The sequence below is a fragment of the Rhizorhabdus argentea genome, assembly GCF_037861105.1.
Classification (GTDB): domain Bacteria; phylum Pseudomonadota; class Alphaproteobacteria; order Sphingomonadales; family Sphingomonadaceae; genus Rhizorhabdus; species Rhizorhabdus argentea.
In genome coordinates, this window is the sequence record NZ_JBANFK010000016.1 from 1 (window position 1) to 92,913 (window position 92,913).

General features: G+C 63.4%; 104 protein-coding genes, 1 tRNA gene and 1 pseudogene. 62 read left to right on the forward strand and 44 right to left on the reverse strand.

The features are described from left to right. Positions 1-366: 366 nt before the first annotated feature. The 8 genes from AAC645_RS14260 to AAC645_RS14295 form a co-directional block, all read right to left on the reverse strand. A complete protein-coding gene (locus tag AAC645_RS14260; protein ID WP_340316947.1) occupies positions 367-1,689 on the reverse strand; it encodes an MFS transporter in 1,323 nt (440 codons plus the stop codon). Between the two features lie 115 nt (positions 1,690-1,804). After that, on the reverse strand, positions 1,805-4,111 hold the full coding sequence (locus AAC645_RS14265) for a TonB-dependent receptor (protein ID WP_340316948.1): 2,307 nt from the start codon (positions 4,109-4,111) through the stop codon (positions 1,805-1,807). Positions 4,112-4,184: 73 nt separating this feature from the next. Further along, positions 4,185-5,069 (reverse strand): SDR family oxidoreductase, encoded by an 885-nt coding sequence (locus AAC645_RS14270; RefSeq protein ID WP_340316949.1) that lies wholly within the window; start codon positions 5,067-5,069, stop codon positions 4,185-4,187. Then, positions 5,066-6,529, reverse strand: a complete 1,464-nt coding sequence (locus tag AAC645_RS14275) for an acyl-CoA reductase (protein WP_340316950.1) — start codon at positions 6,527-6,529, stop codon at positions 5,066-5,068. The genes AAC645_RS14270 and AAC645_RS14275 overlap by 4 nt, the downstream gene beginning before the upstream one ends. A 2-nt stretch (positions 6,530-6,531) precedes the next feature. Next, the gene (locus AAC645_RS14280) at positions 6,532-7,977 is read right to left on the reverse strand and encodes a phenylacetate--CoA ligase family protein (RefSeq protein WP_340316951.1); all 1,446 of its coding nucleotides are present in this window, start codon (positions 7,975-7,977) and stop codon (positions 6,532-6,534) included. A gap of 335 nt (positions 7,978-8,312) precedes the next feature. Beyond that, positions 8,313-9,248 carry a GlxA family transcriptional regulator gene (locus AAC645_RS14285; RefSeq protein WP_340316952.1) on the reverse strand — a complete coding sequence of 312 codons (936 nt, stop codon included), beginning with the start codon at positions 9,246-9,248 and terminating at the stop codon, positions 8,313-8,315. Between the two features lie 20 nt (positions 9,249-9,268). Next, complete coding sequence (locus AAC645_RS14290) at positions 9,269-11,410, reverse strand: molybdopterin-containing oxidoreductase family protein (RefSeq protein WP_340316953.1); 2,142 nt, start codon at positions 11,408-11,410, stop codon at positions 9,269-9,271. A 388-nt stretch (positions 11,411-11,798) separates the two neighbouring features. Then, positions 11,799-11,875, reverse strand: a tRNA-Arg gene (locus AAC645_RS14295). Positions 11,876-11,957: 82 nt separating this feature from the next. Between AAC645_RS14295 and AAC645_RS14300 the strand changes: the two genes are divergently transcribed. After that, the gene (locus AAC645_RS14300; protein WP_340316954.1) at positions 11,958-12,473 is read left to right on the forward strand and encodes a hypothetical protein; all 516 of its coding nucleotides are present in this window, start codon (positions 11,958-11,960) and stop codon (positions 12,471-12,473) included. 8 nt (positions 12,474-12,481) lie between these two features. After that, positions 12,482-14,557: a S9 family peptidase gene (locus tag AAC645_RS14305; RefSeq protein ID WP_340317084.1), complete on the forward strand. Its 2,076-nt coding sequence runs from the start codon at positions 12,482-12,484 to the stop codon at positions 14,555-14,557. A 220-nt stretch (positions 14,558-14,777) separates the two neighbouring features. On the opposite strand, the gene AAC645_RS14310 is transcribed toward AAC645_RS14305, so the two are convergent. The 4 genes from AAC645_RS14310 to AAC645_RS14325 all read right to left on the reverse strand — a co-directional run bounded on the left by AAC645_RS14310 (position 14,778) and on the right by AAC645_RS14325 (position 17,483). Further along, positions 14,778-15,614: a TIGR00266 family protein gene (locus tag AAC645_RS14310; RefSeq protein ID WP_340316955.1), complete on the reverse strand. Its 837-nt coding sequence runs from the start codon at positions 15,612-15,614 to the stop codon at positions 14,778-14,780. Between the two features lie 200 nt (positions 15,615-15,814). Continuing rightward, entirely contained in the window at positions 15,815-16,462 is a 648-nt protein-coding gene (gene ccmB, locus AAC645_RS14315) for a heme exporter protein CcmB (RefSeq protein WP_340317086.1), read from the reverse strand. Between the two features lie 20 nt (positions 16,463-16,482). After that, positions 16,483-17,067 carry a heme ABC exporter ATP-binding protein CcmA gene (ccmA, locus tag AAC645_RS14320; RefSeq protein WP_340316956.1) on the reverse strand — a complete coding sequence of 195 codons (585 nt, stop codon included), beginning with the start codon at positions 17,065-17,067 and terminating at the stop codon, positions 16,483-16,485. Beyond that, entirely contained in the window at positions 17,064-17,483 is a 420-nt protein-coding gene (locus AAC645_RS14325; protein ID WP_340316958.1) for a metallopeptidase family protein, read from the reverse strand. Before AAC645_RS14325 ends, ccmA begins: the two co-directional genes overlap by 4 nt. A 56-nt stretch (positions 17,484-17,539) precedes the next feature. On the opposite strand from AAC645_RS14325, the gene AAC645_RS14330 reads away from it, so the two are divergent. Then, positions 17,540-17,833, forward strand: coding sequence for a 4a-hydroxytetrahydrobiopterin dehydratase (locus tag AAC645_RS14330; protein ID WP_340316960.1), 294 nt, complete (start codon positions 17,540-17,542; stop codon positions 17,831-17,833). A gap of 68 nt (positions 17,834-17,901) precedes the next feature. Here the strand turns inward: AAC645_RS14330 and AAC645_RS14335 are convergent, their stop codons facing one another. Beyond that, positions 17,902-18,993, reverse strand: a complete 1,092-nt coding sequence (locus tag AAC645_RS14335) for a DUF4238 domain-containing protein (protein ID WP_340316962.1) — start codon at positions 18,991-18,993, stop codon at positions 17,902-17,904. A gap of 74 nt (positions 18,994-19,067) precedes the next feature. After that, positions 19,068-21,092, reverse strand: coding sequence for an ATP-binding protein (locus AAC645_RS14340; RefSeq protein WP_340316964.1), 2,025 nt, complete (start codon positions 21,090-21,092; stop codon positions 19,068-19,070). A gap of 170 nt (positions 21,093-21,262) precedes the next feature. On the opposite strand from AAC645_RS14340, the gene drt5 reads away from it, so the two are divergent. Continuing rightward, positions 21,263-22,762, forward strand: a complete 1,500-nt coding sequence (gene drt5 / locus AAC645_RS14345; RefSeq protein WP_340316965.1) for an antiviral reverse transcriptase Drt5 — start codon at positions 21,263-21,265, stop codon at positions 22,760-22,762. A gap of 263 nt (positions 22,763-23,025) precedes the next feature. Further along, positions 23,026-23,142: pseudogene (locus AAC645_RS20480) on the forward strand (HGGxSTG domain-containing protein); the annotation flags it as partial. A 339-nt stretch (positions 23,143-23,481) separates the two neighbouring features. Here the strand turns inward: AAC645_RS20480 and AAC645_RS14350 are convergent. The 6 genes from AAC645_RS14350 to AAC645_RS14375 all read right to left on the reverse strand — a co-directional run bounded on the left by AAC645_RS14350 (position 23,482) and on the right by AAC645_RS14375 (position 28,749). Continuing rightward, complete coding sequence (locus AAC645_RS14350; protein WP_340316966.1) at positions 23,482-24,348, reverse strand: class I SAM-dependent methyltransferase; 867 nt, start codon at positions 24,346-24,348, stop codon at positions 23,482-23,484. 162 nt (positions 24,349-24,510) lie between these two features. Then, a complete protein-coding gene (locus tag AAC645_RS14355) occupies positions 24,511-25,743 on the reverse strand; it encodes a M16 family metallopeptidase (protein ID WP_340316967.1) in 1,233 nt (410 codons plus the stop codon). A gap of 5 nt (positions 25,744-25,748) precedes the next feature. Continuing rightward, positions 25,749-27,149 (reverse strand): threonine synthase, encoded by a 1,401-nt coding sequence (gene thrC, locus AAC645_RS14360; protein ID WP_340316969.1) that lies wholly within the window; start codon positions 27,147-27,149, stop codon positions 25,749-25,751. Positions 27,150-27,192: 43 nt separating this feature from the next. Further along, the gene (locus tag AAC645_RS14365) at positions 27,193-27,330 is read right to left on the reverse strand and encodes a hypothetical protein (RefSeq protein WP_340316970.1); all 138 of its coding nucleotides are present in this window, start codon (positions 27,328-27,330) and stop codon (positions 27,193-27,195) included. Then, on the reverse strand, positions 27,327-27,554 hold the full coding sequence (locus AAC645_RS14370; protein ID WP_340316971.1) for a hypothetical protein: 228 nt from the start codon (positions 27,552-27,554) through the stop codon (positions 27,327-27,329). The genes AAC645_RS14365 and AAC645_RS14370 overlap by 4 nt, the downstream gene beginning before the upstream one ends. A 190-nt stretch (positions 27,555-27,744) precedes the next feature. After that, entirely contained in the window at positions 27,745-28,749 is a 1,005-nt protein-coding gene (locus tag AAC645_RS14375) for a hypothetical protein (protein WP_340316972.1), read from the reverse strand. Positions 28,750-28,955: 206 nt separating this feature from the next. On the opposite strand from AAC645_RS14375, the gene AAC645_RS14380 reads away from it, so the two are divergent. The 4 genes from AAC645_RS14380 (at position 28,956) to AAC645_RS14395 (ending at position 32,680) form a co-directional block, all read left to right on the forward strand. Then, positions 28,956-30,146 (forward strand): aspartate aminotransferase family protein, encoded by a 1,191-nt coding sequence (locus AAC645_RS14380; RefSeq protein ID WP_340316973.1) that lies wholly within the window; start codon positions 28,956-28,958, stop codon positions 30,144-30,146. Further along, on the forward strand, positions 30,143-31,069 hold the full coding sequence (gene argF / locus AAC645_RS14385; protein ID WP_340316975.1) for an ornithine carbamoyltransferase: 927 nt from the start codon (positions 30,143-30,145) through the stop codon (positions 31,067-31,069). Before AAC645_RS14380 ends, argF begins: the two co-directional genes overlap by 4 nt. A gap of 132 nt (positions 31,070-31,201) precedes the next feature. Then, a complete protein-coding gene (gene hslO, locus AAC645_RS14390; protein ID WP_340316976.1) occupies positions 31,202-32,107 on the forward strand; it encodes an Hsp33 family molecular chaperone HslO in 906 nt (301 codons plus the stop codon). A gap of 126 nt (positions 32,108-32,233) precedes the next feature. Further along, complete coding sequence (locus AAC645_RS14395; protein WP_340316977.1) at positions 32,234-32,680, forward strand: DUF3617 family protein; 447 nt, start codon at positions 32,234-32,236, stop codon at positions 32,678-32,680. Positions 32,681-32,833: 153 nt separating this feature from the next. Here AAC645_RS14395 and AAC645_RS14400 read toward each other — a convergent pair whose 3' ends face one another. Continuing rightward, positions 32,834-33,628: a peptidase gene (locus AAC645_RS14400; protein ID WP_340316978.1), complete on the reverse strand. Its 795-nt coding sequence runs from the start codon at positions 33,626-33,628 to the stop codon at positions 32,834-32,836. A 184-nt stretch (positions 33,629-33,812) separates the two neighbouring features. On the opposite strand from AAC645_RS14400, the gene queC reads away from it, so the two are divergent. Both queC and queE read left to right on the forward strand, forming a co-directional pair. After that, positions 33,813-34,505, forward strand: coding sequence for a 7-cyano-7-deazaguanine synthase QueC (gene queC / locus AAC645_RS14405; protein WP_340316979.1), 693 nt, complete (start codon positions 33,813-33,815; stop codon positions 34,503-34,505). Beyond that, positions 34,505-35,137, forward strand: a complete 633-nt coding sequence (queE, locus tag AAC645_RS14410) for a 7-carboxy-7-deazaguanine synthase (RefSeq protein WP_340316980.1) — start codon at positions 34,505-34,507, stop codon at positions 35,135-35,137. Before queC ends, queE begins: the two co-directional genes overlap by 1 nt. A 15-nt stretch (positions 35,138-35,152) precedes the next feature. Here queE and AAC645_RS14415 read toward each other — a convergent pair whose 3' ends face one another. From AAC645_RS14415 to lipB, 3 genes are read right to left on the reverse strand one after another with little or no spacing between them, the layout of a single operon-like run. Further along, positions 35,153-35,842 (reverse strand): hypothetical protein, encoded by a 690-nt coding sequence (locus AAC645_RS14415; protein ID WP_340316981.1) that lies wholly within the window; start codon positions 35,840-35,842, stop codon positions 35,153-35,155. 49 nt (positions 35,843-35,891) lie between these two features. After that, positions 35,892-36,146 carry a hypothetical protein gene (locus AAC645_RS14420; protein ID WP_340316983.1) on the reverse strand — a complete coding sequence of 85 codons (255 nt, stop codon included), beginning with the start codon at positions 36,144-36,146 and terminating at the stop codon, positions 35,892-35,894. Between the two features lie 57 nt (positions 36,147-36,203). Then, positions 36,204-36,869, reverse strand: a complete 666-nt coding sequence (lipB, locus tag AAC645_RS14425) for a lipoyl(octanoyl) transferase LipB (protein WP_340316985.1) — start codon at positions 36,867-36,869, stop codon at positions 36,204-36,206. A gap of 107 nt (positions 36,870-36,976) precedes the next feature. Here lipB and AAC645_RS14430 point away from each other — a divergent pair, with 107 nt between their 5' ends. Continuing rightward, on the forward strand, positions 36,977-37,774 hold the full coding sequence (locus AAC645_RS14430) for a hypothetical protein (RefSeq protein ID WP_340316987.1): 798 nt from the start codon (positions 36,977-36,979) through the stop codon (positions 37,772-37,774). Here the strand turns inward: AAC645_RS14430 and AAC645_RS14435 are convergent. From AAC645_RS14435 to AAC645_RS14445, 3 genes are read right to left on the reverse strand one after another with little or no spacing between them, the layout of a single operon-like run. Next, positions 37,750-38,355: a GNAT family N-acetyltransferase gene (locus AAC645_RS14435; RefSeq protein ID WP_340316989.1), complete on the reverse strand. Its 606-nt coding sequence runs from the start codon at positions 38,353-38,355 to the stop codon at positions 37,750-37,752. The two genes, AAC645_RS14430 and AAC645_RS14435, sit on opposite strands and share 25 nt — an antisense overlap. A 43-nt stretch (positions 38,356-38,398) precedes the next feature. Further along, positions 38,399-39,259 carry an oxygen-dependent coproporphyrinogen oxidase gene (gene hemF / locus AAC645_RS14440; protein WP_340316990.1) on the reverse strand — a complete coding sequence of 287 codons (861 nt, stop codon included), beginning with the start codon at positions 39,257-39,259 and terminating at the stop codon, positions 38,399-38,401. Next, the gene (locus AAC645_RS14445) at positions 39,256-39,705 is read right to left on the reverse strand and encodes a tRNA (cytidine(34)-2'-O)-methyltransferase (protein ID WP_340316992.1); all 450 of its coding nucleotides are present in this window, start codon (positions 39,703-39,705) and stop codon (positions 39,256-39,258) included. Before AAC645_RS14445 ends, hemF begins: the two co-directional genes overlap by 4 nt. A gap of 194 nt (positions 39,706-39,899) precedes the next feature. Between AAC645_RS14445 and petA the strand changes: the two genes are divergently transcribed. The 4 genes from petA to mtnP all read left to right on the forward strand — a co-directional run bounded on the left by petA (position 39,900) and on the right by mtnP (position 43,575). Next, positions 39,900-40,466, forward strand: a complete 567-nt coding sequence (gene petA / locus AAC645_RS14450; RefSeq protein ID WP_340316993.1) for a ubiquinol-cytochrome c reductase iron-sulfur subunit — start codon at positions 39,900-39,902, stop codon at positions 40,464-40,466. Between the two features lie 11 nt (positions 40,467-40,477). Next, positions 40,478-41,764, forward strand: a complete 1,287-nt coding sequence (locus tag AAC645_RS14455; protein WP_340316995.1) for a cytochrome b — start codon at positions 40,478-40,480, stop codon at positions 41,762-41,764. Positions 41,765-41,780: 16 nt separating this feature from the next. After that, the gene (locus tag AAC645_RS14460; RefSeq protein WP_340316996.1) at positions 41,781-42,623 is read left to right on the forward strand and encodes a cytochrome c1; all 843 of its coding nucleotides are present in this window, start codon (positions 41,781-41,783) and stop codon (positions 42,621-42,623) included. Positions 42,624-42,711: 88 nt separating this feature from the next. Continuing rightward, positions 42,712-43,575, forward strand: a complete 864-nt coding sequence (mtnP, locus tag AAC645_RS14465) for an S-methyl-5'-thioadenosine phosphorylase (protein WP_340316998.1) — start codon at positions 42,712-42,714, stop codon at positions 43,573-43,575. Between the two features lie 60 nt (positions 43,576-43,635). Here the strand turns inward: mtnP and AAC645_RS14470 are convergent, their stop codons facing one another. The 6 genes from AAC645_RS14470 to AAC645_RS14495 all read right to left on the reverse strand — a co-directional run bounded on the left by AAC645_RS14470 (position 43,636) and on the right by AAC645_RS14495 (position 48,058). Next, on the reverse strand, positions 43,636-44,091 hold the full coding sequence (locus AAC645_RS14470) for a MaoC family dehydratase (protein WP_340316999.1): 456 nt from the start codon (positions 44,089-44,091) through the stop codon (positions 43,636-43,638). Next, complete coding sequence (ychF, locus tag AAC645_RS14475) at positions 44,091-45,191, reverse strand: redox-regulated ATPase YchF (RefSeq protein ID WP_340317000.1); 1,101 nt, start codon at positions 45,189-45,191, stop codon at positions 44,091-44,093. Before ychF ends, AAC645_RS14470 begins: the two co-directional genes overlap by 1 nt. A 134-nt stretch (positions 45,192-45,325) precedes the next feature. Next, complete coding sequence (locus AAC645_RS14480; RefSeq protein ID WP_340317001.1) at positions 45,326-45,940, reverse strand: hypothetical protein; 615 nt, start codon at positions 45,938-45,940, stop codon at positions 45,326-45,328. A 110-nt stretch (positions 45,941-46,050) separates the two neighbouring features. Continuing rightward, complete coding sequence (locus tag AAC645_RS14485) at positions 46,051-46,692, reverse strand: glutathione S-transferase family protein (protein WP_422785839.1); 642 nt, start codon at positions 46,690-46,692, stop codon at positions 46,051-46,053. 57 nt (positions 46,693-46,749) lie between these two features. Beyond that, positions 46,750-47,322, reverse strand: a complete 573-nt coding sequence (gene pth, locus AAC645_RS14490; RefSeq protein WP_340317002.1) for an aminoacyl-tRNA hydrolase — start codon at positions 47,320-47,322, stop codon at positions 46,750-46,752. A gap of 109 nt (positions 47,323-47,431) precedes the next feature. Further along, positions 47,432-48,058, reverse strand: a complete 627-nt coding sequence (locus tag AAC645_RS14495; RefSeq protein WP_340317003.1) for a 50S ribosomal protein L25/general stress protein Ctc — start codon at positions 48,056-48,058, stop codon at positions 47,432-47,434. Positions 48,059-48,215: 157 nt separating this feature from the next. On the opposite strand from AAC645_RS14495, the gene AAC645_RS14500 reads away from it, so the two are divergent. Together AAC645_RS14500 and arfB are read left to right on the forward strand one after the other, a co-directional pair. Then, positions 48,216-48,869, forward strand: coding sequence for an RluA family pseudouridine synthase (locus tag AAC645_RS14500; protein WP_340317005.1), 654 nt, complete (start codon positions 48,216-48,218; stop codon positions 48,867-48,869). Positions 48,870-48,875: 6 nt separating this feature from the next. Beyond that, a complete protein-coding gene (gene arfB, locus AAC645_RS14505; RefSeq protein ID WP_340317007.1) occupies positions 48,876-49,301 on the forward strand; it encodes an alternative ribosome rescue aminoacyl-tRNA hydrolase ArfB in 426 nt (141 codons plus the stop codon). Between the two features lie 6 nt (positions 49,302-49,307). Here arfB and AAC645_RS14510 read toward each other — a convergent pair whose 3' ends face one another. Beyond that, on the reverse strand, positions 49,308-49,784 hold the full coding sequence (locus AAC645_RS14510; protein ID WP_340317008.1) for an HXXEE domain-containing protein: 477 nt from the start codon (positions 49,782-49,784) through the stop codon (positions 49,308-49,310). 80 nt (positions 49,785-49,864) lie between these two features. On the opposite strand from AAC645_RS14510, the gene AAC645_RS14515 reads away from it, so the two are divergent. Further along, positions 49,865-50,353: a GAF domain-containing protein gene (locus tag AAC645_RS14515; protein ID WP_340317089.1), complete on the forward strand. Its 489-nt coding sequence runs from the start codon at positions 49,865-49,867 to the stop codon at positions 50,351-50,353. A 26-nt stretch (positions 50,354-50,379) separates the two neighbouring features. On the opposite strand, the gene AAC645_RS14520 is transcribed toward AAC645_RS14515, so the two are convergent. Next, positions 50,380-50,835, reverse strand: a complete 456-nt coding sequence (locus AAC645_RS14520) for a universal stress protein (RefSeq protein ID WP_340317009.1) — start codon at positions 50,833-50,835, stop codon at positions 50,380-50,382. A gap of 147 nt (positions 50,836-50,982) precedes the next feature. Between AAC645_RS14520 and AAC645_RS14525 the strand changes: the two genes are divergently transcribed. The 4 genes from AAC645_RS14525 (at position 50,983) to AAC645_RS14540 (ending at position 54,445) form a co-directional block, all read left to right on the forward strand. After that, entirely contained in the window at positions 50,983-52,290 is a 1,308-nt protein-coding gene (locus AAC645_RS14525) for a pyruvate dehydrogenase complex dihydrolipoamide acetyltransferase (RefSeq protein WP_340317010.1), read from the forward strand. After that, positions 52,290-52,688, forward strand: coding sequence for an acyl-CoA thioesterase (locus AAC645_RS14530; RefSeq protein WP_340317011.1), 399 nt, complete (start codon positions 52,290-52,292; stop codon positions 52,686-52,688). Before AAC645_RS14525 ends, AAC645_RS14530 begins: the two co-directional genes overlap by 1 nt. Before the next feature lie 15 nt (positions 52,689-52,703). Beyond that, complete coding sequence (lpdA, locus tag AAC645_RS14535) at positions 52,704-54,101, forward strand: dihydrolipoyl dehydrogenase (protein ID WP_340317013.1); 1,398 nt, start codon at positions 52,704-52,706, stop codon at positions 54,099-54,101. Between the two features lie 131 nt (positions 54,102-54,232). Next, positions 54,233-54,445 (forward strand): hypothetical protein, encoded by a 213-nt coding sequence (locus AAC645_RS14540; RefSeq protein WP_340317015.1) that lies wholly within the window; start codon positions 54,233-54,235, stop codon positions 54,443-54,445. 132 nt (positions 54,446-54,577) lie between these two features. Here the strand turns inward: AAC645_RS14540 and AAC645_RS14545 are convergent, their stop codons facing one another. The 3 genes from AAC645_RS14545 to AAC645_RS14555 form a co-directional block, all read right to left on the reverse strand. Beyond that, positions 54,578-55,537 carry a D-alanyl-D-alanine carboxypeptidase family protein gene (locus AAC645_RS14545; RefSeq protein ID WP_340317017.1) on the reverse strand — a complete coding sequence of 320 codons (960 nt, stop codon included), beginning with the start codon at positions 55,535-55,537 and terminating at the stop codon, positions 54,578-54,580. 101 nt (positions 55,538-55,638) lie between these two features. Next, a complete protein-coding gene (locus tag AAC645_RS14550; protein WP_340317019.1) occupies positions 55,639-56,277 on the reverse strand; it encodes a murein L,D-transpeptidase catalytic domain family protein in 639 nt (212 codons plus the stop codon). A gap of 171 nt (positions 56,278-56,448) precedes the next feature. Continuing rightward, positions 56,449-57,717 (reverse strand): L,D-transpeptidase family protein, encoded by a 1,269-nt coding sequence (locus tag AAC645_RS14555; RefSeq protein WP_340317021.1) that lies wholly within the window; start codon positions 57,715-57,717, stop codon positions 56,449-56,451. 179 nt (positions 57,718-57,896) lie between these two features. Between AAC645_RS14555 and AAC645_RS14560 the strand changes: the two genes are divergently transcribed. The 30 genes from AAC645_RS14560 to gdhA all read left to right on the forward strand — a co-directional run bounded on the left by AAC645_RS14560 (position 57,897) and on the right by gdhA (position 77,823). Next, on the forward strand, positions 57,897-58,820 hold the full coding sequence (locus AAC645_RS14560; RefSeq protein ID WP_340317022.1) for a cation diffusion facilitator family transporter: 924 nt from the start codon (positions 57,897-57,899) through the stop codon (positions 58,818-58,820). Beyond that, positions 58,817-59,137: a divalent-cation tolerance protein CutA gene (gene cutA / locus AAC645_RS14565; protein ID WP_340317023.1), complete on the forward strand. Its 321-nt coding sequence runs from the start codon at positions 58,817-58,819 to the stop codon at positions 59,135-59,137. The genes AAC645_RS14560 and cutA overlap by 4 nt, the downstream gene beginning before the upstream one ends. 274 nt (positions 59,138-59,411) lie before the next feature. After that, entirely contained in the window at positions 59,412-59,783 is a 372-nt protein-coding gene (rpsL, locus tag AAC645_RS14570; RefSeq protein ID WP_340317024.1) for a 30S ribosomal protein S12, read from the forward strand. A 13-nt stretch (positions 59,784-59,796) separates the two neighbouring features. Beyond that, positions 59,797-60,267, forward strand: coding sequence for a 30S ribosomal protein S7 (gene rpsG / locus AAC645_RS14575; protein WP_340317026.1), 471 nt, complete (start codon positions 59,797-59,799; stop codon positions 60,265-60,267). A gap of 117 nt (positions 60,268-60,384) precedes the next feature. Then, a complete protein-coding gene (gene fusA, locus AAC645_RS14580; protein ID WP_340317027.1) occupies positions 60,385-62,460 on the forward strand; it encodes an elongation factor G in 2,076 nt (691 codons plus the stop codon). Between the two features lie 76 nt (positions 62,461-62,536). Then, the gene (tuf, locus tag AAC645_RS14585) at positions 62,537-63,727 is read left to right on the forward strand and encodes an elongation factor Tu (RefSeq protein ID WP_340317029.1); all 1,191 of its coding nucleotides are present in this window, start codon (positions 62,537-62,539) and stop codon (positions 63,725-63,727) included. Between the two features lie 140 nt (positions 63,728-63,867). After that, the gene (gene rpsJ / locus AAC645_RS14590) at positions 63,868-64,179 is read left to right on the forward strand and encodes a 30S ribosomal protein S10 (protein WP_011952197.1); all 312 of its coding nucleotides are present in this window, start codon (positions 63,868-63,870) and stop codon (positions 64,177-64,179) included. A 273-nt stretch (positions 64,180-64,452) separates the two neighbouring features. Beyond that, positions 64,453-65,208: a 50S ribosomal protein L3 gene (rplC, locus tag AAC645_RS14595; protein ID WP_340317042.1), complete on the forward strand. Its 756-nt coding sequence runs from the start codon at positions 64,453-64,455 to the stop codon at positions 65,206-65,208. 2 nt (positions 65,209-65,210) lie between these two features. Further along, entirely contained in the window at positions 65,211-65,837 is a 627-nt protein-coding gene (gene rplD, locus AAC645_RS14600; protein ID WP_340317044.1) for a 50S ribosomal protein L4, read from the forward strand. Further along, the gene (locus AAC645_RS14605) at positions 65,830-66,144 is read left to right on the forward strand and encodes a 50S ribosomal protein L23 (protein WP_340317046.1); all 315 of its coding nucleotides are present in this window, start codon (positions 65,830-65,832) and stop codon (positions 66,142-66,144) included. The genes rplD and AAC645_RS14605 overlap by 8 nt, the downstream gene beginning before the upstream one ends. Positions 66,145-66,148: 4 nt before the next feature. Continuing rightward, positions 66,149-66,985: a 50S ribosomal protein L2 gene (rplB, locus tag AAC645_RS14610; protein ID WP_340317047.1), complete on the forward strand. Its 837-nt coding sequence runs from the start codon at positions 66,149-66,151 to the stop codon at positions 66,983-66,985. Between the two features lie 3 nt (positions 66,986-66,988). Then, on the forward strand, positions 66,989-67,261 hold the full coding sequence (gene rpsS / locus AAC645_RS14615; RefSeq protein WP_046194320.1) for a 30S ribosomal protein S19: 273 nt from the start codon (positions 66,989-66,991) through the stop codon (positions 67,259-67,261). Continuing rightward, on the forward strand, positions 67,261-67,644 hold the full coding sequence (gene rplV, locus AAC645_RS14620) for a 50S ribosomal protein L22 (protein ID WP_340317048.1): 384 nt from the start codon (positions 67,261-67,263) through the stop codon (positions 67,642-67,644). Before rpsS ends, rplV begins: the two co-directional genes overlap by 1 nt. Before the next feature lies 1 nt (position 67,645). Next, positions 67,646-68,341 carry a 30S ribosomal protein S3 gene (gene rpsC, locus AAC645_RS14625; RefSeq protein ID WP_340317049.1) on the forward strand — a complete coding sequence of 232 codons (696 nt, stop codon included), beginning with the start codon at positions 67,646-67,648 and terminating at the stop codon, positions 68,339-68,341. Between the two features lie 63 nt (positions 68,342-68,404). Beyond that, positions 68,405-68,836, forward strand: coding sequence for a 50S ribosomal protein L16 (gene rplP, locus AAC645_RS14630; protein ID WP_296534783.1), 432 nt, complete (start codon positions 68,405-68,407; stop codon positions 68,834-68,836). 1 nt (position 68,837) lies between these two features. Further along, positions 68,838-69,041, forward strand: coding sequence for a 50S ribosomal protein L29 (gene rpmC, locus AAC645_RS14635; protein ID WP_046194316.1), 204 nt, complete (start codon positions 68,838-68,840; stop codon positions 69,039-69,041). Between the two features lie 12 nt (positions 69,042-69,053). Next, positions 69,054-69,314 (forward strand): 30S ribosomal protein S17, encoded by a 261-nt coding sequence (gene rpsQ / locus AAC645_RS14640; protein WP_340317053.1) that lies wholly within the window; start codon positions 69,054-69,056, stop codon positions 69,312-69,314. Positions 69,315-69,333: 19 nt separating this feature from the next. Then, on the forward strand, positions 69,334-69,705 hold the full coding sequence (gene rplN / locus AAC645_RS14645; protein WP_011952186.1) for a 50S ribosomal protein L14: 372 nt from the start codon (positions 69,334-69,336) through the stop codon (positions 69,703-69,705). Further along, positions 69,705-70,022 (forward strand): 50S ribosomal protein L24, encoded by a 318-nt coding sequence (gene rplX / locus AAC645_RS14650; protein ID WP_340317054.1) that lies wholly within the window; start codon positions 69,705-69,707, stop codon positions 70,020-70,022. Before rplN ends, rplX begins: the two co-directional genes overlap by 1 nt. Beyond that, positions 70,015-70,596, forward strand: a complete 582-nt coding sequence (rplE, locus tag AAC645_RS14655; protein WP_340317055.1) for a 50S ribosomal protein L5 — start codon at positions 70,015-70,017, stop codon at positions 70,594-70,596. Before rplX ends, rplE begins: the two co-directional genes overlap by 8 nt. A gap of 32 nt (positions 70,597-70,628) precedes the next feature. Continuing rightward, entirely contained in the window at positions 70,629-70,934 is a 306-nt protein-coding gene (rpsN, locus tag AAC645_RS14660; RefSeq protein WP_340317056.1) for a 30S ribosomal protein S14, read from the forward strand. A gap of 12 nt (positions 70,935-70,946) precedes the next feature. Beyond that, positions 70,947-71,342 carry a 30S ribosomal protein S8 gene (rpsH, locus tag AAC645_RS14665; RefSeq protein ID WP_340317057.1) on the forward strand — a complete coding sequence of 132 codons (396 nt, stop codon included), beginning with the start codon at positions 70,947-70,949 and terminating at the stop codon, positions 71,340-71,342. After that, the gene (rplF, locus tag AAC645_RS14670; RefSeq protein WP_340317058.1) at positions 71,342-71,875 is read left to right on the forward strand and encodes a 50S ribosomal protein L6; all 534 of its coding nucleotides are present in this window, start codon (positions 71,342-71,344) and stop codon (positions 71,873-71,875) included. Before rpsH ends, rplF begins: the two co-directional genes overlap by 1 nt. Further along, positions 71,875-72,231 carry a 50S ribosomal protein L18 gene (gene rplR, locus AAC645_RS14675; RefSeq protein ID WP_340317059.1) on the forward strand — a complete coding sequence of 119 codons (357 nt, stop codon included), beginning with the start codon at positions 71,875-71,877 and terminating at the stop codon, positions 72,229-72,231. The genes rplF and rplR overlap by 1 nt, the downstream gene beginning before the upstream one ends. After that, positions 72,232-72,963: a 30S ribosomal protein S5 gene (gene rpsE, locus AAC645_RS14680; RefSeq protein WP_340317060.1), complete on the forward strand. Its 732-nt coding sequence runs from the start codon at positions 72,232-72,234 to the stop codon at positions 72,961-72,963. It abuts the gene before it with no gap. 6 nt (positions 72,964-72,969) lie between these two features. Beyond that, a complete protein-coding gene (gene rpmD / locus AAC645_RS14685; RefSeq protein ID WP_340317061.1) occupies positions 72,970-73,152 on the forward strand; it encodes a 50S ribosomal protein L30 in 183 nt (60 codons plus the stop codon). 114 nt (positions 73,153-73,266) lie between these two features. Beyond that, positions 73,267-73,821: a 50S ribosomal protein L15 gene (gene rplO, locus AAC645_RS14690; protein WP_340317062.1), complete on the forward strand. Its 555-nt coding sequence runs from the start codon at positions 73,267-73,269 to the stop codon at positions 73,819-73,821. Positions 73,822-73,928: 107 nt separating this feature from the next. Further along, positions 73,929-75,296 (forward strand): preprotein translocase subunit SecY, encoded by a 1,368-nt coding sequence (secY, locus tag AAC645_RS14695; protein WP_340317063.1) that lies wholly within the window; start codon positions 73,929-73,931, stop codon positions 75,294-75,296. A gap of 31 nt (positions 75,297-75,327) precedes the next feature. Next, positions 75,328-75,975: an adenylate kinase gene (locus tag AAC645_RS14700; RefSeq protein WP_340317064.1), complete on the forward strand. Its 648-nt coding sequence runs from the start codon at positions 75,328-75,330 to the stop codon at positions 75,973-75,975. A gap of 486 nt (positions 75,976-76,461) precedes the next feature. Beyond that, positions 76,462-77,823 carry an NADP-specific glutamate dehydrogenase gene (gdhA, locus tag AAC645_RS14705; protein WP_340317065.1) on the forward strand — a complete coding sequence of 454 codons (1,362 nt, stop codon included), beginning with the start codon at positions 76,462-76,464 and terminating at the stop codon, positions 77,821-77,823. Positions 77,824-77,860: 37 nt separating this feature from the next. Here gdhA and AAC645_RS14710 read toward each other — a convergent pair whose 3' ends face one another. Next, positions 77,861-78,994 carry an acyltransferase family protein gene (locus AAC645_RS14710; RefSeq protein ID WP_340317066.1) on the reverse strand — a complete coding sequence of 378 codons (1,134 nt, stop codon included), beginning with the start codon at positions 78,992-78,994 and terminating at the stop codon, positions 77,861-77,863. A 265-nt stretch (positions 78,995-79,259) separates the two neighbouring features. Between AAC645_RS14710 and rpsM the strand changes: the two genes are divergently transcribed. The 8 genes from rpsM to AAC645_RS14750 all read left to right on the forward strand — a co-directional run bounded on the left by rpsM (position 79,260) and on the right by AAC645_RS14750 (position 86,316). Further along, complete coding sequence (gene rpsM / locus AAC645_RS14715; protein WP_046194300.1) at positions 79,260-79,628, forward strand: 30S ribosomal protein S13; 369 nt, start codon at positions 79,260-79,262, stop codon at positions 79,626-79,628. A gap of 60 nt (positions 79,629-79,688) precedes the next feature. Further along, the gene (gene rpsK / locus AAC645_RS14720) at positions 79,689-80,078 is read left to right on the forward strand and encodes a 30S ribosomal protein S11 (RefSeq protein WP_011952170.1); all 390 of its coding nucleotides are present in this window, start codon (positions 79,689-79,691) and stop codon (positions 80,076-80,078) included. An 86-nt stretch (positions 80,079-80,164) separates the two neighbouring features. After that, the gene (locus AAC645_RS14725; protein WP_340317068.1) at positions 80,165-81,226 is read left to right on the forward strand and encodes a DNA-directed RNA polymerase subunit alpha; all 1,062 of its coding nucleotides are present in this window, start codon (positions 80,165-80,167) and stop codon (positions 81,224-81,226) included. Positions 81,227-81,418: 192 nt separating this feature from the next. Beyond that, entirely contained in the window at positions 81,419-81,841 is a 423-nt protein-coding gene (rplQ, locus tag AAC645_RS14730) for a 50S ribosomal protein L17 (RefSeq protein ID WP_340317069.1), read from the forward strand. An 86-nt stretch (positions 81,842-81,927) separates the two neighbouring features. Next, positions 81,928-84,069, forward strand: a complete 2,142-nt coding sequence (locus tag AAC645_RS14735; protein ID WP_340317070.1) for a prolyl oligopeptidase family serine peptidase — start codon at positions 81,928-81,930, stop codon at positions 84,067-84,069. Positions 84,070-84,192: 123 nt separating this feature from the next. Continuing rightward, positions 84,193-84,660, forward strand: coding sequence for a hypothetical protein (locus tag AAC645_RS14740; protein WP_340317071.1), 468 nt, complete (start codon positions 84,193-84,195; stop codon positions 84,658-84,660). Positions 84,661-84,725: 65 nt separating this feature from the next. Next, the gene (gene trhO, locus AAC645_RS14745; protein WP_340317091.1) at positions 84,726-85,688 is read left to right on the forward strand and encodes an oxygen-dependent tRNA uridine(34) hydroxylase TrhO; all 963 of its coding nucleotides are present in this window, start codon (positions 84,726-84,728) and stop codon (positions 85,686-85,688) included. After that, the gene (locus AAC645_RS14750) at positions 85,681-86,316 is read left to right on the forward strand and encodes a glutathione S-transferase (protein WP_340317072.1); all 636 of its coding nucleotides are present in this window, start codon (positions 85,681-85,683) and stop codon (positions 86,314-86,316) included. Before trhO ends, AAC645_RS14750 begins: the two co-directional genes overlap by 8 nt. Positions 86,317-86,327: 11 nt before the next feature. Here AAC645_RS14750 and AAC645_RS14755 read toward each other — a convergent pair whose 3' ends face one another. Beyond that, positions 86,328-87,266, reverse strand: coding sequence for a hypothetical protein (locus AAC645_RS14755; RefSeq protein ID WP_340317073.1), 939 nt, complete (start codon positions 87,264-87,266; stop codon positions 86,328-86,330). 186 nt (positions 87,267-87,452) lie between these two features. On the opposite strand from AAC645_RS14755, the gene guaA reads away from it, so the two are divergent. Further along, complete coding sequence (gene guaA / locus AAC645_RS14760) at positions 87,453-89,042, forward strand: glutamine-hydrolyzing GMP synthase (protein WP_340317074.1); 1,590 nt, start codon at positions 87,453-87,455, stop codon at positions 89,040-89,042. A 211-nt stretch (positions 89,043-89,253) separates the two neighbouring features. Here guaA and AAC645_RS14770 read toward each other — a convergent pair whose 3' ends face one another. The 4 genes from AAC645_RS14770 to AAC645_RS14785 form a co-directional block, all read right to left on the reverse strand. Beyond that, positions 89,254-90,474 carry a cytochrome P450 gene (locus AAC645_RS14770; protein WP_340317076.1) on the reverse strand — a complete coding sequence of 407 codons (1,221 nt, stop codon included), beginning with the start codon at positions 90,472-90,474 and terminating at the stop codon, positions 89,254-89,256. A 156-nt stretch (positions 90,475-90,630) separates the two neighbouring features. Next, positions 90,631-90,918: a hypothetical protein gene (locus tag AAC645_RS14775; protein WP_340317078.1), complete on the reverse strand. Its 288-nt coding sequence runs from the start codon at positions 90,916-90,918 to the stop codon at positions 90,631-90,633. 298 nt (positions 90,919-91,216) lie between these two features. Further along, positions 91,217-92,407, reverse strand: coding sequence for a cytochrome P450 (locus AAC645_RS14780; protein WP_340317080.1), 1,191 nt, complete (start codon positions 92,405-92,407; stop codon positions 91,217-91,219). Between the two features lie 251 nt (positions 92,408-92,658). Continuing rightward, positions 92,659-92,913 (reverse strand): hypothetical protein (locus tag AAC645_RS14785; protein ID WP_340317082.1); only part of this gene is annotated, 255 nt, incomplete at its 5' end.

The following is a 92,913-nucleotide window of genomic DNA, read 5'->3' on the forward strand; positions in this document are numbered from 1 at the left end:
CATCGGGCCCGAAATCATTCAAGCCGGTCCTCGCCGAAGCCGTCCTCAGCAATTCGGATGCGTTCATGGTTTCTCTCCTCGGCCTTTTTCAGTCTAGGTCGCTTCTCAAGTGACGCCTAGCCTGCTGTTCCTCGCCACCAGGATGGGCAGGTTCGTCGGTTGCAAGCGCGTGATAAAGCGACCGGGCCCGTGCTTTGGTGGACTGGCGAGCTGTTTTGCTGATGGTCGCAAACGCGGTTCCGATGGCAGGCCATCGCCGATCGCGCCCCTTCGCCGGACCGTCGACGTCCATTGGAGATTGCGCGCGCGCCGCAATGCGCCAGCGGGTTTCTATCGCTCTATCCGGCTGGCCCGCCGTGGTTGCCGTCACCGTAGGATTGGATCCGCCGCTCCCGGTGGCGCGAAGTGGCTGATGGAGTCGATGTCATCGTATTCCGCATCTCCTATGTTCGTCCGGTATCGTCCCAATGTCAGCAGCGTTGTTCCACCGAGGAGGAACAAACCCGCTGCGATATAGAGACCCGCATCATATGTGCCGGTGATCTGCTGTGCACTGGCAAAGGCTATCGGGCCTATCGAGCCGGCAACGGCGGCGCACGCATAGATGTAGGAATAGGTGCGGGAGAAATGGGCGGGCTTGAAATAGCGCGACGTGAGGAACGCGAGGAGATCGAGTTCCGCCCCCATCGCCATGCCGATCAGCCCAGCCGCGATCGTCGCGCCGATCCAGCTTGGGTGCATCGTCAGCAGCAAACATCCGGCAGCCGCCGGCACGGCAACAAGCGCCGCCACCGCAGGTGCCCAGACCCGATCCAGCAGGAAACCGATCACCAACCTCGAAATGATCATCGAAGCTCCGATTGCACCTTGAGCCGCGGCCGCCGTCTCGGCAGAGAGTCCGTCATCCGTTAGCGTCGGGATGAAGTTGGTCACGATGGCGGTGATCGCGGTGTAGGTGCAGAAGACTGCCAACAGCAGGGCCCAGAAGCGATAGCAACCAACGATATCCTTCAGCCGTGACGCTGCTTTCCCGACAAGATCGTCTTGCTGCTTGTCCCCTGCCTGTGGCCCGGCTGCCTCGCGAGGCTTGAACAGCACCAGAACCGCCGGAAGCGCGATGAGCGCCGGGAAGCACGCGAGCGCAACGAAGGCAGCACGCCAACCATAGTCGCCAATCACCCGAACCATGATCGATGGGAGGATGAACAGCGCCAGGCCGCTGCCGGAGAGCGTCAGGGCAAGTGCGAAACCGCGATGCCTGTCAAACTCACGTGTAATTGCCCGCGACCAGGTAATGGCACCGGCGGTCGACCCGACTAAAGCGGTCAGCGCAAACGTCACGTAAAAATAGGGCAGCGTTTGCGATAGCGAGACAAGGAGCAGGCCCAGTGCGGTACCCGCCAGTCCGATGATGCCGGCCCATCGCATGCCGATCTTCTCTAGCAGGATCCCGGTCACGATCACGCCGATCGTGCCGAGTATCTGGCTAAAGAGTTGAGCGGCCTGCACAGCGATCCTGCTCCACTCCATGTCGTCGCCTAGTGGTTTGACAAAAGAGCCGATCACGATCGGAGCGATGGTCGTCATGGCGAAGGCTCCGCCGACGAAGGAAGGAATCAGTATCTTCCAGCCGCGCCGGAACTCCTCCCCGCCTGCGGGAGCGGGCTCGACATGCTGCATGGCACCCATATGCGAAACCCTTCAGCGGAGTTGGCAGAACGCGAAGCGGGCCATAGCCCGCGTTGAAGCGGAACCCGCGGCGATGAAACATAGATGACGCAACGCTCCGGTACCGCGCACGAGGCTAGAATTTGAACCCGACAGCCATGCCATATGTGATCGGCTTTCCGTAGGACGCGTCAAAGCCAAAAGCACTTCCAAGCTTGAAGATCGGATGCTTGTCATTGGTCAAATTGTCACCCCACGCACGGATGAAATAGCGCTCGTCCGCCAAGTGCAAGGTCACCGACGCCGTAAGGTTCGACCAGGACGGAAGCGACAAGATCCCTCCAAGCGGCTGAAGGTCGAAACCGCTGTTGTAATAATAGGTTGAGTTCAGAACGACCTTCGAACTGTCCGAAACGGGGATGGTGTAATCGGCGCCAAGCGTGGCGGTGAATTTCGGAGCATAGGTGACATCTGCACCACCGGCATCAACGACGGCTGGTATGCCGGCTCCGGTCGGTCCGGGAACGACAATCTGAGCTCTTTTGAAGTCCTTGTATTTCGCATGCAGATAAGTCGCGGAGGCCCTCAACGAAAAATTCTCGTTTACTGCGGCCTGCAAGTCGACATCCACCCCGTAGTGCCTGGCGCTCGCCGCATTGCCGAGCTGCGCCAGATTCGTGATTGGATTGACGGTCTGAACGAGAATACTCCGGTAGTTATAATAGAAGACGGAGATATTGGCGCGAACCCGTCGGTCGAACAGCTCGCTCTTCACACCCGCCTCATAGGCATCGAGAGTTTCCGGTAGAACCGGACTGGGCTGCCCCGTCGTTGGCGTTCCAGTCACCGTAGGGTTGTACCCGCCGCTCTTGAAGCCGCGATTATAGCTGATATAGCCCAGGATATCCCTGCTGAACTTGTGGTCATAGGAAAGCCGCCAGGTCGGCTTCTTGAACGTCTTGCTCGTATCCGAGCTCCTGCCGGCAATTGCGACTTCCTCACCCGCCTTGTTCACATAATATATCTGGTTCTCCAGACTCTTCTTGTCGCTTGTATAACGAAAGCCGGCGGTGATGCGATCTGCATCGCTCAACGCATAGGTAAGTTGCGCAAAGGCCGCGTAGGATTTGGTCGGCATCTTGGCATAGAAGCGAGTGACCGATGGCGCGACAAAGGGTATTCCGGAAAGGGTCGCCGGGTCATAGGGGTATGATATTCCCGACCCTGCTTCCGTGGGGAGCGTCCGTGGCCGGCTATTGAAATAATAAAGGCCGGTAATCCAGGAGAGCGGCGAATTGCCGGTGGAGAGGAGTTGAAGCTCCTCGGAAACGGAGTGCCCCTTTTCAACCTGCCGGTTGACTGCAAGATGGGCGCTCGTTTCATCGGCATCGACGGTGATGAGGCCATCGGTGTGCTGATAGCTGCTGATCGAGACGAGATCGACTCCGTCGGACAGGCCATATCTGATCTTCGCCAGAGCAACCCTCGACTTGGATCGCACAATTGGCACGAAGTCGAACGACGACTGGTAGTTTCCGGTTGCGTTGATCACACCAGGAGCGAAGGCAATGTGGCGCCCGGGCAAATGATGCCTCAGGTTGGTCGCGTTATTGTCGACTTTGTACTGGAGGTAGGTCGCCTCGACATCCAGCCTGTCCGAAGGCGACCAGAGGATCTTGCCCAACGCCGCGTACTGATTGACATCGCCCTCGGTGTGGCCGCCCACGATGTCCTTGATATAGCCGTTGTCCTTTCGGAATGAACCGGACAGCATGACTCTCAACGTATTCGAGAGCGGAGCCGCAGCAGATCCCTTGATGAGGAGCTCGCCGAACCGGCCGTATCCAATCTCTCCGTTGAATTCGGGGTCGCGCCCTGGATTATGCGTCACCACGCTGATGGCGCCGCCGGTGGCATTACGCCCGAAAAGGGTACCCTGCGGGCCCTTGATCACTTCTATTCGCTCGATCGCCCCGAGATCGAAGATCGCGGCCGCCTTCGAGGAAAGATAGACGCCGTCCAGATACACAGCTACGGGGTTTTCCAAGCCGATGCTCGAGATGTTCGATCCCACGCCTCTGATGAACGGCTGAAACGACGTCACGGTTTGATATGTCACGAGACCGGGCACGACCGTCGCCAGATTGACTGTGCTGCGAACATTGGCCTGGGCCAGTCCCTGCGCGGTGACCGCCGCGATCGCGATGGGAACCTCCTGGAGCTTCTCACTCCTCTTCTGCGCCGTGACGACGATTTCCTCGAGGCCCCCCTGCTCGCTGGAGCTCGCGGAGGATGTGTTCGGCTCAGCGGGCGTCGTGGACGGTGTCTGCGACGAACCGCCGACCTGTGACATCGCTTGCGTGGAGGCAAGCGCGATCAGGCCGCAGCCACACCGCATCAGCCTGAGTAGAATGGCTTTATTGCTCATAACATCCTCCTCCAATTATATGTTTGTATATTCTATTATTATTCTATTATTATTCTTCTATTTTTGGGAACGAATTGTTCCAGTATCCTCAACTCTTCATGCGCGCGAGTCCCTCAAAGCCGACGGTTCTGAGATAGTCGCGTTGGATCCGCTCGATGACCGGGTTCATTTCTCCAACGCCGGAATCCATGCCCACGGTCGTTCGGATCGGCCGCTGCCCCGGGTCGGTCGCGATCAGGCGGGCGACGAGGCTGGCGACGTCCTGGGGGTCCAGGGAGACCTTGTCCCGCTCCAGCATCGGCCACAGCCGCTCGCCAAGCGTCGTTTCGAGCCGGCCAAACTCGCCATATTCCTCGACGATATCGCGGGCTTCCGGCACCAGCTGGTTGTCCATAAGATTGGTGGCGAACGGTCCGGGCTGCACGATCACCGTGTCGATCCCAAGGCCAGAGACCTCGTATCCGAGCGATTCTGCCAGCCCATCAATGGCGAACTTGCTGGCCGTGTATATCCCCAGGCCAGGCCCGACGATGCGTCCCGAAGTGGACGTGATGGTAATGATGAGGCCCGAACCCTTGGCCCGCATGGTCGGCAAAAGCGCCTTGTACATCCGGAACGGGCCGAGGAGGTTGGTCTCGAGGATCGCCCTGAACTGATCGGTCGAAAAGGCCTCGGTCGTGCCCGTCGCCATGATACCTGCGCAGTTGATCAAGACATCTACTTCAGCCGTCTCCTTGAGGATTCCGGACACGCTGCGCGCAACGGAATCATCATCCGCGACGTCCAGCTCGATCGGCGTGATCGCATATTCGCCATCGACTGAGCGAAGATAGGCGGCCTTTTCCTTGTTGCGGCCATCTGGGCTGCGCATGCCTGCAAAGACCCGGTGTCCCTTGCGGGCGAGCGTTTCGGCGATCGCCATGCCCATCCCGCCGCTCGCACCTGTCAACACGACGGTCTTGCAGGCGGTCATGCCATTTCCTCCGCCGGTGCGGCGAACACGTCGTCCAGATAGCTCCTCTCGCGGCTTTCCTCCATGATCCACTTGCACATGCGGCGCAGAGGCTCGATGCCGTCCTGCGGCCCCGTATGCACCGTCAAGGCGGCGCCCCCCAAAGAGACGATGCGCTGCGCACCGTGCAGCGCCAGGCGATCGCGCAGATCCCGCTTCAGCTCCTCTGGAAAGATGCCGATCGTCTGCGTGTAAGCCGTGACCGCGCGCACCGGTATTTCGATATCGTCGATCGGCACGATGTTGGCCACCCGGTTGGCCAGCAAGCGGGCGAAATCCACCGGCTCGTCGATCTGCGATACCACGACCGCGCCTTCCGGGCCGCCGCCATAAATCTTGTGCCATTCGCTGGTGATGCGAAGCGCCTTCAACTCCCCGTCGAGCTTCGGATCGATGCGAACCGCCGGCCCGCTCAGATGCTGCGGCAAGGCCTTGATTTCTTCCATGACCATCGCCCCGAAGCGGTTCGCCTTCTCGAGGCCGGCTGCATCGGTGCCGCATTGGGCATAGATGACTCGCGCGTTGACGCACGCTTCCTGATTGAAGGCGCCAACATCCAGTGCCGTCAGCTCTGCGACGGAGCGCATCGTCGCATCATCCACGAACGCCTCGCGGCCGATGATCGTCGACGACAATTTGGGATCCAGCGTGATGAGATCGATGCCGGGCTGCAGATATTTCGAGATATGACGGATGGACGCGAGGCCACCCCAGGCAATGATCTTCTCGACGTTGGCGGGACGATAGAGCCTCTCTTCCACCGCCTCGTCGCCACCCTTCCAATAGGCAACGCTGACGTGGCGCGTGATCGGATGATCGGGTGCCATCTCGACCATCGTCCGGGCGATCGCCATCGCTGTGAGAGGATCATTGGAGGGCGTCTTGATGATAGCGTCGCTGCGCGTGACTGCATTTCGGATGATCGTGATCGCCGAGATTTCCGGCACGTTCCCGGCAATGATGTGGACGCCGCGCGCGCCGAACGCCCGGATCGACGCTCGACCTGCATTGCCGAGCATGTGATCGACCCACCCCTCCAGATGAGCGATCCCGATCGTCTTGTCCGCCGCCTGGCTCACGAGCTCACGATTGAAGAGATTGTGGATCGTCCTGAAGCTATGCCGCAGGATCGGCTCTGAAAGGCCCGACGTCCTGATCGACAGATCAAGCGCCCGCTGCATGTGGCCGTTTTCCTCGATGTTCAGTCTGCTGCCAAGCGCCTCGAGGTAATCGAGTATCTGGCTGAAATCGATCTTGTACAGGTCCGCCATGGCCGAAGGGCGTGTGAGTACGAGATCGCTCAGATATTTGCTCACCGATGGCGTGGTGAACGATGCCGCGCCACCGCGGCCACCGAACTCGACATCGTAATCTTCGATGACCTTGCCGCGAATGATCAACGGTACCTGGAACTCGGCCATTTTCAATTCTCCGCCGAAGCGAGCAGGTAGGCGAGGGCGTTCTCATGGGCCTCGGGCGCGCCTGCGCAATTGATCTTGTCGTCGCCCCCTTCTTCTTCGGTGTACCGGCTGATGCTATCCTTCAGCAGCGTCGGCGTGGTGCGGCCACAGGCGCAGGCATCGTAGGAAAGCGTCACCTTGTCGCCGCTCAGGAAGCCGCCCCAATAGGTCGTTGCGCCCAGGTCGAACACGCCGAGCCGGCCCGTCTGCGTCCCGTGCCGCGGATAGGGATGACCGGTCACGGGATCGAGCAGGAACGGGATATGAAATGGATAGAGGTGGTAATGACCATGTTCGCACGACCGTGTCGCCGCGATGCATTCGGTCATGCCGTAGCCCATGCGGAGGTCTTCGACGCCAAGGAATTCGGTGATGGCCGCTTCCCAGTTTTCAGGTGGCGTAGCGCCTTTCCATCCCCCGCCGAACATGATGTTGCTGTGTGGAGAAAAGACCCGCGAGAGCCCGTTGCTCGTCGCTGCCTTGGCGATGTTGTACAACTGCCCCACCATCGACAGCATGGCGACGGACCGTCCGGCATGCGACTTCGCGACGCCCGCGATGAAATCGGCCATGCGGTTAGGCGCTTCGGTCATGCTGCGGATCAGCTCGTCGCGACGGGCGAGGAGTGTAGGTGACAGGCGCACTTCACCCCGTTCGCCCTTTTGCGATCCGACCTGTAGCCGGCCGCCGAGCGAGACGGCATCGGCGCTCATCCGGTTTTCGTTGAGCGCGATCAACATGGTGCGGTCGCCACTGAACACCGACTCGACGATCCGATTCAGCATGCGCTGCTGCGCCATCGCCGCGGTCCGGTAGCCCGGATAGATGATGGGCACCTCGTCGAGTTTCGGAGCGTCGGCTCCAAGCACGGCGAACGCGTCTTCGTGAAGCAGACGCCAACCCTGGACCATGAGATCCGTCTCTTTCGTGCTGCGCGGCAGGAAAGAGAGCTTGCCGGAGGTTCCGGACGAGTGGACGATCCTGATTGGCGTTTCAGCGTCGAGCAGATCGATCCAGTCGTCGATCGTTTCGATCCCGTTCAGATCAAGCTGAGACAAATCGACTGTGGTCAGGCCGCCGAGCCATTTCGTCAGCCGATCGAACTGGGCTTTTTCCACGAAACTGACAGGATAGGATTTATAAACCGAATGCTGGAAGAGAAGCTTGGCCGCATCATTGACTTCGAAGATTTCCGTCACGCCTTGCTCGTCTGCCAGCCTGTCAAGCATCGGCAGTTGCGGTCTCAGCTCGGCGAACCTCGATCTGATCCCATCGATCGCAATGTGTTCTAGCTCCGCCTGCGGGATAGAATGTAAATCTTCAAGCGACTTATAGTGCAGTGTTTCCCAGCGATCCGTTGGATTTACTTCCAATCCCCACTGCGAAGCCTGCTGCATATTATCTGCCATCTAGTCTCTCCTAGCGCGACATTCTTATTTTCAGCAATTGTGCGTTCGAAGATAGGATCGGTCAACTAGGCAAAAAATCCAGTCCTAATTCGAATGGTTGCGGCGGCGATCCGATGGATATGCTGGAATGGGCATCATAGTGGAGGGGCTCAATGCCCAAGTCATGGAGGAGTGGTTCACAGCGGCTCGGCCGCCGGATTCATGATGTTCGACTCGGCCGGCAATGTGCGCCTTCAAGACACCATAGTTCCTCTTCCCTCGCTCAATAGCTTCGGGACTGCGCGCATGTGACGCCTGGCTGATGCGGGACGACCTGCTCGAACGCCCGCCACTTGTCAGTGACGGCGTGCGTTCACTACTTCCTGCATTCGCTGAGGAGGAACCGCAAAGGCTCGTATGAAGGCCCGTCGCATCCGCCCGACATTCGTGAAGCCGACTTGTCGAGCGACCGCGGCGAGCGAAACACCCGGCGTTCCAACCAATGCAAGGGCTTCTTCCAGGCGGATGCGTTCGATCGCCTTGGCTGGCGTCTGGCCGAGTGCGGCCGTGAAGGCCGGAATGAAGTTACGCGGAAGCATGTCCATCTGACTTGCCAGCTCCTCGACCGATAATGGGTTTCTCAAATTGGCTCGTGCCCAGTTGAGCAAGGACTTGAATCGATCGGCGTCGTCCGCATCTCTCGCCGCACCGATGGCCGGTCTCTGGAAGCTCAGAAGTTCTCGCGCGGCGCGTACGGCGAAGTCGTGGCCGAGGTCTTCGTCAACAATCAGCCGCGCGATTTCCATGCCGCCGGCGACGGTGCTGGTCGTCCAGAACCTTTCATCCCGCACGACAAATTCGTCGCTTTCCACGTCGATTGACGGATACAGTTCCGCGAGCTGCTTGTTCAAAGACCAATGGGTCGTCACCCTGTGCCGGTCGAGCAACCCCGATGCGGCGAGCACCATCGTGCCGCTGGAAACCGCGGTGATATGCCGGCACTTCGTCCCATGCGATCTTATGAACTCGGCGGTCTCGCGACAACGCACCGCATCATCATATCCATAACCTCCGCTGATAAAAAGGACGTCGCTTTGTTCGGCCGCCCTGAAGGAAATCGAGCCGATGTGGATCCCAGCGGAGGATCTGATGAGCCCCCCGCGCGCGGACAGGACCACCGCCTTGTAGACAGGGGCGCTATAGCCGCTCACAGCCTCAAAGATCGACATAGGCCCCGCAACTTGCTGGAGCTGGAACCCATCATAGACGACGAACCCGACGGTGAATTTCAATAGCCCAACCTCATCAGCGCCTATGCCGGTTCATAAAGCTGCACCTGCACGGGCACCGAACTCTGCCGCGGCATGAAGTTTATCGTCTCCAGGTCTTCGTTCAGCGACACCATGCGACCGGAGAAGGCGTCAGGGTCCTGCTCACCTGGCAGGTCCGGATTGCCCCAGCCATGGCACATCGAGACGACCCCGGGCTGAAGCCCCGAATCCCTGCGGACGCGGCCGATGACGACATCGCCGGTCCGTGACGTCAGCTTGACGGCGCCCGCGTGCTTCACACCAAGGCGCGCCATGTCCTCTTCGTTCATGAAGATCGGATTGGTCGGATAGCGGCGACGCGTCTGCCCTGCTTGGGTATAGGCGCTGTTCATCACCTCAATCAGCCGGCGCGGTATCAGACGATAAGGGAAGCCTGCGACCTCGTCTTCCGTCCGGCGCACGGCGGCGATTTCCGCTTCTACATCGGGTGGACACAGATCGAGCCTGGCGCCGTCATCCGCCTCTGCCGGTTCGACGATGGGCTCGGCGTCCTTGAAGTGAATACCGCCGGGATTGGCCTTGAGCTCATCGTAGCTGCTGCGGCCGCCGTCGGCCAGCCAGCGGATCATGTCTTCCGCACAGGTCGCGTCGGTAATCGCCATCTCGGGCCCCGGAATATCGCGGTGGGCAGCGCCGAACATCGGCCGGCGCATGTGCAGCGTCTTGCCCATCCTGTGCGCCAGGCCCCGGAAGAACTCCCAGTCGTCGATCACGCCCTGGGGACGTTGCAGGAACGGTTCTGCGATCTGCGCGAAGGTGGTCGGGAACATGTATTCGAGAGCAAGGTTGAAATCATGATGCTCGTAATGGCCGCTGGTGCCGATCTGATAATCGGAGAGGCGGCCCGTCACCGTTTCACGCACGTCAACCGAGACCAGCAAGTCAAGATTGCGCAGCATCGGTATCGAGCGGTCGGGTTCCGGCAGCGCTTTGACCGGATTGCCGCCGATCGAAATGAGCGCGCGAATTTTCCCGTCTGCATTGCCGACAATCTCCGACGGCAGCTTCGATGTCGGATACTCGCCGCCGATCGGTCCGATCTCGACGGTGCGCAGCTTGGGACCAGAATCCCAACTGCGGTGCGGTGGCAGCACTGTTTCCCGAGTGGCCACATTGCCATAATAGCCGGCATTGCGAATCCGGTCTCCGGCGGTGCGGTAGCCGCCGCATACCGCGTTGAACGCCTCGATCAGATGTTCCGCGAGATTCGAGTTGAGAGCCATGTTCGGACCGGTTCCGCTGAGCGTCGACTTGCGTCGTGCGCTCGCGAACATCCGCGCGGCCTGGTGGAGCGTTTCGACGTCGATGCCGGTACGTTCGGAGACATGATCGGGCGTGAACGGCTCGACGGCGGAGCGCAGCCGATCGAGCGAGGTCGTGAAGCGCGTGCAGAATGCGTCGTCCGCCAGGCGCTCGTCGAGCACGATGCGGATCAGGCCGGCGAACAGCGCGGCGTCTTGCCCCGGACGCACCGGGAGATGCAGATCGGCCGACTGGGCGAGCTCGGTCCTGCGGGGATCGACCACGATGAACCTGGTGCCGGCTTGCCGCGCCGCACGCACCTGCTTGATCGGATTGGCGGAAGGCAGGCCAAAGCAGGCATGCGATGCCGCCGGATTCGAGCCGACGATCATCAGCACGTCGGCATCGGGAAGCTTGTGCTTGCCCGTCAGGAACATGCCCATGCGGCCGGCCGTAACCCACTTGGCCGACTGGTCCACGGTCATGCTGGAAAATATATAGGGCGACCCGATCGCGTCCATCCACGCCTTCGCCGCCGGCACGCTCAGCACATTGCAGTTCGCTCCGGTGCCGTAATAGAGCGCAACGGACTCGGCGCCATGCTCGGCTATGATCTTGCTCAGCCTCTCGTGGATCTCGTCCATGGCAGTTTCAGCATCGATGGCATCGAATGTCCCGCCGGCATTCCGACGCAGGCTGCTGAACAGCCGATCCTCGCCATTATGAAAGTCCCGGGTGGCCATGCCCTTGATGCAGAAATAGCCGCCGGAAACCGGATGGCTCCGGTCGCCCCGGATGTCCAGGATCCGGCCGGCTTCCTCAGTGATCTCGAGGCCGCACGCTGCAGCGCAATTGCGGCAATAGGTAACATGCTTGGGCATTCAGCATATCCTGCTTAAGTGAAACGGCTCGCCTTCCCCCCAAGTCGAGGTTTATTATATCCTACTGGGGATGGCCTTTGAAGAGCTGAGTGTTGATTTCCGCGAAGGGGTCGGCCCCGGATTTTTAATCGAGAAGTGACCCGGTTTTGACCGGGCGACGTTGATATCCTTCGTGAACAGCAAACGCCTATCTCGCGCATCCCAAGTCCATCCTGGAGGTCGAGTGGTATCCGAAAGCGGGCAACATAGACGGCTCCGCGCCGGCTCAGATGCACAGGGCGAGGGCTGCTCATTCCAGCGTCCCCGTCACATAGAGCTGGAACAGTGTTCCGTTCGACGCCGAAGCGGTAAGCTCTAAGGGAGGGGAAAATCCCGAGAAGGGAAAAAATGGCGCGCCCGGAACGATTCGAACGTCCGACCCTCAGATTCGTAGTCTGATGCTCTATCCAGCTGAGCTACGGGCGCGTTGTGTCGGGGTTCCTAGTCGGCAGTCGCGGCTGGCGCAACCCCGTTGCGCAGTTTTTCTCGGGGGCCTAGACCTCGCGCCATGATGACCCGCCGTTCCGCCGCGCCGCTGGCGCTGCCTGCCCTCGCTGCCCTCGCCATCCTTGCCGGCTGCGCCGATACAAGAAGCGGTTATCCGTCGCTGGCACCTCGTCCGATCGAACGGGCGATGATGCAGGCGGAGGCGGCGGCGCCGTTGCCGCCGGCCGCGCCGCCGCCGCTGGCGCCTTCGGCCGACATCGCCGAGATCCTGGCCAGCGCCACCGCGGCCGACACCGCGTTCAAGGCGGCGCTGGAGAAGGCGCGGCCGCAGATCGAGGCCGGGCGCGGCGCGGGGGAGGGCAGCGAGGCGTGGGTGGTCGCGCAGCAGGCCTATAGCGATGTCGAGGTTGCGCGGGCCCCCATAGGCGACGCGCTGGCCGAACTCGATCGCCGGCGCCAGGCTGCCGTCGCTGCCGGCAGGGGCGGGGAGGAGGCGGCCGCCGCCGAGGCGACGTTGCAGGTGCAGGCGCTCGACGAGGCCGAGCGGGCGCTGCTCGCGGGGCTGGTGGCGGCGTGAACGCGCCCATGCCCGGCCGTGCGCGGCCGCCCGTCGCTGCCCCCGTCGCCGAACGCCGCCCGTACAGCTACAGCCGCCACGGCACGACCATCGAAGACCCCTGGTTCTGGCTCAAGGACCAGAAATATCCGGTGATCGAGGATGCCGACGTGCTCGCCTATCTGCGCGCCGAGAACAGCTATTTCGAAGCGGCCATGGCGCCGCACGCCGCGCTGGTCGAGACGCTGTTCGCCGAGATGAAGGGTCGTCTGAAGGAGGATGATGCCAGCGTCCCGCAGAAGGACGGCGACTGGCTCTACTGGTGGGCGTTCAAGCCGGGCGGCCAATATCGCATCTGGTATCGCAAGCCCGCCAAGAGCGATGGCGCCGGCGGGGCGGCGAGCATCCTGCTCGACGAGCCTGCCGAAGCCGCCGCGGTCGACTATTTCCGGCTGCAGGTGCTGAGCGTCAGCCCGGATGGGCGGCTCGCCGCCTGGTCGGCCGATACTAGCGGCGCCGAGCGCTTCGTGCTGAAGATCCGCGATCTCGCGACCGGTGCCGATATCGAGACGGTCAGCAGCGTCACCAACGGCGCGGTCGCCTGGGGCGCGGATTCGAGGAGCCTCGTCTATACCGAGGTCAACGACAACTGGCGCACCTATCGCGCGCGGCTGCACATCCTCGGCAGCGATCCGGCGGAAGACCGCACGCTCTACGAGGAGACCGAGGAGCTCGGCTTCAACGTCGGCGTCGGCAAGACCCATGACGAGCGCTGGATCCTGATCGCGACCGGCGACAACCAGACCAGCGAGGTCCGCCTCGTGCCTGCCGACGATCCGGGCGCCGAACCGGTCATGGTCAGCCCGCGCCGCACCAAGCGCGAATATTCGGTCGACAGCGCCCACGGCTCCCTCTGGATCCACACCAACGACGATCATGTAAACTTCCGCGTCGCCCGCGCCGATCCCGCCGATCCCGGCAGCTGGGAGACGGTGATCGCCGGCTCCGACAGCGTCTATATCCGCGGTCTCACCAGCTTCGCCCGGCATCTGGTGCTCACCGAGCGGGTCGAGGGCCTCGATCAGATCCGGCTGCGCGGCTATGACGGCAGCGAGCATCGCATCGCCTTTCCGGAGGCGAGCTACACCGCCGGCCTCGGCAGCAATCCCGAGTTCGACCCGGCCGCCTATCGGCTCAGCTATGCGTCGATGGTCACGCCGCAGACGGTGTTCGACTATGATCCGGCGGCGCGGGCGCTCACCACGCTCAAGGTGCAGGAGATACCGTCGGGCTATGATCCGTCGCTCTACGCGACCGAGCGGCTCATGGTGCCGGCGCGCGACGGCAAGACGATCCCGGTGTCGGTGCTGTACCGCAAGGGCTTTCCGCGCGACGGATCGGGCAAGCTGTTGCTCTATGCCTATGGCGCTTATGGCCATGCGATCCCGCCGGGCTTCTCGACGGTGCGGCTGTCGCTGGTCGATCGCGGCTGGGCCTATGCGATCGCCCATATCCGCGGCGGCGACGATCTCGGCTATGACTGGTATCTGCAGGGCAAGGCCGAGCAGCGCTGGAACACCTTCCACGACTTCACCGACGCGGCCAAGGGCCTCATCGCGGCCGGGCTCACCCGCGCCGGCAACATCGCGATCAACGGCGGATCGGCGGGCGGCGAACTGATGGGCGTGGTCGCCAATACCGATCCGGAGCTGTGGGGCGCGGTGGTGGCGGACGTGCCGTTCGTCGACGTGCTCAACACGATGCAGGACGAGAGCCTGCCGCTGACGCCCGGCGAATGGCCCGAATGGGGCAACCCGATCACCGACAAGGCGGCGTTCGAGCTGATCCGCAGCTACAGCCCCTATGACAATGTCGAGGCGAAAGCCTATCCGCCGATGCTGATCACCGGAGGCCTCAACGATCCGCGCGTCACCTATTGGGAGCCGGCCAAATGGGCGGCGAAGCTGCGCGCGACGAAGACCGACGACAATCTGCTGCTGCTCAAGATCAACATGGGCGCGGGCCATGGCGGCAAATCAGGCCGCTATGACTCGCTGAAGGAGGACGCCGAGGCCTATGCCTTCGTGCTGACGCAGATCCCTTGATCTTCCTCCCCGTCATTCCGGACTTGATCCGGGATCCCGCTGTCTTTTCAGCGGAGGAGGGTGAAGCGGGATCCCGGATCCAGTCCGGGATGACGGGAGGGTGAGGCGGGCGAACGGCCCACCCCCTCCTGAACGTCATTCCAGCGAAAGCTGGAATCTCCCTTTTCTTCGTCGCAAGAAGGTAGTGAGATCCCAGCTTCCGCTGGGATGACGGGCAGGGCTACTCATTCCCCCCGATGAAATCCCCCAGCCCACCCAGCACCGATCCCTCGCCGCGATTCTGGCCGCCCCGGCTCCCCGCCGCTGCCAGCATCCGCCCTGCCAGCCGCGAGAAGGGCAGCGACTGGATCCACACCTTGCCCGGCCCGCGCAGCCGCGCGAAGAACAGGCCTTCGCCGCCGAACAGCACGCTCCGCACCCCGCCCGCGGTGATCAGGTCGAAGTCGACGCTCGGCGTATAGGCGGCCAGGCAACCGGTATCGACGTGCAGCTCCTCGCCGGGCCCAAGCTCGCGCTCGACCACGGTACCGCCCATCTGCACGAACACCCAGCCATCGCCTTCGAGCTTCTGCATCACGAAGCCCTCGCCGCCGAACAGCCCGGTCATCACCTTGCGCTGGAACTGGACGCCGATCGACACGCCCTTGGCCGCGGCGAGGAAGCTGTCCTTCTGGCAGATCAGCCGCCCGCCGAGATCATCGAGCCGCAGCGGCAGGATCGCGCCCGGCGTCGGCGATGCGAAGGCGACCCGCGCCTTGCCCTGGCCGTTGTGGGTGAAGACGGTGGTGAACAGGCTCTCGCCGGTGATCAGCCGCTTGCCCGCGCCGAGCAGCTTGCCCATGAAGCCGCCATCCGCGCCGCCGCTGCCGTCGCCGAACACCGTGGTCATGCCGACTGCGGCATCCTTCCACACCAGCGCCCCCGCCTCGGCCACCGCGCTCTCGCCCGGGTCGAGCTCGATCTCCAGGAACTGCAGCTCCTGCCCCTTGATCTCGAAGTCGATGTCGTCGGCGACACCGGCGCGGCGATGGTGGCTCCAGGGACTATGGTCGGGCATTGCTGGTCTCCGCAGAAAGATCGGGCGATTCTAGAAAGCCAATGCGACACCCGCAATCAGGCTTCGGGCTCCCCTTCTCGTCATCCCGGACGTGATCCGGGATCCCGCTTTTCTTGGCAGCGGAGGAGGGGGAAGCGGGATCCCCGATCAAGTCCGGGATGACGATGCATTCCAAGTTCCTCCCCGTGCCGCAGCGACGCTCACTCCCGCCCCGCCCTTAGCGCAGCCCCCGCCGCGAACGGCGCCAGCGCCGTCAGCAGCAGCGCCGTCGCCGCCAGCAGCTTGATCGCGCCATTGCCCTCGTCCCCCAGCGCGCCCGCGCCGAAGATCAGCAGCGGCACCGCCAGCGGCAGCATCACCAGCCCCGCCAGCGCGCCAGCACCCCGCAGCCCCAGCGTCAGCGCGCTCGTCATCACCCCCAGCGCCGCCAGCGCCGGCGTCCCGATCGCCAGCCCGATCTCGAGATGCAGCAGCGTCGCGCCATCGAGCTTCAGCAGCGCGGCGGCGGGCAGCGTCGCGATCATCAGCGGCGGCCCGAAGCCCAGCCAGTGCGCGACGATCTTGGCCGCGGCCACGCCTTCGTCGGACAGCCCGCGCACCGCATATTGATCGAGCACCCCGCTCTCCGCATCGGGCGCGACCAGCCGGTCGACCGGCAGCAGCGCCGCGAGCAGCGCCGCCATCCACAGCGCGCCGCCGCCCACCTTGTCGAGCAGCGCGCCATCGGGGCCCACCGCGAACGGGAACAGCGTCGCCACCAGCAGGAAGAAGATCAGCGGCAGCATCGCCCCGCCGCCCTGATAGGCGAGCCGCACGTCGCGCAGCACGATCGCCCCCCACGGATTCATGCCTGCGTTGGCTGCGTTGTTCATGCCTGGCCCCCCAGCGCGATCCCGATCGCGCCCGGCAGGTCGAGCGGCTGGTGCGTCGCCGCGACGACGATGCCGCCGCGCGTGCGGTGGATCGCCATCGCCGCCGCCAGCCGGTCGAGCGAGGCGGCGTCGAGCCCGTTGCCCGGCTCGTCGAGCAGCCACACCGCGGCCCGGCCGGCGATCACCCGCGCCAGCGCCGCGCGCCTGCGCTGCCCGGTCGAGAGCATGTGCACCGGCACCTGCGCCAGGTTGGCGATCCCCATCATGTCGAGCGCACCCTCGACATCGGTGCGGCCGACCCCGTCGAACCGCGCCCAGAAGATCAGCGCCTGCTTGAGCGGCAGCCGCGCGTCGAGCGCCGCCGCCTCGCCGGTGAAGGCGATCCCGCCCGCGCGCTCGACCGTGCCGGCGGAGGGCGCCAGCAGCCCGGCCGCGATCCGCATCAGGCTCGATTTGCCCGCGCCATTGGGGCCGGTCAGCAGCGCCGCCTCGCCCCGGCCGAGCGCGAAGCCCATCGCCTCGAACAGCAGCCGGTCGCCGCGGATGCAGGCGACATCGGTGAAAGCCAGCCGCGCACTCATCGGCTGGGCATATCCCCGCCCGCGCCTTCCTCCAGCGCGTGCATATCCTCGTCGGACAGCCCGAAATGATGGCCGATCTCATGGATCACGACATGCGCGACCAGCGCCTCCAGGCTCACCCCGGTCTCGATCCATTCGTCCAGGATGGCGCGGCGATACAGGTGGATCATGTCGGGCATCGCCCCCGAATGGCCGATCGACTTCGATCCCACCGGCAGGCCGCTATAGAGTCCGGTCAGCTCGAACGGGTTCTCGATCCCCATCTCGTCCAGCGTCGCGTCATCGGCGAACTCCTCGATGCGCAGCACGACATCGCCCAGATGCGCGGCGAACGGTGCGGGCAGCCTGGCGATGGCCGCGCGCGCGATCGCCTCGATCCGCTCCGCCCCCGGCGCCATGGTTTGACCTTCGCTCATTCCTTCGCGACATAGAGGGCAGTTCGCGTTCACGCCAGCAGCGAGAGGATGCCGCCATGCCGATCGAACCGCTCAGCGAAGAGGAGCGCGCCGACGCGCTCGATGCGCTGCCCGACTGGGACTATGACGAAGCCCGCGACGCGATCAGCCGCAGCTTCACCTTCCCCGATTTCTCCGCCGCCTTCGCCTTCATGACGCGCGTCGCGCTGCTGGCGGAGAAGCATGATCATCATCCGGAATGGACGAATGTGTGGAACCGGGTGGACGTGCTGCTGACCACGCATGATGCGGGCGGGCTTTCGGCGCGTGATGTGGCGATGGCGGAGGCGATCGAGGGGATATTGGAGTAGCGGGGGCGTGAGCGGGCAGGGCGGGAGCGTGGGGATGGGTGATGCTCGTGATGTATTTCGACGTTGAATCAGCTGGCGGCGCGTCGCGTGGGGATTTTACGAAAATCGTCTGCGCCAGGCGGTAGGGTTGCGCGGCGCGAGTAGCCGACGCCACTCCCGTTGAACCAAGCATGGCCGTCTGGACGGAAACGGATCAGGCGCGGCCAACCAGTAGGGACGGGATCGATGGCTTCCTGATGGATCATGGAGCTTTCGTGAAGGCGCGCCTCGGCGGCGTCAACCGCGCGGAAGATGCGAGCATCGCCTTCCATACGGTCGAACACCGCATGATTGAAGCGGAAGCGCACGGGAGGCCTGCGTGCTGCTAGGCGGTCATAGGCGGGGCTCATCGCCGCATGAGCGTCCCAGTCGCGAAAATAGACGTTGGCAAAAGCGCGAAGATACTGATGCTCGTTGAAGGCCGCGACATCCGCGATCGACGCGGTCGCCCAGCCCGCAGTTTGCTCTATCGAGTAGATTGCGCCATCATAGAAGAGGCAGAGAAGTTCCGGCGTTAGCGGCAAGAATAGGAGGGCGCCAGCCGAGCCAAGTCCTGCGGCCATATTGCGAGTACGGACATCCTGCTGATGCCAGCGATTAGCTGCGACAGCGGGATCGTCGGAGGTGATGAAGGGAAGGCCAGTTAAGTTGCGGATGAGGCAAGGTTTGAGGTCCGATATAATGTCGCGCAGCGCCGGAACCAACCCCATCGACATCTCTACCGCTTGTCGAATGTTGAGGCGCCATTCGTCGCCAGTCATGCCCATATCGCCGTTGAGTTCGTCGGCGGCCTGAACGGCTCGCTTCGAGGCCGCCTCGGTACGCATATATTGGACGCACCAGAAATCGAGCAACTGGCTGCGGTGCTCCAAGGTCAGTTGATAGCCAGGTCGGGCGATGTCGGCCAGCATCGGCGTGTAACCAACTTCGATGCACTGGAGCACGCGTTCGAGCCGTAGGTCGTCACCATAGAAGTAGTCGCGCGAGCATTGCCCCTTGAGAGGCGCCGCGGAAATAGCGCGGCGGCGGTCGAGATTGAAGAGGTGGATTACGGCGCGGTCACGGGTGAAGCCGCGCAGATAGCAGCGCGGCACGAAATGTTGATTCTTGTTGGATGCCATGAGGAAGATGCCCCGTTCTCCGCGCGAAACCAGAATAGGCTTTCCGAGGAATTAATCGCGTATCCGACACTCGCTTAGCCCTCCGCGCCGTCGTTCTGGAGCGGCATGTTCGGCGCTGGTGCAGCCTGAACTTCGCGGTTTTGCGTAGCGAAGTGAACCATTAGGGGGCGCCGCGACCGCGACGCTTTGCCGACTAGTATGCCGTGTCGAGGCCTAAGATTTGGCAACGCGCGGACGTGAAAAGGACCCATATAGTTCTTGAGGAAGTCGAAGCCGGTCTCATCGAACGCCTGGAAGGAAACGATCGTGTTGCACTGATTCAGGACGCTTTTCGTGACATTGGCAGTTCGTTGCGAAACGATCAGGAATCCGAGGCCGAATTTGCGAGCTTGGAGGACGACTTGAGCAGTCCGATTGACGACTTTCTGCAAATCCTGTTGTGGGTTGAACCCCCATTCAGGGATGAGGAGATGGGCCTCCTCCAACACGACGAGAATGCGCGGCACCGGATGGATGATATGCTCTGGCAGCCGCGTCTTCTTGCACCAATTGATGCAGGCTGCTGCTACCTCGAAGGTTGTCTCGATCGGAGTCTTCGCGCAGGTGGCGGTCTCGAGAATTGCGATCCAATGGTCGGGCGAAGCAAGGAAGGCGTTGAGCTCCGCGGGGGTTGTTAGCATCACGGCGGAGGCAAGATAGCGTTGATAGTCGCCAGTCGGATCGAGGCAAACAGCTTTGATTCCTTTGACTCGGCAATCCTCAATGAAGGCATACGTCAGGAAGGACTTGCCGCTGCCTGTAACTCCCAGGATGGCCGAATGGTACAGAACTCCGTCATGTACATCGATCACGACCGGATAGTTCGACTTCGGCACGGTGCCGACCTGCATCTCGGTCGCTGCCAGCGCATAGGGCGCTACTTCTGCCTCATTGTCGACGAGATAAACGGGCGCTCTTTCGCGCGCAACCCAATCGTGCGTCTCGAAGCCGCCCCGCGCCGAGTCCCATCGACCGATCTGTTCCGCCTCGCCCTCCACGAATGCGCGACTGCTTTCGCTGACGGCTTTCTCCTCGTTGATAACGCCATCGAACACTTGGTAGAAAACGGGCTGATTGTGCGTTCCGACGCGAAGCACTGAGCCTGCCGCGATGTCCGGCGACCCGAGCAGCTCGAATTTTACCTGGGCAATATTCGTCCCCTTGGCGACGGTTCCAATCACCTTCGATAGCCGTTGCCGCTCGGCTTCGTCGATCGGCGGCGTGAAGGCGGCCTGCTCGTCCTGGCTGAGCGATACCATGAGGGAATGCTCGTTGAGTTGGGAGTCTGCGATTGCGCAATGGACCAGCGCCACGACAATACGCGTCTCGTTGGCAGACGATCTCTCACCGATGACGATCCCTAGGCAGTGACAGGGACCGGCGCCGGATTGGGTAAATCCGACAAGATCGTGCAGCTTAGGTTTGCGGTCGCCGATCCGGCGACAGAAAACGATCGACGGCGCGAGAAAACTGTGCGGCCTTCCTAGGATGTGGCGGTCGGGATAGGTGCTGGTCCGCCGTGCGATCCGCCCCAATGCAGGCAGGTTCAGGCTTGCTGCGAGCAGGATAGCGCCCCAAGCGACGACGAAGATTTGCGTTTCCACGGTGTCGAACCGGAAATAGCTGACCAGCGCAAGAATGAAGACCAAGGAAAACAGTACATCTGCCCGACCGAGCGAAACCACTAATTGATAGACAAATGATCGCCATACCCGTTCTTCGCGACGCGCCTCAGCGCCGAGATCCCAGGACAGGGCGACAGCGACCACCCCGATCAGAGCGGAACCCCAGCGCAGCGATTCCCACCATGTCGCGAGCGGAGGATCTGCGAGGGTGGAGGTGCCAACAAAGACCGCAACACAATTCAGGAAAACGTCGTTCGGCTTCGTGAATCGATATTCAGTGACGAAGCGACCTAGCAGCAGCGTGAACAGGCCCGCATTGAACCAAATGGCATCGGGCCCTGAGGGCGGCGTGACCGTGCCGGTGTGCAGCCATACGAGCGCCAGCAGAAAAATCATTCCGACGAAGAACGTCGCCAGCGCATAATTCTTGGTCATCTTCATCCCCCGATTACAAAGCGCTTAACATTTAGACAGGGCTGTCGCGAAGATTAAATTAGGGCAAAAACTAGAACATCGGGCTTCCGTTCGGTATCGATTGGTCATAAAGGCAAGCTGCATTTGTCGCCGATGGTTACGTGGCGAACGTCTTGGTTGGAGCAGATCACTTGGCGAAGCCTGTCAAGGGCATAAAGAAGGCTTACTCAGCGACGGACTTCTTCCTCGAAGATTTGCCGAGAACCTTGTTTCCCCTGACGACGAACAAAGTGTTGGTCGAGTTGGGCGCGGAAGACCTCCTTGCACATGCAGAGATGATCGTGGCCGGAGGTGGTAATTTCCTGCCCCAGCGCCGCGTCTATGCGAACAAGGATGAGCTCCATCTGCGGCGAACCGTCAAGCTCGATGCTGTCGCCGAATATTATCTCTACCACCTCGTTCACAAGAACCGGCAGAAGTTTCGCAAGCCTCATCGGGACTCGCGGCGTCATTATGGCTATCGCTTCGAGCTGGGTCGGCCGGTCTCTCCCTCCAAGAGCTATGCCGACTTCAAATCGGCCGTGGCGTCCGGTATCTTCTATGCCGAAGAGTTCACTTATTTCGATATCTCCGCCTACTTCAACGGGCTTTACCATCACGACCTGCACGCCTGGTTTGCCGCGCTCGGTCCGGATGATTCCGCCGATGTCGTCGCCTTCAGTAAATTCTTTCGCGAGATTAACGCCGGCCGTTCGTTGGATTGCCTTCCGCAGGGGCTTTACCCGGCGAAGATGATTGGCAATGATTTCCTGAGGTTCATAGAGGATTCGTCGACTGTTCGGGCGGAGCGGATCGTCCGCTTCATGGATGACGTTTATTTGTTCGGCGACGACCTCAACGGTCTGAAAGCAGATTTCGCCGAGGTGCAGAGACTGCTGGGTCTAAAGGGACTCTCGGTCAATGCGAGTAAGACGCGCAACGCCGGGACGCCGCAGACTGACGAAGCCGACGGGCAGCTCAGCGAGTTGAAGAAGCGCCTGCTTAAGCGGCGGCGCCACCTGATCGTGTCACACTATGACGAGGACGAGATTGGGGACGATGACGGGACGTCGGACTTGGACGAAGACGAGATCGAGTTTATCCTCGATCTGCTCAACGTCGGCGATCTGAGCGAGGATGATGCCGAGCTGATCCTGGTTGTGATGCGCGACCATGTTGCCAGAATCGAGCAGCATCTTGGTTTGTTCGCCAAAGGCTTCCCACACCTCGCCAAGAATTTCTACGGGCTGTGTAGCGATGCCTCGGACAAGGATAGCGTTGCGCGCATCGTACTGCAGGTGGCCAGCGAAGGCGACCATATCGGCGAATATCAGCTCTTCTGGTTCGGCATGATGCTCGAGGCCTATCTGCTCGACACCGCCTGCGCGCCGGACATCATCAACGCGCTCTATCGCCACGAGAGCGCGACCGACATCTCCAAGGCCAAAATCTTGGAGATCGCCGATCTGCGTTATGGCCTGCCCGAAATGCGAGAAACCTATCTGCGAGAAGGTCGTTCGGACTGGCTGGCTTGGTCGTCGGCGGTGGGATCGCGCGCGATGGACAAGCAGGCCCGCAACTACCTCCTCGACTATTTCAAAAATGGTTCCGCCATGAATCGGCTGATCGCTAGCATACTGCAGAAAGCATGACGATTGTCGAACCACCTCAAATATAACGGCTAGAGGCATCTCATTTACACCGAGAGGGTCGCCTGCCGAACTTCCGCTTTTTGAGTCCGCCGCCCAAGGCTACTAACCCGAAATCGGCCCCTCGGCGGCCCTTACCGGATACGCGGCCATAATCCTTACACCATCTGGAGTCTCCCGATTTTCCCAAATGTTCCATGTTTGTTCTGGAATTTTCGTCCTCCTTCTGCTAGGCGACCGTCCCCCCACACGGAGACCGAACGCCCATGCAGCCAGACATCCTCGCCAACGCACCCCGCTGCGGCGCGCGGACGCGGGCGGGTGGGGCGTGTCGCTCGCCGGCGGTGCATGGCGTCCGGCGCTGCCGGATGCATGGCGGCAAGGGCAGCGGCGCGCCGCGCGGCAATCGCAATGCGTGGAAACATGGTATCCACTCGGCCCGCATCCTCGAGATCCGGCGCTATCTGCGCGCCACCGGCCCCGCGGCGTTCCGTCAGATGCTGGCGGGCGTCGGGATCGGCAGGGGTGTCGCCAAGGGTATCGACAGCCCTGTCGTGACCGGCGCCGGCACTGGCGCTAAATCCGAAAAATTAAAAAAACGGCCGAACAACCCCATGCACCCGGAAATTCCGACCCGGAAGCGGCTTTCGGCAGCAATGCCGTCGCCGTCATCAGGGCCGGCCGGATCGCCGCCATGCCGCCCCTGGCGCGGCGCCGGGCGCTCAGTCCCGCCGCCACCGCGCGAAGATCGCGGTCGGCAGCAGCAGCCCGCGCGCTTCCTCGCGCACCGCCATCTCGCCCACCTCGACGGTGCCGCCGAGATCGGCCATCGCCTGGGCCAGCAGCTCGCCGATCGCCAGCGCCGACATGCGGATCGCATAGACGGTGAGGACGAGGAATTTCGAGTTGGCGTCGAGCAGCGCGCGGCAATTGGCGATCATCGCGGGCAGGTGCTCCTCCAGCCGCCAGACCTCGCCTTCGGGGCCGCGCCCGAACTTCGGCGGATCGAGGAAGATGCCGTCATAGCGGCGGCCGCGGCGCACTTCGCGGGCGGTGAACTTGGCGGCGTCGTCGACCATCCAGCGGATCGGGCGGTCGGCCATGTCGCTCAGGAAGGCGTTGGCCTTGGCGGCGTCGACCGACTTCTTCGACGCATCGACATGGGTGAGCTTCGCGCCCCGGGCGGCGAGCGCGAGCGTGCCGACGCCGGTATAGCCGAACAGGTTCATCACCTCGTCGCCCTCGCCGGTGCGGTCGCGCATCCAGCTCCATTGCGGCGCCATGTCCGGGAAGAAGGCGAGGTGGCGGAACGGGGTGTTCTGCGCGGTGAAGCGCACCTCCTCCCAGCGCATGTGCCAGCCGCCGCGCGGCACGTCGCGCGACAGATGCCACTTGCCGCCGCCATCCTCGTCCGACGCGCCGATGAAGTCGCCATCGGCCTCCCAATTGTCCGAAGCGGGCGCCCACATCGCCTGCGGCTCGGGCCGGATGAAGCGGAAGCGGCCATAGCGCTCGAGCTTGCGGCCATGGCCGGAGTCGACGAGGCCGTAATCGTCCCAGGGTTCGGTGATGAGGGTGTGGAGGTTCATGCTATTCCTGCCCCCTCTCCCGCAAGCGGGGAGAGGGCTGGGGTGAGGGCGCGAGCGCAGCGAGCTTCGGCGTCGGATTCTGGCGGCGTTGGAAGAAGGAAGAAGACCCTCACCCAACCTCTCCCGCAAGCGGGAGAGGGGGAAGAACGGCGGCGGTGTTGTTCACGCCGCCGCCTTCAGCGCCGGCCCCACCGTCGCCAGCGTCTCGCGGCCCTCCAGCATGCGGGTGCCGACCGCGCGGACCTGGTCCAGCGTGCAGGCTTCGATCTTCGCGACGATCATCGCGGGATCGAGCGGCTTGCCGTGAACCAGCGTCTGGAAGCCGAGGCGATCGGCGCGGCCCTGGACCGATTCGAGCGTCATCAGGATCGTCGCGCGGATCTGCGCCTTGGCGCGGGCGAGCTCGACCGGGGTCAGCGATGCCGCCGCCTCGCGCAGGATGTCGCGCGACAGGTCGGCGGCGTTCTGCGCCTCGCGGCGAGCCGTCGCGAGATAGACGGTGAGCATGCCGGTGTCGCGCCACGCGGCGACCGAGCTGCCGACCGAATAGGCCAGCCCGCGATCCTCGCGCACCGCCTGGAACAGCCGCGACGAGCTGCCCTCGCCGGCCGCCTGGCTGAACAGCATCAGCGGGTAATAATCGGCGTCGAAATAGCCGACGCCCTCATAGCCGAACAATATGTGCGCCGATTCGAGCCGCCGCTTCTCAACGAAGCTGCCGCCTTCATAAACCGCGACTTCGGCAACCGGGCGCGGTGCAGGCTCCATGTCGCCGAAGCGCGCCTCGGCCATCGCGACCAGCGCGTCGATGTCGATCTTGCCGGCGGCGGCGAGCACCATGGCCTGCGGGCGATAATGCTTGCGGGTCCAGCCGCGCAGGTCGTCGACCGTGATCGCCGCGATCGTATCCTCGCTGCCCAGCACCGGCCGGCCGAACGCCTGCCCCGGCCAGGCGGTTGTGTGGAAATGGTCGTTGATGATGTCGTCGGGCAGGTCGCGGGCCTCGCCCAGTTCCTGCAGCACGACATCCTTCTCGCGGGCGAGATCGCCAACATCGAAATGCGGCTTGCGGATCAGGTCCGCGATCAGCTCGACGCCGAGATCGAGATTCTCGGCGAGCAGCCGTGCCTGGAAGGCGGTCTGGTCGCGCGAGGTGAAGGCGTTGAGATAGCCGCCGACATTCTCGACCGCCTCGGAAATCTCCCGCGCGCTACGGCCGCCGGCGCCCTTGAACACCATATGCTCGAACAGATGGGCCAGGCCGTTGGCGCGGGCCTCTTCATGCCGGGCGCCGCAATCGACATGCAGGCCGACCGCGATCGTCTCCACGCCGGCCATCGGTTCGGCGGCGATGGTGAAGCCGTTGGCCAACCGGTGAATGTGCGGGCCGGACATGCGGGTCAGGCGACCGCCGCGGTCTGGTCGGCGACGAAGGCCTCGATCGCGCCGATCTCGGCGGGGAGGGTCGCATAACGCTCCTCGCGCTCGAACAGCGCGCCGATGCGCGACGGCAGCGACGGGCGGACGCCGGTCGCGCGCTCGACCGCGTCGCGGAACTTGGCGGGGTGTGCCGTCGCCAGCGTGACCACCGGGATATCCGGATCGAGCGCGGCATCCTGCGCCGCGGCCAGGCCGATCGCGCTGTGCGGGTCGATCACCTCATTGGCGCGGTCGTGCGCCCAGCGCATTGCCAGCTGCATTCGGTCGGGATCGATCCGCGCACTGCTGAACAGCGCGCTCGACTCGTCGCGCATCGCCTGCGGCAGGCTGTAGCGCTTGTTCGTCTCGAAGCCCTGCATCGACGCGGCGAGGCCGGCACCGTCGCGGCCATGCAGGTCGAACAGCAGCCGCTCGAAGTTCGAGCTGACCTGGATGTCCATCGAGGGCGCGGCGGTGGCCGTCACCGAGCCGACCGAATAGTCGCCGGCGGAGAGCGCGCGGTGGAGGATGTCGTTGACGTTGGTCGCGACGATCAGCTTCGCGACCGGCAGGCCCATCTTCGCCGCGACATAGCCCGCGAACACGTCCCCGAAATTGCCGGTCGGCACCGAGAAGGCGACCGGGCGCTCGGGCGCGCCGAGCCGGACGGCGGCGTAGAAATAATAGACGATCTGGGCCATCAGCCGCGCCCAGTTGATCGAATTGACCGCCGACAGGTTGAAGCGGCTCGCGAACGGCCGGTCCGCGAACATCGCCTTCACCAGCGCCTGGGCGTCGTCGAAGCTGCCCTCGATCGCGATATTGTGGACGTTCGGCGCCAGCACCGTCGTCATCTGCCGCCGCTGGACATCCGACACCCGGCCCTTGGGGTGGAGCATGAAGATGTCGACCTTCGCGCGGCCGGCCAGCGCGTCGATCGCGGCCGATCCGGTGTCGCCGCTGGTCGCGCCGATCACGGTCAGGTGGGTGTCGCGGTCGGCCAGGAAGCGCTCGAACAGCAGGCCGAGCAGCTGGAGCGCGACATCCTTGAACGCCAGCGTCGGGCCGTGGAACAGTTCGAGCAGCCATTGGCGATGATCGAGCTGCTTCAGCGGCACCACCGCGGCATGGGCGAAGCGGCCATAGGCGGCCTCGCACAGGCTCCTGAGCGCCGCGTCGTCGAGCGCGCCCGCGACGAACGGCCGCATCACCGCGACCGCCGTGTCGACATAGGAGAGGCCGCGCAACGCCGCGATCTCGGCCGTGCTGAAGCTGGGCCAATGTTCGGGTACGTAAAGCCCTCCGTCGGAGGCGAGCCCCGCGAGCGTTACATCTTCGAATCCGAGACGGGGCGCGTCGCCCCTGGTGCTGACATACTGCATGACCGGCGCGCCTTAGCGGTACGCGCCGGTCGCGGCAAGGATGCTAGCCTTTTGGGGAGCCTTCGTTGGGCGGCGGCGTCGCGTCGTCGCCCTCCGCGGGCTTGGGGGTCGACTGGCCCTGGTTGTCGGGCTCCTCGTTATCGCCCGGCTTGCTGTCGCCGCGCCTGGTGTCGCCATTCATCGCGGGCCTCCTGGCGGCGGTATCGGATTGCCCTTGTCGTCGATATTGGCGGTCATGCTGTCGGGCTTCTCGCCGATGCGCTCCGCCTCCGCCTCGCGGCCTTTGTCGCCGCCCTCATGATAGTCGCGGCTGTCGCCGGCGGTGCGATCGAGCGTATCGCTCAAATTATGCGCCGAGCCCTTGGGCTGGTTCTCGGTCGAGATGTTCGGATTGTCGCGTTCCATCGCTCTCTCCTCTCGCTGGACTCAACCAGCGGGGAAGGCCGGCGTTCCAACGATTGGAGTGGTTTGCCACCTCCATTCGTCGCCCCAGCGAAGGCTGGGGTCCATGTCTGTTTCCTTCCGCGGCGACATCTCGAGGACGAGAGACATGGGCCCCAGCCTTCGCTGGGGCGACGAGTACAAGTTTGGAATGCTAGAAGATCAGCCCCATCGAAATCCGCAGGTCCTGCGTCGGAATCGCGCCGCTCTCCGGCAGCGGCCGGAAGTCCTTGTACGCCGCGCCCAGCGTCAGCTTGCCGCGGGTGGCGCTGGTCGCGAGGCTCAGCGTGTTGCCGTTGAGCGTGCTGATGCCGTTGGCGGCGAAGCGGCGATAGCTGATCTGTGACGCGGTCAGGTCGCCAAGGTCGAGGCGATTGCCGATCTGCCAGTAGGTCGGCATCCGGGCGACCGCATTGGCGAGCGATCCGGTCTGGCGGACGAAGCCCAGCGAGTAGGCGAGCCTGACGTCCTCGCCGATGCGGCGATTGCCGGTGAAGCGGGCGCCATAGACCTGGTTGAGCAGCCGGAAATCGCTCTGCGCGGTGTCGCGCTGGTCGATCTGGTACGCATAGCCGCTCAGCGTGCCGAGGCCGCTGGTCCAGTTGAGCTGCGCGAAGATATTCTCGCCCGGCACCGTCGCCGGCAGCGGCCCCTGCGACGCTGCCCACAGGCTGCTGCTCGACCAGGCATAGGCGAGGTCGGCGCTGAGCCCGGGCAGGCCGCTCCACCGCAAGCGCGCGGCATCGAAGGTCTGCTGGCCGTCACGGTCGCCGGTGATCGCCGGATCGGCGATCGCCAGATGCTGCCGGCCAAGGCTGATCTCGGTCTTCGGCAGGCCGCGATAGTCGAGCCGCAGCTCGTCGACCTGCACCGCATCGGGGCGAATCGGCACCCCGCCGGTGGTCGCGCTGGTCTCGTTGCGCCGGACCGTTACCGCGGCGTCGCTCACCGCGGCGATCGACCAGGGGCCGGCCGAAAGACCCAGGCCGGGCCGGGCGCGGATCAGGATCGCGTCCTCCGGGCTCAACAGCCGCTCGGCCGAATATTGCTCATAGCGCAGCTCGGTGCCGAACAGCGGCGACACGACGATGCCCTGCGCGCCGAGCGGCGCGGTAGGTGCGAGAATGGAGAGCAAGGACAGGGCCAGCAGGCGACGCATCGACGACCTATGATAGTTCGGGATTTATGGGATTTTCAGCCGATTTTATCAGCACCCGGTTAACGTGCCCAGCGCGATGCGACGAAGCGTTTGACGAGCGTGGTGCCACTTCACTATATGCGCGCTCCGACAGGCGGCCGGAATGGCCGCCTTTTTGCGTTTCCGGGACAGTTCAACAGCGATCAGAGGAAAAAGGGAGTTTTGCCATGACCATCACCCCGCTCATGCCGGTTTATCCGCGGTGCGGCGTGCGTCCGGTGCGAGGCGAAGGCTGCTATCTGATCGGTGAAGGCGGCGAGCGCTATCTCGATTTCGCCGCAGGCATCGCCGTCAACATGCTCGGCCATGGCCATCCGGCGCTGGTGAAGGCGATCGCCGATCAGGCTGCGACGCTGATGCATGTCTCCAATCTCTACGGCAGCCCTCAGGGCGAGGCATTCGCGCAGAAGCTGGTCGACAAGACTTTCGCCGACACGGTGTTCTTCACCAATTCGGGCGCCGAAGCGGTCGAGTGCGCGATCAAGACCGCGCGCCGCTATCATTATGTCAACGGCGCGCCCGAGCGGACCAAGATCATCAGCTTCTCCAGCGCCTTCCACGGCCGGACGCTCGGCACGATCTCGGCCACCAACCAGCCGAAAATGCGTGAGGGCTTCGAGCCGCTGCTGCCCGGTTTCGAGGTGGTGACGTTCAACGACCTGGAGGCGGCGCGCGCTGCCGTCGACGCGACCACTGCGGGCTTCCTGGTCGAGCCGATCCAGGGCGAGGGCGGCATGACGCCGTCAACACCGGAGTTCCTGCAGGGTCTCCGCCAGATCTGCGACGAGCAGGGGCTGCTTTTGATCCTCGACGAGGTCCAGTGCGGCTACTGCCGGACGGGCACCTTCTTCGCCCATGAGCAATATGGCATTACGCCCGATATCATGGCGGTGGCCAAGGGCATCGGCGGGGGCTTCCCACTCGGCGCCTGCCTGGCGACCGAGGAAGCCGCGAAAGGCATGGTGTTCGGCACCCATGGCTCGACCTATGGCGGCAACCCGCTGGCGATAGCGGCGGGCGAAGCCGTGTTCGAGATCGCGGTCAACGACGCGTTCCTCGCCAATGTCCGGAAGATGGGGGATCGGCTGCGCCAGAGCCTCGAACAGCTCATCCCCAACCACGACACGCTGTTCGGCAGCGTGCGCGGAGTGGGCCTGATGCTCGGCATCAAATTGAAGGATGGAGCCGAGGCGCGCGATTTCGTGGCGCATCTGCGCGACAATCACGGGTTGCTGACGGTGTCGGCGAGCGAGAATGTCGTCCGTATCCTGCCGCCACTGGTGATCGAGGAAAGCCATATCGCCGAGTGTATCGAAAAGCTGTCGGCGGGGGCGCGGTCATACGCGTCGGCCCAATGACCCGGCATTTCATCGATCTCACCGATGCCGGCCCTGACGGGCTAAGCGCCATGCTGAATGCCGCTAAGGCTCGCAAGGATGCCCGCAGGGGCTTCCCCAGAGGCACGGTGGACAAGGATGCGCCGCTGGCGGGCTATACGCTGGCGATGATCTTCGAGAAGAACTCGACGCGGACGCGCGTGTCGTTCGACATGGCGATGCGCCAGCTCGGCGGCACGACGATCGTGATGGACGCCGGCAGCATGCAACTCGGCCGCGGCGAGACGATCGCCGATACCGCGCGCGTGCTCGGCCGCTATGTCGACGCGATCATGATTCGGACCGACGATCACCGCAAGATCGCCGACCTTGCGAAATATGCCGAGGTGCCGGTGATCAACGGCCTCACCGATCATTCGCATCCGTGCCAGATCATGGCGGACCTGCTGACCGTGCTCGAGCATAAGGGGACGGTCGAGGGGCTCAAATGGGCATGGCTCGGCGACGGCAACAACGTGCTGCATTCGATCATCGAGGCAGGGAGCCTGCTCGGCTTCCCTGTGCGCGTCGGCTGTCCCGACGGCTATGATCCCGATCCAGCAGTGGTCGCGGCCGCGAAAGCGCGGGGTGGCGACATAGGCTTCTCGCGCGATGCCGTGGAGGTTGCGAGTGGCGCCGATGTCGTCGTTACCGACACGTGGATTTCGATGGGCCAGGCGCATGCCGAAGCGAAGCTGGCGGCGATGATGCCTTTCCAGGTGACTGAGGCCTTGATGGCGCGGGCTGCGCCGGGCGCTGCTTTCCTCCACTGCCTCCCTGCGCATCGCGGCGAGGAGGTGGTCGAGGCGGTGATCGATGGACCGCAATCGCTGATCTGGGACGAAGCCGAGAACCGGCTCCACGCCCAGAAGGCAGTGCTGCTCTGGTGCCTGGGGAAATTGTGACCGACGGGTTGGGGCTTGAAATCCTTACCTGCCGTGCTGAATTTGCTCCAGCATCCACCCATCCTCCTCCCGGACGGTGCTTGTGGAGGAGTGGACCCTGAAACAAGTTCAGGGTGACGATGGGGATTGGTCTTGGCTTCCAAACGTAACGATCTCGACATCGCGCTGGGCTTCACGATTCCCGAGCGTCACGCCCGCGGCCGGCTGGCACGGCTTGGGCCGATGCTCGACGTGATCCTGGGCGCACACGGCTATCCTCCGGTGATCGAAAAGCTGCTTGGCGAGGCACTGGTGCTGGCGGCCCTGCTGGGTTCGACGCTGAAGCATGACGAGGGCCAGCTGACGCTGCAGGCGCAGGCCGAGGGCGGAGCGGTCCAGCTGATGGTCGCGGATTACAAGGGCGGCGAGATGCGTGGTTATATCCGCCACGATCCGGAGCGGCTGGCGGAGATGCCGGCCGATCCTTCGTTGTTCGCGCTGTTCGGCAAGGGCTATCTCGCCATCACCTTCGACCAGGCGATCACCGGCGAACGCTATCAGGGGATCGTGCCGATCGAGGGCGGATCGCTTGCCGAAGCCGCCGAAAGCTATTTCAGCCAGTCCGAACAGCTGCCGAGCCTGGTCAGGCTCGCGAGCCGGCGCCTGCCGGATGGCCGCCATGTCGCCGGTGGGATCCTGATTCAGCACCTGCCCGAAGGCGAAGAGGGCCGGGATCGAATTCATACCCGCCTCGACCATCCCGAATGGGACCATGTCCGCGCGCTGGGCCAGACGCTGACGCTCGCCGAACTGACCGACGCCGACCTGCGGCTGGAAACCTTGCTGTGGCGGCTGTTCAACGAGGAGGACGAGGTGCGCACCATGGCTGCGGTGTCGCTGGCCCGCGGCTGCCGCTGCGATCCGGACCATATCCGTGGCGTGATCACCCGCTTTCCGCCCGAGGATCGTGCCGAAATGGCTGACACCCAGGGCGAGATCCACGTCGATTGCGAGTTCTGCGCAAGACGCTTTTCGCTGGCGCTGAGTTCGATCGCCTGAGTGGCGCACATCACAGCCGTCTTCAGCCGTTCATGTACCGATCGTATGATAACGACCGTCGGTCGAACTTGGCTATGCTGCGCGGTGCGGTTGACGAATCGAGTACTCCATGGCGACGAGAGGGCGATGATGAGTTTCGCATTGAGGGTGGCGACCGTTGGTCTGATGTTGGCGGCGTCGCAGACGATAGCCGCGCCAGCCGCCATCGCCCCGCCGGTGGCTGCCTTGCCGGAGCTGTCGCTCGCTGCGCTCAAGCAGCTTGAAAGCGGACTGTGGCAGCTCGACGTCAAGGGCAGTTCGCCGAAGCTGATGTGCATCACCGACCAGATCCGGCTGGTGCAGATCGAGCATGACCAGCCGGGCTGCTCGCGCTTCGTGATCGCGAACGAGCCCAGGAGTTCGACGGTTCATTACAGCTGCCAGCGCACCGGCTGGGGTCGCACCACGGTGCGTGTCCAATCGCCGACACAGGCGACGATCCAGACTCAGGGCATCGCCCATAACGCGCCGTTCGATTATTCGGCGCAAGCACGTCGGGTCGGCGGTTGTACCGCTCAGACCGCCGCGAAATAGGCCCTGGTTTCCGGATCCCGCCAGCTGGTTAAGGATTTATTTATCCCCGCCGGCTAGAAGCGAATCGTGCCTTCCCCTTAAGGCACATTTTCCTCCCTTAGCAGGCTTCACAGCCTCACTGGGCCGCTCTCGGGCGGCCCACTTTTTGCCTGTTCAGCTTGCCGACTTCAGCGCCACGACATCGCCATCGTGCGTGCCTTCTTCGTCGGCGAGGAAAGGCGGATCCGGGATCGCGGCGCGACCTTCGTTGAGAACCACGGACCAGCGCGCCGACAAATTGCGCATATAGGGATCGTCGATCTCGATCCGTCGCGTGATCACCGGCAGCTTCGGATCGGCGCGGATCACCATCACATCGAACGGGAGGCCGACGGACTTGTCGGACCGGATCGTCGAATCGAAGGACAGCAGGCCGACCTTGACCGCTTCGTCGATCGAGCTTTCGAAGTTCATCGCGCGATCGAGGATGGGCTTGCCATATTGGGTGGCGCCGATCTGGTAGAAAGGGCTGTCGCGCTGGCATTCGATGAAGTTGCCGGCGTCGTAGATCAGGAAGAGCTGGGGCTGCCCGTCGCCGATCCGGCCGCCGAGCAGCAACGAGATTCCGGATGAGACGCCCGCAGCGTGCAGAGCGGGCTTGAGCTGGCGACCGGCCGCCATCACCGCCTCGCCAACAAGCTGGGCGACGCGGAACATGGTCGGCATATGCTCGATCTTGCGCGGAGCGTCGTCGGTGCCGAGCGGCGGCAGCCCTTCCGCTAGCATGCCGAGAACAAGCTGGGTGACCGACAGATTGCCGGCGCTCGCAACCACGCAGAGCCGCTGGTCGTTATCGGCAAGCACATGGAGTTTGCGGTAGGTCGAGATATTGTCGATCCCGGCATTGGTGCGGGTGTCGGCGATCATGATCAGCCCCTGACGGAGCATTATGCCGATGCAGTAGGTCATAGCATCCCCCCTCGTGCATCGGCTTCCCGAGCCGACGTCGCCCTATGCATATACGAACATGGGAGATCGTCAGAAATTCTTTTTGCCATCTCTCGTCGTTTACAAGCCGGAACATACGCCGAGGGGGCATGGATCGGCGGGTTCGACCATAGACCCCCGCGAAAAAATCCCCTAAGCGCGCGCCATGTCTGACAATGGGAACACCGTAGGCCGCCGGGGGATCGTGCTGCTGTCGGGCGGTCTCGACTCGATGGTTTCGGCGGGGCTTGCCCGCGAGCGGGGGTTCGAGCTGGCGGCGCTGACGATTGACTACAACCAGCGCCATCGCGTCGAACTCGAAGCGGCGAGGCGCGTCGCAACGGCGCTCGGCATCGTGCGGCACGTTACCCTGCCGCTGAATCTGCGGGCTTTTGGCGGATCGGCGCTGACCGACGATATCGCGGTGCCGAAGGACGGCGTCGAACCTGGCATCCCCGTCACCTATGTGCCGGCCCGCAACACGATCTTCCTGTCGCTGGCGCTCGGTTTCGCGGAGGCGACCGGCGCGCGCGACATCTTCCTCGGCGTGAACGCGCTCGATTATTCGGGCTATCCGGATTGCCGGCCCGAGTTCATCGCAACTTTCCAGCAGCTCGCCGACCTCGCGACGCGCATGGGGGTGGAGGGGCAGGGCTTCACCATCCACGCGCCGCTCCAGCATCTGACTAAGGCCGACATCGCCCGCGAGGCCGATCGGCTCGGGCTGGACGCCGGGATGAGTTGGTCCTGCTACGATCCGACCCCGGAGGGGCTCCATTGCGGGTTGTGCGACAGCTGCCGCTTGCGCGCCAAGGGCTTCGCCGAAGCGGGGCTGCACGATCCCACAGTGTACGCCTGATGGGCAGCTATGCCGTCAAGGAGATGTTCCTGACGCTGCAGGGCGAAGGCATGCAGGTCGGGCGGCGCGCGGTGTTCCTGCGCTTCGCCGGCTGCAATCTATGGAGCGGCCGCGAGGAAGATCGCGCCGGCGCGCAATGCACATTCTGCGATACCGACTTCGTGGGCATCGATGGCGACAATGGCGGTCGCTATCCCAATGCGGATGCGCTGGCGGATCGCGCCGAGGCGTTGTGGGGGGATTTTGACGCGCCGTTCATGGTGATGACCGGCGGCGAGCCGCTGCTGCAGGTCGATGCCGCGCTGATAGCGGCGTTGAAGGCGCGTGGATTCGAAACGGCGGTAGAGACCAACGGCACGCAATCGCCGCCGCCGGGCATCGACTGGATCTGCGTCAGTCCCAAGTCGGGTACCGATGTGGTGCTGCGCAAAGGCAATGAGCTCAAGCTGGTCTGGCCGCAGGTCGGTCTCGATCCGCAGGAATTCGAAAGCTGGGATTTCGAGCATCTGCTGATCCAGCCGATGGACGGTCCGGATCTCGCCAGCGCCCGCGAAGCCGCTATCGCATTCGTCCTGCGACATCCGCGATGGCGGCTGTCGACGCAGACTCACAAGGTCGTGGGTATCAGGTAGGACGCCCGGAACCCGTTAGCCAGAAACCTGCGGGTTCGTGCTCGCCTGCTGGTATCCCGCTGGTGCACAAACGGCCTTCAGCTGATCCTTGCGGGTCCAGCATTCCTTGACCATCGATGGCGGCTGCACCGAAACCGAGATCCAACGCTGGGCGTGCATCATGTCACCGACGGGGATCAGGCTGTTGCGGAATTCCCGCATCCGATCGACAGCGAGCTGCGTGAGATTGCCGCGGCCCAGCTTGCGTGCGTCTCGCCCGATGGCGCTCGCCGTCTCGCAGAAGCCGAGCTGGGCGTGCATCGTCGAGAAGCCGTTATACGTCCGGGTGGTATATTGATCGAACGCCTTCTGCCACGCCTTGCCGCCGGTGCGCTTGAAATAGGCGTTCAGCGTCTTGTAGGCGGCATTGAGCTCGACGGCGTTCTTGGACAGTAGATCATTGTAGTTGGGGACGGTCAGCAGCATCGGCGAGAACTGGCATTGCAGAGCTGCGACGTTGAGCCCGGCGCGCATGTTCCACAACATGTGCGCCCGCAGCTCCGCAGGCGTCGCCTTCGGCATTTCCATGCCAAGACCCGGCTCGTCGCCGTTTACCGGCCCGCCCTGGAAATTGGGTTGGACCCAGAACAAATAGGCGGATGCCGGACCGGCCTGGCCGATCGCCATCATGCCAGCCGCCGCCAAACCCAGCCATCGGAACGCCATTCTACCTCTCCCGGACAAAATCTAAGCGCCCCCGCCTGATCGTCCCCTCTTATTCCGCGTTGCTCGCATTACCGACATCGGCGCCGTTATCGACAGCCACCGCATTGTCAGCCGACACCGCGCCGCCTGCCTGGTCGAGCGTTGCGCTCTCGACGACGGTCATATCGTTCATCGATCCGTCGCTGGCATTCATCTCTACGACATTGGTGTCGCTGTCGCCCGCTTTCTTCCCGCAGGCTGAAAGGGCGACGGCGGCCGCCAGGATGAGGCTGCCGGAGAGGATGATGTGGATCGGACGGTTCATGAGGAACTCCCTGATTTTTGCTGATTTGCTTCAAGATACAGGGAACGACTCGGCCACTCAAGCGACGGATGCGCTGCGGCACAGCCCCGCGAGCATATCCGGGAAATGGCGCCGCAGCGCCGCATCGACCGCGCCGATGTCCGGTGAAACGCCGAGCCGGGCCATGCTGGTCACTGCGAAATCGCCCAAGCCACAGGGTATGATGCCCGAAAAGTGCGACAGATCGGGATCCACGTTGAGCGAGAAGCCATGGAAGCTGACCCACCGTCGGACGCGAACGCCGATCGCGCCGATCTTGGCCTCGTCGGCGCCCTGGCCGGTCCAGATGCCGACCCGCCCTGGCTCGCTGCGCGCCGCAATCCCGAAGTCTGCGAGAGCGGCGATCAGCCACGCCTCCATCCCCGACACGAAGCGCCGCACATCGCGGCCTCTTTTCTCGAGATCCAGCAGCACATAGCCGACCCGCTGCCCGGGGCCATGATAGGTATAGCGGCCGCCCCGCCCCGCCTTGAACACCGGAAACCGGTCTGGAACGAGCAGTTCGTCGGTCGCGGCGCTGGTGCCGGCGGTGTAGAGTGGCGGATGCTCGATCAGCCAGATCAGCTCACGCGCTTCGCCGGCACGAATTGCCGCGGCCCGCGCCTCCATCTCGGCGAGCGTTTCGGCATAGGGGGAGAGGCCGGGGGATACCCGCCACTCGATCGCATCGTGATCGATCGTCATGCTATCCGCTTAATGCCTATTTTCTCGCACGATCAAGAGCGAGGCGATTGCGCAGAACGGGCCCGGCAGGATAGGCGAGGATGTTCTGTCTGGGGATTTGCAATCGAATGACCGCTTTCTCGCTCGGGACCGTCTGGGAAGAGACGATAGCCTTTTTGCGCCGGGAGAGCGCACTGCTGATCCCGGTGGGCCTGGCGATCTTCGGACCGATGCAGATTTTGCTGGCCCTAGCCATCGCCAGCGCCCCGGCGATGCGCACCACCGCCGGCGCCGGGAGCGCGAACGCCCAGATGCTGCTCGTCCTGCCGGCGATGATTCTGGCGATCTATGGGTATCTGGCGGTGTCGTTGATCGTGCTGGTGCCGGGCATCAGCGTCGGAGAGGCGCTGCTGGGTGCGCTCAAGCGGGCGCCGGCGGCGCTGCTGGCGGGTCTCGTCGTCATGTCGATCTGGATCGTCATCGCCATCGGTGTCGTAACTGCGGGCACGCTCGGCGCCATCTCGTTCGGCTCGAACCCTGCGTCCCCGGCGATGTCCACTATGTTCTCCTTGCTGATCATCATTCCAATGCTGGTGATCATGGTGCGGATGCTGGTCGCAGCGCCGGTGCTGGCCATGGAGCAGCTTGGCACCGCGGAGGCGCTCCGCCGCATCTGGTCGCTTGGCCGCGACAATGCGCTGCGCTTCGCGGGCTTCTGGGTGCTGTTCATCTTCCTGCAGATCATGGTGGCGGTGGTCGACCTGCTCGTGATCGGCTCATTAGTCCAGCTGCTCAAGCTGGCGGTCAGCGACGGAGAATTGCTGATGGTCGTCCGGACGCTGATCAGTGCCGGCTTGCAGGCGATGCTGTCGCTGGTGATGGCGGTATATATCGCGCTGATCTACCGCCGGATCGCAATGTCCTGATCGAGCAACGGGATGTGCGGGGATGCCTCGCGCGGTAGAACGCCTGCCAGTCGCGGGTCCGCGAAGGTCTCGACCGCGCGCTCGAACGCGATGAAGCCGTGCCGCCGGTAGAAGCCCAGCGCGCCGGGGTGATCCAGCGTACAGGTATGAACCCACATCCGGTTGATGCCGTTGCGCCAGCCCAGTGACAGCGCCTGCGCCATCAGCCAGTTGCCATGGCCCTTGCCGGTCAACTCGGTGACGAACCCGAAAAAGCCGATCTCCACCTCGCTTTGCTTTCTGAAGTCGAGTTCCAGCAGCCCGATCTCGATCCCGCGCCGATCTTCCACGGCATAGATTTCGACCGCGGGATGATGGATGATGGCGAGCAAGTCGGTTTCGGGCATGACCAGCCTGGAGAACCACATCCAGGGTTCGCCAATCCTGCGGAACAGCGCCTGGTATTTCGCAACGCCGGGCTGCTTCCAGCGCGTCAGCCGGAACGGCGCCGCCGGCAGCATCCGCGCCTTAGGCCGCTCGCGCATCTCCAGAGATGTAACGATCGTCGCGATCATGTGCGGAGGGACCGGCGTTAGCGGCATTGCGTTTATTCCTGCTCCCTTGGGAGATAGGGAGACCGGACTGCTACTCCCATGTCGCCACAGGCGGCAGGCTCATCAGAATCGCGTCGATATTGCCGCCGGTTTTCAGGCCGAAGGACGTTCCCCTGTCATAGACGAGGTTGAACTCGGCATATCGACCCCGGAAGGCGAGCATGCGGCGGCGGTCGTCTTCGGTTGCAGTCATCGCCATGCGGGCGCGCACGATCTTCGGAAAGATATCTAGAAAGGCTTCGCCGACATCGCGCGTGAAGGCGAAATTGGCATCGAATTCGGCTGGTGCCTCGCAGTCGAGATGATCGTAGAAAATGCCACCTACGCCGCGATGGACCTGGCGGTGCGGAATCCAGAAATAGTCGTCGGCCCACTTGCTGAAGCGCTCGTAATAGTCGGCTCCGTGCGCATCGCAGGCGAGCTTCAGGCGCGCGTGGAAGGCTTCGGTATCGGCGGCGTAGGGGAGTGGAGGGTTGAGGTCCGCGCCGCCGCCGAACCAGCGCTTGGTGGTAATGAGGAAGCGCGTGTTCATGTGTACCGCAGGAACATGCGGATTGGCCATATGGGCGACGAGGCTGATTCCGGTCGCGAAGAACCCCGGATTGTCGGCGCCCGCGCCATGTATGGTGCCGGCGAATTCGGGTGCGAAGGCGCCGCCGACGGTCGAGACATTGACCCCGACCTTCTCGAACACGCGGCCCTTCATCAGCCCCTGGACGCCGCCTCCGCCCTTCGCTTCGGGATCGCCGTCGCGGTTCCAGGGCGTGTAGGCGAAACGCGCATCGCCGCCGGCCTCGGCCTCGATCGCCTCGAACTCGGCGCAGATACGGTCGCGCAGCGACTCGAACCAGGCCCGTGCCGCCGCTTGATCCGCATCGAGTTGCAATGTCATTCGGGCCATCCTTCGGTTTGTCGCAGCGCTTCGGCGAGCGCGATGCCAGCCGAGACCGCGACATTCAAGGACCGGAACCCAGGGCGCATCGGAATGCGCACACGCAGACCTGCCCGGTCGTGGACGCTGGGCGGCACGCCCGCGCCTTCGGATCCGAGCAGCAATATATCGTCGGGAGCAAAGCGTGCACTGACGAGCGTCTGGTCGCTGCGGGTCGACAGAAGCACGATGCGGCCCCGCCTGCTGGCGTCGAACGCCTCCCAATCGGCATGGCGGACAACCTCCGCGTCGGCGGCGTAATCCATACCGGACCTCTTCAGGCCCCGGTCCGAAAAGGCGAATCCGCAGGGCTCGATGATGTCAACGGCGACGCCGAGACAGGCCGCAAGGCGAAGAATTGTGCCGACGTTTCCGGCGATATCCGGCTGGTATAGGGCGATCCGCATGCTGCCGCTGATATGCGAATGTATCGCGATGCGGCAATAATCGTGAAATGGGATTGGCAAAGCCGACGAACCGGCGCTATCAGCGCGCAGCCGCCGGGGATTTTGCGGGCGGTCGCGCATGCGCAGGGGGCAATGGCAGTACGCTCTTACCTTCGTCGCACGCGCCAGCATCGTGGCAGCGCAAGGGTTCCGGAATGGCGACGCTCGAACATATAGATACACCCGGCGAAGAAGCCGGAGACGGCGTCCGTCGCCGTGATTTCATTAACATAGCGGCAGTGAGCTTCGCAGGCGTCGGCGCCGCGACGGTCTTGCTACCCCTGATCAATCAGATGAATCCTTCGGCCGACGTGCTCGCTCTGGCGTCGATCGAGGTCGATCTCTCGGCGATCAAGGAAGGCCAGGCGATCAAGACGATCTTCCGCAAGCAGCCGCTGTTCGTGCGGCACCTGACCGCGGCTGAAATCTCCGCTGCCGACAAGGTGGACCCGGCTTCGCTGCGCGATCCGCAGACGCTCGAGCAGCGTACTGTCGGCGGCAAGAAGCAGTGGCTGATCACGATGGGTGTCTGCACCCATCTCGGCTGCGTCCCGCTGGGGGCCGGCGAAGGCGAGATCAAGGGCGAGTTCGGCGGCTATTTCTGCCCTTGTCATGGCTCGACCTACGACACCGCAGCGCGCATCCGCAAAGGCCCGGCGCCGAAGAATCTCGAAGTGCCGAAATACGCCTTCAAATCCGACACCGTCGTGGCAGTGGGCTGAGGTAGAACGACATGAGCTTCCCCTGGGCAAATCATTACGCGCCTAAGCATCCGCTGACGCAATGGCTCGACGAGCGGCTTCCGCTGCCGCGTCTTGTCTATAACGCGATCGGCGCTGGCTATCCGGTGCCGCGCAACCTCAATTATTTCTGGAACTTCGGCGTGCTTTCGGGCGCGGCGCTGGGCATCCAGATCATCACGGGCATCATCCTGGCGATGCATTATGCCGCCAACGGCGCGGTGGCGTTCGACTCGGTCGAGCACATCATGCGCGACGTGAACTCGGGCTGGATGCTGCGCTACGCGCACGCCACCGGCGCGAGCTTCTTCTTCATCGTGGTCTATCTCCATATCTTCCGCGGCCTCTATTACGGATCGTACAAGGCGCCGCGCGAGATGGTGTGGCTGCTCGGCCTCGTGATCTACCTGCTGATGATGGCCACCGGCTTCATGGGCTATGTGCTTCCCTGGGGGCAGATGAGCTTCTGGGGCGCCAAGGTGATCACCGGCCTGTTCGGCGCGATCCCGATCGTCGGCACGCCGATCCAGACCTGGCTGCTGGGCGGCTTCGCGCCGGACAACGCCGCGCTGAACCGCTTCTTCTCGCTGCACTATCTGCTGCCGTTCGTGATCGCGGGTGTCATCATCCTGCACATCTGGGCGCTGCATATCCCCGGATCGAGCAATCCGACCGGCATCGAGGTGAAGGGTCCGCAGGACACGGTTCCGTTCCACCCCTATTACACCGCCAAGGATGGTTTCGGACTGGGCGTGTTCCTGATCCTCTACTGCCTGGTGTTGTTCTACGCGCCGAACGCGCTCGGCCACCCGGATAACTATATCCCGGCCAATCCGCTCTCGACGCCGGCGCACATCGTGCCCGAATGGTATTATTGGCCCTTCTACGCGATCCTTCGCGCCTTCACCTTCAACATCTTCGGCATTCCGGCCAAGCTGCTCGGTGTGGTTGCGATGTTCTCGGCGATCCTGCTGCTGTTCTTCCTGCCGTGGCTTGACAAGTCGCCGGTGCGCTCGGGCAATTATCGCCCGGCTTTCAAGAAGTTCTTCTGGCTGCTGTGCGCCGACGTGATCGTACTGGGCTATTGCGGCGGATCGCCCGCGGAAGAGCCCTATGTGATGATCTCGCAGCTCGCCGCCGCCTATTATTTCGCGCACTTCCTCATCATCCTGCCGATCGTGTCGCGAATGGAGCGTCCGCTGCCGCTGCCCAACTCGATCACCGAGGCGGTGCTGGAAGGGAAGGGCGGCGCAACGCTCTCGACGAGCACGCAGGCCTAAAGGGGATATAGAGACCATGGTTCGTCCCATCGCATTCCTCGTAGGCCTCGGCTTTGCCGGTATCCTGCTCTACTCGCTGATCATGGGCGCCGTTGCCTATGTCAGCGAGCCGCCGCAGCCGACCGCCGAGCACGAGTTCCATCTTCACCCGAAGGAAGTATCGTTCGCCTCCGACGGGCCGTTCGGCAAGTTCGACCGACAGCAGCTGCAGCGCGGCTTCCAGGTTTACAAGGAAGTCTGCTCGGCCTGCCATTCGCTCCACCAGGTCGCCTTCCGTGACCTGACGGATCTCGGGTTCACCGATCCCGAGGTGAAGGCGATCGCCAAGGGCTGGGCGACCGAGGTTCCCTCGATCAACCCCGAAACCGGCGAGCCGGCGACCCGCAAGGGCACGCCTGCCGACAAGATCCCGACGCCTTACGCGAACGAGGTCGCTGCACGCGCGGCGAACAACAACGCACTGCCGCCGGATCTGTCGCTGATGACGAAGGCGCGTCACGATGGCCCGGCTTATGTCTATTCGCTGCTGACCGGTTTCCAGCCGCAGCCGGCGGAATTGATCAAGAAGTTCCCGGACTCGAAGACGCCGCCGTCGCTTCACTACAACCCTTATTTCGCAAACCTCAACATCGCGATGCCGCCACCACTCGTGGCTGACGGACAGGTGACATATGCCGACGGCACCAAGGCGACCGTTGACCAGATGGCGAAGGACGTCGCGGCATTCCTGACCTGGAGCGCCGAACCGAAGCTCGAAGCGCGTCATCGGACTGGTCTGGCCGTGATCATCTTCCTGCTGATCGCGACGACGCTGGCCTATCTGTCCTACCGGAACATCTGGGCGGGCATTAAGCACTGAGCTTGTACGGCTCGATGAAAAAGGGCCGTCCGGCGAAGCCGGGCGGCCCTTTTTCATTTCCCGCATCATCGCAGGAGAATAGCCAGCAATGACCACTAACCGGCTCGGACTTATCGGCGGTAGCGGGCTCTATCGGATGCCGGCGCTCGCCGATGGCGAATGGATCGATGTAGATACGGCCTGGGGGAAACCGTCCGACGCGCTCCTCATCGGGACCATCGGCGACCGCGAGATCGCTTTCCTGCCGCGCCATGGGCGAGGGCACCGGATGGCGCCGAGCGAGGTCAACTATCGCGCGAACATTGCGGCGCTGAAGGCGGCTGGCTGCACCGAGATTTTGGCGGTGTCAGCGGTCGGCGGGTTCAAGGAAGATGTTCCGCCCGGCACCTTCGTGCTGGTAGACCAATATATCGATCGCACTGTGCGCGGCGGGCGCAGCTTCTTCGGGGACGGTATCGTCGCGCATGTCGGGTTCGGCCGGCCGACCTGCGCCAGGCTCGGCAATGCCGTTGCCGCGGCGCTGCTCACCGAAGGAAACGCGCATCGGATCGGCGGCACGATGCTCGTGATCGAGGGCCCGCAATTCTCCACCCGCGCCGAATCGCTGCTCCACAAGAGCTGGGGCTGTGACGTGGTCGGCATGACCGGCCTGCCGGAAGCCCGGCTCGCCCGCGAGGCCGAGCTCTGTTATGCGAGTGTAGCGATGGTGACGGATCGTGACGCCTGGTCGGACGATCATGTCGATATGGCTGCGGTGATCTCGATCATGAACGCGAATGTCGCGCGAGCCCAGGCGTTGGTCATGGCGGTGGCGGGCGGCACCCATGGTGGCGCGGCCTGCCGGGAGGGCTGCGACCACGCACTTGACGGCGCCATCATAACAGCACGCGATGCCTGGCCGATAGCGACGCGGCGGCGGTTGGCGACGCTGGCGCCGAGGCTGTTCAGCTGATCGGGGGCGCGGCAGGCACTTGGTCGAACCCTATGTCCTTCAGCGGCTCCGCTGCGGAGCTTAGACGGGGGCCGGGCGCCGCTTCTGGATATTGGTGACCTTCATTGTCATCACGATCTCGTCATGCTGATTGAAGATCGTCAGGCGGAAGTTCACGAAACCCATTTCGGGCTTGGAGCGCGGTGCGCTCTTCGACAATATCTCGGCCGCGACGCTGAGGGTGTCGCCGGGATAGACCGGCTTTACCCAGCGCAATTCGTCGACGCCGGTGCCGCCCAACGAGAAGTAGCCTTCCTGTGTCCAATGATCGGTCAGCATCCGCATGACCATCGCGCAGCTATGCCAGCCGCTCGCCGCTAGCCGACCGAAGATCGGGCTGGCCGCAGCGGCGGCATCGTCGAGGTGGAAGGGCTGGGGGTCATATTTGGAAGCGAATTCGATCACTTCCTCCCGCGTGACCGGATAGGCGCCGAAGCGCTCGATCCGACCCGCCTCATAGTCCTCGAAATAACGCATCAGACATTGAACCGGAACAGCATGATGTCACCGTCATGTACGATATACTCCTTGCCTTCGGAGCGTAGCTTGCCGGCTTCGCGCGCCGCCGTCTCACCGCCCAGCGCGACATAATCCTTGAAGGCCATCGTCTCGGCGCGGATGAACCCGCGCTCGAAATCGCTGTGGATCACACCGGCGGCGTTCGGCGCCTTGGCGCCCTTCTCGACGGTCCAGGCGCGAGCCTCCTTGGGGCCGACGGTGAAGAAGGTGATCAGGTCGAGCAGCTCGTAACCCGCACGAATGACGCGGGTGAGGCCGGTTTCCGACAGGCCGAGATCCGACAGGAACTCGGCGCGGTCGGCAGGATCGAGCGTAACGATCTCGGCCTCGATCGCAGCGGAAACGATGACTGCCTTGGCGCCCTCGGCCTTCGCCTTTTCGAAGACGCGGGCCGACAGCGCGTTGCCTTCGGCAGCCGATCCTTCGTCGACGTTGCAGACGTAGAGCACGGGCTTGGCAGTCAGCAGCTGCGCCTGCGAGAAAATCCGCGCCTCGTCGTCGTCCTTCGGCTGGGTCAGACGGGCGGGTTTGCCCTCGCGCAGCAGTTCGAGCGCCTGGCCGAGCACCGAGGCGGCGGCCTTCGATTCCTTGTCGCCCTGCGCCGCTTTCTTGACGAAGGCGGGCACCCGCTTTTCGAGGCTCTCGAGGTCCGACAGCATCAGCTCGGTCTCCACCGTCTCGGCATCGGCGATCGGATCGACCTTGCCCTCGACATGGGTGACGTCGCCATCCTCGAAGCAGCGCAGCACATGGACGATCGCGTCGACCTCGCGGATATTGGCGAGGAACTGGTTGCCGAGCCCTTCGCCCTTCGACGCGCCCCGCACGAGACCGGCGATGTCGACGAACGCAAGCTGGGTCTCGACGATCTTGGCCGAGCCGCCGATCTTCGCAATCTCGTACAGACGCGGATCAGGCACCGCGACCTGGCCGATGTTCGGTTCGATCGTACAGAAGGGATAGTTGGCCGCCTGCGCCGCTGCCGTCTCCGTCAGCGCATTGAAGAGGGTGGACTTGCCGACATTCGGCAGCCCGACGATTCCACAGCGAAAACCCATATTGTCTCAAGCCTTTTTCGAATGCGCGCGCGATAGCCCGTGGCGACGATAAAGGCCAGTGGAAGCGACCTGATCAGAAACGGGGCCCCGAAGCGTGCTTCGAGGCCCTCGTGTTTGTGCTGCCGAAGAGCCGGTCAGGTTCTGGACGGCGTGAACTGCGGCAGGGGCTTGGTCGCACTGACGGGGGTTATCTTCGGCGCCGGCCTGTGCGCCGGAGCCGCGCTGGTCGGCGTGATCGCCGGCACGGCGTTGGCCGCGCCGCAGGAACCCGCGCTGGTGCGGATCAGCTTCGGCTGATTGCTCGAACCGTCCGAACTGTATTGGACGGTCTGGGTACAACCGTCGGCGGTGGTCGTGCTCGATACATAGCTATAGTGCATCACGCCGACCGGCTGACCCGCCGCGTTGGTCATGAGAATGCCCTTGCCGTCAGCGGCAGGCTGCTGCGCCTGCATGGCCGCCGCCTGACGCATCATCGCCTGCGCCTGCGCTTCCATGGCCGCCGAGATGCGCTCCATTTCGGCAAAAGGAGAGCCGGGGCCGAACGCTGCGGCGAACATCTGGGCGGGCGCGGGATCGTCGACGAGCATCACCTCAGGGGCGACGTCGCCCTCATAGCGAATATGTTCGACGGACCCGTCGGGCAGGGCGACCAGCATCAGCTTGCTGTTGTCGCGCGCGGCGATTGCCGCTCCGGCGAGAGCCGCCGAGGCGGCGGCGGCAATGATGGCGGTCCGAACAAAACGCATGACTTTGCCTCCATTGTTAGAATCGGGGAGCGAAAAATAAATCGTCCAAGCTGAACCGCCGATAAACGGATCTGCCGCGCCCGTTCACGTCGACGGACGGCGCGGGACTCCTACTCTTGAGGAAAAAAATGGGCGTAGGGTTGCGCCTCGGCGAGAACGCGCGCGAAAGACGGGCGGCTGGCAAGACGGCTGAAATAGCCGGACAGCGCCGGCCGATCCCCCCATGGCTCGACCTTCCATGCGTAGTGAAGCGCAGGAGCGGCCGCGCAGTCCGCCATGGAGAAGTCGCCCGCCGCCCATTCACGCTCCTCCATCCGGCGTTCGATCAGGTCGTAGGACTGACGAATCCGCGCGCGCGCCTCGGCGACGCCATATGGATCGCGGGAGTCGACGGGACGAAGCCGGTCTGCGACGACTTTCTGCATATGGTGATGGAGATGATCGTCGAACAGCCGGTCCCACAGCCGGACCTCGCGCGCGGCGGCTGGTTCCGCCGGGATCATCCCCGCGGCGGGATGCCGATGCGCGAGATACTCGATGATGATCGTCGATTCGGGAACCAATTCGCCGCTGGCCTCGTCGCGCAGGACCGGGAACTTGCCGATCGGCCACAGCGCGTAAAATGCGGCCCGCGCGCTTTCGTCGCCAAGATCGACGATGACCGGATCGAATGCTGCGCCGCATTCGTACAAGGCGATCAGCGCCTTCATGCAGAAGGACGAGAAGGGATGGTACCAGAGCGTCAGTGCCATGGTGCAGATATGCCAACAGCCAAATAGCGAATGCAATCGTTAAGCGGCTCGTCGTGATCAGTCGGCGGCGAGCTTCAGGGCGACCTCGCTCATGAAGCGCGCATCCTCTCCGGACGCAAGCCACGGCGCCTCGCGGGCGATCACGCCGAGCATGTCGGCGAGCGGATCGAGCTCGGACTTCACATAGTTGCCAAGGACATGGCCGGTTACGCGGTCCTTATGTCCCGGATGGCCGATGCCGATCCTGACGCGCCGGAAGTCATTGCCGATATGCGCCTCCGTCGACCGCAGGCCATTGTGCCCGGCAGTGCCCCCGCCGGTCTTCACCTTGACCTTGAACGGCGCCAGATCGAGCTCATCATGGAAAACGGTGACGTCGCCGGTCTCCGCCTTGAAGAAACGCATCGCCTCGCCGACCGATCGGCCGCTGTCGTTCATGAAGGTGGCGGGCTTTACCAGCAGGATGCGCTGCGTGCCGATCCGGCCCGCCGCGGCCCAGCCCTGGAACTGCTTTTTCCAGGGCTCGAAGTCGTGGAGTTCGGCGATCGTATCGACCGCCATGAAGCCCACATTGTGCCGGTGCATCGCATATTGCGCGCCCGGATTGCCGAGACCGACCCAGATTTGCATGGCGATGTCCTATCCACTCACGGCCGGCCATACCAGATGGCCGTACCGCAAAGAAAAAGCCCCGCCGGCTTGCGCGGGCGGGGCTCTGTCCGGTCGAAGACGGGGGCGATCAGCCCTCGGCGCCCTCGTCACCAGCTTCGCCGGTGTCTTCGCCACCTTCGGAGCTCTTCAGCGCCGACGGAGCGACGATCGTCGCGAGGGTGATGTCGGTGTGATCGACCGCGGTCGCGCCCTTTGGCAGGGTGATCTGCGACAGGTGGATGTTGTCGCCGACTTCGAGGCCCTTCAGCGAGATCGTGATCTCATCGGGGATCTCGGCCGCGTCGACCGACAGGCCCAGGTCATGGACGACGATGTTGAGCACGCCGCCGCGCTTGATGCCGGGCGACAGGTCTTCGTCGGTGAAGTGGACGGGGACGTTGACGGTCACCTTCGTATGCTCGCCGATCCGCAGGAAGTCGGCATGGAGCGGACGATCGGTGACGGGATGGAACTGGACGTCCTTCGGCAGGGTGCGGATCTTCTCGCCGGCCACGTCGAGCATCACGACGCTGTTGAAGAAATGCCCGGTGTGGAGCATCTTCATCAGCACCTTCTCTTCGAGGTGGATCGCAGTAGCTTCCTGCTTGTTGCCGTAGATAACGGCGGGGACGCGGCCTTCACGACGCATGGCGCGGGAGGCTCCCTTGCCTGCCCGATCGCGCGTCTCAGCCGACAGGTCGAGCACTTCGCTCATAACATGTCTCCAGTTCGCATTTGAGTTTCCAAGACCCGCCTGCCTCCAGGGATGACCAGACGGGATGGGCGCGCATAGAGGCAACCGGCGCGAAAGGCAAGCGGGTGCGCCGCTGCATTCGATTGCCGTGGCGGCCACAGACGTGCATGAGCGCGCGATGCTGGACGAACATATCCTCTTCATCGATGGCGAAGCTATCGTGATCGACAAGCCATCCGGCCTGCCGGTCGACGCGCCGCGCGACGGCAGCATCAGTATCGAGAACCATCTCCAGTCGCTGAGCTTCGGCTTCAAGCGCTGGCCGAGCGCAGTCCACCGGCTCGATCGCGATACCTCCGGGTGCCTGCTGCTGGCGCGTAATCCGAAGGCGCACAAGCGGTTTGCGCTAGCCTTCGAAGAGGGCCTGGTGGAGAAGACCTATCTTGCTATCCTCGACGGCGTGCCGGCGGCGACCGACGGCATCGTCGACCTTCCCCTGGCAAAAGTCTCGACCCGCGAGAGCGGCTGGCGGATGATTGGCGATCCGAAGGGCAAGCCTGCCAGCACCTCCTGGCGACTGGTCGCGACGTCCGGGGGCAAGGCCCTGGTGGAGTTCAAGCCGACCACTGGCCGCACACACCAGATCCGCGTGCATGCCGCCACCGGCATAGGCGTGCCGATTCTCGGCGATCCGGTTTATGGCCGGGGCGGCGGCGTAACCCTGCTCCACGCGCTCGCGATCAGCGTGCCGCGCGAGGGCAAGCCGCCGATCACTGCCCGGGCGCCTTTGCCCGAGCGCTTCGCCGCGCTGGGTTTCACCGATCCGGCCTGACCGCCAATGCCCCGCATCGCAGTGACCGACCACATCTCGATAGAGTCCGACGAGATCGAGGAGCGCTTCGTCCGGGCGAGCGGACCTGGCGGTCAAAACGTCAACAAGGTTTCAAGTGCCGTCGAGCTGCGTTTCGATGCCCGCCGCTCGCCTTCGTTGCCCGACGCGGTGTCTGCGCGGCTGCAGAAGCTCGCCGGCTCCCGGCTTACCGCGGACGGCGTGATCGTCATCCAGGCGCAGGAATATCGCGACCAGCCGCGCAACCGCGAGGCCGCGCTGGAGCGGCTCCTCGATCTCATCCGTCAGGCGACGATCGTGCCGAAGCGGCGCAAGCCGACCAAGGCAAGCTTCTCGTCGAAGGTGAAGCGGCTCGAAGGCAAGGCAAAGCGGTCCGGAGTGAAAGCCGGGCGCGGAAAACCGCCGATCGACTGACGCGGATCAGACGCCGCCGAGATGATAGATGCCGAAGGCCGTCACGGCGGCCATGAAGATGCCGCCGGTCGCGATCGCCCCGAGCAGCACGGCTGGCCGGATCAGCTTCTCGTCGAGCGCGGCGCGCCATATCGCCAGCGACAGCGGAAGGTAGATCAGGGTCGCCGTCACGATTCCAGGCGAACTGCTGTCGTACGCGACGACGCTCGTGAGATGGTAAACGAAGTTCCAGAACAGGTTGCCGGCTGCCCAGGCCAGCAGCCAGAAGATCCCCGTCGGTGATTTCGATCTCGCGGCCCAGCGGGTGAGCAGCAGCATGATGGCGATGAAGACGATGTTGCTGGCGAGGAAGGTCCGCAGCTCCATCGGCTGGCCGGTGACCTCGGTCGCCCATGCCGGATAGCCGGTGAGATATTCCTCGACGACGTGAACGGCGAACATGATCGGCAGCAGCCAGATCAGCCGAAAAAAGGACATCGTCATGGCAAGCTCCCCCGCGATCTTCGGCAAGACGATATCGCAAGCGGGTTGAAGCGCAAGCGAAGCGAGGCCAGATCGGAATGATGTACACGTTCGATATCAACCAGCATCGCGGCAAGGCCGAGCTCTATGCGGACATGGCGGCGGCGCTGGCGGCTTTAACGGCGGACGAGCCCGACGCGATCGCCAATATGGCCAATGCGGCCGCCTTGATCTGGGAATATCTTCCCGACCTGAACTGGGCGGGCTTCTATCGCGCTATCGGCGACGAGCTGGTGCTCGGCCCGTTCCAGGGCAGAACGGCGTGCATCCGCATAGCGTTCGGCCAGGGCGTGTGCGGAACCGCTGCGGCGACGCGCGAGCCCCAATGCATTGCCGACGTGCATGCCTTTCCCGGGCATATCGCCTGCGATGTGGCCTCCGCGTCCGAGCTGGTGATGCCGATCGTCCATGAGGGGCGGCTCATCGGCGTGCTCGATCTCGACAGTCCGCTGGTGGGGCGGTTCGATGCGGCGGATGTGACGGGTTGCGCGGAGTTGATGGCGGTGCTCGGCCCGCGCGCCGCGCGCTGACGGGCAGGGCGAAGCCGCGAAGCGCATCAGCTCAATCGGTCGAGCGCTTCCTCGCTGAGCGAGCCGGGTATGATCATCAGCGGGCAAGGCATCTGCCCCGCCTCGGCGCCCGCGAAATGGCCAACCAGCTTGCTTGGCGGCCCGCCGGGCGGCGCCCCGAGCACCAGGGCCGCAACATGGGGTTGCTCGGCGAGAAGCTCGCGGACCGCTGCGACCGGGTCGCCTTGGCGGACGGTGATCGACGGCATGATGCCCGTCTCTTCGATCAGTGCGCTCGCTGCCTGTGCGACCATGGCTTCGGCGCGGAGCCGCGCCTCCTCCTCCATCGCGGCTTGCACCGCCCCCCACTGGACGAACTCCTGCTGGGCAACGAGCGCCAGGATTTCGACCGCGCCGCCCGTCTTGGTCGCGCGTCGCGCGGCGAAGCGCAGGGCCACGCGCGACGCGTCGTTATCGTCGATAACAACCAGGTAAGTACGCACGCCCGCTTCGCTCCCCCATATATCGACCGAAGGTGCGCCGTTTGAGCATTTCGCGCAAGCGCTCCATCCTAACCCTTGACCTCGCCACATGGAGCGGGGAAGAGAAACTCGTATCGACCCCAATCCCGCCTTAGGGGAAATATAAATATGCCGATCGAGTTGAAGATGCCCGCGCTCTCCCCGACCATGGAGGAAGGCAACCTCGCCAAGTGGCTCGTCAAGGAGGGCGATGTCGTCAAGTCGGGCGATCTGCTCGCCGAAATCGAGACCGACAAGGCGACGATGGAATTCGAGGCGGTTGACGAGGGAAGGATTGCGAAGCTCGTCGTCGCCGAAGGCGCCCAAGGGGTGAAGGTCGGCGCGGTGATCGCGCTGATCCAGGGCGAGGACGAGGACGCCGCGGCCAAGCCGGCGGCTGCGGCGAAGCCGGCCAAGGAAGAGGTAAAGCCCGTCGCTGCGGCCACGCCTGCGCCGCCGCCTGCCGCCGAAGCAAAGGCCGCCGCGCCTGCACCCAAGGCTGCTGCCGCACTGGCTGCATCAGGCGATCGGTTGAAGGCGAGCCCGCTGGCGAAACGGCTGGCCGCGGCCCAAGGCATCGATCTGACTGCCATCAGCGGCTCGGGCCCGAACGGAAGGATCGTGAAGGCCGACCTCGACGGTGCGCCTCAGGGTGTCGCAAAGCCTGCAGCGGCTGCACCTGCGCCCGCTGCGGCTCCTGCGGCTGCCGACAAGCCCGCTCCAGCGGTCAGTGCCATTTCCAACGAGATTCCGCAGGAGGTCGTCAAACTGTCGGGTATGCGCAAGGTGATCGCGCGGCGGTTGACGGAATCCATGCAGCAGAGCCCGCATATCTACCTGACCGTGGATATTCGTCTCGACGCTTTGCTCAAGCTGCGGGGCGATCTGAACAAGTCGCTCGAGAAGCGCGGCGTAAAGCTTTCGGTCAACGATCTGCTGATCAAGGCGCTGGCCCTCTCGCTGATGGAAGTGCCGGACTGCAATGTCTCCTTCGCCGGAGACATGCTGGTGAAGTACAAGCGCGCCGATATCTCCGTCGCCGTGGCTATTCCCGGCGGCCTTATCACTCCGATCATCAAGGGCGCCGACAGCAAGGGGGTCGCGGCGATCGCGACCGAGGCCAAGGATCTCGCTCAGCGTGCGAAGGAGGGCAAGCTCCTGCCCGACGAATATCAGGGCGGCACCGCCTCGATCTCGAATATGGGCATGTTCGGCATCAAGCACTTCACGGCCGTGATCAATCCGCCGCAGGCGATGATCATGGCGGTCGGATCGGGCGAGAAGCGACCCTACATCGTCGACGACGCGCTTTCGACCGCTACGATCATGACTGCGACAGGCAGCTTCGATCACCGCGCCATCGATGGCGCGGTCGGCGCGCAGCTGATGGCGGCGTTCAAGCAGCTGGTCGAAAATCCCCTCGGCATGCTTGCCTGATGGCGGACCCTGGGGAGGCATTGCCGTTCAGCGGAGAGCCGGCGATCCGGGTGGTGGCGATGCCAGCCGATACCAATGCGAATGGCGATATCTTTGGCGGCTGGCTGGTAAGCATGATGGATCTCGCGGCCGGTACGGTCGCTTCGACCCACAGTCGGGGGCGTACCGCGACGGTGGCGATGGACGGCATGACCTTTCATCGGCCGGTTCAGATCGGCGACGTCGTGTCGGTTTATGCCGAGCTGCTGTCGATCGGGCGGACATCGATGAAGATCGAGGTGACGGCTTGGCGGCGCACGCGCGCGGGGCTTGAAAGCGAAAAAGTTACCCATGCGACGATGACGTTCGTCGCGATCGATGATGATGGGCGGCCACGTGCCGTCGTTGCACAGCCTTAAGTGAGGAGCAGACAGGTGGCGGAAACCTACGATCTTATCGTTCTCGGTTCGGGGCCGGGCGGCTATGTCGCGGCAATCCGTGCAGCCCAACTCGGGCTCAAGACGGCTATCGTCGAGCGCGAATTGCTTGGCGGCATCTGTCTCAACTGGGGGTGCATCCCGACCAAGGCGCTGCTGCGCTCGTCCGAAATCTACCACCACATGCTCCACGCCGCCGATTTCGGGCTGGACGCGGGCAAGCCTTCTTTCGACCTGGCCAAGGTGGTGACGCGTTCGCGCGATGTCGCCAAGCAGCTCAACATGGGCGTCACCGGGCTGATGAAGAAGCACAAGATCACCGTCCACATGGGCGATGGCGAAATCACCGCCAAGGGCAAGCTGACCGTGACCCGCGACGGGGCGAAGACGGACCTGGAGGCGAAGAACATCATCATCGCGACCGGCGCCCGCGCCCGCGATCTGCCTTTCGCCAAGGCCGACGGCAAGAGGATCTGGACCTATCGCCATGCGATGACCCCGTCCGAGATGCCGACAAAGCTGCTGGTGATCGGATCCGGCGCGATCGGGCTGGAGTTTGCTAGCTTCTATAGCGATCTCGGCACCAATGTGACGGTGGTCGAGATGCTCGACCGCATCCTGCCAGTCGAGGACGAGGAGGTCAGCGCCTTCATGACCAAGGCGCTGACCAAGCAGGGCATGAAGATCCGCACGTCGGCCGGCGTACAGAAGATCGCGACAACCGATGCGGGGGTTACCGCCGACATCAAGGACAAGGACGGCAAGGTCACCTCCGAAGAGTTCAGCCATGTGATTGTCGCCGTTGGCATCGTGCCCAATGTAGAGAAGATCGGGCTGGAGGCGATCGGCGCGGAGCCGGACAAGCGCTTCCACATCAAGGTCGATGAATTTTGTCGGACCAACGTCGATGGCGTCTATGCGATCGGCGACGTCACCGACGGTCCTTGGCTGGCGCACAAGGCGATGCACGAAGCGGTCATCGCCGTCGAGCACATCGCTGGTCAGCATCCGCACGCGATGGACAAGCGCAATATTCCGGGCTGCACCTATTGCAGACCGCAAGTCGCCTCCGTGGGGCTGACCGAGGCCAAGGCGAAGGAGGCCGGATACAAGGTCAAGGTCGGCAAGTTCCCGTTCATCGGCAACGGCAAGGCGATCGCGATGGGCGAGCCCGAAGGTTTCGTGAAGACGGTGTTCGACGAGGCGACCGGCGAGCTGCTCGGCGCGCATATGGTCGGTGCCGAGGTGACCGAGATGATCCAGGGCTACACCATCGGCAAGACTCTCGAGACCACCGAGGCCGAGCTGATGGGCACGGTATTCCCACACCCGACCATCAGCGAAGCGATGCACGAAAGCGTGCTGGCGGCGTTCGGACGCACGCTGCACATGTAATCCAGCAGACGGGCTAGCCGCCATGAGATATCGCTGGTCGACATTCCATGGCGGTTGGCAGAAGCTGTCTGTGGTCGGAGCCGACGCGCCGCTATCCTTGCGCCGAGGGAGGCGTCATCAGGGAGGCAGCCTTGGGCCTGGGGAAGGACCTGTTGCTCGGCGGTAGCGCGCTGATGATCGCAGCCCATGCGCATGGGCTGGTTGCCTCCGAATTGCGCCATGTGCCGCGGCCGGCGGCAGAGGTGTTGCGCAAGCCGATCAAGCTGATCGAACTGGACAGGCTGCTTATCGCGCGGCGCGCCGTTCCCGATACCGCTCCGAGCCGCCGGCTTATCCTGCAATAATCGAACAAAAAAGGACGGGCCATCAGCCCGTCCATTCCATTGCCCCACCCGTTTCTGTCTCGGTCGCCAGTCGGGATTTCAGCCGTGGCCTTCGACGAGACGCCCTCTCATTTTATGCGGAGGGGTATCGGATTATTCGCCGTCCCCCTCCTCGATATCGAGCGCGGCAATGCGGGGCGCCGAGCGGAGGCTGCGGTTGAGTACGAAGCCGCTGCTGGCGAGCAGTGCCTGGATATCTTCGCTACCGCCGCCGCGACGGATGTCGAGCGCGGTGAAGCCGGCGTTGAGGAGTGCGGTGATGTCGCGATCTCGCTGCAACCCCGAGGGTGACCCCAGCACCACCGCGATCAGCCGACGGCCGCCGCGCACGGCAGAGGCGGTCAGGGTGAAGCCGCTGTCGTTGGTAAAGCCGGTCTTGATCCCGTCGAGGCCCACGACGTTGCCTAGCAGTTTGTTGTGGTTGGCCATGCGTAGCCGCCCGTAACTGTAGCTCTGCTCCGAAAAGCAGCGATATCGATCGGGATGGTTGCGGATCATTGCCGCGGACAGGATGGCGATATCCTGTGCGGAGGTGAAATGGGCCGGGTCGGGCAGGCCGCTCGCATTGGCGAATACCGTCTGGCGCATGCCGAGGCTCCGCGCCTTGGCCGTCATCATCTGCGCGAAGTTCGCCTCGTTGCCGCCGATCTTTTCGGCGAGCGCGACGGCGACGTCGTTGGCGGACTTCACCGCCACGACGTTGATGGCTTCCTCCACGGATAGCGACTGACCGATGCCGAGGCCCAGCTTGGACGGGCGCTGGTTGACCGCATGGGCCGACATCACGACGCGGTCATCGAGCCGCAGCCGCCCTGCGTCGAGCGCATCGAACACGATATAGAGCGTCATCACCTTGGTGATCGAGGCGGGATGGCGGATCGCGGTGGCCTGTTCCGAGAACAGGACCTCGCTCGTGTCGGCGTCCATCAGCACCGCTGCGAAGCGCGGCGCGCCAAGCGGGCTGGTGGCATGGGCCGGGAGCAGGGGGGCGATGATCGCAGCGACGGCAAGGGCAAGGTGGCCCAGCCATCGATAAAAAGCAGATCCAGTCACGATCCAGTCCCCTTCTATCGACCAGACTGAATTGAATCTAAAGCATTTTCTGGAATCGCGACAGCCGCTTCATCGTGGCCGATCACGCGGTTCGACTCATTTTAGGCACGGTCGATCTTGTCGGCGTAGATAAGGCGCCCCGGTCCAAGCCGCGCCATCACCTTGGCCAGGTCTCCCTCGCCAAAGGCGAAGCAGCCTTCGGAGCGACCGAGTTTGCCATGCTGTGCAATCATCTCGCGCTCGGCATACCAGGCGCCATGGATTACCACGGCCCGGGCTCGTGCGTTGCTGTTGGTAGGATCGAGGCCATCGATCCGGCGTGAGCGGCCATGATTCCCGTAATATTCCTCGCCGGTGACGAAGGCGCCGCTCGATGAGGCTGCGGACCCCATCGCATTTGAGAACTTCTGCAGCCAGCCGGTGTGGCCTGGATCGGACCCGCGACCATGGGCGACGAGCAAGCTGTCGACCTTGCCGGAAGCGACATCTAGCAGGTGGAAGCGCGGTGCGGAGGACGGATCGTCGAAATCACAGATGCCGATCAGATCCCGGCACTTGATCTGGCCGACATGGCGGCTCATCGCTGCAAGGGCCCGCGCCCGCACTTCAGGCCGCAGTTTTGCCGCCGGCAGCAGCGGTGCCGCCACTGAAGTGCCCGCCGCTGCGAGCGCCAATCCACCAAAAATAGCTGAACCCAGTAATCCGCGCCGGCTGACCGGCGTGTCGATGATGTCCTGCAATTGCCCAACCCGCTCTTTACGCTAACAAGGGCTGGACCTTATCAGAACCTGTTAACTATTTCATTGGTGTAGGCTACATTTGTTCCTGCCAATCCGCGGGTTGGCCGCTTTCGTTGCACGGTTCGCCGCGCTTGCGGCGATTCGGTCGATAAATTGCTGCTCCGCGGAAATTTAGCGAGCCGCCATCCAAACCGTGTCTTCGCCGCTGCCGTCCAGGCGCTCGATCAGCGCCTGGTCACGTCGATAAGGATCGGAGAGCAGGCTGACGGTGCCATCAGCATCCGCCTGAGCGGTGAAGTAGACGATATAGACCGGGACGCTCTTCTGGAGCTGGAGCACTCTGGTCTTCGCCGGCTCGGCCAAAGCGTCGGCAAGATCGGCGCCTTCGCTGAGCATGCCGGCCAGTTCCTCGATATTCTGCACCCTGATGCAGCCATGGCTGAGAGCGCGGTCGGCGCGGTCGAACATCCCCTTATAGGGCGTATCGTGAAGGTAGATCGCCATTGGATTGGGCATGTCGATCTTGATGCGGCCCAGCGCGTTTCGCGGCCCGGGCGCCTGGCGCACCATCAGGCTGCCATCGGAGCGGCGCGACACGCGATAGCCTTTGCGCTGCCACCCTCCTTCTTTGAGTACGCTCGGCGGCAGGATCCAGCTTGGATTGGCAACCACCGACTGGGCCTGCAACGCGAGCTGCGGAGTAGGGGTCTTCGGCGCGCCCACCACCACATTATAGCTCGCCTGTTGGATACCATTCTCGATGAACTCCAGGCGATAGCTGGGTATGTTCACATAGATATAGCGCTCGCCCAGGGCGCGCGGCATCCATCGCCACCGCTCCAGATTGGCGCGTAGCTGGGCGCGGGCGGCTCCGTCGGACGGGCTGGTCGCCGCATAGGCGGTTTTCAGGGCATTATATTGCTCGTTGTCGGGGAGCAGGGCGCGCAGCCAGTCGGCGACCCGGCCCGAAGCAACCGCATTGTCGAGATTGGCCGCGAGCAGGCTGGCATCGGTCTGTGGCGCGATGTACCAGTCGAAGGCCGCTTTGTCGTCGATGCGGCCGTAAGCGAAGTCGTGCGCGAGGCTGAGCGCCGAAGCGGTGGCGGCTGCATCGAGCGCCGCGCCGGTGCTGTTCGAGGCGATTGCGGCGCGGAGTGCGTCGAGGCGGTAGTCGGCCGGGTCGAGCCCTTCCTTGGCGGCGTCCTCGACGACGGCGATCAGCTGACTGGCAGTGTCGATCGACCAGCGGCCCTGCTGCTGGACGGCCGCGACCGGGGCTGTGGGGCCGCTGGACATTTCTGCGGGAGCCGGGTCGTTGAAAGTCGCGGCAGCGATAGCGATCAGCGCCAGGGCGAGCCAGTGTCGCAGCTTTCCGCGTCGCCATGGCTGCCGCTGAAAGACCGGGCTGCTGATGCGAACCGACGGGCCGAAGCTGAACATCGCGGACCTCCTAGCCCACGAAGAAACGACCCATAATCGCCGCCGATCCATCGACAGAGGGCAAATATACATTATTTTTCCGGGGAACTTTGTAGTCTCCGAGCAATCGGAAAAAGCTGCGATGGTGCTTTTTCCATATCGGGCGCGTTCGACATCGGTGCAGCAACGTCAGGAGCCTCATGGCCGAACAACCCAACAGCCGCCTGACGCTCTTTGCGGCGCTCGCAGCCAATATGGGCATCGCAGTGGCCAAGTTTGCGGCGGCGTCGATCTCGGGATCCTCGGCGATGTTGACCGAGGGTTTTCATTCGGTGGTGGACAGTCTCAACCAGCTGCTGCTGCTGTACGGCCAGAAGCGGTCCTTGCGGCTGCCCGACGCGAGGCATCCGCTCGGCTATGGGCGCGAACTCTATTTCTGGAGTTTTGTCGTCGCCATCCTGATCTTCGCAACGGGGGCTGGGCTGTCGATCTACGAGGGCGTCATGCACATCGCGGATCCAGAGCCGATTCGCTCGCCGCTGATAAATTATGTCGTCCTCGCCATTTCCATGCTGCTCGAAGGTACGAGCTGGTTCATCGCCATGCGCGAATTCAACGCAGCGCGCGGCGAGCTTGGCTGGTGGCAGGCGATTCGCCGATCGAAGGATCCGCCGAGCTTCATCGTGCTGTTCGAGGATACTGCAGCCTTGTTCGGGTTACTCGTGGCAGGCGCCGGCATCACGCTGAGCCTCATCGCGCGTGACCCGCGCTGGGATGGAGTGGCCTCCATCGTGATCGGCTGCGCCTTGGCAGGTGTCGCGCTGGCGCTGGCGCGGGAATCAAAGGGATTGCTGATCGGCGAGCCGGCCGACCCCGCACTGGAGGCAGCTGTCCGCGCCGCGGTCGACCGACGTCCGGAGGTGACCGGGGTCAACGAGATCGTGACCATCCATCTGGGGCCGCGGAACATCTTTGTCGGTCTGTCGGTCGACTTCGAAAATCGCGTGCCCGCCGGCCGGATCGAGGCGATGATCGCGGAGGCCGAGACCGAGCTGCGCGCGCGCTGGCCAGCGATCCGCGCCATTTATATCAAGCCGCAGGCGAAGCCGGAGGGGAACCCATGATGGAGGCGGCCGTGGTCATGACCACCAGTTGCGGATCGCGCGAGGAGGCCGAGCGGATCGCGGCGGCGCTGGTCGGCGAGCGGTTGGCTGCCTGTGTCCAGATCCTGCCGGCGACGAGTGTCTATCGCTGGCGGGGGGCGATCGAGCGAGCCGAAGAGCACGTCCTTCTCATCAAGACGCGGGCGGTGCTGGCGGCGCGCGTGGAGACGCAGGTGCGGGCGTTGCACAGATACGAATTGCCGGAGGTGATGAGCCTGGCGGTCGTCGGAGGATCCAGCGACTATCTTGGCTGGATCGAGGCGGAGACCGATGCCTGAACGACAGGCCCCGCCCGATAGCGAGACATGCGGGCGGGCGGCAATTTGGCCGGCGTCGACTGGTTGACCCAATCCGACTCCTTCTCTATAGGCGCGCCCTTCCCAGGGGTGGCTTGGCCGCAGCTGGGAGCTTGAACATTGCTGATGCGTGTGAGGGCCTGGGGGGTCGTAATGACCGCCGGGGCTTTCGTGCATTTCCGTATGGCCTGAAATTCAGGTCGGGAAAGGCAAGTCGGGCATTGGTAAAGTAACTCTCTTAGAGGTGAAGGGCTTCATGCCAACGATCAATCAGCTGATCCGCAAGGGTCGCGAGCCGCAGAAGGCCAAGTCCAAGGTCCCTGCGATGGACAAGAATCCGCAGAAGCGCGGCGTTTGCACGCGCGTCTACACGACGACCCCGAAGAAGCCGAACTCGGCGCTGCGCAAGGTGGCCAAGGTCCGCCTCACCAACAGCCGCGAGGTGATCAGCTACATCCCAGGTGAGGGCCACAACCTTCAGGAGCACTCCGTGGTCCTGATCCGTGGCGGCCGTGTGCGCGACCTTCCCGGTGTGCGTTATCATGTGCTGCGCGGTGTGCTCGATACGCAGGGTGTCAAGGACCGCAAGCAGAGCCGTTCGAAGTACGGCGCCAAGCGTCCTAAGTAAGAGGTAGATCGAAATGGCTCGTCGTCGTCGCCCAGAAAAGCGCATCATTCTTCCCGATCCGAAGTTCGGAGATGAGGTGCTCTCCAAATTCATGAACAGTGTCATGCTCGACGGCAAGAAGTCCGTCGCCGAAGGCATCGTTTATGGTGCTCTTGAAACCGTCGAGACCCGCGCCAAGCGCGAGCCGCTCGGCGTGTTCCATGACGCACTCAATAATGTGAAGCCCGGTATCGAGGTCCGCAGCCGCCGCGTCGGTGGTGCGACATACCAGGTTCCGGTCGAAGTCCGTCCGGAGCGTTCGCAGGCTCTGGCCATTCGCTGGCTGATCACGGCCGCGCGTGCCCGTTCGGAGCACACCATGGCCGGCCGCCTGTCGGGCGAGCTGATGGATGCCGCGAACAACCGCGGCAACGCCGTCAAGAAGCGCGAAGATACGCACCGCATGGCGGAAGCGAACCGCGCCTTCTCGCACTACCGCTGGTAACAGCGCCGCTTCGCTGGCCCGCCTCGAAAGGGGCGGGCCTCGAAAGCGTAACAGTTGGTTCCCATATCGTCGGGGCAGGGCCGTCACAGCCTTCCCCGACATCGGAGTTTTAAGATCATGGCCCGCAGCCACCCGCTCGATAAATATCGCAACATCGGCATCATGGCCCACATTGATGCCGGCAAGACGACGACGACCGAGCGTATCCTTTACTATACCGGCAAGTCCTACAAGATCGGCGAGGTCCATGAGGGCACCGCGACGATGGACTGGATGGAGCAGGAGCAGGAGCGCGGGATCACGATCACGTCGGCTGCGACGACCTGCTTCTGGGACGACCACCGCATCAACATCATCGACACGCCCGGCCACGTCGACTTCACCATCGAAGTCGAGCGTTCGCTGCGCGTCCTCGACGGCGCTGTCGCGTGCTTCGACGGCGTTGCCGGCGTCGAGCCGCAGTCGGAAACGGTGTGGCGCCAGGCCGAGAAGTACAAGGTGCCGCGGATGTGCTTCGTCAACAAGCTGGACCGCACCGGCGCCAGCTTCGAGCGCTGCGTGGAGATGATCAAGGACCGCCTCGGTGCGCGTCCGGCCGTCCTCTATCTCCCGATCGGCATCGAAGGCGGCTTCAAGGGCCTCGTCGACCTGGTCGAGAACCGCGCGATCATCTGGCTCGAGGAGTCGTTGGGCGCAAAGTTCGAATATCAGGAGATCCCTGACGAGCTGAAGGCCGCTGCTGCCACCGCACGTTCCGAGCTGATCGAAATGGCGGTCGAACAGGACGACGAGGTCATGGAAGCCTATCTCGAAGGCAATGAGCCCGACGTCGCCACGCTCAAGAAGCTGATCCGCAAGGGCACGCTGAACTTCTCGTTCGTGCCGGTGCTGTGCGGCTCCGCATTCAAGAACAAGGGCGTCCAGCCGCTGCTCGATGGCGTCGTGGACTATCTGCCGAGCCCGCTCGACATCCCGCCGGTCGAGGGCCTCAAGCTTGATGGCGTGACGACCGACAGCCGCCCCGCCACCGACGATGCGCCGATGTCGGCGCTGGCCTTCAAGATCATGAACGATCCGTTCGTCGGCACGCTCACCTTCGCCCGCATCTATTCGGGCAAGATGGATGCTGCCACGACCGTGCTCAACTCGGTCAAGGACAAGAAGGAAAAGGTCGGCCGCATGCTGCTGATGCATGCGAACAGCCGCGAGGACATCCAGGAAGCCTATGCCGGCGACATCGTCGCCCTGGCGGGCCTCAAGGATACCACCACCGGTGACACGCTTTGCGCACAGAACGCGCCGATCATCCTCGAGCGCATGGAATTCCCGGATCCCGTGATCGAGCTGTCGGTGGAGCCGAAGACCAAGGCCGACCAGGAGAAGATGGGCATCGCGCTCAATCGCCTGGCGCGCGAAGATCCGTCGTTCCGGGTTTCGTCGGACGCCGAATCGGGCCAGACGATCATCAAGGGAATGGGCGAACTCCACCTCGAGATCCTGGTCGATCGCATGAAGCGCGAGTTCAAGGTCGAAGCGAACATCGGTGCGCCACAGGTGGCCTATCGCGAATCTATCGGCCGCAAGGTCGACGTCGACTACACCCACAAGAAGCAGTCGGGTGGCTCGGGCCAGTTCGGGCGCATCAAGTTCACGGTCGAACCGGGCGAGCGCGGCCAGGGCGTCATCTTCAAGGATGAGGTCAAGGGCGGCAATATTCCGAAGGAATATATTCCGTCGGTCGAGAAGGGCATCCGCGAAATCGCGGCATCGGGCTCGCTGATCGGCTTCCCGATCATCGATTTCACCGCAACGCTGTATGACGGCGCCTATCACGACGTCGACTCCTCGGCGCTGGCGTTCGAAATCACCGGTCGTGGCGGCATGCGCGAAGCGGCCCAGAAGTCGGGCATCAAGCTGCTCGAGCCGATCATGAAGGTCGAGGTCGTCACCCCCGAGGATTATCTCGGCGACGTCATCGGCGACATGAACAGCCGTCGCGGCCAGATCCAGGGCACCGACACCCGCGGCAACGCACAGGTGGTCGAGGCTCTGGTGCCGCTGGCGAACATGTTCGGCTATGTGAACCAGCTCCGCTCGTTCACCCAGGGCCGGGCGCAGTACACGATGCAGTTCTCGCATTATGAGGAAGTGCCGGCGAACGTGGCCGAAGAGGTCAAGGCAAAGCTGGCATAATCGCAAATTTGTAGTTATGGGCGCGTCCGCACAGGGCGGCGCGTCCGGCAATTGATTCGAAGAGAAGAGGCGAAAAATGGCTAAGGCTAAGTTTGAGCGGACCAAGCCGCACTGCAATATCGGCACCATCGGACACGTCGACCATGGCAAGACGTCGCTCACGGCAGCCATCACCAAGGTGCTCGCCGAGACCGGCGGCGCAACCTTCACCAGCTACGACAACATCGACAAGGCGCCCGAAGAGCGCGAGCGCGGCATCACCATCTCGACCGCACACGTCGAGTATGAGACCGCGGCGCGCCACTATGCGCACGTCGATTGCCCGGGCCACGCTGATTATGTGAAGAACATGATCACCGGCGCCGCGCAGATGGACGGTGGCATCCTGGTCGTCTCGGCCACCGACGGCCCGATGCCGCAGACCCGCGAGCACATCCTGCTCGCCCGCCAGGTCGGCGTGCCGCAGCTCGTCGTGTTCATGAACAAGGTCGACCTGGTCGACGACGCCGAGATCCTCGAGCTCGTCGAGCTCGAAATCCGCGAGCTGCTGTCGTCCTACGACTTCGACGGCGACAACATCCCCGTCATCCAGGGTTCGGCCGTCTGCGCCCTGAACGGCACCAAGCCCGAGATCGGCCATGATGCCGTCCTCAAGCTGATGCAGGCCGTCGACGAGTTCATCCCCCAGCCCGAGCGTCCGCTCGACAAGCCGTTCCTGATGCCGATCGAGGACGTGTTCTCGATCTCGGGTCGCGGCACCGTCGTCACCGGCCGCGTCGAGACCGGCATCGTCAAGGTTGGCGAGGAAGTCGAGATCGTCGGGATCAAGGACACCCGCAAGACCGTCGTGACCGGCGTCGAAATGTTCCGCAAGCTGCTCGACCAGGGCCAGGCTGGCGACAACATCGGCGCGCTGATCCGCGGCGTCGGCCGTGAAGAGGTCGAGCGTGGCCAGGTTCTCTGCAAGCCGGGCTCGATCAAGCCGCACACCGACTTCTCGTCGGAAGTCTACGTCCTGTCGAAGGAAGAGGGTGGCCGTCACACGCCGTTCTTTGCGAACTATCGTCCGCAGTTCTACTTCCGCACGACCGACGTGACCGGCACCGTCGAGCTGCCCGAGGGCACCGAGATGGTCATGCCTGGCGACAATGTTCAGCTCGGCGTCAAGCTCATTGCCCCGATCGCGATGGAAGAGGGGCTCCGCTTCTCGATCCGTGAAGGCGGACGTACCGTCGGCGCCGGGGTTGTCAGCGCGATCTCGAAGTAATATAGGGCGGCACCGCTCGGCTCCTCCGGGAGTCGGGCGGTGTGCTTTTGATTGATATTTTTGCCTCCGCCGGAGGTTAGGGCGGCCCACCGGGTCGCCTTCTCTTTGGCAAGGCGCGGCTCTTTCGCATCGGTGTGGACATGGAAACGCAGAATATTCGTATTCGTCTGAAGGCTTTTGATCATCGTGTTCTCGATCAGGCTACTGGCGATATCGCAGACACCGCTCGCCGTACCGGCGCCCTCATCCGTGGTCCGATCCCGTTGCCCACCCGCATCGAGAAGTTCACCGTGAACCGCGGCCCGCACATCGACAAGAAGTCGCGCGAGCAGTTCGAGGTCCGGACCTACAAGCGGCTGCTCGACATTGTGCAGCCCACCCCGCAGACGGTCGACGCGCTGATGAAGCTCGATCTCGCAGCGGGTGTTGATGTCGAGATCAAACTGGCCTAAGAGGCCGGCTCCACGCGGGATCGAGTCGGTCCCGCGTTTGCCTTTTCTCTCCCTCGGGATCGAGATTTGGCGGAAAAGTTAGGGATACCGACCGGCCCATTCTTCGGAAAGGTGCCGGTGTCCTGGTCCCCGCCTTTTCGCAGTAATGCGAAAAAACCGAGCCCGGGCGGGGGTCGCAACTACATTGGGCTGGAGGCTTCGGTTTTCAAACCGGGGCTTTTTTTCGTGGCACGCTCGCCGCTAACGCGAGCCTCTGTTTGAAGGGAACGGATCATGCGCACTGGCGTGATCGCTAAGAAGATGGGGATGACCCGCCTGTTCCAGGATGACGGCCGGCATGTGCCGGTAACTGTCCTGCAGCTGGAAAATGTACAGGTCGTGGCTCGCCGCGAACAGGATCGTGATGGTTATGTCGCGGTTCAGCTCGGCGCCGGCTCGGCCAAGCCAAAAAATATCAGCAAGCCGGAGCGCGGCCATTTCGGCAAGGCCGAGGTGGAGCCTAAGGCTTTCGTCGCCGAGTTCCGCGTGTCGGAAGACGGCCTGCTCGACGTGGGCGCGGAAATCTCCGCCGACCATTATGTCGCGGGCCAATTCGTCGACATCCAGGGCAGCACCCAGGGCAAGGGTTTCCAGGGCGGCATGAAGCGCTGGGGTTTCGGCGGTCTGCGCGCAACCCACGGCGTCTCGGTGTCGCACCGCTCGCTCGGTTCGACCGGTCAGCGCCAGGATCCGGGCAAGGTCTTCAAGAACAAGAAGATGGCCGGCCATATGGGCGCCGCCAACCGCACCCAGCAGAACCTCGAAATCGTCCAGACCGACGCCGAGCGCGGCCTTCTCTTCGTCAAGGGCTCGGTGCCCGGTTCGAAGGGTGGCTGGCTCCTGGTGAAGGACTCGGTCAAGATCGCGGCCCCGAAGGACGCGCCGTTCCCGGCTGGCCTGAAGTCCGCCGCCAACAGCAACAATGTGCCTGCCGAGACGCCTGCGGAAGTGACCGCGGCGCCTGAAGCGGCCGAAGGCCAGGAGGGCTGATCATGAAGGTCAAGGTTCAGACCCTCGACGCCGCGGCATCGGGCGACATCGAGCTCAACGACGAGATCTTCGCCGTCGAGCCCCGCGCCGACATCCTGCATCGCGTCGTCACCTGGCAGCTCGAGAAGCGTCGCGGCACCGCCCGCGGAGCCCGCGAGCGGTCGGACGTTGCACGCACCGGCAAGAAGTTCGGTCGCCAGAAGGGCGGCGGTACGGCTCGTCACGGCGATCGCCGCGCCCCGATCTTCATCGGCGGCGGCAAGGCACACGGCCCGCGTGTTCGCGACTTCAATCCGTCGCTGAACAAGAAGGTTCGCGCGCTCGGCCTGAAGATGGCGCTGTCGTCCAAGGCCAAGGATGGCAAGCTAGTCGTGCTCGACACGCTCACCGTCTCGGAGCCCAAGACCAAGCTGCTGCTCGCGCAGATCGGCAAGCTCGGCTTCGGCAACACCACGCTCGTGATCGACGGCGATATGGTCGACACCGGTTTCGCGCTGGCGTCTTCGAACATCCCGAAGCTCAACGTGATGCCCGCCGTCGGTGCGAACGTCTACGACATCCTGAAGCATGAAACGCTGGTGCTGACGCGCGCCGCGGTCGAGAAGCTGGAGGCGCGTTTCAATGGCTAAGAAGCAGGACAGCGTGGTGGACAACCGCCACTATGACGTGGTGCTCAAGCCCCACATCACCGAGAAGACGACGTTGCTTTCGGAGCATAACGCCGTGGTTTTCCAGGTTGCCGGCGATGCCAGCAAGCCGGAGATCAAGGCTGCGGTCGAAGCTTTGTTCAACGTCAAGGTGACGGGCGTGAACACGATCGTCGCAAAGGGCAAGACGAAGCGGTGGAAGGGTACGCCCTACAAGCGCTCCGACGTGAAGAAGGCGATCGTGACGCTGGCCGAGGGCCAGTCCATCGACGTTACGACGGGAATCTGACGCCATGGCGCTGAAGCATTATAACCCGACGAGCCCGGCCCGCCGCGGCCTGATCCTCGTCGACAAGTCCGCACTGCACAAGGGCAAGCCCGTCAAGGCGCTGACCGAAGGCAAGCGCAAGTCGGGCGGCCGCAACAATATGGGCCATGCGACCGCGCGTGGCATCGCGGGCGGCCACAAGCAGAAGTACCGGATCATCGACTTCAAGCGTCGCAAGTGGGATAAGCCCGCGACCGTCGAGCATCTCGAATATGACCCGAACCGTTCGGCGTTCATCGCGCTGGTGAAGTATGAGGATGGCGAGCTCGCCTACATCATCGCACCGCAGCGGCTGACCACCGGCGACGTCATCGTCGCGGCGAAGAAGACCGACACCAAGCCCGGCAACGCGATGGAAATCGGCCAGGCTCCAGTCGGCACGATCGTCCACAATGTCGAGATGAAGCCCGGCAAGGGCGGTCAGATCGCACGTGCGGCGGGCACCTATGTGCAGATCGTCGGTCGCGACAAGGGCATGGTGATGGTTCGCCTCAACTCGGGCGAGCAGCGCTATATCCGGTCGGATTGCATGTGCACGGTGGGCGCGGTGTCGAACCCCGACAACGCCAACCAGAACCTTGCAAAGGCTGGCCGCAACCGTTGGCTGGGCAAGCGCCCGCTGACCCGCGGCGTTGCCAAGAACCCGGTCGACCATCCCCATGGCGGTGGTGAAGGCCGGACCTCGGGCGGCCGTCATCCGGTCACGCCCTGGGGCAAGCCGACCAAGGGTGCGCGTACGCGTCACAACAAGTCGACCGACAAGTTCATCATCCGTTCGCGCCACGCGAAGAAGAAGAGGTAATCCATGGCCCGTTCCGTCTGGAAAGGTCCGTTCGTCGATCTCCACCTTCTCAGGAAGGCGGAAGGCGCTCAGGACAGTGGCGCGCGCGCTCCGATCAAGACCTGGTCGCGTCGCTCGACCATCCTGCCGCAGTTCGTTGGGCTCACGTTCAACGTCTATAACGGCCGCAAGTTCGTGCCCGTGTCGGTCAACGAGGACATGGTCGGCCACAAGCTGGGCGAGTTCGCACCGACGCGCTACTTCCCCGGCCATGCCGACAAGAAGGGTAAGCGCTGATGTCGAAGTCCGCATCCCCGCGCAAGGTCGGTGACAAGGAGGCCCTTGCGGTCGCCACCACCGTCCGCGGCAGCCCGCAGAAGCTCAACCTCGTCGCCGCGCTGATCCGCGGTCGCAAGGCTGGCGACGCGCTGAACATCCTCACCTTCTCGAAGAAGGCGATGGCCATCGACGTGCGCAAGGTGCTCGCCTCGGCGATCGCCAATGCCGAGAACAACCACAACCTCGACGTCGATGCGCTCGTCGTGAAGGAAGCTTCGGTCGGCAAGTCGATCGTCATGAAGCGCTTCGCAACGCGTGGCCGCGGCAAGTCGACCCGCATCATCAAGCCGTTCGCGCGTCTTCGTGTCGTCGTGCGCGAGCAGCAGGAAGAGGCTGAATAATATGGGTCAGAAGTCCAACCCCATCGGCATGCGGCTGCAGATCAACCGCACCTGGGACAGCCGCTGGTACGCCGACGGCGCCGATTATGGTCGTCTGCTGCTCGAGGATCTCAAGATCCGCAAGCACATCATGAAGGCGATCCCGCAGGCCGCGATCTCGAAGGTCGTGATCGAGCGTCCTGCCAAGCTGTGCCGGATCTCGGTCTATGCCGCACGCCCCGGCGTGATCATCGGCAAGAAGGGCGCCGACATCGAGAAGCTTCGCCGCACGCTCGGCAAGATGACCTCGTCGGAAGTCTCGCTGAACATCGTCGAAATCCGCAAGCCCGAGATCGACTCGAAGCTCGTGGCGCAGGGCGTCGCCGATCAGCTCGAGCGTCGCATCGCCTTCCGCCGCGCCATGAAGCGTGCGGTGCAGTCGGCGCTGCGCCTCGGCGCCGAAGGCATCAGGATCACCTGCGCCGGCCGTCTCGGCGGCGCCGAGATCGCCCGCACCGAATGGTATCGCGAGGGCCGTGTGCCGCTGCACACGCTGCGCGCCAATGTCGACTATGCCGAAGCCGAAGCCCACACCGCCTATGGCGTGTGCGGTATCAAGGTCTGGATCTTCAAGGGCGAGATTCTCGGCCATGATCCGATGGCCCAGGACCGGCTCATGATGGAAGCTCAGACGTCGGGGGTCCGGCCGGCGCGATAAGGGGTTTCCCCTTATCAGCGTCGCCTGATCGACCGGACAATCGGTGTCAGAAGGCGATAAGAAATGCTGCAACCAAAGCGCACTAAATTCCGCAAGGCCCACAAGGGCCGGATCCATGGCAACGCCCCCGGTGGCGCGACGCTGAACTTCGGCGCATTCGGCCTTAAGGCTCTCGAGCCGGACCGGATCACCGCGCGTCAGATCGAGGCGGCTCGCCGCGCGATCACGCGTCACATCAAGCGCCAGGGCCGCTTGTGGATCCGCATCTTCCCGGACGTTCCGGTTTCGTCGAAGCCCGCCGAAGTCCGCATGGGCTCGGGCAAGGGCTCGCCGGAGTTCTGGGCTGCGCGCGTCAAGCCCGGCCGGATCCTGTTCGAGCTGGACGGCGTGCCCGGCCCGCTCGCCCGCGTCGCCTTCGAGCGCGCGATGGAAAAGCTCCCGATCAAGACCAAGGTGGTCGCTCGTTTCGGCGAGTCCATCTACGAGGACGCATAAGATGGCGAAGATTGCCGATCTCACTGCCAAGACCGACGATCAGCTCTCCCAGGACCTGGGCGAGTTGAAGCGCGAGCAGTTCAACCTGCGCTTCCAGGCTGCGACCAACCAGCTCGAGAAGCCCAGCCGCGTGCGTGAGGTCCGTCGGACTATCGCGCAGATCAAGACCCTGCAGACGCAGCGTTCCGCTGCGGCTGCAAAGTAAGGAGCGCCAGCCATGCCGAAGCGCGTGCTGACCGGAACGGTGGTCTCCGACAAGACCGACAAGACCGTCGTGGTGAAGGTCGAACGTCGCGTGAAACACGCGATGTACGGCAAGATCATCAAGCGGTCGAAGAAGTATCACGCCCACGACGAGACCAACCAGTTTCGCGAGGGTGAGACGGTGCGCATCGAAGAGACCGCGCCGATTTCGAAGCTCAAGTCTTGGAAGGTGATCGAGCGGGTTGATACCCACGCGACGCCGAACCAAGCCTGATTACGGAAGGGTCTGAACAATGATCCAGATGCAGACGAACCTCGACGTGGCTGACAACAGCGGCGCCAAGAGGGTGCAGTGCATCAAGGTGCTGGGTGGTTCCAAGCGCCGTTTCGCGACCGTGGGCGACGTCATCGTCGTCTCGATCAAGGAAGCGGCACCACGCGGCAAGGTCAAGAAGGGTGACGTGCATCGCGCGGTCATCGTCCGCACCGCCAAGGACATTCATCGTCCCGACGGTTCGACGATCCGGTTCGATGGCAATGCCGCCGTCCTGATCAACAAGAACAGCGGTGAGCCGATCGGCACCCGCATCTTCGGCCCGGTTGTCCGCGAGCTCCGCGCCAAGAACCACATGAAGATCATCTCGCTCGCGCCTGAGGTGCTGTAATGTCCTCGCTGAAGATCAAGAAGGGTGACCGCGTCGTTGTCCTGTCCGGCAAGGACAAGGGCAAGACGGGTGAAGTCACCAGGTCCTTTCCGAAGGACGGCAAGGTGATCGTGTCGGGCGTCAACGTCTCGACCCGCCACCGCAAGGCCAGCCAGGCCAACCCGCAGGGCGGCCTGGAGCGAGTCGAATCGCCGATGCATGTCTCGAAGGTCGCGATCGCGACCGCCGACGGCAAGCCGACGCGCGTTCGCTTCGAAGTCCAGGACGGCAAGAAGGTCCGCGTCGCGGTCAAGACCGGGGAGACGATCAATGGCTGATGCCTACATCCCGCGCTTCAAGAAGCTTTATGATGACACCATCATCAAGGCGATGACCGAGAAGTTCGGCTACAAGAATGTCATGGAAGTGCCGAAGATCACCAAGATCGTCCTGAACATGGGCGTTGGTGAGGCTACCCAGGACAAGAAGAAGGTCGAGCAGGCCGCCAACGAAATGACGAAGATCGCGGGCCAGCGGGCCGTGATCACCAAGGCGAAGAAGTCGATCGCGCAGTTCAAGCTGCGCGAGGGCATGCCGATCGGCGCGAAGGTCACCCTCCGCCGCGAGCGCATGTACGAGTTCCTCGACCGCTTCGTTACCGTCGCGCTGCCTCGCGTTCGCGACTTTCGTGGACTGAACCCCAAGTCGTTCGACGGCCGCGGCAACTATGCCACCGGCCTGAAAGAGCAGCTGATCTTCCCGGAGATCAGCTATGACTCGGTGGACAAGATCCGCGGCATGGATGTCATCATCGCCACCACGGCGAAGACCGACGACGAAGCGCGCGAGCTGCTGCGTCTATTCGGCTTCCCCTTCCCGGTGGAAATTCAGGATCAGAAGCAGGCCGCGTAAGCGGTCTGCTCAGAGAAGGAAGAACTTAAGTCATGGCGAAACTGAGTTCGATCAACAAGAACGAGCGTCGCAAGAAGCTGGTCAAGGCTTATGCGGGCAAATATGCGCGTCTCAAGACGGTTGCGAATGATGAGAGCAAGGATGAGTCCGAGCGTCTCATTGCTCGGCTGAAGATGGCCGAGATCCCGCGCAACGCGAACCCGACCCGCGTGCGTAACCGTTGCGAAGTGACGGGCCGTCCCCGCGCTTATTATCGCAAGTTCCGGCTTTGCCGTATTCAGCTGCGTGATCTGGCCAACAAGGGCCTGATCCCCGGCGTTACGAAGTCGAGCTGGTAAGGAAGATAGAAGATGGCTCTGACCGATCCCCTGGGTGATTTGCTCACCCGCATCCGCAACGGGCAGCGTGCCCGCAAGGACAGCGTGACTTCTCCCGCTTCCAAGCTGCGCGCCCGCGTTCTCGACGTGCTTCAGCGCGAAGGCTACATCCGTGGCTACAGCGAGGAAGAACTCGCCGGCCACAACGGCCTGCGCATCGAGCTGAAATATTTCGAAGGGCAGCCTGCTATCCAGCATGTCGCCCGCGTCTCCAAGCCTGGCCGCCGCGTCTATTCGGGTTCGAAGGAACTGCCGCGCGTTCGCAACGGCCTGGGCATCACCATCGTCTCGACGCCAAAGGGTGTTCTGTCCGACGCGGAAGCGCGTGAGCAGAATGTCGGCGGCGAGGTTCTCGCGGAGGTCTTCTGATGAGCCGCATTGGTAAGAAGCCGGTCCCGGTGCCGGCCGGCGTCACTGCCGCAATCGAAGGCAAGACGCTTTCGGTCAAGGGTCCGAAGGGCGCCCTCACGCTGAGCCTGGCCGACGAGGTCAGCTACGCGGTCGAGGAAGGCCATATCCAGGTCCTGCCAGCCAACGAGACCAAGCGCGCCCGCTCCTTCTGGGGCATGCAGCGCACGATGGTGCAGAACCTGGTGACCGGCGTGACGGAGGGATACACCAAGACCCTTCAGATCACCGGCGTGGGCTATCGCGCCAACGTCCAGGGCAAAAATCTGAAGCTGCAGCTCGGCTACAGCCACGATGTCGATTTCGCGATCCCGGAAGGGATCACGATCGTGACGCCGGATCAGACGACCATCAACATCTCCGGGATCGACAAGCAGCAGGTCGGTCAGGTTGCCGCTGAAATCCGCCGCTGGCGCAAGCCTGAGCCTTACAAGGGCAAGGGCATCAAATATGCCGGCGAGTATATCTTCCGCAAGGAAGGGAAGAAGAAGTAATGGCCAAGGGTCTCTCTCTTTTCGAGCGCCGCCGTCGGCGCGTTCGTACCGCGCTTCGTTCGAGGGGCGGCCTGCGGCCGCGCCTGTCGGTGCATCGCTCGGGCCGTCACATCTACGCACAGGTGATCGACGACGAGGCCGGCCGTACGGTCGCTGCGGCATCGACCCTCGACAAGGATGTCAAGGGCACGACCGGCGCTACCGCGGAAGCGGCGGCTGCGGTCGGCAAGCGCGTCGCCGAGCGCGCCAAGGCGGCGGGCGTCACCCAGGTGGTGTTCGATCGTGGCGGCTTCCTTTTCCATGGTCGCGTCAAGGCGCTGGCCGATGCTGCCCGCGAAGGCGGATTGGAGTTCTAAATGGCTGACGAAACCGAAATCCAGGCAGCTGCCCCGGCGGAAGCCGTTCCCGGCGCCGAGCCCCAGGGCGAGCGTCGCGGTCGTGGTGGCCGCGGCCGTGGCGGCGGCGGTGGCCCCGGCAACGATCGTGGCGGCCGTGGCCGTGACGGCAACCGTGGCCGTCGCGACGATCGCAACAAGAACACCGACGAGCAGGGCGAAGAGCTGATCGAGAAGCTCGTCCACATCAACCGCGTCTCGAAGACGGTGAAGGGCGGCAAGCGCTTCGGCTTCGCGGCGCTGGTCGTCGTGGGCGACGGCAAGGGTCGTGCAGGCTTCGGCCACGGCAAGGCCCGCGAAGTGCCGGAAGCGATCGCCAAGGCGACCGCGGCCGCCAAGAAGTCGATGGTCCGCGTGCCGCTGCGTGAGGGCCGGACGCTGCACCACGATGGCAAGGGCCATTTCGGCGCCGGCCGCGTGACCGTCCGCACCGCGCCTCCGGGCACGGGCATCATCGCCGGCGGTCCGATGCGTGCGATCTTCGAGAGCCTCGGCGTCCATGACGTCGTGACCAAGTCGGTCGGCACCTCGAACCCGTACAACATGATCCGGGCGACCTTCGAGGCGCTCGGCGAGCAGACTTCGCCGAAGTCGGTTTCGCAGCGCCGTGGCAAGAAGATCGCCGACCTGCTGGGTCGTGGCGGTGTTTCGGCTCCGGTGGCCGAGGCCGATGCCGCGGCGATCACGGAGTAAGTGACGATGGCTGACAAGACGATCAAGGTAACGCAGATCGGTTCGCCGATCCGCCGCCCCGACGATCAGCGCGCAACGCTGATTGGCCTCGGTCTCAACAAGATGCATCGGACCCGCGAGCTTCAGGACACGCCGGCAGTGCGTGGCATGATCTCCAAGGTCCAGCATATGGTCAAAATCGAGGATTGATCCTCGATGGCCCTGCCCTTAGGGGAAGGGCCGCGATGGGACGGGGTGGACGGTGAAGGCCGTCCGCCCCTTCCATTATTTTCAGCGCGAACATAGCGAAAGCGAGTGCATGATATGAAACTGAACGATCTTCGCGACAATGCAGGCGCCCGCAAGAGCCGGGTGCGCGTCGGACGCGGCATCGGCTCCGGCCTGGGCAAGACCGCCGGGCGCGGTCAGAAGGGCCAGAAGAGCCGCTCGGGCGTCTCGGTCAAGGGCTTCGAAGGCGGGCAGATGCCGCTCCACATGCGGCTCCCGAAGCGCGGCTTCAACAACATCTTCGCCAAGGATTATGCCGAGGTGAACCTCGGCGCGATCCAGAAGCTGGTCGATGCCGGCAAGCTGGAGACCAGCGGCGTGATCGATCATGCCGTTCTCCAGGCGGCCGGCGTTGCCCGTGGCGGCAAGGATGGCGTGCGCGTGCTCGGCAAGGGCGAGCTGACGGCGAAGCTGTCGTTCAAGGTCGCCGGCATATCGGCCGGCGCCAAGGCAGCGATCGAAAAGGCCGGCGGTTCGGTCGAGGTGATCGAGGTTGTTGCTGCTGCCGACAAGGCGAAGGCGAAGCATCGCACCGTTCAGAAGGTGCGCGCGGCCGACAAGGAAGCCAAGAAGGCTGCGGCCAAAGCCTGAGCCGCCTCGCATTGGGCTTAGACAAGCTCGACGCGAACACTATATGAGGCGGCGGAGGGGGCTGATCGGCTCCCCCGCCGTTTCCATTTCCGGGGTCAGTGAATAATATGGCATCCGCAGCCGAACAAATGGCCGCCAATGTAAATCTGGGCCAGTTCGCCAAGGCGACCGAGCTCAAGAAGCGCCTGTGGTTCACCCTCGGCGCGTTGATCATCTTCCGGTTGCTGAGCCATGTGCCGCTGCCGGGCCTCGATCCGCGCGCGCTGGCATCGCTGTTCGACACCACCAAGGGTGGCGTGCTCGATTTCTTCAACGCCTTCTCAGGCGGTTCGCTGACGCGCATGTCGCTGATCGCGCTAGGCGTGATGCCCTACATCACCGCTTCAATCGTGGTGCAGCTGGCGACATCGCTGTCGCCGACGCTCGCCGCCATCAAGAAGGAAGGCGAGAGCGGGCGCAAGAAGCTCAACCAGTATACCCGCTACGGCACCGTGCTGCTGACCGGCATCCAAGGCTATTTCATCGCGGTTGGCCTCGAAAGCTGGGGCGCCAGCGCAGGCATGGATGCGGTTGTCGTCGACCCTTATCTCTTTCGCGCCACCACGGTGATCTCGCTGATCGGCGGCACGATGTTCCTGATGTGGCTTGGCGAGCAGATCACGAGCCGGGGCATCGGCAACGGCGTCTCGCTGATCATCATGGCCGGTATCGTGTCGCAGCTGCCGACCGCACTGGCGAACCTGTTCGAAGGCGGCCGCACCGGATCGCTGTCGGCGGTGTTCATCATCGCCGCCGTCATAGGCGTGGTCGCGCTGGTCGCCGGCATCGTTTTCATGGAGCGTGCCCAGCGCCGCGTGCTGATCCAATATCCCAAGCGCCAGACCGCCCGGGGCCATATGCAGGCCGACAAGAGCCACCTCCCGCTGAAGATCAACACCGCCAATGTGATCCCGCCGATCTTCGCCTCGTCGTTACTGCTGATGCCGCTGACGGTAAGCCAGTTCGCCGGTCAGCGCACCGCGGGCGAAAGCATGTGGGGCGATTTCATCATCGCGCTGAACCAATATCTCCATCATGGCACGCCGCTTTATATGGCGCTCTATGCGGCGGGGATCATCTTCTTCTGCTTCTTCTACACCGCGGTCGTGTTCAATCCGGAAGAGACCGCGGACAATCTGAAGCGCTATGGCGGCTTCATCCCGGGCATCCGGCCAGGCAAGAATACCGCCGACTATCTCGATTATGTGCTGACGCGCATCACCGTGATCGGCGCGGCCTATCTGACCTTCATCTGCCTGGTGCCCGAATATGTCACCTCGCATTATGGTCTGGGCATTGCACTGGGCGGCACCAGCCTGCTGATCGTGGTCAACGTTACCATCGACACAGTTACCCAGATCCAAAGCCATCTGCTGGCGCATCAATATGGCGACCTTATCAAGAAAGCTAAACTAAAAGGGGGACAGCGCAGGTGATCTTTCAGAGTCTCGCGGGGAGCACCCGTTCGTGAACATCATCCTGCTGGGACCGCCCGGCGCCGGTAAGGGTACGCAGGCGTCCAAACTCGTTGCCGATCGCGGCATGGTGCAGCTCTCGACCGGCGATATGCTGCGCGCCGCGGTCAAGGCGGGTACCCCGATCGGCCTCAAGGCCAAGGCCGTCATGGATGCGGGCGAACTCGTATCGGACGAGATCGTCTCCGGCCTGATCGGTGAGAAGCTGGACAGCATGGCGCCGAGCGAAGGCGCCATCTTCGATGGCTATCCCCGGACCGAGGCGCAGGCTCATTCGCTGGACGAGATCCTTCAGAGCCGCGGCCGTACGCTCGACCATGTGATCGAGCTGGACGTCGACGAGGATGCGCTCGTCGAGCGTATCACCGGGCGCTATACCTGTGCGAGCTGCGGCGAGGGCTACCACGACGCTTTTAAGAAACCCGCGGTCGCCGGCATCTGCGACAAATGCGGTTCCACGGAGTTCAAGCGGCGCCCGGACGATAACGAAGAAACCGTTCGCACGCGCATGACCGAATATCGGGCGAAGACTGCGCCGATCCTCCCACTCTACGAAGCGCGCGGGCTGGTACAGCGGGTCGACGGCATGGCCGACATGAATGAGGTGTCGGCGGCGATCGCGGAAATGTTGGACGCCTGACCAGCGGTTGCCGAGTGTCGTCAAAGTCACTTTGGCTTTGTCGTATTTTGGTGCATGTTCCCTGCACAATGGAACAGCAACCGGTTAGGCGGCGTAGACGGAGGCGATCCTCGAAGGCCCGGCGCGAGAGCCTCGCGTGGCTGGCCTATGTGATCAGCCTGGCCAGGCGTGCCTATTCCTGGGTCGGGCTGATTGCGATCCTCGCGGTGATACTGACGCTTGGATTGGGCATGCCTTTGACACTACTGGATTCGGTGCTCGGCTTCTGGAAGCATTGGTAAGGCTGCGCCGCGCCTATTCCCGACACACTGCCTGTCTCCCCGCAGCTCGGTCGAACTATGGGCGCTGCCCCGCTTCGAGGTTGATTCATGCTATTAATTTCCGCCGAAACCACTTGCTAGCGTAACGGAATCGCGGGATGCCTCTGGTCGCGGACGCCGAGTCTCACGGGGATACGGTCAGCGTCTTAGGAGCAGGGGATAACCAATGGCAGTTTCCGATCATGTCGATCTCTCGTCATTCGTCGAGGGTGTAAAGAAACGCAATCCCGGCCAGCCGGAGTTCGCACAGGCGGTGCAGGAAGTCGCCGAGGACATCTTCGACTTCATCGCCGACAAGGAGCAGTATCACAAATACCAGATCCTGCGCCGCATCGCCGAGCCCGACCGTGTGATCAGCTTCCGCGTGTGCTGGGAAGACGATGGCGGCAATATCCGCGTGCAGCGTGGCTGGCGCGTCCAGAACAACAATTCCATCGGGCCGTACAAGGGTGGCATCCGCTTCCATCCGTCGGTTACCGAGAGCGTGCTCAAGTTTCTGGCCTTCGAGCAGACCTTCAAGAACGCGCTGACCGGGTTGCCGATGGGCGGCGGCAAGGGCGGCTCGAACTTCAATCCCAAGGGCAAGAGCGCGAACGAAGTCATGCGCTTCTGCCAGAGCTTCATGAACGAGCTCTATCGCCACATCGGTGCGAACACCGACGTTCCCGCGGGCGACATCGGCGTCGGCGGCCGCGAGATCGGCTACATGTTCGGCCAGTATAAGCGCCTCACCAACGAGTTCACCGGCGTTCTTACCGGCAAGGGCCTCGAATATGGTGGCTCGCTGATCCGCACCGAAGCCACCGGCTATGGCGCCGTCTACTTCCTGCTCGAGATGCTGAAGACCAAGGGCAAGGATTTGGTTGGCCTCAACGCTGTCATCTCGGGTTCGGGCAATGTCGCCACGCACGCGGCCGAGAAGATCAACCAGCTCGGCGGCAAGGTGCTGACCCTGTCGGATTCCGAGGGCTATATCTACGATCCGGACGGCATCTCCCAGGAGAAGGTCAACTGGATCAAGGATCTGAAGAACAAGCGTCGTGGCCGCATCTCGGAATATGTCACGGAGTTCAAGGGCGCCCAGTTCCATGGCAATGGCGCACGTCCGTGGAGCGTCCCCTGCGATGTGGCGGTGCCTTGCGCAACGCAGAACGAGCTGAACGCGGACGAGGCCGCAACGCTGGTCAAAAATGGCTGCTTCGCGGTGTCGGAAGGCGCCAACATGCCGACCACGCTGGAAGGCACGCACGTCTTCAAGAAGGCCAAGATCCTGTTCGCGCCCGGTAAGGCCGCCAATGCCGGCGGCGTCGCGGTATCCGGTCTCGAGATGAGCCAGAACTCGGCCCGCATCTCGTGGAAGGAAGAGGAATTGCAGCGCCTTCTGATCGACATCATGCAGGGCATCCACTCGCGCTGCGTCGAATATGGCGGCTCGGCCGGCTCCGATCACATTGATTATGTGAAGGGCGCCAACATCGCCGGCTTCAAGAAGGTCGCCGACGCGATGCTGGCCTACGGCGTGGTGTGATCGACCGCCACCAAGGCTGAAGGACAGGGGCGTCCGCTCAGGAGTGAGCGGGCGCCTTTTCCTTGACCGCGAGACGCCCGGTGGGGCGTATGCCGCGCTTTAGGAAGTGGCGCTCCACCAGCCACCAGCTGACGACGCCGGCAGATAGCGCGAGGATCAGCGATAGCAGCACGAACATAGGGAAGGGCAGATCGAGCGTCGCGATCAGCATCTGCTGGATGACGAAGGCATAAAGATAGGTGCCGTAGGAAAAATCGCCGTAGCGAGCGGCGCCCGACAGGGCGATGGCCGGGTGAAAGGCGAGCCACAGGACCAGATAGGCGAGAACGGGCGGGGTGAGCAGATGCGCCGCGACGATGCCAATGGAGCCGCGGCCGCCGAGGTGGAAGGCCATGAAGCAGGCGATCACGCCCGCACCCAGCAGCGGCGTCGAGCGGGGGATGCTGTCGCGGTAAAGATAGCCGATCATGCCCGCGAGGAAATTGGGAAGTATCTGGAACCAGAGGTAGGGCCAGCCGATCGCGGCCCGGACCAGCTCGGCACCGCCCGGTCTGCGGCCGCTGAGATCGAGCCAGCACCAGATCACGAGGATGGCAGCATAGATCAACGGCAGGGCCAGCCGCTGCACAGGCCGGGCGAGGATGCCGAGCATCAGCACGCCGAGATAGCATAGGAACTCATATTTGATGCTCCACAGCGAGCCGTTGATCGCCGGGCCCGGGTTGGCGGTGAACAGCGCGGGCAGGGGGAAATGGTTGGCAAGCAACAGATTGCCGCCGATCGTCCGCGCGACTTCGCCGCTCCCGATCGCGAAGCCTGGCGCGAACAGCGGCGTGATCACGAAGGCGCATATGGTGGTGGCCGCCAGATAGCCGGGATAGATGCGGCGGACGCGCTTGATCATGAAGGCGCGGTTCGAGGCCGATCGTTCGTGGCTGCGAGCGATCAGAAACCCGCTGATGATGAAGAACACCCAGACGCCGATTTCGCCGCTGTTGTAATAGCCATTGGTGACGATCGACAGCGGCTCCCGTTCCTCGCTGCCGAAGCGTAGCGCATAGCTGTGCGAGAAGACCACCAGTAGCGCCATCGCCAGCCGGATCGCGTCGAAGTTATTGTGTCCGAAATGGCTGCTGTCGGATGGAACGAGCCGTCTGGTCGTCGCGATCACCTAACCCCCCATGAACTTTCGATCCCGTCTTGCCTGATTATACGCTTCAAGCCCATATCCGCCGGATCTTCGCCGGATCGCCGGACCCCGGGTTGACACGACTCGCGCACCTGACTAGTGACCCTCGCTTCCATAACCTTCCAACCGGTACCGCTTCGCGCGTGTGCCGTGTTTGCTGCGTTCTGGGGGGCGGCCCCGGTCCAATGGGGCGAGCGTCGAGATGGAGCGGTCTGCCAGCCGCACCGTGGAGCAGGAGAATAGCACAGTGGCACGTATCGCGGGTGTAAATATCCCGACCAACAAGCGCGTCGAAATCGCGCTGACCTACATTCACGGCATTGGTTCGACCAAGGCCAAGGAAATCACCACCAAGCTCGGTATTGAGCCGCAGCGTCGCGTCCAGGACCTCAGCGATCAGGAAGTTCTCCAGATCCGCGAGGCGATCGACGCCAGCTATACCGTGGAAGGCGATCTTCGCCGCCAGGTGGCGATGAACATCAAGCGCCTGATGGATCTGGCCTGCTATCGCGGCCTGCGTCATCGCAAGGGCCTGCCGGTCCGCGGGCAGCGCACGCATACCAATGCGCGCACCCGCAAGGGCAAGGCCAAGCCGATCGCCGGCAAGAAGAAGTAATGGGCTTGAGCGCCGGGCTTTTGCTCCGGCGCTCGCTCCTTCAGGTAGGAAACGGATAATATGGCACGTGAACCTCAGCGCATTCGCCGCCGCGAGCGCAAGAACATCACCGCCGGCGTCGCGCATGTGAACGCCAGCTTCAACAACACGATGATCACGATCACCGACGCGCAGGGCAATGCGATTGCCTGGTCGTCGGCCGGCATGATGGGTTTCAAGGGCAGCCGCAAGTCGACGCCCTACGCCGCTCAGGTCGCTGCCGAAGACGCGGGCAAGAAGGCTGCCGAGCATGGCGTCCGCACCCTCGAGGTCGAGGTGAAGGGTCCCGGATCGGGCCGCGAGTCGGCGCTGCGCGCGCTGCAGGCGGTCGGATTCCACATCACGTCGATCCGCGACGTTACGCCGATCCCGCATAATGGCGTGCGCCCTTCCAAGCGTCGTCGCGTCTGATCCGGCGCGGAAGGCCCCGTGCCTTCCGCTCTCAACGATTTCCGGCAGGTTGCCTCCCGCGCCTGCCATACCCCAAGGGGAACACAGTGGCTGTCAACGCAAAGAACTGGCAGGAACTCAAGAAGCCGAACGGCCTCGAAAAGAAGTCGGGCGGCGATAGCAAGCGCAGGGCGACCTTCGTCGCCGAGCCGCTCGAGCGGGGCTTCGGCCTGACGCTCGGCAATTCGCTGCGCCGCGTGCTGCTGTCCTCGCTGCAGGGCGCGGCCGTCACCTCGATCAAGATCGAGAACGTGCTTCACGAGTTCTCGTCGCTCGCGGGTGTTCGCGAGGACGTGACCGATATCGTGCTCAACGTGAAGCAGATCGCGCTCAAGATGCAGGGTGAGGGGCCGAAGCGCCTCCAGCTCTCGGCGACCGGGCCTGCCGAAGTCACCGCAGGCATGATCGCCGCCACCGGCGACATCGAGGTGATGAACCCCGATCTGGTGATCTGCCACCTCGACGATGCCGCGACGCTCAACATGGAGCTTACTGCGGACATTGGGAAGGGCTATATCACCGCCGCGGCAAATCGCCCGGTGGACGCGCCTATCGGCCTGATCCCGGTCGACGCGCTCTACTCGCCGGTCCGTCAGGTCGCCTACAAGGTCGAGAACACCCGCGTTGGGCAGGAGCTTGATTATGACAAGCTGACGCTCACGATCGAGACCGACGGCACGGTGACCCCGGAGGATGCGCTCGCTTATTCGGCGCGCATCCTGCAGGACCAGCTCCAGCTGTTCGTCCACTTCGACGACGGCATGGCGATCTCGGCGCCAACCGCGGGCACTGCCTCCCCGGCAACCGGCGGTGCGGAGCCCGAAGGGGACGCCAACCAGCTCAACCGCTATCTGCTCAAGAAGGTGGACGAGCTCGAGCTCAGCGTCCGCTCGGCGAACTGTCTCAAGAACGACAACATCATCTACATCGGCGATCTGGTTCAGAAGACCGAAGCCGAGATGCTGCGCACGCCGAACTTCGGTCGCAAGTCGCTCAACGAGATCAAGGAAGTCCTCGCCTCGATGGGCCTGCGCCTGGGTATGGAAATCCCCGGCTGGCCGCCCGAGAATATCGAGGAAATGGCCAAGAAGCTCGAACAGGAATTCTGATGAGGCGGGGAGTTAAGGCTCCCCTCCCGTCATCCCAGCGAAAGCTGGTATCTCCGTGTTCTTCCTTGTCTGAGGAAGAGAGATTCCAGCGTTCGCTGGAATGACGGAGAACAGGGGAATGGGCGGCGCCCTGAACGGCCGCCTGGCTTGGGGTACCTGACACGGCCCTCTGACAAACGAAGGGAAAATATCATGCGCCATCGCGTAGGCGGTCGTAAGCTTCAGCGGACCGGATCACATCGTACCGCCCTGTTCCGCAACCAGTCGGCAGCGCTCATCAAGCATGAGCAGATCGTCACGACCCTCGCCAAGGCGAAGGAGCTTCGCCCCTATGTCGAGAAGCTCGTGACGCTCGCCAAGAAGGGTGGCCTCGCCAATCGTCGCCTCGCGCATGCGCGCCTGCTCGACGATACCCAGCTCCGGAAGCTGTTCGACGTGCTGGCCGAGCGCTACGCATCGCGGAACGGCGGCTATACCCGCATCATCAAGGCGGGCATCCGCGCTTCGGACGCAGCCTCGATGGCGATCATCGAGTTCGTCGACCGTGACGTCTCGGCCAAGGGCCAGGACTCGGGCCCGGTTGCGAGCGACGAGGATGTCGCCGAAGCCGCCTGATCGGTTTCACTGCCGACGGCATTGCAAAGAGAGCCGCGGGCGCTACGCTCGCGGCTCTTTTCGTTTGTGCTGCGAAAGACCGCCTGATGCCGCCGATCCGGGTGCGCGCCACCTTCCTTGCCCTGTTGACGATGAGCATCACCTTGTCCGCGACCTCCGCCCAGCCCGCCGCCATCGCCTATCCGGTTGCACCTCGCGACGACATCGTCGACATGCAGTTCGGCGAGGCCGTGGCGGACCCCTATCGCTGGCTCGAGAACGATGTGCGCACCGACAAGGCCGTTGCCAGCTGGGTCGATGCCGAAAACAAGCTGACCGACAGCTACCTGCAGTCGCTGGGCGGTAGCCGCCATGCGATCAAGGCCCGGCTCGAGACGCTTTGGAACTACGAGCGATACGGCGTGCCGCGGAAGCGCGGCGCACGCTATTTCTACGCCTACAACAGCGGGCTTCAGAATCAGCCGGTGCTGCTGGTGCGCGATGGGCTGGCCGGCAAGGAGCGCGAGCTGCTGGATCCCAATCGGTGGGCCAGCGACGGTGCCACCGCGCTGGACGACTGGCGCCCGTCGAACGATGGCGATCTGCTGGTCTATTCGGTCCAGGACGGCGGCAGCGACTGGCGGACACTGCGCGTCCTCGATGTCCTCACCGGCAAGACGCTCGCGGATGAGATCAAATGGGTGAAGTTCTCGGCTCTCGCCTGGGATAGCGACGGCAAAGGTTTCTTCTATTCGCGCTTCCCGGAGCCGAAGGATGGGGGCGCGTTCCAACAGCTCAACCTGGATCACCAGGTCTATTATCACCTGATCGGTACGCCGCAGTCTGCAGACCGCCGTCTATATGCCACGCCGGCCAAGCCGCAGCTCAACCATCGTGTGGAGACGACCCAGGACGGCCGCTATGCGCTCATCACGTCGAGCGCCGGCACCGACGAGCGATATGAACTGACCTTGTTCGATCTGGCCGAGCACCAACCCCGGCCGAGGAAACTGATACGCGGTTTCAAGCACGAATGGGCGCTGGCCGGAAGCATCGGCAGCCAGCTCTTCTTTCGCACCAATCTTGCTGCCCCGCGCCAGCGCGTCGTGATGCTCGACGTGTCGCGGCCGCGGCCGAAACCGGTGGAGATCATCCCACAGGCCGCGGAGACGCTGGTCGGCGTTTCGCTCGTGGGGAGCCGGTTGATCCTCGCCTATCTCGGCGACGCCAAGACCCAAGCATTGCTCTATGAACTGAACGGCACGCTGGTGGGCGCCATCAACCTGCCGGATGTCGGCTCCGGCGCCGGCTTTGGCGGACGGGTCGGCGATCCCGAAACCTTCTTCAGCTTTTCCAGCTATGCGACACCGTCGACCATCTACCGCCTCGATACCTCAACCAACAGGATGGAGCTGTTCATCCAGTCGAAGCTGGCCTTCGATCCCGCCGACTATGCCGTCGACCAGCTATTTTACGCTTCGAAGGATGGCACCCGCATCCCCATGTTCGTCGCCCGCAGGAAAAGCACGCCGCCGGGGGCCCCGGCGTTGCTGTACGGCTATGGCGGCTTCAATGTCGCCATGACTCCCGCCTTTTCTCCGGCAGTCCTGGGCTGGATGGAGATGGGCGGCGTCTATGCCGTAGCCAATCTTCGCGGCGGCGGCGAATATGGCAAGACGTGGCATGATGCCGGACGGCTCAAGGCCAAGCAGAACGTGTTCGATGATTTTGTCGCCGCGGGCGAATATCTGATCGCCAGCGGCATCAGCGCCAAGGGGCGGTTGGCGGCTATCGGGCGTTCGAATGGGGGGCTGCTCGTTGGTGCGGTGATCAACCAACGACCCGACCTCTTTGCGGCGGCGAATCCCGGCGTCGGGGTCATGGACATGCTTCGGTTCAATCGGTTCACCGCCGGCCGATACTGGGTCGACGATTATGGCGATCCGGCGAAGAAGGCGGATTTCCGGGTGCTGCGTCGCTATTCGCCCTATCACAATATCCGGTCGGGCATCGAATATCCCGCGGTGATGGTGACCACTGCGGACACCGACGATCGTGTTGTCCCGGGTCACAGCTTCAAATATAGCGCGGCGCTTCAGGCCGCCGACATCGGTCCCAGGCCGCACCTGATCCGGATCGAAACCCGCGCCGGCCATGGCTCGGGCAAGCCCACCGATAAGATGATCGAAGAATATGCCGACCTGTGGGCTTTCCTGGGCCACTGGACGGGCATGGCGCTGCCACAATAAGCGTATGCGCGGCGCACCCGCTGTACCGGACATGTCGAAGACGCCATTCAGCTCACCGCAAGCAAGTAGCGGCTAATCGTAGCTGCTGTCATAATATGCGTATCAGTCAGTGGGGCGTGAATCATGTTCAAGGCATTCATCGGTTCGGCAGCGGCATTGGCTCTGGTGGCGAGTGCGAGTGCCCCCGCCCAGGCGCGGCCCTATTGGGGCGGCTATCGGCATCATCACGGCGGCGGCGATACCTTTGGCAATATCTTGCTAGGCGCAGTGATCGCCGGCGGCGCCATCGCGGTGGCCAGCTCTGTTGGCAAGAACAAGGGCGTCCCTTCGCGCCGCGGCGCCGACCAGCGCGACGATCTGCGTGACTCTGGCGATGATGCGCGCGAAGTGTCCTCGATCTGCACCAGCGCCGTCGAGAATATGGCCAAGGGTCCGGTGTCGTCGGTCGATTCCGTCGGCCGCGATGGCGACGATGCCTGGCGGGTCGACGGGGTGGTCCGCGGCGAACGCGGTGATCGTCAGTTCCTTTGCGACGTCCGCGAAGGCCAGGTCGAGTCGGTTCAGCTGCGCGAGCGTCTCGCAGCGCGCTGAAGCTGGTCGTGACCGCCGGTTGGCGCTAGAAGGCGCGGCATCCCACAGCTGCGCCAAGGTGCACCATTAGCGACCATCTTTCTCCAGACCTGCCGATCTGCGTTGCTGCGCTTTACCGTTTCACGCCGTTCGACGAACTTGAAGCGAAGCGCGCGACGATCGCGAGGAGCTGCTGCGCGCATGGCATAAAGGGTACGCTGCTGCTCGCCCGGGAAGGCATCAACGGCACGATCGCGGGTTCCGATGAGGCTATCGCCGTCATTCTCGCCCAACTCCGCCGACTGCCGGGCTGCGCCGATCTGGAGGCCAAGCAATCGCGGTCTGCCAGCATGCCCTTCCATCGCATGAAGGTGCGCATCAAGCGCGAGATCGTCACCATGGGGGAGCCAGACATCGATCCTCTGGCCAGCGTAGGCCATTATGTCGCGCCCGAGGACTGGAACGCCCTGATCGCACAGCCCGATATGATCCTGATCGACACGCGCAATGACTATGAGGTCAGGGCCGGCAGCTTCGTCGGCGCGATCGATCCGGAGACGCGTGCGTTCAGCGACTTCCCGGCGTGGTTCCGGCAGAAGCGCGGCGAACTGCTTGGCGACAAGGCTGCGCCCAGGGTCGCCATGTTCTGTACCGGCGGGATACGCTGCGAAAAGGCCACCGCCTTCCTGAAAGCGGAAGGTATTGGCGACGTCTATCACCTGCAGGGGGGCATCCTCAAATATCTCGAGACCGTGCCCGCCGAGGATAGCCGGTGGGAAGGCGAATGCTTCGTCTTCGACGAGCGGGTCACGGTAGCGCATGGCCTGGCACCTGGCAGCTATCAGCTGTGCCGCGCATGCCGCCACCCCATCTCCGCGGAGGATATTGCCTCGCCGCTTTATTCGGCCGGTGTGAGTTGCCCGGCCTGCCACGCCGATCGGACCGAGGCGCAGCGCAGCGGCTATGCCGAGCGTGAGCGCCAGACCCGCCTGGCCGAGGCGCGCGGCGAGCTGCATGTCGGCGCGGTGCGGGCTGCCCGGGATGGCTGAGAGGCCGGTCCTCTACAGTTTTCGCCGCTGTCCCTATGCGATGCGGGCGCGGATGGCATTGATCGTCAGCGGCACCATCTGCGAACTCCGCGAGGTCAAGCTCTCGGCCAAGCCGCCGGAAATGCTTGCCCTGTCGCCCAAGGGCACCGTGCCGGTGCTGCTGCTCCCGGACGGGAACGTGATCGACGAGAGCCTCGACATCATGCGCCGGGCGCTTGAGGCCAATGACACGGAAGGCTGGCTCGACGGCGACGATCCTGAGCTGATCGCCAACAATGACGGGTCGTTCAAATATCATCTCGATCGCTACAAATACCCCGGCCGCCACGGCAGCGATCCGCTGGAGCATCGTGCCGCCGGGCTGGCGATGCTCGCGGCCTATGAAGCTGTCCTGGCGCAGCGAGACAATTTGCGCGGTCCACGTCGCAGGTTGGCTGATATCGCAATCATGCCCTTCGTGCGGCAGTTCGCCGAGACCGATCGGCGATGGTTCGACCTGCAGCCGCTGCCCGCCTTACAGGCGTGGCTTGCGCGTCATGTCGAATCTGCCCTGTTCGAAGCCGCGATGGCGCGATTTCCCCCTTGGATCGCGGGCCAGCGGCCGGTTTTGTTGGGTTGGCCCGGATAGGGGCCGCAGTCTCATAGGCCATCGATCCCGTCCGGCGGCGCGAGCACGATCGCATCGTCTTCATGGTCGCCGCCGTTGGCGGCGCTCAACGGTAGAAGCATCAGATCGAGTTTGAGCGAGCCCATTTTGCCGTCGCGGGCAGCGCGGATCATATCGATAGCGGGCAGAGCCTTGGTGCTCCGGTCGAAGGCCGTCAAATACTGTGGTGTCGCCGGCTCACTCGTGACGGCGTGCATTTCCAGGCCCTGCGAGGTCGCGGCGGCGTTGAAGATATCGATGTCCCGCTGCGAGCCGGTGAGAATCACGCCCCTGAGGAAGTAGGTCGGCTCACCGAAAGTCGAACGAACCACGATGGTCGTTCGGCGCTCGCTCGCGAGCGGCGTGACGGCCAGTTCGGGCCAGGGAAACCAGTTGGCAAAGCGAGCGAGATCGGCGGTCAGGTCGTTTTCCACCGGTGCGATCGCGATATAGGTGATCATCCACTCCTTCGCGACCGGGCAGAACAGGTAGGTCTCGACCTTTTGCCCACGGTCGCGCTTCGATTTCACTTCGAAGGATGAACGCCTACCCGATCCTTCGGATTGCGAGGAAGGCCAGGCGACGGTTCCGCCACCGACTCGCCTGGCGCGATATTCCTCTTTCATTTCCTCATCGAAACGGGCGGAATGGTTGGTGCAGACCTCCGCCTCGACGTGCGCGTTGCGCGATCCCGGAAGAATATAAGGCGCAGGATAGATCTCGACCGTCACGCTCATTTCATGTCCCGCGGCGCTGGTGTCATATTGCGCGGCGACGTGAAGACCATCCGGTGAAATCTGCTGCAGGGTGCTTCGCTGGAACGGCCCGATCGACAGCGGAAAAGTGAAACCGCTGCCGACATGCTGGTAGCTAGCGGGAGCGGCGGTTCCGGTCGTGGTCGAGGCGTGGGCCACCTGTGCCACGAGAACCATCCAAATCATCTTCGCCCAGATATGCCTCATAGGTGCCCCCGCTAATAAGGCCGCGACCTCAGTTGCCATTTGATCCCCATATGTTCCGTTTGCTATGACTGTCGTCACGATGCAAGCCCCATTGTACCCATATTGGCCGCTATCTGGCGGCTGGACAGCCGCACCGTCCCCCATTATCGGCTCCCCATGACAGCCAAGCTTCCCGCCGCCCCGAAGCCCAGCAGCCAGCTGCACGACTCGATCCTGATCGTAGACTTCGGCAGCCAGGTTACCCAGCTCATCGCCAGGCGCGTGCGCGAGGCGGGCGTATATAGCGAGATCGCCCCGTTCAATGCTGCCGCTGCCGCCTTCGAGCGGCTGCAGCCAAAGGGCGTGATCCTGTCCGGCGGCCCTTCATCGGTGATGTGGGACGACAGCCCGCGCGCGCCGCAGGAGATCTTCGAGGCCGGCGTGCCGGTGCTCGCCATCTGCTACGGCCAACAGACCATGGCGCATCAGCTCGGCGGCATGGTTGCCCCGTCCGACAACCGCGAGTTCGGCCGCGCCTTCATCGACGTGATCGACGACTCGGCGCTGTTCGATGGGCTCTGGAAGGTCGGCGAAAAGCATCAGGTCTGGATGAGCCATGGCGACCGCGTCGAGGCGCTGCCGCCAGGTTTCAAGATCGTCGCAAGCTCGGAAGGTGCGCCCTTCGCCATCGCCACCGACGAGAAGCGTCGCTTCTATTCGATGATGTTCCACCCCGAAGTGGTGCATACGCCCGATGGCGGCAAGCTGCTGGCAAATTTCGCGAGGCATGTCTGCGGGCTGGCCGGCGACTGGACGATGGCCGAGTTTCGCGACACCAAGATCGCCGAGATCCGGACCCAGGTCGGCAGCGGCAAGGTCATCTGCGGGCTGTCCGGCGGCGTCGACTCGGCGGTGGCGGCGGTTCTGATCCACGAGGCAATCGGCGACCAGCTGACCTGCGTGTTCGTCGACCATGGCCTGATGCGGCTGGAGGAGGCGGATCAGGTTGTGGGCCTGTTCCGCGGCCATTATGGCATCCCGCTGGTGCATGTGAATGCCGAGACGCTGTTCCTCAACGGGCTCAAGGGACTCACCGATCCCGAAGCCAAGCGCAAGTTCATCGGCAAGACCTTCATCGAGGTGTTCGAGGCGGAGGCCGTCAAGATCGGCGGCGCGGATTTCCTGGCGCAGGGTACTCTCTATCCCGACGTGATCGAAAGCGTCAGCTTCACCGGGGGCCCTTCGGTGACGATCAAGAGCCACCACAATGTCGGCGGCCTGCCCGAGCGGATGAACATGAAGCTCGTCGAGCCGCTGCGCGAACTGTTCAAGGACGAAGTTCGCGAACTCGGCCGTGAACTCGGCTTGCCCGAGATATTCGTCGGTCGCCATCCCTTCCCGGGGCCAGGCCTTGCGATCCGTATTCCGGGGGAGGTCACCAAGGATCGGTGCGACATCCTGCGCAAGGCGGACGCCGTCTATCTCGACGAAATCCGCCGCGCCGGGCTCTACGACGCGATCTGGCAGGCCTTCGCGGTGCTGCTGCCGGTCCGCACCGTCGGCGTGATGGGTGACGGCCGCACCTACGACTATGTGTGCGCGCTTCGCGCCGTCACCTCGACCGACGGCATGACCGCCGACGTCTATCCGTTCGATTCATCCTTCCTCAGCCGCGTCGCCACCCGCATCGTGAACGAAGTGCAGGGCATCAACCGGGTGACGTACGATTATACGTCGAAGCCGCCGGGAACGATCGAGTGGGAATGAGGAAAGGGCGGCATCGTCAAGCGCTGCCACTACGACAGCCACGACCCGCTCCGGCAGCACCTGGCCGACTTCTTCGCCGCCTGTAGCTTCGGCCGCGGACTGAAAACGCTCAAGGGCCTCACACCCCAGGAGGCCATCCGCAAAGCGTGGCAAAAACAGCCAGCCCGCTCTTCACATCAGATCAGCAGCACCGAACTCCGGGACCAAAGATCTAGCGGCGATCAAACGACATCCAGAGTTCCCGCAAGCCATAAGGTGTATAACCCTCCAATGGGCGGCAGCTGGCGTTGCCCCGGCTGAACCGGAAGTTCTTGAGATGCTGGGTGAGGGCCTGGAATGCGAGGCGCAGCTCCCCTCGTGCAAGCTGATTGCCGATGCACAGATGGATGCCCGCACCGAAGGCCAAATGGCTCGTCGCGTTCTTTCGCTCGAGGTCCACGTCGGCGGGGCAGGCGAACTGGGCGGGATCGCGGTTGGCCGCGCCGAAGCGGAGTTCAATGATCGAACCCGCAGGCACGGTGACATCGCCAAACTGCACGTCGGCCAGCGCCTTGCGCCACAAGCATTGCAGCGGTGTGGCGGTACGCAGCGCTTCCTCGCCTAGCATCTTTGCGAGCGAGGGGTCTGCGTTGATGGCCTCCGCCAGCTGGGGGCGTTCGATGAGAATTCGCATGCCCGAGCCGAGCGTCGTCGTGGTCGTCTCATTGCCGGCGACAAGGATCTGAAAGATCAGGCTCTGAAGTTCGCGATTGTTCAACTGGCGCCCTTCGTCCGTCTCCAGGTTGGCCAGGCGGCTGAGCAGCAACTCGTCGGGTTCAGCCCGGACCCGCTCGATCTCGTGCGCCATATATTGCTGCATCTCGATGACGATCCGCGCCAGTTCGATCTGGCGCTCCGGGGTTACCGGACCTGTCGTTTCGACGGCCGCGTCGGACCATTTCTTGAACAGCGCGCGATCCTCGCGCCGAACCCCAAGCTGTTCGGCGATCACATACATCGGTAACGGAACCGCGAAAGCGTCGAGGAAGTCGATTTCGTCCCGATCGCCGAAACCATCGATCAGTTCGGCGATGATCTCGCTGATCCGCGGCTCAAGCCCCGTCACCTTGGCCGTTGTGAAGACCTTGTCGACGAGCGTGCGATAGGTCCGATGACTAGGCGGGTCGTTGGACACCAACGTGTCCATCGGCAACCAGCCCTCGCTCTCGAACATCGCGTTGGCTTCTGGCGTCCAGCGGTCGCCCAGAAACGGCGTCCGGTTGCTGAGAACCGACGGGTTCATCAACGCCTTGCGAACATCATCGTAGCGAGTGAGGACGTAATGTCCCGTGCCTGGGTCGTGGAAAACCGGCTGCTCGTCTCTCAACTTGTCATAGACCGGGAAAGGGCAACGTTGGACGGCCTCGTCGGTGAAGGTCAGCTGATCTATCACCGCTTGTCTCTCCTTAGCTGCAAGACACCATCAGGGCACATCTCTCAGATATCGCTCGAATATCGCGCAGCAGATGGTTCGAGTCAAGATAAAAGGAGTGAATATTCATTCCTATTTTGTGCACGAACGAGGCCCGGATCTATAAACAGCATTGAACTAACCCGCTGACGCAGGAGCGGCGTTGGTATCGGAGGCGATGGCCTCCTGATGGGAAGGTGGGGTGTTGGAGTCCAACCCCTGATCAGGAGGCCACCCATGACCCGACGCCGCGGTAGCGGCGAGCCCGCTGCATCGTCGCATGATGGACGACATGAGTTTCGGCAACCTGTCGCCGGCCACCCAGCGATCCATTGCCTTGGCGAGGTCATCGACCGAGTGGGTCGAGATGCCGGTCAGGCCTCCCACTTCCAGATCCATCAGCCGATGCGCGGCAAAGCCGATCATCTCGCGCAGGAAATCACCGTCGGCACTCTCCCCGGCAGGGCTTGCCGTTCATCGTGTCGCCGGTCATCGGGGTCTCCGTAAGGTGAGTTTCGCAACCCAACCTTATTCGAAGATGCCCGATGGCCACCGCGACACCACCGCGGCAGCATTGCCGGCTCGGGGCGGCATGGCCGCGGTCAAGGATTGCAGGAGGGTAGCGTCGATCGGCTGCCGGCCAGGGCACGATCAGAGAGCCGCATGATCGGATTGCCGGCGGCAGGCATGAGGCGAGACGAAGTTCCGCTGCGCGGCGCTTCCGCTATGCGAGCGCAACCCGAAGATGCGCTGTTTCGGAAACCGCGTTGGTGTCGAAGGTGCGCCACTCCCCCAGCATCCGGATGCCTGGAAAGCGCTTGATCACCGCCTTGAGTAACTCGCCGATCTCCAGTCGGACCAGTGTCATTCCAAGGCAGTCATATGGACCATTGCCGAACATCAGTGCACGGGCCGGAGGCCGCCCCAAGCGGAACAAGTCGGCATCGTCGAATTTTTCCTCGTCTCGCCCCGCCGACCGGACGGACACGTAAATCCAGGAATCGGCAGGGATGACGATGTCCTCGTACGCCACCGCCTCGCGCGCATAACGCATGATCGTTCCGAAACGTGGCCGCAAACGGTAGGTTTCCTCTGCCGCCGGGCCGACGAGCGATGGCTGGGCCAGCAGCTGCTCCCAGCGGCGGCGATCCTCCAGCAGGGTGCCGAAGGTAAGGCCCAGCTGATGGACGGTGTTGTCAATGCTTGCCTGCAGGATCGTCATGCCGTGCAGCGTCACCTCGTCTGCCGGAATCACGCCTTCCATCTGCAGCCGGATCAGCGCGGAGGTGAAGTCATCGCCGAGATTGCCGCGGCGTGCCTCGATATGCTTTTCGTTGAAGGCATAAGCCGTCCACAGCGCATCGATCGAGGCCTGCAGGCGACTTTTGTCGCCCGTCAGAATCGGCTGGACGATCGTATCGGAAATATGGGCAACCTCTGCCGCGAGTTCCATCGGCGCCGAGATCAGATGGCAATAGACCATCGGCGGAATCTTCCAGGCGATCTGCTGCATGAAGTCGACATCGGTCGGATCCTCGATGCCGTCGAGCGTCTCATCGATGATCGCCCGCATTGCTTTCTGCAGCTTGGCCATCTGCGCAGGTCGAAACAGCTGCGCCATGGGCGCGCGCATGTGCTCGCGTCTGGCTCCTTCGCTGGTGAGGAGTTGGCGTTCCCAATATTCCCGCGCCGGCCCGGAGGTCAGGCCGATATCGTCCAGTCTCTGGAGCCACGCCGGGCCCTTCTCCAGGCCGGGATGATCAAGCAATTCAAACCCTTGCCGGTAGCGCAGCACCTCCAGTCCGCGCGGACTCTGCGCTACCCAATACTGATGACGCGCCGTGACATACTCCTCGGCTAACGTCGTGTTCGCCGGCAGCTCTGGAAACGAGCGCTCCGCAGTAGTCTGGGTCATCGTCTCTCCTGCCATTTAGTGCTGCTGAGGTCTTTCTTGCCGCCACTATAGCTTGCACGAGGAGCGAGGGAAGGGCCGAGCCGCCGTGGCGGACTTACGAGAAAACAGCATCGACAAATCATGGTCCGTGCGGAACTGTCGTGGTCGACGATGATAGCTCGATGCTGTGAAGAAGGTTCCTTCCGGTTTCTCGTCGAGCAAGGGCCGCCGAGGCGCGCCTGATGCCGGCTCAGTACAATCGGGCGCTTCCGTTAATCGAGAAAATCGCGTGCGAGGCTCTCAAGCTGAGCGAAGCCCTCGCTTGCTGACGTGCTCTGCGGGCTGAGGATGATTTCCTGCAAGCCCAAGGACTCATATTCTGCGAACTCGGATTTGTGGTGGCGTGCCAACTCTACTTCCGTAGTCGCAAGCTGCATGGTCAATGCCGACAGATCGCGGCCGGCGGCCTTCATCATCGGGCCGAGCTGGTCGAGCATTTCCTTGAACTCGGGCAACGTCTTGAAGTT

What these genes read in the sequence shown, in the direction of transcription:
- AAC645_RS14260 (WP_340316947.1), bottom strand. Translation starts at nt 1,689, where the DNA reads ATGGGTGCCATGCAGCATGTCGAGCCCGCTCCCGCAGGCGGGGAGGAG.
- AAC645_RS14270 (WP_340316949.1), bottom strand. Translation starts at nt 5,069, where the DNA reads ATGACCGCCTGCAAGACCGTCGTGTTGACAGGTGCGAGCGGCGGGATG.
- AAC645_RS14275 (WP_340316950.1), bottom strand. Translation starts at nt 6,529, where the DNA reads ATGGCCGAGTTCCAGGTACCGTTGATCATTCGCGGCAAGGTCATCGAA.
- AAC645_RS14280 (WP_340316951.1), bottom strand. Translation starts at nt 7,977, where the DNA reads ATGGCAGATAATATGCAGCAGGCTTCGCAGTGGGGATTGGAAGTAAAT.
- AAC645_RS14290 (WP_340316953.1), bottom strand. Translation starts at nt 11,410, where the DNA reads ATGCCCAAGCATGTTACCTATTGCCGCAATTGCGCTGCAGCGTGCGGC.
- AAC645_RS14300 (WP_340316954.1), top strand. Translation starts at nt 11,958, where the DNA reads ATGATGACCCGCCGTTCCGCCGCGCCGCTGGCGCTGCCTGCCCTCGCT.
- AAC645_RS14305 (WP_340317084.1), top strand. Translation starts at nt 12,482, where the DNA reads ATGCCCGGCCGTGCGCGGCCGCCCGTCGCTGCCCCCGTCGCCGAACGC.
- AAC645_RS14310 (WP_340316955.1), bottom strand. Translation starts at nt 15,614, where the DNA reads ATGCCCGACCATAGTCCCTGGAGCCACCATCGCCGCGCCGGTGTCGCC.
- ccmB (WP_340317086.1), bottom strand. Translation starts at nt 16,462, where the DNA reads ATGAATCCGTGGGGGGCGATCGTGCTGCGCGACGTGCGGCTCGCCTAT.
- ccmA (WP_340316956.1), bottom strand. Translation starts at nt 17,067, where the DNA reads ATGAGTGCGCGGCTGGCTTTCACCGATGTCGCCTGCATCCGCGGCGAC.
- AAC645_RS14325 (WP_340316958.1), bottom strand. Translation starts at nt 17,483, where the DNA reads ATGAGCGAAGGTCAAACCATGGCGCCGGGGGCGGAGCGGATCGAGGCG.
- AAC645_RS14330 (WP_340316960.1), top strand. Translation starts at nt 17,540, where the DNA reads ATGCCGATCGAACCGCTCAGCGAAGAGGAGCGCGCCGACGCGCTCGAT.
- AAC645_RS14335 (WP_340316962.1), bottom strand. Translation starts at nt 18,993, where the DNA reads ATGGCATCCAACAAGAATCAACATTTCGTGCCGCGCTGCTATCTGCGC.
- AAC645_RS14340 (WP_340316964.1), bottom strand. Translation starts at nt 21,092, where the DNA reads ATGACCAAGAATTATGCGCTGGCGACGTTCTTCGTCGGAATGATTTTT.
- AAC645_RS14350 (WP_340316966.1), bottom strand. Translation starts at nt 24,348, where the DNA reads ATGAACCTCCACACCCTCATCACCGAACCCTGGGACGATTACGGCCTC.
- AAC645_RS14355 (WP_340316967.1), bottom strand. Translation starts at nt 25,743, where the DNA reads ATGTCCGGCCCGCACATTCACCGGTTGGCCAACGGCTTCACCATCGCC.
- thrC (WP_340316969.1), bottom strand. Translation starts at nt 27,149, where the DNA reads ATGCAGTATGTCAGCACCAGGGGCGACGCGCCCCGTCTCGGATTCGAA.
- AAC645_RS14365 (WP_340316970.1), bottom strand. Translation starts at nt 27,330, where the DNA reads ATGAATGGCGACACCAGGCGCGGCGACAGCAAGCCGGGCGATAACGAG.
- AAC645_RS14370 (WP_340316971.1), bottom strand. Translation starts at nt 27,554, where the DNA reads ATGGAACGCGACAATCCGAACATCTCGACCGAGAACCAGCCCAAGGGC.
- AAC645_RS14375 (WP_340316972.1), bottom strand. Translation starts at nt 28,749, where the DNA reads ATGCGTCGCCTGCTGGCCCTGTCCTTGCTCTCCATTCTCGCACCTACC.
- AAC645_RS14380 (WP_340316973.1), top strand. Translation starts at nt 28,956, where the DNA reads ATGACCATCACCCCGCTCATGCCGGTTTATCCGCGGTGCGGCGTGCGT.
- argF (WP_340316975.1), top strand. Translation starts at nt 30,143, where the DNA reads ATGACCCGGCATTTCATCGATCTCACCGATGCCGGCCCTGACGGGCTA.
- AAC645_RS14395 (WP_340316977.1), top strand. Translation starts at nt 32,234, where the DNA reads ATGATGAGTTTCGCATTGAGGGTGGCGACCGTTGGTCTGATGTTGGCG.
- AAC645_RS14400 (WP_340316978.1), bottom strand. Translation starts at nt 33,628, where the DNA reads ATGACCTACTGCATCGGCATAATGCTCCGTCAGGGGCTGATCATGATC.
- queC (WP_340316979.1), top strand. Translation starts at nt 33,813, where the DNA reads ATGTCTGACAATGGGAACACCGTAGGCCGCCGGGGGATCGTGCTGCTG.
- queE (WP_340316980.1), top strand. Translation starts at nt 34,505, where the DNA reads ATGGGCAGCTATGCCGTCAAGGAGATGTTCCTGACGCTGCAGGGCGAA.
- AAC645_RS14415 (WP_340316981.1), bottom strand. Translation starts at nt 35,842, where the DNA reads ATGGCGTTCCGATGGCTGGGTTTGGCGGCGGCTGGCATGATGGCGATC.
- AAC645_RS14420 (WP_340316983.1), bottom strand. Translation starts at nt 36,146, where the DNA reads ATGAACCGTCCGATCCACATCATCCTCTCCGGCAGCCTCATCCTGGCG.
- lipB (WP_340316985.1), bottom strand. Translation starts at nt 36,869, where the DNA reads ATGACGATCGATCACGATGCGATCGAGTGGCGGGTATCCCCCGGCCTC.
- AAC645_RS14430 (WP_340316987.1), top strand. Translation starts at nt 36,977, where the DNA reads ATGACCGCTTTCTCGCTCGGGACCGTCTGGGAAGAGACGATAGCCTTT.
- AAC645_RS14435 (WP_340316989.1), bottom strand. Translation starts at nt 38,355, where the DNA reads ATGCCGCTAACGCCGGTCCCTCCGCACATGATCGCGACGATCGTTACA.
- hemF (WP_340316990.1), bottom strand. Translation starts at nt 39,259, where the DNA reads ATGACATTGCAACTCGATGCGGATCAAGCGGCGGCACGGGCCTGGTTC.
- AAC645_RS14445 (WP_340316992.1), bottom strand. Translation starts at nt 39,705, where the DNA reads ATGCGGATCGCCCTATACCAGCCGGATATCGCCGGAAACGTCGGCACA.
- petA (WP_340316993.1), top strand. Translation starts at nt 39,900, where the DNA reads ATGGCGACGCTCGAACATATAGATACACCCGGCGAAGAAGCCGGAGAC.
- AAC645_RS14455 (WP_340316995.1), top strand. Translation starts at nt 40,478, where the DNA reads ATGAGCTTCCCCTGGGCAAATCATTACGCGCCTAAGCATCCGCTGACG.
- AAC645_RS14460 (WP_340316996.1), top strand. Translation starts at nt 41,781, where the DNA reads ATGGTTCGTCCCATCGCATTCCTCGTAGGCCTCGGCTTTGCCGGTATC.
- mtnP (WP_340316998.1), top strand. Translation starts at nt 42,712, where the DNA reads ATGACCACTAACCGGCTCGGACTTATCGGCGGTAGCGGGCTCTATCGG.
- AAC645_RS14470 (WP_340316999.1), bottom strand. Translation starts at nt 44,091, where the DNA reads ATGCGTTATTTCGAGGACTATGAGGCGGGTCGGATCGAGCGCTTCGGC.
- ychF (WP_340317000.1), bottom strand. Translation starts at nt 45,191, where the DNA reads ATGGGTTTTCGCTGTGGAATCGTCGGGCTGCCGAATGTCGGCAAGTCC.
- AAC645_RS14480 (WP_340317001.1), bottom strand. Translation starts at nt 45,940, where the DNA reads ATGCGTTTTGTTCGGACCGCCATCATTGCCGCCGCCGCCTCGGCGGCT.
- AAC645_RS14485 (WP_422785839.1), bottom strand. Translation starts at nt 46,692, where the DNA reads ATGGCACTGACGCTCTGGTACCATCCCTTCTCGTCCTTCTGCATGAAG.
- pth (WP_340317002.1), bottom strand. Translation starts at nt 47,322, where the DNA reads ATGCAAATCTGGGTCGGTCTCGGCAATCCGGGCGCGCAATATGCGATG.
- AAC645_RS14495 (WP_340317003.1), bottom strand. Translation starts at nt 48,058, where the DNA reads ATGAGCGAAGTGCTCGACCTGTCGGCTGAGACGCGCGATCGGGCAGGC.
- AAC645_RS14500 (WP_340317005.1), top strand. Translation starts at nt 48,216, where the DNA reads ATGCTGGACGAACATATCCTCTTCATCGATGGCGAAGCTATCGTGATC.
- arfB (WP_340317007.1), top strand. Translation starts at nt 48,876, where the DNA reads ATGCCCCGCATCGCAGTGACCGACCACATCTCGATAGAGTCCGACGAG.
- AAC645_RS14510 (WP_340317008.1), bottom strand. Translation starts at nt 49,784, where the DNA reads ATGACGATGTCCTTTTTTCGGCTGATCTGGCTGCTGCCGATCATGTTC.
- AAC645_RS14515 (WP_340317089.1), top strand. Translation starts at nt 49,865, where the DNA reads ATGTACACGTTCGATATCAACCAGCATCGCGGCAAGGCCGAGCTCTAT.
- AAC645_RS14525 (WP_340317010.1), top strand. Translation starts at nt 50,983, where the DNA reads ATGCCGATCGAGTTGAAGATGCCCGCGCTCTCCCCGACCATGGAGGAA.
- AAC645_RS14530 (WP_340317011.1), top strand. Translation starts at nt 52,290, where the DNA reads ATGGCGGACCCTGGGGAGGCATTGCCGTTCAGCGGAGAGCCGGCGATC.
- AAC645_RS14555 (WP_340317021.1), bottom strand. Translation starts at nt 57,717, where the DNA reads ATGTTCAGCTTCGGCCCGTCGGTTCGCATCAGCAGCCCGGTCTTTCAG.
- AAC645_RS14560 (WP_340317022.1), top strand. Translation starts at nt 57,897, where the DNA reads ATGGCCGAACAACCCAACAGCCGCCTGACGCTCTTTGCGGCGCTCGCA.
- cutA (WP_340317023.1), top strand. Translation starts at nt 58,817, where the DNA reads ATGATGGAGGCGGCCGTGGTCATGACCACCAGTTGCGGATCGCGCGAG.
- rpsL (WP_340317024.1), top strand. Translation starts at nt 59,412, where the DNA reads ATGCCAACGATCAATCAGCTGATCCGCAAGGGTCGCGAGCCGCAGAAG.
- rpsG (WP_340317026.1), top strand. Translation starts at nt 59,797, where the DNA reads ATGGCTCGTCGTCGTCGCCCAGAAAAGCGCATCATTCTTCCCGATCCG.
- fusA (WP_340317027.1), top strand. Translation starts at nt 60,385, where the DNA reads ATGGCCCGCAGCCACCCGCTCGATAAATATCGCAACATCGGCATCATG.
- tuf (WP_340317029.1), top strand. Translation starts at nt 62,537, where the DNA reads ATGGCTAAGGCTAAGTTTGAGCGGACCAAGCCGCACTGCAATATCGGC.
- rpsJ (WP_011952197.1), top strand. Translation starts at nt 63,868, where the DNA reads ATGGAAACGCAGAATATTCGTATTCGTCTGAAGGCTTTTGATCATCGT.
- rplC (WP_340317042.1), top strand. Translation starts at nt 64,453, where the DNA reads ATGCGCACTGGCGTGATCGCTAAGAAGATGGGGATGACCCGCCTGTTC.
- rplD (WP_340317044.1), top strand. Translation starts at nt 65,211, where the DNA reads ATGAAGGTCAAGGTTCAGACCCTCGACGCCGCGGCATCGGGCGACATC.
- AAC645_RS14605 (WP_340317046.1), top strand. Translation starts at nt 65,830, where the DNA reads ATGGCTAAGAAGCAGGACAGCGTGGTGGACAACCGCCACTATGACGTG.
- rplB (WP_340317047.1), top strand. Translation starts at nt 66,149, where the DNA reads ATGGCGCTGAAGCATTATAACCCGACGAGCCCGGCCCGCCGCGGCCTG.
- rpsS (WP_046194320.1), top strand. Translation starts at nt 66,989, where the DNA reads ATGGCCCGTTCCGTCTGGAAAGGTCCGTTCGTCGATCTCCACCTTCTC.
- rplV (WP_340317048.1), top strand. Translation starts at nt 67,261, where the DNA reads ATGTCGAAGTCCGCATCCCCGCGCAAGGTCGGTGACAAGGAGGCCCTT.
- rpsC (WP_340317049.1), top strand. Translation starts at nt 67,646, where the DNA reads ATGGGTCAGAAGTCCAACCCCATCGGCATGCGGCTGCAGATCAACCGC.
- rplP (WP_296534783.1), top strand. Translation starts at nt 68,405, where the DNA reads ATGCTGCAACCAAAGCGCACTAAATTCCGCAAGGCCCACAAGGGCCGG.
- rpmC (WP_046194316.1), top strand. Translation starts at nt 68,838, where the DNA reads ATGGCGAAGATTGCCGATCTCACTGCCAAGACCGACGATCAGCTCTCC.
- rpsQ (WP_340317053.1), top strand. Translation starts at nt 69,054, where the DNA reads ATGCCGAAGCGCGTGCTGACCGGAACGGTGGTCTCCGACAAGACCGAC.
- rplN (WP_011952186.1), top strand. Translation starts at nt 69,334, where the DNA reads ATGATCCAGATGCAGACGAACCTCGACGTGGCTGACAACAGCGGCGCC.
- rplX (WP_340317054.1), top strand. Translation starts at nt 69,705, where the DNA reads ATGTCCTCGCTGAAGATCAAGAAGGGTGACCGCGTCGTTGTCCTGTCC.
- rplE (WP_340317055.1), top strand. Translation starts at nt 70,015, where the DNA reads ATGGCTGATGCCTACATCCCGCGCTTCAAGAAGCTTTATGATGACACC.
- rpsN (WP_340317056.1), top strand. Translation starts at nt 70,629, where the DNA reads ATGGCGAAACTGAGTTCGATCAACAAGAACGAGCGTCGCAAGAAGCTG.
- rpsH (WP_340317057.1), top strand. Translation starts at nt 70,947, where the DNA reads ATGGCTCTGACCGATCCCCTGGGTGATTTGCTCACCCGCATCCGCAAC.
- rplF (WP_340317058.1), top strand. Translation starts at nt 71,342, where the DNA reads ATGAGCCGCATTGGTAAGAAGCCGGTCCCGGTGCCGGCCGGCGTCACT.
- rplR (WP_340317059.1), top strand. Translation starts at nt 71,875, where the DNA reads ATGGCCAAGGGTCTCTCTCTTTTCGAGCGCCGCCGTCGGCGCGTTCGT.
- rpsE (WP_340317060.1), top strand. Translation starts at nt 72,232, where the DNA reads ATGGCTGACGAAACCGAAATCCAGGCAGCTGCCCCGGCGGAAGCCGTT.
- rpmD (WP_340317061.1), top strand. Translation starts at nt 72,970, where the DNA reads ATGGCTGACAAGACGATCAAGGTAACGCAGATCGGTTCGCCGATCCGC.
- rplO (WP_340317062.1), top strand. Translation starts at nt 73,267, where the DNA reads ATGAAACTGAACGATCTTCGCGACAATGCAGGCGCCCGCAAGAGCCGG.
- secY (WP_340317063.1), top strand. Translation starts at nt 73,929, where the DNA reads ATGGCATCCGCAGCCGAACAAATGGCCGCCAATGTAAATCTGGGCCAG.
- gdhA (WP_340317065.1), top strand. Translation starts at nt 76,462, where the DNA reads ATGGCAGTTTCCGATCATGTCGATCTCTCGTCATTCGTCGAGGGTGTA.
- rpsK (WP_011952170.1), top strand. Translation starts at nt 79,689, where the DNA reads ATGGCACGTGAACCTCAGCGCATTCGCCGCCGCGAGCGCAAGAACATC.
- rplQ (WP_340317069.1), top strand. Translation starts at nt 81,419, where the DNA reads ATGCGCCATCGCGTAGGCGGTCGTAAGCTTCAGCGGACCGGATCACAT.
- AAC645_RS14735 (WP_340317070.1), top strand. Translation starts at nt 81,928, where the DNA reads ATGCCGCCGATCCGGGTGCGCGCCACCTTCCTTGCCCTGTTGACGATG.
- AAC645_RS14740 (WP_340317071.1), top strand. Translation starts at nt 84,193, where the DNA reads ATGTTCAAGGCATTCATCGGTTCGGCAGCGGCATTGGCTCTGGTGGCG.
- AAC645_RS14750 (WP_340317072.1), top strand. Translation starts at nt 85,681, where the DNA reads ATGGCTGAGAGGCCGGTCCTCTACAGTTTTCGCCGCTGTCCCTATGCG.
- AAC645_RS14755 (WP_340317073.1), bottom strand. Translation starts at nt 87,266, where the DNA reads ATGGTTCTCGTGGCACAGGTGGCCCACGCCTCGACCACGACCGGAACC.
- guaA (WP_340317074.1), top strand. Translation starts at nt 87,453, where the DNA reads ATGACAGCCAAGCTTCCCGCCGCCCCGAAGCCCAGCAGCCAGCTGCAC.
- AAC645_RS14775 (WP_340317078.1), bottom strand. Translation starts at nt 90,918, where the DNA reads ATGATCGGCTTTGCCGCGCATCGGCTGATGGATCTGGAAGTGGGAGGC.
- AAC645_RS14780 (WP_340317080.1), bottom strand. Translation starts at nt 92,407, where the DNA reads ATGACCCAGACTACTGCGGAGCGCTCGTTTCCAGAGCTGCCGGCGAAC.